Raw genomic sequence first — 115,343 nt, 5'->3', positions numbered from 1 at the left:
AATATAAATGACCCAGCTCATGAAAGAAAACAAGTACACCAAAAACTACGATAAAGGCAATCGCTGTATTCACTTCCATAACCACCTTTTCTAAATTTGTTCCAGCACAAATCTTCTGGTCTCTTCATCAACCGTACAAATTTCTTCTAAGGACGGATTGTGTACAACGACATGTCGTTGCATTGCTTTTTCAATTAAATCTTCAATTTGTAAAAAACTGATTTTCTTGTCTAAAAACGCCGCAACAGCTGCCTCATTTGCAGCATTCATAACAGTAGGTAAACTACCGCCTGTTTTACCTGCTTGAAAAGCAAAATCCAAGCAACGAAATCTTTCTAGGTTCATCTGCTCAAAATGCAGTGCGCCAACTTCCCACAATCGCAACGATTTTCCTGAAAGTGGTAAACGATTCGGATAAGTCAGTGCATATTGAATAGGTACTCGCATATCCGGTGTACCAAGCTGCGCAATCACGCTTCGATCTGAGAATTCTACCATGGAATGAATAATACTTTCCTTATGTAATAACACCTCAATATTTTCATAATCTACACCAAACAGCCAATGTGCTTCAATTACCTCAAGACCTTTATTCATCATAGTGGCTGAGTCAATGGTAATCTTTGCTCCCATTGACCAATTAGGATGCTTAAGTGCATCTTCCACTGTCACATAGTGTAAGTCATCACGCGTCTTGTCACGGAAGCTACCACCTGACGCTGTTAAAATCAGCTTTTCAATGCAATTGTAGTTTTCACCGTTTAAACTTTGAAAAATAGCAGAATGTTCACTATCTACCGGAATAAGCGGTACATTCGCTTGACGTGCAGCAGCTGTAACGAGATGTCCTGCGGTTACAAGTGTTTCTTTGTTCGCAATCGCAATCGGTTTTTTGGTTTCAATAGCACGTAGTGTTGGAACTAGCCCGACACTACCCATTACTGCGTTAACAAGTACATCCGCATCGTGCACAGCCACCTCGACTAAACCCTCTTCACCATATACAACTTTAGTGTTGCCAGCAATGGAACGCAACCGTTCTGCATCTTCTTTGTGTTGTACAGACACAATTTCCGGTGAAAACTCAGCTAGTAACTGATGAGCAAAATCTACGTTACGCCCGACAGAAAATGCTGTAAGCTGAAATACATCTTTATGTTCCCGAATAACGTCAATCGTTTGCGTTCCAATGGAGCCGCTCGCCCCCAGTAAACTGATTTTCTTCATTACAAACAGCTCCTCAAATGAAATGCAAAAAGTGTAACAGCGGCAGTACAAACAGCAAGCTATCAAATCGGTCTAAAATACCGCCGTGCCCCGGCAAGATTTTACCAGAATCCTTGACACCATAATGGCGCTTAAATGCTGATTCAACCAGGTCACCAATTTGTCCAAAGACAGAGACCGCTACAGTAACAGCAATTAAAAAGAAAATATGGTCACTAATCGGCACGAAGGCATTATATATAAGTGCAATTACTACTGCACAAAGGATACCGCCTACCGACCCTTCTACCGTTTTGTTGGGACTAATCTCTGGCCACAATTTCCGTTTTCCTATTGCTTTGCCTATAAAATAAGCTCCTGTATCTGTGGCCCAAATGATAAAAAACGCATAAAAAATATACTCAAGTCCACTGCTACGTGTTTCATTCATATAGTAAAAGCCCATCGCTACGTAAATAGTAGTCATTAACAAAAAGGAAGCATCATCAAAAGTAAATGTATTCTTAGACAGGACTGTATATGATAGCAACAATAGCACAATGATAAATGTAATCTCAACCTTGTTGATTTCAAGACCGCTAAACAAGTTGACATGACTTGGTATTAAAATAAGCCACAGCAACAATCCTGTTAGCATAGTAGGAAGAGAAACAAGTGACAGCCCTTTCATTCTAATAAGCTCAAATAAACCAATTGACGCTAGTGCATAAATAGCAATGGTGAACACGGCCCCCCCGTACCATACAACTGGTACAAACACAGCAATTGCAATGAGCGCTGTAATAATTCGCTCCTTCATAAACGATACCTCGCTTTCTTATACCCCTCCGAACCTACGTCCTCTTTGTTGGAAGTTCAAAATTGCTTCAAGCAAATGTTCTTCCGTAAAATCAGGCCAGAATACATCCGTAAACCAAAGCTCTGTATACGCAATTTGCCAAAGCATAAAATTGCTGATACGAATTTCACCACTTGTTCGGATAAGTAAATCTGGATCTGGCAAGTTCTTTGTCATTAAGTAAGAGGAAACCATTTCTTCGGTAATCTCTTCTGGATGTAAGTTTTCCTCCTTACTAGCTGTAACCAAATTTCGGATGGCATAAACCATTTCATCACGACTACCATAGTTTAACGCAAAATTTAAAATTAAACCGGTATTATCTTTTGTGTCATTCATCGCTTTTTTAATGGCAGCACGCGTATGTGTAGGCAGACCTTGTTCATGGCCAATTAATCGAACCTGTACATTTTCTTCTACTAGTTCCGGTAAAAAGGTTCCTAAAAACTCCTGAGGTAACTTCATGAGAAAATCTACTTCTTGTTTCGGACGTTTCCAATTTTCTGTAGAAAACGCATATAGTGTAAGTACTTTTACACCCATTTCATTAGCGAATTTTGTGATTTTCCGAACGACCTTCATTCCTTCATGATGTCCGGCAATACGTGGCATTGCTTTGCGCTTTGCCCAGCGACCATTGCCATCCATAATAATAGCGATATGCTCAGGAACATCGCCTTTCTTAGCCTCTTTTACCATCTCTTCAAACGATTGATTTTGCTCTCGAAAGAAAAACTTCTTTAACATATTGAAACCCTCCACGAGCTCAGGTATTCCTTAAAAGTGTAAAAAGACCCCCTTACGCAGAGGGTCATGCCAAAAGTATAAGTTATACTTCCATAATTTCTTTCTCTTTTGTTTTTGCGATTTCGTCAATTTTTACGATGTGCTTATCAGTTTCTTTTTGAATGGTGTCTGTATGTCCACGCAATTCATCTTCTGTAATCTCACCGTTTTTTTCAAGTTTCTTTAATTCATCGTTTGCATCACGACGTACGTTGCGGACAGCGACTTTTGCATCTTCAGAATATTTCTTAACAACCTTTACCAATTCACGACGACGCTCTTCTGTTAGTGCAGGGAATGCAATACGAATTACAGTTCCATCGTTTGTTGGGTTAACGCCAAGGTCTGATTTTAGAATTGCTTTTTCAATGTCGCTGATAGAAGACTTATCGTATGGTTGAATTACTAATAAACGCGCTTCTGGTACGGTAATGTTTGCCAATTGAATAACTGGTGTTGGTGCACCGTAATAGTCGACTGTAATCTTTTCTAAAACAGATGCACTCGCACGACCAGCGCGAACTGTACCAAGTTCTCTAGAAAATGCTGAGACTGCTTTGTCCATTTTATCTTTTGCATTCGTTAATACTTGCTGTGCCATTATTATTTCCCCCTCACAATTGTTCCAATATTTTCACCAAGAACCGCTCGTTTTATGTTACCTTCTTCCATAATAGAAAACACAATTAACGGGATATCATTATCCATGCATAAAGAAGAAGCCGTGGAATCCATTACACCTAGACCTTCTTTTAATACATCTAAGTATGTTAATGTATCATACTTTGTAGCTGTATCATCTAAAGATGGATCTGCAGTATATACGCCATCAACATTATTTTTTGCCATTAAGATAACATCTGCTTCAATTTCCGCAGCGCGCAATGCAGCTGTTGTATCTGTAGAGAAATAAGGATTACCTGTGCCTGCTGCAAAAATTACAACACGTTTTTTCTCTAGGTGACGAATTGCTTTACGACGAATATAAGGTTCTGCAACTTGTCTCATTTCAATAGACGTTTGCACACGTGTTTGAATACCTAAATTCTCTAAGCTATCTTGAAGAGCCAAAGAGTTCATAACCGTAGCGAGCATTCCCATGTAATCCGCATTTGCGCGATCCATACCCATTTCGCTTCCTGTTTTTCCACGCCAGATATTGCCACCGCCAACTACTACAGCAACTTCTACACCTAGTTCTGCTACTTCTTTTACTTGCTGTGCTACAGACTTAATCACAGCCGGATTGATTCCAAAGCCGTGCTCCCCAGCCAATGCTTCTCCGCTCAACTTGAGCACGACACGATTGTATTTCGCTTGCATAACGAACCTCCGTACATCTTTATTTTAAAAAAGGGAACACCATGTGTCCCCTCGTTTGTATTAGTTGTTACCTTTTACTTGGTTCATTACTTCTTCAGCGAAGTTGTCTTGACGCTTTTCAATACCTTCTCCTACAGCATAACGCACGAAAGACTTTACAGTTGCGCCCTTAGACTCAGCAAATTTACGCACTTTCATATCTGGGTCTTTAATGAAAGATTGGTCAAGTAAGCAAATCTCTTCAAAGAATTTGCCAAGACGACCTTCTACCATTTTAGCAACGATGTTTTCAGGTTTGCCTTCGTTAAGAGCTTGTTGCGTTAACACTTCACGCTCACGAGCAATTTCTTCCTCTGTTACTGCGCTACGATCAATATATTTAGGATTTACAGCAGCGATGTGCATAGCGATATCTTTCGCAGCAACTTCATCAGTTGTTCCTTCAAGAAGCGTCAATACACCGATGCGACCGCCCATATGAAGGTAAGCACCGAATACATCATTGTCACCTTTTGTTACAACTTCAAAACGACGAAGTGTTAGCTTTTCACCAATTTTAGCGATTGCTGTGTTGATGTGCTCCTCTACTACTGTACCGTTTTCCATTGTTTGTGTAAGAGCTTCTTCTACAGTAGCTGGTTTTTTAGCTAGCAAATGTGCTGCAAGTTCTTTTGTTAACGTTTGGAAACCTTCGTTTTTCGCAACGAAATCTGTTTCAGAGTTAACCTCAAGAATCACTGCTTCATTTCCGTTCACTTCAACATACGTTAAACCTTCAGCAGCGATGCGGTCAGCTTTTTTTGCAGCTTTTGCAATACCTTTTTCACGAAGAAAATCAATTGCTTTTTCCATATCTCCGTTTGTTTCAGTCAACGCTTTTTTACAATCCATCATACCCGCGCCTGTTTTTTCGCGAAGTTCTTTTACCATTTGTGCAGTAACTGCCATAGTTTTCAGCCTCCTATTTTATGTATATAAAAGCATGTGTTATCGTGTAAAAAAAGGTGATAAAAGGCATTACCTCTTATCACCTTTCAGCTTTCTTACGCAGTAACAGTTTCTTCCCCTTGTTTCACTTCAAGGATTGCGTCTGCCATTTTAGATGTAAGAAGTTTTACAGCGCGAATTGCATCGTCGTTTGCAGGGATTACATGATCAATTTCGTCTGGATCACAGTTTGTATCAACAATACCGATTAGAGGGATGTTCAATTTACGAGCTTCCGCAACTGCAATACGCTCTTTGCGAGGGTCAACGATGAAAATCGCATCAGGAATTTGTTTCATGTCCTTGATGCCGCCTAAGAATTTCTCAAGACGCTCTAATTCTTTTTTAAGCTGAACAACTTCTTTTTTAGGAAGTACATCGAAAGTGCCGTCTTCTTGCATTCTCTCAATGTCTTTCAAACGCTTAATGCGCTTTTGAATTGTTTGGAAGTTTGTTAACGTACCACCTAACCAACGTTGGTTAACGTAGAACATACCTGCACGAATTGCTTCTTCTTTAATAGCATCTTGTGCTTGCTTTTTTGTACCTACGAAAAGAATTGTACCGCCGTTTGCAGCGTACTCTTTCATTACGTTGTAAGCTTCTTCAACCTTTTTAACTGTTTTTTGAAGGTCGATGATGTAGATGCCGTTACGCTCTGTAAAGATATAACGCTTCATCTTTGGGTTCCAACGACGAGTTTGGTGACCGAAGTGTACACCAGCTTCAAGCAATTGCTTCATAGAAATTACTGACATGATTTGTTCCTCCTGAAATGGTTTTTTTATCCTCCGTCCACTTCATCTCTAAGTACAACCGCAACTGCAGCACCAGCACTTAAATCTGTGAACGTGTGTTGTGTATTCACACCATTGATTAATATAGCATAACACGATACGACAATCAAGTCGAAAGTCTGTTAATTCTACAATAACCTATCTTTTAAGTTACAGCTCACTATCAGTATAGCCTTTTTTTCGGCATCAAATCAAAAAAACCTCTCCTGCAGCGGAGAGGCTTTATATTAGTTTGCTTTTAGTTTTGCAAGTTCAAGTAAAAATTTGTCATTTAAGACTTTAATATATGTGCCTTTCATACCTAAAGAACGAGACTTGATGACGCCTGCACTCTCCAATTTACGCAACGCGTTTACGATTACAGAGCGCGTAATACCTACACGATCGGCAATTTTACTTGCAACAAGTAGCCCTTCAGTACCATTTAATTCATCAAAAATATGCTCAATCGCTTCCAGCTCACTATAAGACAACGAGCTGATAGCCATTTGCACAACCGCTTTACTGCGAGCTTCTTCTTCAATTTCTTCTGCTTTTTCACGTAAGATTTCCATTCCTACTACCGTTGCACCATATTCCCCTAAGATTAAATCATCATTTGAGAATGAGTCATGCAAGCGCGAAAGAACTAGCGTACCTAGTCTGTCACCGCCGCCAACAATTGGAACAATTGTTGTCAAGCCTGTTTTAAACAATTCTTTGTTTTCAACAGGAAATGCAGTGTATTGACTCTCTACATCAAGGTTTGCAGATGTTTCAGTGATGTTAAATAAGCTTTTTGTATACTCTTCTGGAAACTGACGTTCCTCAAACATTTTCTTCATACGATCATTTTCAATTTGTTCATGAACTTGATAACCAAGTAATTTTCCACGGCGACTTACAATAAAAACATTTGCCTCAATTGCTTCGCATAAAGTGTCCGCCATTTCACGGAAATTAACAGGTTTTCCTGCTGCCTGTTGTAACAATGCATTAATCTTTCTTGTTCTCTCTAATAAAGCCATGATACCTTTTTCCTCCTAAAATTTCGAGATATTTTCTTGTGTTTGGAAACCGGGACGAACTAACTGGACCATGCGTTACAAGATAAATTGACTTACATCTTTGTTTCTTGCTATTGTCGCCAACTTCTCTTCTACGTATTGAGGGGTAATTTTAATATGTTCCATCGTAATTTCTGAAGCTTCAAACGATAAGTCTTCCAAAAGCTTTTCCATAATAGTGTGCAATCTTCTTGCTCCGATATTGTCCGTATCTTGGTTTACTTGATAGGCAATCTCAGCTATTTTACGAATAGCTTCGTCAGAAAATTCAATTTCTATACCTTCAGTTGCCAGCAATGCCTTATATTGCTTTAACAGAGCATTGTCAGGCTCAGTTAAGATCTTCACAAAATCTTCCGTAGAAAGCTTCGTCAACTCAACGCGAATTGGAAATCTTCCTTGTAACTCCGGAATTAAATCCGAAGGTTTTGAAATATGAAAAGCGCCGGCTGCAATAAATAAGATATGATCTGTTTTAATTGGGCCATACTTTGTTGAGACGGTAGACCCCTCCACAATTGGAAGAATATCTCGCTGAACGCCTTCACGCGAAACATCAACACCACCGGATTGTTTACTAGCGATTTTGTCAATTTCGTCTATAAAGATAATGCCAAGCTGTTCTGTGCGGTAAACAGCTTCTTGTGTAACTTCGTCCATATCAATTAAGCGCTGTGCTTCTTCATTTGTCAATACTTTTCTTGCTTCTTTTACGGAAAGTTTTCTCTTTTTCGTACGCTTTGGCATAAAGCTGCCCAGTGCATCTTGAAAATTCATACCCATCTGCTCCATACCTGTACCCTGCAGCATATCAAACATTGAGCTTTGTTGTTCCTCTACTTCTACAGTAATGATAGTATCTTCAAGAAGCCCTCCCACTAACTTTCTTTCCATCTCTTTACGCTTTTGAAGCACGGTAGCTTCCTCTTGTTGAGGCTCTGTCTGACTACCTGTATTTTGCCCACCAAATAACATCTCTAGCGGGTTCTTAAAACTATGTTGCTTTTGCGGACCCGGAACCAAAATTTCCAAAATACGTTGATTAGCTTGCTCCTTTGCCTTGTCCTGTACACTTGCTACTTTTTCTTCTTTAATAATGCGAACTGATGTCTCAGCTAAATCTCGAATCATTGATTCGACATCGCGCCCTACATATCCTACCTCAGTAAATTTAGTGGCTTCAACTTTAATAAAAGGTGCACCCATCAATTTTGCCAGGCGACGAGCTACTTCTGTTTTACCAACACCTGTAGGACCAATCATTAAAATATTTTTAGGCGCAATTTCATCGCGAATCCCTTCATCAAGCAAGCTTCTGCGGTATCGGTTACGCAGGGCCACAGCGACCGCTTTTTTAGCGTTTTCTTGACCAATGATATACTGATTGAGTTTCTCTACAATTTGACGTGGGGTAAAATGCAAATGCATATGAATACGCCTCCTTTACAGTTCCTCAACAATAATATTTGAATTTGTGTACACACAAATATCTGCCGCAACCTCAAGACTGGCTTTTGCAATATCGGCAGCCGTTAAACGCTCTCCTGCGTACTGCTTAAGAGCCCTCCCTGCAGAAAGCGCATAATTACCACCAGAGCCAATTGCTAAAATTCCATCATCAGGCTCAATCACTTCTCCTGTACCTGACACAAGAAGCATCGTTTGTTCGTTCATAACAATTAAAAGCGCTTCAAGCTGGCGAAGCATTTTATCACCGCGCCACTTTTTAGCCATTTCAACAGCAGCACGTTGCAAGTTTCCATTGTACTCATCGAGTTTGCTTTCAAACATTTCAAACAGCGTAAAAGCATCTGCGACCGAGCCGGCAAATCCCGCCAATACCTTTCCACCAAACAATCTGCGTACCTTACGCGCAGTGTGCTTCATGACAACGGCATTTCCCATCGTTACTTGTCCGTCACCAGCCATTGCACAGCGACCATTATGTTGCACTGCAAAAATAGTTGTTGCATGAAAAGTTCCCATTTCCAAACTCCTTTGCACATTATTTACTCATATTACTATATGAGCACATCACTGTTTATATTTACGCTCTTGGATGATGTTGCATATATACAGAACGAAGTCGCTCCTTTGAAACATGCGTATAAATTTGTGTCGCTGTCAAGTCCGTATGTCCAAGTAGCTCTTGAACCGTCCGCAAGTCCGCTCCTTCATTGAGCATATGTGTGGCAAATGTATGGCGCAACACATGTGGACTCATACGTACTGTTAAAGATGTTTTTTTTATCATCTCACTCAGTACATATCGAACACCTCTATCTGTTAAGGGGCCACCTTTAGCGTTCAGAAACAATTTGTCAGTGCTGTGTTTTTGTAATGCTTCCCTTCCTTGAGAAATATACAGCTGCAAACTTTCCCGCGCATATGTCCCGAAAGGTACGTAACGTTGTTTATTACCCTTTCCTGTAACAAGAATCGTTTCCATATTAAAATCTACGTCGCGAAGTGTTAACCCACAGCATTCATTTACACGTATCCCCGTCGCATACAAGAGTTCTAGCAACGCTTGATTACGCTGACCTAGAGGTTTACTTATATCTGCAATTTCAAAAAGATGGCGCAATTCCTCTTCATATAAAAACTTGGGTATTGCATGCTCTTTCTTTGGGGCAGCTGCGAGGGCGAATGGATTTTGCTCACAATATCCTTCTCTGATGAAGAAACGATATAAGCTGCGCAAACAAGAAAGCTTTCTAGCCACTGATCTTCTTGACATCTTTCTCTCGTGTAAGAACGTTAAATACAGTCGAACATCTTGATATGTAACACTTAACAACGACGGAATTGCTTCAGTTGTCATAAATAACAAAAAATCTTTAATATCTTCACTGTAGTTAATAACTGTATGCCTGGAATAGTTTCGTTCAATCTGCAAATATTCAAAAAAGGGTTGTAACAACTGTTCTTGACTCACATGTATCTCCTCCGGATAAGAAAAGGACAAACGTTCTTTTCATAGTAAGAAAATTTCCCCTTCCCATGAAGGTATCGGTGCACAATGACTTGTAGTGAAGCAGCAAAATCGGCACTTCCAAAGTCATACTTTTCTTTTTCCGCAAGAAAGGCTACTAAATTGTAGCACAATTCAGTAGCCCTTGCAAGAAACTTAACTAAATATTTACAAAATTTTGAATTGTTTCTAGAGCACGCCTAGCATACGCTTCATAGCGTTCTGCTTTTCGCTTCACTTTTGTTTCAAGTGGTGCAAACAAACCAAAATTCGCATTCATTGGCTGGAACGTTTTCGCATTTGTTGATGTAATATAGTGAGCCATACTACCCATTGCTGTAACAGGAGGCAATATCACCAACTCTTCTCCTTTTACGAGCCTTGCAGCATTAATACCCGCTAGCAAGCCGGAAGCAGCAGATTCTACATACCCTTCTACTCCTGTCATTTGACCTGCAAAGAATAAATCATCACGGCCTTTATATTGATATGTTGGACGAAGCAGTTTTGGTGAATTGATAAATGTATTGCGATGCATCACACCGTAACGAACAATTTCAGCATTTTCCAAACCTGGAATAAGTTGCAATACTTCCTTTTGTGGTCCCCACTTTAAATGTGTTTGGAAGCCCACTATATTGTATAGTGTACCAGCCGCATCATCTTGCCTTAACTGCACAACCGCGTGGGGTACTTTTCCTGTTTTCGGATCCTCAAGGCCGACAGGCTTCATCGGTCCAAATAAAAGAGTTTGCTTACCACGCTTTGCCATAACTTCAACTGGCATACATCCTTCAAAGAAAATTTCTTTTTCAAATTCTTTTAACGGCACAACTTCAGCACTAACTAAAGCTTCGTAAAAGCGATCAAACTCCTCCTCTGTCATTGGACAGTTGAGATACGCAGCTTCCCCTTTATCGTACCTTGATTTTAAGTATACTTTATCCATATCAATACTGTCTTTTTCAATGATCGGAGCAGCAGCATCGTAAAAATAAAAGTACTCTTCACCCGTAAGCGCCTGCAGTTGCTCTGATAAGGCTTTAGATGTAAGTGGCCCGGTAGCAATCACCGTCGGACCGGCAGGAATCTCTGTCAATTCTTCGTTAATTACAGTAATATTAGGATGATTTTTCACATATTCTGTTACCTTTGCAGCAAACTCATGACGGTCTACTGCCAATGCACCACCAGCAGGCACAGAGCATTCGTCTGCCGCTCGAATGATAACAGAATCGAGTCTACGCATTTCTTCTTTAATAACACCTACTGCATTCGTTAAACTGTTAGCACGCAAGGAATTGCTACAAACCAATTCTGCAAATTTATCCGTATGATGCGCAGGCGTTTGTTTTACTGGACGCATTTCGTATAACTTTACTTTTACACCTCGTTTGGCAATTTGATAGGCAGCTTCACTACCAGCCAACCCAGCACCGATTACATTAACTTCCATTTCAATCACCTTTTCCTTCAACATTTCCGTAAAAAATGTGAGCAACACGGCTCACATTTGCTGTTCCTCTTCATAGTCACAAGAGACGCATTGTACTTGTACACCCTTTTTTAGCTTCTTCTCAACAAGCATTCTCTCACATTTTGGACATTTCCGTCCAATCGGTTTGTCCCAAGAAACAAAGTCACATTCAGGAAACTCGCTACATCCATAAAAGATACGCTTTTTCTTATTACTACGACGTTCAATAATTTGCCCCTTATTACACTTCGGGCATGCTACACCAATCTCTTTGACGATAGCCTTTGTGTTCCTACAATCCGGGAAATTAGAGCATGCCATAAACTTACCATAGCGTCCCATTTTAAATACCATTGGGCTGCCACACTCTTCACAATCTTCTCCTGCAGGCTCATCCTTAATTTCCACTTCACGCATTTCTTTCTCAGCTTTTTCTAGATGTTTTTCAAACCCTTGATAGAATTCTTCGATTACTTCAACCCATTGCGCTTGTCCATCTTCAATTTTATCCAAGTTATTTTCCATATTTGCGGTAAATTCAATATTGATAATTTCCGGAAAGAATTCCAAAATCAGCTCAATAACAATTTCACCTAATTCAGTCGGTACGAACCTCTTATTATCGAGAGACACGTAACCTCGCTTCTGGATTGTCTCCAAAGTTGGCACATATGTAGAAGGACGGCCTATACCGAGTTCTTCTAATGTTCGTACTAGCCGAGCCTCAGTGTAGCGCGGCGGCGGCTGTGTAAAGTGTTGCTTAGGTTCCATATCTTTTGAAAAAACTGTTTCTTCTTCTGCCAATTCCGGTAGCATGCGATCTTTTTCTTCAGCACCATCATCACTGGATTCTACATATACCTTCATAAACCCAGGAAACTTGACAACAGAGCCATGCGCTCTAAATTGCACACCATTATTTGTAAGCGTTACCGTCATTGTGTCCATAACAGCTGGTGCCATTTGACTAGCTACAAAACGCTCCCAAATCAGTTTATACAACCTGTACTGATCTCGACTTAAATACTCTTTTAAATCATCCGGCTTACGCAATGCTGAAGAAGGACGAATTGCCTCATGCGCATCTTGTACATTACCTTTGGATTCTTTTCTTTTTTCTTTAGAAACAAAAACTTCTCCAAATTTATCTTGAATATATCCGCGTACTTCTGTTTGTGCAGTTTCAGAAATACGAGTAGAATCCGTACGCATATACGTAATTAAACCGACTGTACCTTCTTTTCCAATCTCAATTCCTTCATATAATTGCTGTGCTAGCATCATAGTTTTTTTCGCGCGCATGTTTAGCTTACGCGCCGCTTCCTGCTGCAAAGAGGATGTCGTAAACGGAACTGCAGGGTTTCGTTTGCGTTCTTTACGAGTAATTGTATCGACTGTAAATGCATTATTTTGCAAACGCGCTAGTACACCATTTACTTGCTCTTCTGTCGTAAGTTCTATTTTGCTTCCATCTATACCGTAAAATGCGGCCTCAAATACGTCTTTTCCTTTAACAAAATCTGCTTTAATTGTCCAAAACTCTTCCGGTACAAATGCTTGTATCTCCTTTTCACGTTCAATAATTAAACGCACAGCTACTGATTGAACACGACCTGCACTTAATCCTTTTTTTACTTTCTTCCATAATAAAGGACTAATATTATAACCAACTAGACGATCTAATACGCGACGTGCCTGTTGTGCATCTACTAAATCTGTGTTAATAGCTCTTGGCTTTTTAAAAGCTTCCTTGATTGCGTCTTTTGTAATTTCATTGAACACAACACGGCAATCTGAAGTTGTATCGACATGTAACGTGTGCGCTAAGTGCCATGCAATCGCCTCTCCTTCACGGTCAGGGTCAGCAGCCAGATAAATTTTCTTTGCTTTTTTTGCAGCCGTTTTTAAATCTTTTAAAACAGGACCTTTCCCACGAATCGTAATATACTTTGGTGTAAAACGATTTTGTATTTCAATGCCCATTTGACTTTTCGGCAAATCCCGCACATGCCCCATAGACGCTATTACCTTGTATTTTTTCCCTAAATATTTTTCTATCGTTTTCGCCTTTGCCGGCGACTCAACGATTACCAAATAATCCGACATTCCAGTTCCTCCTTAAGAGGTGAATTCAAGTCTTCATTAATATTATTGATTCGCCTTCTTTTTGTCAATTCAGAATGAATATAAAATACCATGAAAGATAGCACATCTGTCAACCTTTCTTGTATAAAAAAGAAAAATATATGCATGTACATTTAATAAAACTCTTCAAGAATATCATGCGCATTCATCACTAGCTTTGCACCTTGTTGAATGAGATGATTGGTTCCAGCAGCTGTCTTCAGTGATAAAGGACCTGGTAGCGCAAACACTTCCCTATTCTGCTCAAGTGCACAATCTGCCGTAATTAAAGATCCGCTTTGACTCTGTGCTTCGGCGACAATTACACCTTTAGATAAACCGCTCACAATACGATTTCGCTTTGGAAAACGCCAGCGCTGCGGTTGCCATGACGGCGGGTATTCTGATAATAATAATACATTGTTCCATGTTTTTAATTTTTTATAATTACTTTCCGGATATATATGATCAAAACCTCCTCCTAACACAGCGATTGTGCTTCTGTCGTATTGCAAGGTAGTAAGATGTGCGACCATATCAATACCGTACGCCATGCCACTAACAACTAGCCAATCTTCTTGTAAAAGCTTTGCTAGAATAGATTGTATGCCACTAATCCCATATGATGACGGTTTTCTCGTGCCTACTACCGCTATTTTACGAGGATGATGTAACAATTCACGTTTACCCATGCCATATAAAACAAACGGAGGATCAGGGATCTCACGCAGTAAATCTGGATAATCATCATCCCATATCGTTAGAAAAAAAGCATTGTTTCTTTGCAAATCATTTTGAACAATGGTAAGAGAAGGACTATGCAGATGTTGAAAAAGAAAGGTGCTTAGTTTGGGAGAGATAAGAAGAATACGAGAAAACTCTTGTGCGGAAAGATTATAGAGGAAATTAAGATTCGGATCATAGCGTAAAAGCCTAGCCATAGCTCCCCAATGATCAGCCAAAGCCGTATGTAAATGCAGTAATCTTTGTCTCACTAGAACTCCTCCTTGTTAACGTAGATAAACATTAAGCAACCACTATTCTGTTTTGATAGTAAAGAAAAACGAACGATATGTAACTTCAGCTAGAATCTAAAAAGCACCGCTGCGTAAGTGCTATACATCTCGGCTGTTTATAAGTCGAAGAGCCTACATAAGCCCGCATAGGAAAAGGCCTCCCAAAACGGGAAGCCGACTTTTCTAGTTTACTTTGCAAGTTTCAAATAAACCTTTTTCTTTTAAAACAGAAATTAACGTCTCGCCCATAACAGAAGGTGTTTCAGCAACTTTGATTCCACATTCTTCCATTACTCTGATTTTCTCAGCAGCTGTTCCTTTGCCGCCAGAAATAATCGCGCCCGCATGACCCATACGCTTTCCTGGAGGTGCTGTTTGACCACCAATAAAGCCAACAACTGGTTTTGTCATATTAGCACGTACCCATTCAGCTGCTTCTTCTTCAGCCGTACCGCCGATTTCACCAATCATAATTACAGCATGCGTGTCTTCATCTTCATTAAACGCTTTTAATACATCAATAAAATTTGTACCATTTACAGGATCTCCGCCGATACCAACAGCAGTAGATTGACCAATTCCAGCTTGTGTCAACTGATGTACTGCTTCGTACGTTAACGTACCAGAGCGAGAAACAATACCAACATGTCCCTTCATGTGGATGTATCCTGGCATAATACCAATTTTACATTCTTCTGGAGTAATCACACCTGGGCAGTTGGGACCTATCAAGCGTGTCTTTTTACCTTCCATATATTTTTTCACTTTTACCATATCAAGTACTGGAATACCTTCTGTAATACATACTACTAAGTCAAGCTCTGCATCTACAGCTTCCATGATAGAGTCTGCAGCAAACGCAGGTGGAACGTAGATAACTGAAGCATTTGCACCTGTCGCTTTTACTGCCTCTTCTACCGTATTAAATACAGGTACGCCAATTACCTCTGTACCGCCTTTACCAGGAGAGGTACCGCCAACAATTTTTGTTCCATACTCGAGCATCTGTGTCGCATGGAAAAGCCCTTGCTTTCCTGTAATACCTTGTACGATTACTTTCGTATCTTTATTGATAAATACACTCATCTTTCTCCCCCGCCTTCTATTAGCCTACAAGCGAAACGATTTTTTGTGCTCCGTCTGCCATAGATTCGGCAGCCGTAATGTTTAAACCGGACTCATTCAAAATTTTCTTTCCTAATTCTACGTTTGTTCCTTCTAGACGCACAACAAGAGGTAACTCAAGGCCTACTTGCTTTGTTGCTTCTACTACGCCGTTTGCAATAACATCGCATTTCATGATGCCACCAAAGATATTTACAAAAATACCTTTTACATTCTTGTCAGAAAGAATAATTTTAAATGCTTCTGTCACTTTTTCAGCAGTCGCACCGCCGCCAACATCCAAGAAGTTTGCAGGATCTCCGCCGTAATGTTTAATAATGTCCATTGTCGCCATTGCTAAGCCGGCACCATTTACCATGCAGCCAATATTTCCATCTAAGGAAATGTAGTTCAAATCATATTTAGATGCTTCCACTTCTTTTGGATCTTCCTCATCAAGATCACGGTACGCCAATACATCCGGATGACGATATAAAGCGTTAGAATCAAAGTTTAACTTTGCATCTAAAGCCATTACTTTACCATCACCTGTTACAACAAGTGGGTTGATTTCTGCGATAGAACAATCTTTTTCGATAAAGGCAGTATATAAGCCCATCATAAATTTAACAGCTTGGTTGACCAGTTCTTTTGGAATATTAATGTTAAACGCGATACGACGCGCTTGGAATCCTTGTAAGCCAACAGCAGGATCAATATATTCCTTAAAGATCTTTTCAGGTGTTTGTTCAGCCACTTCTTCAATTTCTGTTCCGCCTTCTTCTGAAGCCATCAGCACCACCTGAGAAGTTGCACGATCAAGCACTAGTCCAATGTAATACTCTTTTTTAATATCGCAGCCCTCTTCAATAAGTAAGCGCTTTACTTCTTTACCTTCTGGACCTGTTTGATGAGTGACTAGTGTTTTGCCAAGAATTTCTTCGGCGTATGTACGAACCTCATCTAAATTTTTTGCTACTTTAACACCGCCGGCTTTACCGCGTCCGCCTGCGTGGATTTGCGCTTTTACGACACATACATCTGTTCCCAATTCTTTAGCTGCTTCTACAGCTTCTTCTACTGTAAATGCAACCTTTCCATTCGGAACGCTCACCCCATAGTTTCTAAGGATCTCTTTTCCCTGATACTCATGGATATTCATGGTCCCATCCTCCCCGTTTGTGGCAAAAATAAAAACTTTTCGTTTTCATTGTATAAAATTCGACACTGGCTGTCTAGAAGAAAATTACAAGAATGAAAATATTCTAAAAATATTTTTTAATTCAGAAAAACAGTCTTTTCTATCAAAGAAAAAACATTTGTTGTATACAAAGGTTTTAAAAACATTTTATAAGTATCATATTTTTATAGATCTGTCGCACCGCCATCTACCGCTAACACTTGTCCTGTTACATATTTATATAAGTCTACATAGTTTTTTCGAAAGATAAACAGCCAGAAAATCACAGCTCTAGAACGCCTTGCTACGTGTGTATATTCTTACTTGACACGCGTATCTCTCTACACAATCATACATTGCCGAACGCCCCATCTCCTCACAAAGCGGCTCATACTCAACGTTGCTAAGCTTTTTAGGTAAAAATAAATTCTAAGCTTCATTTCTTACATAATGGGCGAATATGCCAGATGTGCGCGGCTTCGCGGAACTGTTGTTCATATATCTGTTCATTTGGGTATACGTCCTCCATGAACTGTCGGAGTCGTAAGAGTAACCTTTCTACTTTAGGGGATTATATGAAAAATTTATTCCTTTTCTTTTTTTACTGACCGGTCGGTAGGTAGCGTATGTAACATATTTTGTTTTTTATACACTTCTGAAAAAAGAGTCACTTCACAGTGACCCTTTCAAGTATTTACAGTTGCTCTTTAATAGGAGCGAAAGATTTCCTATGCACTGGCAGAATACCATATGTTTCAATGGCTTCCAAATGCTCCTTCGTTCCGTATCCCATATGTCTCTCAAAACCATAAGCGGGATACTGCTCTCCCAATTCTTTCATCATATTGTCTCGTGTTACTTTAGCTATGATAGATGCAGCTGCAATAGAAATACTTTTAGCATCTCCCTTGATAATGGAGGTTTGTGGCAACTCAAGCGGTAACTCCATTGCATCAATTAAGAGATGCTCAGGCTGGATGGTAAGTCCTTGAATTGCTTTTTGCATGGCCTGTTTCGTTGCTTGATATATATTCACTGTATCAATAACATCCGCATCTACAATCCCTACAGATATTGTAAGTGCATGCTCTTTAATATAGCGACTAAACTCTTCTCTCTTTGCCTCACTTAGCTTTTTTGAATCATTAACGCCTGGCAGATAAAAATCTGGGGGCAGTATAACAGCGGCTGCTACAACAGGACCTGCTAGCGGCCCTCTGCCAACTTCATCTACACCGGCAATATACTGTATTCCGGTAGCTCGCAATGTTTGTTCAAACTGCGACATTTCTATAAATACAGCCCGTTCTCGCTCAGTCTGCTCTTTTTGCTTACGCCATTTGGCAATTAACCGCTGCACACCTTTTCGTTCGTCTTGAAGTAACTCAGAAAAACGCGCATCTTGTTCATCTGTAATTTCAGTAAGCAGCACTTCGATATCCTTCATTGTTTGTTTCATACATGACACCTCATATAAAAAAGGTACGCCTATGCGTACCTTTATTCTTCTAATAACTCTGGATCTTCGAACGTAAAACGACCGATTTTTCCAGCACGCAACTCTCGTAATACAAGCTCCGCTGTTTTATCGTAATCAATCATACCGCCGCCCATCAAACAACCGCGGCGCTTTCCAATTTCATCAAACAGCTCAACAATATCTTCCGAAATAAATTCAAGTCCGAATCGTTCTTGCAGTTGTTTTGGATAGTGTTCTGCTAGAAAGCGAAGTGCATACACGGCAACGTCTTGTAAGTTTAAAATGGAATCTTTGATTGCGCCTGTTGCCGCAAGCCGTTGTCCAACAAGCTGGTCTTCGAACTTAGGCCAAAGTACACCTGGGGTATCCAAAAGTTCTAGTTCCTTTCCTACTTTAATCCATTGTTGTGCAGTCGTTACACCGGGACGGTCTCCGGTTTTGGCAATATTTTTCTTCGCCAGCTTATTAATCAATGTTGATTTACCAACATTGGGAATACCGACAATAAGCGCACGCACCGCACGCGGCTTTACTCCCTTTGCTATAAGCTTATCAAATTTCTCTTTGACAAGATCTTTTGAGGCTGCAGCAATCTCTTTCATACCTTGTCCAGCTTGTGCATTAATTGAGATGGCTTTAAAGCCTTTACCCTCAAAGTATTGAAGCCACTTTCTCGTCATTGTTTCATCTGCCATATCCGCTTTATTTAACACAAGTAAACGCGGCTTATGGGAAACAATTTCATCTATCATCGGGTTTCTTGACGAAGCAGGTAAACGAGCATCTACGAGTTCAATTACCACATCAATGAACTTTAGTTTCTCTGTAATCTGTCTTCTCGCTTTCGCCATATGTCCCGGAAACCATTGAATTGTCATGTTGTCACCTTCTTACGGTTGTTTAATAATACGTATATCAGGAATCGGCCAGTATACAATATTGGTTTTTCCCACTACTTGTTTCATGGAGATTGTCCCAATTGTACGACTGTCTTTGCTAAAGCGACGATTATCACCTAAAACAAACAATTGTCCCTTTGGTACAGTTTTTTTACCAGTTACTTCTTCTAGTGTAAAGTCATATGTTAACGGACCGTCCGTAACTTCTTGCTTATATTCGTCTAAATAAGGCTCTTTATATAGTTTTCCGTTAACATAGAGCTGATCATTTTTATATTCGATTCGATCACCAGGCAAGCCAATAATACGCTTGATATAATCTTTATCTTCCGTTGCTTTAAAAACAATAATATCAAATCGCTTCGGCTCGCCGATTCGGTAGCCAATCTTATTGACAATCATACGGTCACGATCTTGCAAGGTTGGCATCATGGATACACCATCCACCAAAATAGGAGCAAAGAATATGTAACGAATTACAAAAGCTAGCGCAACCGCAATAATAACAGCCTTTATCCATTCCCATGTTTGACTTTTTTTAGCCATATACTGTACCTCCAATATGATTGGAAAAAGGGAGCTTGCAATCACAAGCTCCCATACTTATCTTATCGAATTTCTTTAATACGTGCTTTTTTACCGCGAAGGTTACGCAAGTAGTAAAGTTTCGCGCGACGTACTTTACCGCGACGCAATACTTCAAGCTTAGCAATTTTTGGTGTGTGTACAGGGAATGTACGCTCAACGCCCACGCCGTAAGATACTTTACGAACGATGAAAGTTTCGCTGATGCCGCCACCGCGACGCTTGATTACAACACCTTCAAAAAGCTGAATTCTCTCACGAGTTCCCTCAACTACCTTAACGTGTACACGTACTGTGTCACCAGGGCGGAAGTTAGGAAGATCAGTTTTTAATTGACCTTTCGTGATTTCTGCGATTAAATTTTGCATGTTTCTTTCTCTCCTTCCAAACGGATGCTCTTACCAGTCTTATGCTGCAGCGGAACATCGTGGTTACGGACTCTATAAGTCACAAGTGTTATAATAGCATATTTAAAAATAGGTTGCAAGAGGTGTAAAGGTGAAAAACTTGCACTTTTTAATACATACCAAGCGTTCTTCCTATCGGTTTATGTAGCTTGAGGGAGGATGATTCTCGTCATGAACGATAATACAGATAAACTATTCAACTGCTGTTTGCGCTTTGGATTCATATTTAAATTCTTCCACCCATTGCTTTTCTTGCTTTGTTAGTTCTTTACCTTCTAACAGGTCTGGGCGACGCAAGTACGTACGTCGGAGCGATTCTTTATGACGCCATTCGTCTATTTTTTTATGATTACCAGATGTTAATACTTCAGGTACCTTAAAACCACGAAACTCTGCTGGACGTGTGTAATGAGGGTGTTCAAGCAAACCAGTACTGAAGGAATCCTTCATATGTGACTCCGCTGTAATGACTTCAGGCAAAAGACGAACGACACTGTCAGTCACTACCATAGCAGCCAATTCGCCACCAGTCAATACAAAATCCCCAATTGAAATTTCATCCGTAACAAGATGCTCACGAATACGCTCATCATACCCTTCATAATGACCGCATATAAAAATGAGATGCTCTTCCTTGGCGAGCTCCTCAGCCTTTTGCTGCGTCAATCTTTCTCCTTGCGGGCACATTAGAATAACACGAGGAGCACTGTCACCTTTTGTTGCCTCCACAGCATCAAAAATAGGCTGCGGAGCTAACACCATACCGGCACCTCCGCCATAAGGGTAATCATCCACACTGCCATGCTTGCTTGTAGAATAGTCACGAAAATTAATGATATTAATTGAAACGGCTTCTTTTTCTTGTGCCTTCTTTAAAATGGATGATCCAAATACACCGGAAAACATTTCAGGAAACAGCGTTAAAATATCAATTTTCATCACAGCAAGCCTTCCATCAGATGAATTGTTACCATCTTTTCTTTTACATCCACTTTAAGCACAACCTGTTCAATATATGGAATATATGCTTCTTTACCATTCGCCAGTTTTACAACCCATACATCATTTGCACCTGGCGCTAAAATCTCTTTGATTTTACCCAGTTCTTCTCCGTCTTCGGTCACTACAGTACATCCAATAATTTCGTGATAGTAGTATTCGTTCTCAGGCAATTCACCAAGCTGACTATCAGGTACCTTTAAAATAGAACCTTTAAATACTTCCACTTCATTTACATTAGTATAGCCTTCAAACGTTAATAGATCAAAATTTTTATGGCGGCGATGGGAGGTGATTGTTACAGGAAGCGGCTCATTTTTTTCTCTCCAAATATACAATATATTTCCTACTTTATAGCGTTCTTCCGGAAAATCTGTACGAGAAATAACACGAACCTCCCCGCGAATGCCATGTGTGTTTACAATCTTTCCTACATTAAACCACTTTGTCATGCAATCTCAACTCCTGCTTTTATATGTATAGCATGCTATTCTGTACTTGCACACTTCGCTTAAACTTGTTTGTATTATCTTTCATTTATGTTGCCCAAACCGTAAAACAATTAATAAAAGGGAGAGGCGCGTAAGTCCTCTCCCTTCTACATAATCTCGAGCGTAATTTTTTCGCTTTTGCTATGACCTGCCGCATAAACGACTGTTCGAATAGCTTTTGCAATACGCCCTTGCTTCCCAATGACTTTCCCTACATCCTCTGGATGTACAGTTAATCGATACGTGATGCTTCCGTGATTGAAATCTTGTGTAACCAATACATCTTCAGGATGATCCACAAGGGCTTTTACAATCGTTTCGATTAACCCCGTCATCAAATTACTTACCTTGTTTAGCTAGATGGAATTTCTCAAGAATTCCTTGGTTAGAGAACAAGTTGCGAACTGTATCAGATGGCTTCGCACCGTTTTGTAACCATTTCAACGCAAGCTCTTCGTTGATTTTAACTTCAGCTGGTTGTGCTACTGGATTGTAGTAACCAATTTCTTCGATGAAGCGTCCATCACGAGGAGAACGAGCATCTGCAACAACTACACGATAGAAAGGAGATTTTTTAGCTCCCATACGTTTTAAACGAATTTTAACTGCCATTTATAAAGCACCTCCGAATATGTTTCACACAGATAATAATATTAGCAAAAGTTATGACCCTTTGTAAAGTAAAATTTCTTAACAGGTATCATTTTTTGTGTACTTTCTTTCTTTTTACATGAACGGAAACTTAAATCCGCCTTTTTTCTTACCTTTTTGCATATTTGTCATTGCCTTCATCATCTTCTTCATGTCTTCAAACTGCTTAAGCAAGCGATTTACTTCTTGTACAGTTGTACCGCTTCCCTTTGCAATTCGTTTTTTACGACTAGCATTAATAATTTCAGGCTGTTCTCGCTCCATTGTTGTCATCGAACGAATGATAGCTTCAACATGACCAATTTGTTTTTCATCAACTTGGGCATTTTTTAAACCCTTGATTTTATTTGCCCCTGGAAGCATACCAAGAATTTCATCCAAAGGTCCCAATTTACGTACTTGTCCGAGTTGTTCCAAAAAATCATCAAGTGTAAAGGATAACGAACGCATTTTTTGTTCTAATTCTTTTGCTTTTTCTTCATCAACCGCAAACTGCGCTTTTTCAATAAGCGTAAGGACGTCTCCCATGCCTAAAATACGCGACGCCATGCGCTCCGGATGGAAGGTTTCAAGGGCATCCAATTTTTCACCCATACCAACAAACTTAATCGGTGTTCCTGTTACTGCTTTAATAGAAAGGGCCGCACCACCGCGCGTATCACCATCTAGTTTTGTAAGAACAACCCCTGTTAAACCAAGTTGATTATGGAAGCTTTGCGCAACATTGACGGCATCTTGTCCTGTCATTGCATCAACAACAAGAAAAATTTCGTCAGGCTTAGATAACTCCTTCACCTGTTGTAATTCATCCATTAGTTCTTCATCAATATGCAGACGTCCCGCTGTATCAATTAGAACATAATCATGATGCTCTTCTTTTGCCTTTTCAATCGCTTGTCTTGCAATTTCCACGGGACTTATTTTGTCTCCTAGTGAAAATACAGGCATGCCAAGTTGCTTACCGAGTGTTTCAAGCTGCTTAATGGCAGCAGGACGATAAATATCAGCAGCAACAAGTAATGGCTTGCGATTATACTTTTTACGTAATAAATTTGCAAGTTTTCCGGTTGTTGTCGTTTTACCAGCACCTTGTAAGCCGACCATCATGATGACTGTCGGCGGACGCTTTGCAACGGCAATCTTACTCTCAGATCCACCCATCAACTCGGTTAGCTCTTCTTGCACAACCTTGATGACTTGTTGTCCAGGCGTAAGACTCTTCATTACGTCTTGTCCAATTGCGCGCTCTGATACACGTTTGACAAAATCTTTTACTACCTTAAAATTTACATCCGCTTCTAATAAAGCAAGGCGCACTTCACGCATCATTTCTTTTACGTCAGCCTCGGTTACTTTCCCTTTGCCGCGAATCTTTTGTAATGTCTGTTGAAGTCGGTCGGCTAATCCCTCAAATGCCATAGTGCCGCCCTCCTATTCTAATTTTTCAATAGCTTCAACAACTTGTTTCACTTCTTCATGTACATGCTCGTTGCTGATTAAGTCTTTAAGTTTTACAAGAAGCAACTTACGATCTTGGAACTTTTTTAACAGTAACAGCTTATCTTCATACTCCTCAAGCATTGCTTCTGTACGCTTTATATTATCATACACCGCTTGACGGCTTACTTCAAATTCCTCAGCAATTTCTCCGAGTGAATAGTCATCCAAATAATACAGCGACATATAGCTCCGTTGCTTCGGTGTTAACAACGATTGATAAAAATCAAATAAATAGTTCATTCTCGTTGTTTTTTCGAGCATGGTTATCATCCTTTGTTAAGTGAATTACCTTTACAAACCTAGTTTACAAGTTGTCGAATAGACTGTCAAGCTTTTTCACTTGCACACCTTTCTATACTGAAAGAATGCCTCTTTACTCTGCGGTCTCCACTAAGTCTGCGAACAATCCGTATACATACTGCTCTGGATCAAACTGTTGCAGATCATCCATCTTTTCCCCTAACCCTACAAATTTGACAGGAACATTCATTTCTTTACGAATAGCTAGTACAATACCGCCTTTGGCTGTCCCATCAAGCTTTGTTAAAACAATACCAGACACATCTGTTGCTTCACGGAATGTTTTGGCTTGACTCAATCCATTTTGACCTGTTGTCGCATCAATTACTAGTAGCACTTCATGCGGTGCACCCGGAACCTCACGTTCAATAACACGTTTTACCTTTTCAAGCTCTTTCATTAAGTTTACCTTATTTTGCAAACGACCTGCCGTATCACAGAGGAGTACGTCCGCCTTACGCGCTTTTGCTGCCTGAATTGCGTCATACATCACAGCCGCTGGGTCTGAACCAGAGTTTTGTTTAATAACATCTACACCAACGCGCTCCCCCCATACCTCTAATTGCTCAATCGCACCGGCTCGGAATGTATCACCAGCTGCCATCACAACAGATTTTCCCTCAGACTTAAGCTTGTATGCAAGCTTGCCAATGGTTGTCGTCTTCCCTACACCGTTTACACCAACAAATAAGATAACCGTTAATCCATCTTGCATATTCAATTCATTACTAAATTCCTCACCGCCTCTGTAAATAGCAATGAGTTTTTCCGAGATAACACTTTGTAAATCACGTGGATCTTGAATATTACGACGCTTCACTTCTTCTTTCAGCTGATCTATTAAATCCATAACCGTTGTAACACCAACATCCGCACCAATTAAGATTTCTTCTAGCTCTTCAAAGAAGTCTTCATCTACTTTCCTATAACGAAACACGAGATCGTTTACTTTTTCCGAAAAGGAATTACGGGTTTTCTCAAGCCCACTTTTAAACTTTTCCGTAACAGCATCTGTTTGTCGTGAAATCGTTTCTTTTAACTTTTTAAAAAAGCTCATGCATATTCTTCCTCTCTATTCATTTATAACAGGTTCATCTAATCGAACTGACACCAGCCTAGACACACCAGACTCTTGCATTGTAACACCATAGAGAACATCACATTCTTCCATTGTACCTTTTCGGTGCGTAATAACAATAAATTGCGTTTCGTTGCTGAATCGCTTTAAATACTGCGCAAATCGTGCTACATTTGCTTCATCAAGCGCGGCTTCTACCTCATCTAGTACACAAAACGGAACCGGTCGTACCTTTAAAATAGCAAACAATAGCGCGATTGCAGTCAAAGCACGCTCTCCCCCTGATAACAATCCGAGATTCTGCAGTTTTTTACCGGGAGGTTGTGCTACAATGTCAACACCTGTATGCAAAACATCTTTTGCATCAGTCATCACAAGATCAGCGCGCCCACCGCCAAACAGTTCTTTGAAAATAAATTGGAATTCTGCTCGAATGGCCTCAAACGTAAAGGAAAAGCGTTTTTTCATTTCTTCATCCATTTCTCCAATGACTTGGTGTAGCGTCTCCTTTGCTTCACGAAGATCATCGCGCTGTGTGAGAAGAAACGTATAACGTTCTGAAACTCTATCATATTCATCAATTGCACCTAAGTTTACAGTGCCTAACTCTTCAATTGATGTTTTCACAAGGCGTACTTTTTTACGTGCTTCCTCGGCAGTTATTAGCATTGGATATTTGATTTTGGCAGCTTCAAACGATACACCGTATTCTTCACGCAAGTGTTGTAACCTGTTTTCGAGTTCTACGTCTAAACGATTTGCTTGTACCTCTTGATCTTTTGTGACATCCAACAAGTACTTATGGTTTCTTTTTGTTTCACGCGTTTCCAATTCTAAACTTTCCAATTTGCCCTGCATCTCAAAACGTTGCTTACGCCGCGTACTTATTAATTCTGTTGTCTGCTCACTATCCTGTGCTTTTTTCATAATACGCTTTTCAATTTGCTGCTCGCCACTTGAATTTGAGTTCATCTCTTGCTTTAAGAACAAGAGATCTTCTTGTGTTTTTGTCAGTAATTCCGCTGTTTCTTTTTGCTCTTCTCTAAGTCGAATTGTTTTCTCCTGTTGATTAGACAACCGTTGTTGCTGTTGTGCATGTTGTACCTTTAAATCAGTTATTTCTGCTTGCAGTCTATCACGTAAGGCAGCTTGTTCCTGCTTTCGTTTAGTCAGCTTAGCAAGGTTTTCATCCATATTCTGAAGATTTTTCTGAATGATTGCAAGTTTGTCTTTTAAATGACTCTGACGCTCTTTTACTTTGAACTCATCTTCTTGGAACCCTTCCATCTCTAAATCATACATAGAAAGGCGCTCATTCACCCTTTGTTCCTCAGATTCTACCTGTGCCAATTCAGCTACGAGCTTTTGCTCATTCGGGCGTATTTCATCTAATTGCTGACGAAGCTTGGCGAGAAGAATTTCCTTTTCTTCTATCTCACGCTTCGCTTGACGAACCTGTTCCTCTAAGGCATGCGTTTTTATTTCCATGTCTTTGAGCTTTTCAGTAGTTACTTCCAGCTCGCGCTGTCTGCCAAGAAGCGATGTGCGTGCCTGCTTTACAGCACCACCAGTCATAGCACCTCCTGGATTTACAATATCCCCTTCTAGTGTAACAATACGATAGCGATATTGCACGAGACGCGCCAATTCATTTGCTCCTTTTAAATCAGCTGTTACTAAAACAGTACCCAGCAAATTGTAAACAATTGCTTTATATTTTGGATCATATTGAACCAAATCGGCAGCTACACCTAAAAACGTTGCATGCTGCTTAACTATATGTAATACTTCTGCACCAATCTGCTTTCCTTTTATTACACTTAGCGGCAAAAACGTTGCTCTCCCGTATTGATTGGTTTTTAGAAAAGCGATAGCTGCACGACCATGCGCCTCTGTTTCTACTACAACATGCTGCATAGCAGCACCTAGTGTCGTTTCAATTGCAATTTCATATTTTTGTGGTACTGCAATGAGCTCCGCAACGGCCCCTTCAATCCCTTGTAACAAACTTCCTCGCGCCTTTAACACTTCACGTACACCCTGATAAAATCCAGTGTAATCCTCTTGCATTTCCTCCAACATTTCTTTGCGAGAACGCATTTGTTGTAAAAATTGATATGCTTGATACAGCTTGCTTTCATCTATGGCACATTGCTTTTTGCGCTGTTCTAATGCATTTTCTGTTTCTCGCAACAAAAGCATAGTATTTTTCGTTTTGGTTTCCATTTCTTGATATTGTAAAATTAAACGCTCTTTTTTGGCTTGCACTTCATTTCTTAACTGAAGATACTTGGCATTTTCTTCATCTAGGCGCTTATTTTTGAATGCATATTGTCCCGCTTGTTCCTCAAGCATGACCAATTCATTGCGATAGCCAGCCTGTTCATTTAAAATTTCAATATAATCCGCCTTTAATGACTCTATTTGCTCATCTAAATTCTGCTCCAGATTGGCGATTGCAATTTCTTTTTCCTCTAATTTCTGCTTAATCTCCGCCACGTGTTCTTTCATCCTATGCAACACTTGATTTTCGGAGACAATACTTGCCTCATACCCAGCAAGCTTAGATGCTAACGTATCAATACTTTCTTGCAATTGCACAGAATGGGCACTTGCATTTTTCTTTCTTTCCTTTAAAAGCTCACGCTGCCCCTCCAATTTCTCCAGTTCTTTGCTTGTTAAAAGCAAAACTTCTTGCAAAGAAGCAACTGACTCATCTACAGCCTGCACCTGAGAGCGTAATTCCTCAATAAAAGCTTCATCTTTTTGCAGTTTTGTAGCCAGCTGCAGTTCTCGTTCTTTGTTTTGTTCCAGCTCTGCAAGTAACTTTTCCCACTTTTGATGCAATTCTTCAATCTCATGTACAATCAACGCAGCCTCTACTTGTTCAAGCACTTCTTTTTGCTCTAAATAATCCTTTGCCGCGGATGCCTGCATGCGAAGGGGCTCAATTTGTGCGCTTAGCTCATGGATGATATCTTCCACCCGATGTAAGTTTTCTTGAGTCTCTTCGAGCTTTACTTCTGCCTTTTTTTTCCGTGTTTTATACTTTAATACACCTGCTGCTTCCTCAAAAATACTACGTCTATCCTCTGCCTTACTACTTAAAATTTGTTCTACCTTCCCTTGACTAATAATAGAGAAAGCTTCCCTCCCCATACCGGAGTCCATAAATAAGTCCACAATATCTTTTAATCGACATGATTGTTTATTTATAAAGAAATCGCTCTCACCAGAACGATATACTCGTCTGGTTACACTGACCTCGCTATACGCTACCGGTAAGCGTTCATCTTCATTATCAAGTGTTAGTGTCACTTCAGCTACATTTAGAGCCCTGCGCGAGTCACTTCCGGCAAAAATAACATCTTCCATTTTGGCACCACGCAAAGATTTTACAGATTGTTCACCAAGAACCCATCTAATTGCATCTGTTATATTACTTTTCCCACTTCCGTTCGGTCCAACAACAGCTGTGACACCAGGAACGAAATCAATGGATACTTTTTCAGCAAAAGATTTAAATCCGGCTATTTCCAATCTTTTGAGGAACATAATGTACTCCCCCTATCACAACGAATCCCCCTCTCACAAGGGGGATTGCACTATTAATGTTCTTTTAATTTTTTTAAAGCTTCTTCAGCAGCATGTTGCTCTGCTTCTTTTTTAGATCTACCGCTACCAAGTCCTAAAGCGGATCCGTTCAATGTCACACGTGACACAAACTCTCTATTATGTGCTGGACCCTTTTCTTGCAAAATTTGATATTCAATACTACCGCTTCCATCACGCTGAATGAGTTCCTGAAGCTGACTTTTAAAATCCATCACATGAGAAAAAGCACCATCATTGATTTTCGGATATACAATGTTTTTTAAAAAGCCCCATACCGTTTCAAGCCCTTGGTCCAAGTACAAAGCACCGATAAATGCTTCAAATACGTCAGCTAGCAAAGCCGGACGCTCTCGTCCTCCCGTCATTTCCTCACCTTTACCAAGAAGAACTAGATTACCAAAGGAAAGCTCATTGGCAAATTGCACAAGCGACGGTTCACATACGATAGCTGCGCGCATTTTTGTCAATTCTCCTTCACTCATTGTCGGGTACATTTGAAACAAATATTGTGAAACGGTGAGCTCAAGCACTGCATCACCTAAAAACTCCAAACGTTCATTATCTTCATGAGGTTTTTTACGATGCTCATTCACATACGATGAATGCGTGAAAGCTTGAATTAGCAATCTTTCATTTTTGAATACAATGCCAATATCATCTTGAAACTTTTTAAATGCTTCTCGATATTTCAATTCAGTTCTCTTGTCTCTCTGTCGTCTGTACGGCATAGGCCCCTCCATATCCGCCCGCAATATGCTAAAAGCAAGCCCCTTGTAGAAAGGGACTTGCTCATACTCTTATAGGTGGCTCTCTATGTAAGAAACAGCATCACCAACAGTAGCAATCTTTTCTGCGTCTTCATCAGAAATTTCCATTTCAAACTCGTCTTCCAACTGCATTACAAGTTCTACAACATCAAGGGAATCTGCCCCTAAATCTTCTTTAAAGCTTGCAGAAGGTGCCACTTCAGTCTCGTCTACACCTAGACGGTCAACGATAATTTTCGTTACACGCTCTAAAACATCTGCCATGCCTATTCACCTCCCCTCAAGTCATTATATTAAATATTTTACAAAAAAACTAGGTGAAATCAACGTTCCATTGAAACAATCATACAATAAAAGCTTTTACATGGCCATTCCACCATCTACATGCAAGGTTTGTCCGGTAATATAGCCGCTTTTTTCTGAAGCCAAGAACGTAACTGCATTGGCAATATCTTCAGCTGCACCAAGCTTCGCAAGTGGAATTAGCTTTAACAAATCGTCTTTAATACCTTCAGATAACACATCCGTCATATCAGTCACAATAAAACCAGGCGCAATGGCGTTTACTGTGATATTACGAGCTGCTAGTTCCTTTGCAGCTGTTTTTGTAAAGCCAATAACACCAGCTTTTGCTGCCACATAGTTTGCTTGTCCCGGGTTTCCCGTTACACCCACAACCGATGCTACGTTAATAATGCGACCATAGCGCTGACGCATCATCAGACGGGATACAGCTTTTGTGCATAAAAACACACCTTTTAAATTTGTATTGATGACTGCATCCCATTCTTCTTCTTTCATTCGCATGAGCAGGTTATCTTTCGTAATACCAGCATTATTTACTAAAATATCAATTTTACCAAATGCGTCTGTAGCCGTTTTAATCAATTCTGCAACTTCTTCTCCATTCGCCACATCAGCCTTGACTGCAATTGCTTCTGATCCTAGAGCTTTTATTTCATCAACTACTTCGTTAGCCTTTGCTTCATTCCCTGCATAGTTAACGACGACGCTAGCACCATGTCTGGCTAAATCAAGAGCCACAGCACGTCCAATTCCTCGAGATGCCCCCGTTACTAATGCGACTCGACCTGTTAGCATACTTATTCTCCTCTCAACTGGGAAATTGTGTCTTTCATCGTATCTTCATCGTATATGGCATATGTCTTCACAGAAGGAGCAATGGTTTTCATTAAACCGGCAAGTACTTTTCCGGGTCCGATTTCGACAAAAGTATCTACACCAAGTGCAATCATTTTTTCAATGGACGGATACCATTGAACGGGGGAGTACAATTGTTGTACCAAACGTTCTTGAATTTCCTCTTTAGCAGTTACAATTTCTCCTGTCACATTGCTAATGACTGGTATCTCTGCATTTCTAATGGTGATATTTGATAATACAGAACGAAACTTATCTGCAGCAGGCCGCATTAAATCCGAATGAAACGGTCCGCTGACGCGAAGCATAATGGCACGCTTTGCTCCTTGTTCTTTAGCAGCTGCAGCTGCTAGCTCCACTCCTGTTTTCGTACCAGATATTACAATTTGACTAGCGCTGTTCATATTGGCAATTTGTACAGAATGCCCGGACTTTGTCACTGTTTCTGTGACATCAACAAGTTTGGTAACATCCATACCCAATATGGCAGCCATAGCTCCTTGACCGTCAGGAACGGCTTCTTCCATATACTCTCCTCGTTTTCGGACAGCATATACACCATCGGCAAATGAAATAGCCTTCGCAGCCACAAGTGCGCTATATTCCCCTAGACTGTGACCTGCCACATAGTCCGGTGTAATAGCGTATTGTTCCATTGCCGCAAGAATGGCCGCACTCACTGTTAGTAGAGCAGGCTGCGCGTTTGTTGTTTTTGTCAACTCTTCCTGCGACCCTGCAAACATCAACTCACTCAAATTTGTTTGCAACACTTCATTTGCTTCTTGGAACACAGATGCCGCCTCTTTAGATACCTCAGCTAACTGCTTACCCATACCAATGGCTTGTGAGCCTTGTCCCGGAAATAAAAATGCCAGTTTTCCCATATTATTCCTCCTCTTGTAGTGACGCCTCCTCAATCATTGTTGTAATTGTTGGCGTAACTTGTTTTTCAACCATTTCTCTTGTTTGACGAATTGCGCTAAAAATAGCTTGTTCATCTGAAGAGCCATGAGCTTTAATTACCGGTGCCTTTAATCCAAATAATGCAGCTCCGCCGTACTCTGAATAATCCATTTGTTGCTTTAACCCCATTAGCTTAGGCTTTAAGACAGCAGCTGCCAGTTTGCTTGTGAAAGAGCTTGTAAGTTGCGATTTCAACATTGAAAAAACAGACAAAGCCGTACCTTCAATGGATTTAAGCGCTACATTTCCTGTAAAGCCGTCACACACGACAACATCAGCAACTCCCTGTAATAAGTCACGTGCTTCTATGTTGCCGATGAAGTTGAGATTGGAATCTTTAAGCATTGAAAATGCTTTTTTGGTTAACTCATTTCCCTTCCCATCTTCCGTACCAACATTTAAAAGACCTACTCGCGGCTTCGCAACACCTCTCACTTTTTCCGCATAAATAGAACCCATAACTGCATATTGATATAAATGCGTTGGCTTTGCATCCACATTAGCACCCACATCGAGCATAACGAATCCTTTACCGTCAATTGTCGGCATGGTAGGAGACAATGCTGGTCGTTCAATACCGGCTATACGTCCGACAACAAACAACCCCGCTGCCATTAATGCCCCGGTGCTACCGGCTGAAATGCAGGCATCAGCTCGACCTTCTTTTACCTCTTGCGCCATCAGTACTAAGGATGCACCTTTTTTTCTTCTTACCGCGCGTACTGGCTCTTCCGTTGCCTCAATGACCTCATCTGTGTGTAAAATAGAAATACGCTCCGTTTGCTTCAAATACTTGCGAATTTCTTGTTCGTTTCCGACTAAAGTAATATGTAAATCCTTGTATGCTTGGATTGCTTTCATCGCACCAAGTACAACTGCTTCAGGTGCATGATCGCCTCCCATAGCATCAATTGCAATTTTCATGACTTGTTCCTCACTTTTCTGTCTGAATACAGCGCTGATTTTGAGTGTAAAAACTACATCGAACGATGCATGTTAAAGGTGCCCATAAATACTGTTTCATTACCAACAGAGCTGATAACTTCTACAATGGTTCGGGCTGCACTTATCTCATTTACTTTTGCTTTAGCAACAACGCGTTCACCCAAACGAACCGGCCTAACGTATTGAATACTAGCTTTCGCTGTTAAGACAACTTCTGCATCAATTACCGCAACAGCAAGTGAATTCGCTTGTGCAAACAAATGATGTCCTCTGGCAATTGCATTTCTTGCAAATACATGCTCTTCTTTCACATCAAATATTGAAATGGCGTAACGATCTGTTTCTATATCTATAATTTCTCCTACAACCTCTTCTAGTGATAGAGATTTTACGTTTTCTTCAAATTGCTTAGCGGCAACATTTTTAATTCGCTCTCTTAGCTCAGGAATGGATAATTCCAATCGATCCAGCCGAATAGTTTGAATGCTGACTTGAAACTTTTCAGCCAACTCTTCATCCGTTATGAACGGATTTTCAGAAATCGTTTCCTGTAATAGTTGTTGCCTTTCTTTTTTAGTTCTTTTCATGTCTCTGCACCTTCCATTTATGACTAGGTACTAATAGTAGTATATGATTTACCGGGAGAGAATGCAACAAAAATTTTTCCTTCGTTTTTAATCCAATTTTTCCCCTTGAAACACACCAGCTTCCTCTAAATTCTTGCGCAATCTTTCATATTGAGGTTCTTCCCAAAACGCTCGCGAATTAACAAGTAATGTCGCATCTGTTCGTGCTATCTCCAATACACGATAATCATGTACCATATCAGCCACTTTAAATTCCGGTAATCCACTTTGCTTACTGCCAAAGAAATCGCCTGGTCCGCGCAGTTCTAAATCTTTTTCAGAAAGCACAAATCCGTCATTGGTTTCCGTCATAATACGCATCCGTTCCTTACCAACCTCTGACTTTGGATCTGCAATTAAAATACAATACGACTGTTCACTACCACGTCCTACCCTACCACGTAGCTGATGAAGCTGTGAAAGTCCAAATCGTTCCGCATCATAAATAACCATCACAGTAGCATTCGGTACGTTCACACCTACCTCAACAACGGTAGTAGACACCAGGACTTGTACTTCATTTTGACTAAATGCTTGCATGACTGCTTCTTTTTCTTGTGCAGACAAACGCCCATGCATCAAGCCAACTTGAAACGTTTGGAAATGATAGGTTAACATACTGTGCAAATCAATCGCATTTTGTACGTCCAACTTTTCCGATTCCTCAATAAGCGGACAAATCACATACGCCTGTCGCCCTTTAACTAGTTCTTTTTCCACGAACGCCAAAACACGTTCAAACATATCATGTTTTGCCCAGTATGTTTCAATAACCTTTCTGCCCGCCGGCATTTCATCAATAACTGATACATCCATCTCTCCGAATGCCGTAATAGCCAGCGTGCGTGGAATGGGCGTAGCCGTCATAAATAAAACATCTGGCTGTTCGCCTTTCTCTCGCAGCACTCGGCGCTGTGCTACACCAAATCGGTGCTGCTCATCCGTAATAACGAAACCAAGGCGTGCAAAACTTACTTCATCTTGAATTAGGGCATGCGTCCCCACAAGCACATCAATTTCTCCACTAGCTAATTGACTTAAAACCTCACGACGCTTAGTTCCCTTTATTGAACTTGTTAGCAGTTGTACTTGCAATGCATCTTGAAACAATTCTCTTAGCGAATGAAAATGTTGCTCCGCCAATATTTCAGTAGGAACCATAAGTGCCCCTTGATAACCAGCAAGCTTCGCGGCATATAAACCAATCGCAGCTACAACTGTTTTACCCGAACCTACATCACCTTGTAACAAGCGATTCATACGATATGGGGATTTCAAGTCAGACACAATTTCGGATACAACACGTTGCTGTGCACCTGTTAAAGGAAACGGCAACGATTGTACAAATTCGTGTAATACAGATTCTGAAAATACCTTTGCAACACCTGCAGATTGTTCGCGTTCAATTTTGCGCAGCGCCTGCATTTTTAATTGAAAGAAGAAAAATTCCTCGTATACAAATCGACGGCGTGCTTGTTTTAACTCTTCTTGTCCAGACGGAAAGTGCAACGCACGCAGCGCTTCTCTACTAGACCATAATTTATAACGCAAAAGCAACCCTTCAGGCAAAGGATCTTGTATACTACTTTCATACTGCTCTAAAGCATGTGATACATACCGCCTTAGCTGCTTAACTGTTATTTTTCCTTTTACAGAGTATACCGGTTCTATCTCACGTTGCTTAGCAAGTGAGCCAAAATGCAATTCCGTCACAGATATTGTTTGTCGATGTTGATCCCACTTCCCTGTAACCGTAACCACTTCATTCATGTTTAATTTTTCTTTATAATAAGGCCGATTAAAGCAGACAACATTGATTAAATAACGATCTACAAGCATACGAAACGTCAAACGAGACTTTTTCTTCCCATAATATTGTAAAAGAGGCAGGCTGTGAACCCTGCCTTCTACCGTAACACGTTCTTCATGTTTAACTTCTGCTAAGTCTTTCATTGCATAATCTTCATATCTGTACGGTAAATAATATAATAAATCATTTACAGTAACAATACCCATTTCATTCAGTTGTAGCGCAGTCTCTTCACCAATACCTTTAACAGCTACAACCTTATCGTGGAGACTCACTTCTTGAGCGACACACCAAAGATTTTCGCTTCCAGCGCTCGGCCCGTCGGCGTAGCCGCTAACCCTCCTTGTGCCGTTTCTCTTAACGCAACCGGCATGGTTTGACCAATTCTATACATCGCCTCAATCACCTCATCGCATGGTATTCTACTGGTTATACCTGCTAAAGCCATATCTGCCGCCACCATCGCGTTTGCTGCTCCCATCGCATTACGCTTCACACATGGGACCTCCACTAACCCGGCTACAGGGTCACAGACAAGACCAAGCATATTTTTTAATGTAATTGCCATCGCTTCTGCACTTTGCTTCGGTGTTCCCCCTGCCATTTCAGTAATGGCTGCTGCAGCCATACCGCTCGCTGAACCAACTTCAGCTTGACAGCCTCCTGCCGCACCTGAAATAGAAGCATTATTTGCAACAACAAAACCAAACGCACCGGCTGTGAATAAAAATTCTATCATTTGTTCACGCGTTGGATTCAACTTGTTTTTGACAGCAAACAACGTACCAGGGACAACGCCAGCTGAACCAGCTGTCGGCGTAGCACAAATAGTCCCCATTGCAGCGTTCACTTCATTCGTCGCTACCGCTTTACTCACAGCATCTAAAAGCAAGTTACCGGATAGTGCTTTACCACTTTTAATATAGTTCTGTAATAGAACTGCATCTCCTCCTGTTAAACCGGAAACAGATTGTACACCCTGTAGACCGCGCTCAACAGCTTGCTCCATGACGGTTAGATTTCGATCCATCTTTTCCAAGACTTCCTCCCGTGATGAACCCGTCACACGCATTTCTTGTTGAATCATTACTTCTGCAATTTTTATACCTGCATCTTCTGCAAGTTGTACCAACTCTGCAACATTTCTGAACATCTCTGCTCCTCCTATTCTACCATACGGGTAACTTGGATAATATTAGGTAAAGATTGAATTTCTTGCATAACATGCTCTTCAATATTATGGTCGACTTCTATTACCATTAAAGCTGTCTTACCAATCTCTTTACGAGCCACTTCCATATGTCCAATATTGATTTGGTATTTTGCCAATATGTTTGTAACCGAAGAGATGGCACCATATTTATCATTGTGCACAACTAAAATAGCGGGGTGCATACCACTCAGCTTTAATTCAAATCCATTTAGTTCCGTAATCTCAATTTTCCCACCGCCGATAGAGATACCTACAACTTCAATCTCTTTCTGACCGTCTGTCATCCAAATTCGGGCTGTATTAGGATGATCCACAATCGCATCTTCCTCTACGAAGGTAATGTCCATCCCTAATTGCTGCGCCAGTGCAATGGATTCTGGAATGCGTGGGTCGTACGTATCAAAATCCAAAATCCCTCCAATAATAGCCACGTCTGTACCATGACCACGATAGGTCTGGGCAAACGAGCCATAAAAAGAAACAACCACCTTGTCAGGACGAACTCCAAACAACGTGCGAGCGACTCTCCCAATTCTAGCGGCACCCGCAGTATGCGAACTTGAAGGTCCAATCATAATAGGACCTATAATATCAAATACAGATTTATACTTCACAGTTTCTCCTCCCTCATTCTCATCCCATATACTTGTAAATCAGCAAGATAGATTTGATATCTTGTCTATAAGCATAGCTATATTGGAGAAACGAGTGCTCCAACATTCACTTCGCAAAAAATACATAGTTTTAAAGCTATAATTGAAAACGCTTTCTTCATTAAACAAGGCGCAATTTCGTATATAAGTATATAGAGAAAAGGTCGCTTTGTTAACCAAAATTCATAAAAAAGTCTTTCCTTTTAATAGGAAAGACTTTTCTGTATTATTCAACAGAGAAAATAAAGGAGTACAATGGTTGATTCCCTTTATGAAGCTCAACTTCAACGTCTTCAAATTCCTCTTCCATAAATGTGAGCAACGTTTGCACTTCCTCATCAGTTGCATCTTCACCTTGTAGAATCGTTAAAATTTCGGAATCTTCATCCAGTAAATGCGCAAGTAATTTTTTCGCAGCTTCCACTTTATCCGTGTCAGTTGCTACAATTTTACTTTCAGCAATACCCATAAAATCATCTTTTCTAATATCAATTCCATCCATTTGTGTATCGCGTACCGCATATGTGATTTGCCCTGTTTTCACATGAGCCAACGCTTCTTTCATTGCATCTGCATTTTCTTCCAAAGTTGCCCCTGGGTTAAATGCAAGCATTGCTGCCATACCCTGCGGTACTGTTTTAGAAGGAACCACGATAACTTCAGCCTCAGCCACGGAAGCAGCCTGCTGCGCAGCCATAACAATATTGCTATTGTTAGGCAGAATGACAATTTTTTCTGCATTTGCCTCTTCAATTGCTTTTACGATATCTTCTGTACTCGGATTCATCGTTTGGCCGCCTTCAATAACCTGCGTTGCACCGATGCTTTCAAACAGTGTTTTAATACCAGAGCCCATCGCTACTGTTACAATACCATAAGGTTGCTTTTCCTTCGGCTTGTTAGACATCTTCATCGCAGCCATTACATCTGCTTCATCATGAAGTAAATGAGTGTGCTGTTCACGCATGTTTTCAACTTTAATATTGATTAAGCTTCCATAACGTTGACCGTAGTTCATCGCATCACCAGGGTGCTCCGCATGAATATGTACCTTTACGATTTCTTCATCAGCAACAACTAACAAAGAATCTCCATATACACTAATATCGTTGCGGAACTTCTCCTCAGAAAACGGATGTTGTTTAAGCTTTTCGGCATCAAATTTCACCATAAACTCTGTACAATAGCCATATTCAATATCTTCTGTACTTAAATGACTTTGTACGTTGCGATGCTCTGTTTGTATCATCTGTTCCATAGAAGGTTGCTCTGCGGATAAAGTAATTTTTTCCCCTTTTAACTCCGCCAGAAACCCTTCATATACAACACAAAGACCTTTACCACCGCTGTCTACTACTCCCACTTGCTTTAGCACAGGCAATAAATCAGGTGTACGGTTCAATGATGCATTTGCTTCTTTCACAACTTCTTCCATAAATAATACAAAATCATCTTGTTTTTTCGCAATAGCAACAGCCTTTTTGGCTGTGTCTTTTGCAACCGTCAAAATTGTTCCTTCAATTGGCTTCATCACAGCCTTATATGCCGTTTCTACACCGGCTTCTAGTCCTTGCGCAAAGTCAACTGTTGTTAAAACAGCCTTTTGTTCAATTGATTTCGAAAGACCGCGGAATAGCTGCGACAAAATAACACCTGAGTTACCACGAGCACCCATTAAAAGTCCTTTTGCTAAACTAACGCCTACTTTACCAGCATGATCGGAAATATTGTTTTTTACTTCCTTGGCGCCCGATGTCATAGATAAGTTCATATTAGTACCGGTATCGCCATCAGGTACCGGGAAAACGTTCAGCGCATCTACCAGTTTCATGTTGTTTGTTAAGTTATTTGCACCTTGTATGATCATTTGCGCAAAACGCTGTCCATCAATTTGTTTCATTGACACTAATCTTCCTCCTTACTTGCACATCACAAATTCGTTACTTTAACACCCTGTACATAAATATTCACTGAATCCACTGCTAGTCCTACTGTTTGATCCAATGTGTACTTGACTTTTGTTTGCACATTGTGTGCTACTTCTGAAATCTTTGTACCATAGCTTACAATAATATACATGTCAATATGTACTTCATCATTTTCGTTTCGAACAATAACCCCGCGTGTGAAGTTTTCTTTTCTTAGGATTTCCGTTAATCCGTCTTTTAATTGATTTTTGGAAGCCATTCCAACAATACCGTAGCAATCTACAGCAGCGCCACCTGCAATTGTTGCAATTACATCTGTACTAATATCAATTTGACCGTACTGCGTTTTAATTTCGATTGACATATGTGTTTCCCCCTTTGGTTATAGTCAAAGTGAGCTAGACTATCATTATCATATACTGTTTGCAACAAAAATTCCAATTTTCGTTTCGGGAACTACTCTCTTAGCTACCGCTCGAAGTGTGGGCTTCCTACGAACACCGATGTACCTATCGGTTATGTAGAAGGTTATCCCCGTAGTCCCTACAATTGATACAAATTTCGTATGGTATTGCAATCTTGTTTTTTGATACTTGGTTTTCGTGCCGTGATTTCACCAGTTTATCCGCTTTGCCACTTTTGAGAGGTATAGATGAACGACAACAATCCGAAAAGTTCTATTTATGCAACAAGCAATTACGCTTGCATTCGTTCGATATCCATTATATCAAACATTCAGGTAAATACCCACCGACATTCATCTCCCGCCTACTCATTGAACTACACCCTTCACGTTTCTGGAGATGGGAGTGTTCTGTCAGAAATTAAATAAAAGTTACTTGCAATACAGCGAAACGTTACCTAATGTGTGATGCTAGCACCTGTTATTACTATGATAAGCAAAATAGTCCATTGTTATTATACAACATAGTCTCCTATGTTATGTCAAGTAATTTTTCTTGATTTCTTTATTTAACTGTATTGCATTCTCTCACTACTTGTGATAAATTATAGTAGTGTTTTCAGCTTACAGACTGATTATGTAAAATTTGGTATGTTCCGCAGAGTTAGGAGGGAAATATAGATGGCTCGTGTATGTGCAATTACAGGAAGAAAAGCTCGCACTGGTAACTCACGCTCTCACGCTATGAACGCTACTAAGCGTAAATGGGGTGCTAACCTTCAAAAAGTTCGCATCGTTGTGAACGGTAAAGTGAAACGTGTTTACGTTTCTGCCAGAGCATTGAAATCAGGCAAAATCGAACGCGTATAATAAAAAAAGAGCCGAAATTCGGCTCTTTTTTATTTGGGGCAATATATTTTACACGACCTTTGTACATATTGTAATTTAATGTCAATCCAACTTTAAAACAAAGCAACATTAAAAAAGCACCGTTTGCGGTGCTTTTTTTAATGTTTTTTAAATGTATTCAGCATCGCACGTACAAGGCCACCCAGAAACTTTGGCAATTTAATTGTATAAAATCTCATGGTTTCCCTCCCACTCCCCATTGCTCACATAATGTATAGTTGACAAGAATTGTATTAATCAGTACTACTTATCACCATTAATATGCCGCTCCTAAATGAAAAAGTACCTTTTTTGCTGTTGAGTTCATTACTTACGCATAAAGTAGAACCCCATTGAATGGTTTGATTATGAAGAGGATATTTAAAACCTTGCAATGTAATACCTGTAACCGTTTCTGTTAAAGGCAAGAAAGATATGTATGGAAATCGTTGATTTTGTTCAACTACATAGGTTCCTGCACGTTTTATACTAATTTCATTTTTATGATCTACGAGTATCATTTCTATTGCAGTATCTAAACTTTTAACCAGCATTTGAATATTGGCTAATCCGTGATCTAACCTTCCACCTGTTGCTCCGAAGATGCGGATAATATCTGGCTTTTGTTTCAATGCCCATGTTATTGCGAGTTCCAAATCTGTTTCATCTTTTTCTTTCGGCATAATGTGTAAAGTAGTTTGTTCACGCATCCACCGTAATTCCTCTTCTGACACTGAATCATAATCTCCGAAAGCTGCAACAGGCATGATGTTTCGCTGCAGCAAATGAAATACGCCTCGATCCGCAGCCACCCACTGTACATCATCACTTTCGTAGTATAGGAAATCTGCATAATGATCAACAGGTCCCCCTGCCAAAATATGAAATATCTTCATGTCATCCTCCTTAGTACTTGGAATGAAGCATGCATTCCAATGGAATATTAAAGAGGATGCCTCCACCATTGTTTGAGGCACCCTCTTCTTTAGACGCGTAGACTACGAATTGCTTCAGCACGATCCGTTTTGTTATAGACAGCTGAGCCTGCAACTAGTACGTTAGCTCCCGCTTCTACACAAAGCTTTGCCGTCTCTGTATTTACACCGCCGTCCACTTCGATTTCCACGTTTAAACCGCGTTCTTTGACCATATCTGCCACCTGCTTGATTTTCGGTAAAACTGATGTAATGAACGTTTGACCTCCAAAGCCGGGATTAACAGTCATTAAAAGAACCATATCTACTTCATCAATAATATGTTCAATCATTGACACAGGAGTATGAGGATTCAAAACTACCCCAGCTTTCACACCATATGATTTAATAAGTTGAAGAGTTCTATGAAGGTGCGGACACGCTTCTACATGTACGGTGATAATATCCGCTCCTGCCTTAGCGAATATTTCAATATACGCATCGGGATTTTCAATCATCAGATGCACATCCAAGGGCAGTTTTGTAACTGGCCGGATAGCCTCAACAATAAGCGGCCCAATTGTGATGTTAGGTACAAAGTGACCATCCATGACATCTACATGTATATAATCTGCTCCACCGCGTTCTACATCTCGCACTTCTTCGCCCAATTTTGCAAAGTCTGCTGATAAAATAGAAGGTGCAATTTTAATCATGGTTAATACCTCGGCTTTCTATCTCTTATTTCTTGCACAAATTGTGTATAGTGCTCATAACGATAAGAAGGAATCTCTCCACTTTCTACCGCTGCTTTCACAGCACATTTTGGTTCGGCTAGATGGGTACATCCTCTAAATTTACAAGCGTGCTTACGCAACTTGAACTCCGGAAAACAATCCGTTAAATCTTCAACGCCCATGTCTGTAAAATCTAGAGAACTAAAGCCTGGGGTATCCGCAACAAGACCCGCTCCAACCTCAATAAGCTCTACATGCCTTGTCGTATGCTTACCACGCCCAAGATGTGATGAAATACCACTTGTTTTTAGTGCCAGTTCAGGTCGCAATTGATTCAATAATGATGATTTTCCCACACCTGACTGCCCAGCCACAACCGATACTTTATTTTGCAAAAGAGGCCATAATCGATCTATACTGTCTTGCATTGTCGTTGAAGTAAATATAACCCGATAGCCCATTTTTTCATAATCAGCTGCATATGCCTGTATATCAGACAACCGCGTTTCAGGTATTAAATCTATCTTGCTAATACAAATAATCGGCTCAATTAAGTTAAACTCAATTAGTGTCAAAAAACGATCTAATAGAGTTGTGCTAAAATCTGGTTCTACGGCAGAAAAGACGAGGATAGCTTGATCTACATTAGCAATAGGAGGACGTACAAGCTCATTCTTCCTCTCTCCTACCTCTAAAATATAGCCATCTGTTTCGTTTTCTGCCTGAAATACAACATAATCGCCGACAAGAGGGGTAATTTTATTTTTGCGAAATACACCGCGCCCCCGGCATTGGGTAATGCTTCCTTCGTGCGCGACATAATAAAATCCGCTTAACGCTTTGATAATTTTTCCCTCAGGCATACACTCACTCCTTGTTAATCATACGGGTACGGAATATCTTTTTCTATAAATGTCTTTCCATCCCTAACAATCTTGTAGCGCGCTGATTTACCGTACGGTACGTTCAACTTTAATGAAATCGTAACAGGCGCTGTAATTGTTCTCGTTTCTACTGGCTTTGCCATAGTATTGTCTAAATCTTCCTTGTATATCTCAATCGTTTGCGGCTGTCCAGGTACTTCTGGTTCGTATGGAATCTGAATATTATCAATAGCCACTGTTTTCGGTGGTTTTTCCTTAGGTCCTTCTGAAATAATTACAGTAAACTTCTCACCCTCTTTTAAAGGTGTATTTGGTTTTGGAGATTGCGCAATTACCAGTCCTTTGTCTACTGTATCTGAAGTTTCCTTTGTAACAACAGGAGTTAGCTTTCTCTCTGCTGCATAACTACGCACACTACTTTCGGTCCATCCTGTAAAGTCCGCAAGCGTTACTCGCTTCGGCCCCTCACTAATCCAAATTCGAACATCTTGTTCTTCTTCTACAATAAATTCACCCGATTTAGGGAGCTGATCAATAATCTCACCTTTTGGCTTTTCACTAACCTGCGCATATGACACAACACTGGCATATGTACTATCAAGTTCTGAGCGTACAGACTCATAACTCTCTCCAATGTAATTTTTCATTTTCTTTTTCTTTTTTCCGCCAGATTGAAAAATTGTAATCTTTGTATTTTCTTTCACAACTCGACCAGCCTCAGGGCTTGTTTTAATAACTTTTCCTTCGGTTACTTCGTCTGTGTACACAATCTCTGGTGTGGAGGCAACCTGGAATCCTTTTTTACTTAAAATATTAACAGCATCTGCATATGTTTCACCAGCCACATCTGGAATCTCAACATTTTTTGGAATAAACAACCCTGGAATTACCGTTATCGCCGCAATCCCACTCAGTAACAACAAAAATAGCACAATAAATACACGCTTCCACCAATTTTTTTTCGGCTTTACTTGTGGTTTCTCTTCCGATTTTGCTTCAACAGACAGTTTTCCTGTATTTACAATGGTCTCATCCATTCCTGTTTGTACGAATAGTTCTTCACGAATAATCGGAATTTGTTTCGTTGCATCTTCATCTTGTGGGACACTAAAAGGTTGCTCGTTTATCCGTTCTGGGTTTAACGCTGTAACAATATCATTTTTCATTTCTTCCCCGGATTGATAGCGATGAAAAGGATCTTTTGTTGTTGCCTTTAAAACAATATTTTCAACACTTTGCGGAATGTTGGGATTCCAACGCTTGGGAGAAGGTGTTTCATTCTGCAAATGTTTGAGAGCAATCGACACGGCAGACTCGCCCGAAAAAGGCGGTCTTCCTGTCAAAAGTTCAAACATTACAATTCCCAGTGAATATAAGTCTGATTGTTTATTTGCTACGCCGCCGCGCGCTTGCTCAGGTGACAAATAATGAACAGACCCTAGAACAGAATTTGTGTGCGTAATAGTCGTTGCGCTTGTAGCAGTCGCAATCCCAAAATCGGTAACTTTCACTGTCCCATCATCTCGAATTAAAATATTTTGAGGCTTTAAATCGCGATGCACAATTTCAAAGTGATGGGCATGTGCCATAGCTGAAGTAAGCTGCTCCATAATATGCAAAGCTTCTACAACAGGAAGCATCCCTTGTTGTTGTATGTATTGCTTTAAAGTTTGGCCTGGTACATATTCCATAACCAAATAATAAATACCATCTTCCTCTCCCACATCATATATGTTTACAATGTTTGGATGAGATAAACTCGTTACTGATTGCGCTTCACGGTGGAAACGCTTAATAAACTCTTCATTATTGGCATAATCAAGTCTTAATATTTTGACAGCCACATCTCGGTCTAAAATAGCGTCACGCGCCAAAAAAACGTTGGCCATACCGCCGCCGCCAATCATTTTTAATAGCTTATATCGACCATTAAGGCGCTTTCCAATCATCAAATTACTTCACCCCCGTCCTCTATATCAACGAGAATGAGTGTAATATTATCTTCGCCGCCCATATTATTGGCAGTTTCAACAAGCTTTAGTCCCTTGTTCTGCAAAGTATCACTTGTCTGCAGAATTTCTTCCATTTGCGGCACAGTTACTTTATTTGATAAACCGTCTGAACATAAAAGTAGCCTGTCACCGTGCTCAACAACAAGTGTTTTTACATCAACTTCTACCTTTTGCTCCGTTCCGAGCGCACGCAACAAAACATGCTTACGAGGATGTGACTCTGCATCCTCTCTTGATATTTCTCCATGTCGCACTAACTCATTTACAAGCGAATGATCTTCTGTTACGAGACTCATTTTATCCTCGGATACCATATAGCAACGGCTATCACCAACATGTCCGATGGTTGCGAACTGATTTGTACAGATTGCAACTACGATTGTGGTTCCCATCCCTTGACATTCTGAATTTTCAAGGGCGTGCTTATAAATCCGCTCGTTAATAATTTCCACATAGTCCCGGAGCCATTTTTCCGCTTTTTTAGGTGTTTTCATATTATAGGTTTGTTCCCAGTAATCATGAAACAATTGGATAGTCATCGAGCTGGCTATATCGCCTGCTCGATGACCTCCCATGCCGTCTGCTACCACAGCTAAAATATCTCCGTCTAAGTTTCTAAATACACCGGCACTGTCCTCATTATGTTGTCGTACTCTTCCCCGGTCGGACAGAAAAAAGGTTTTCATGCGCTCACCTCGTCTCTTCTTTGCGCTCCTTCGCTCGCAATTGACCGCAAGCAGCATCTATATCGTGGCCTTGCTCGCGTCGAATTGTTACATTGATTCCATGATTTTTTAACGTTTTCTCAAACTTAAAGATTTGTTCACGTGGTGTTCGTACGTAGTTTCGCTCTGGTACATAGTTTACTGGAATCAAGTTTACATGACATTTTAATCCTTTTAAGAGCTGCGCCAATTCCTCTGCATGCTCTACTTGATCATTCTCGCCGCCAAATAAGCCATATTCAAACGTTACACGTCTTCCTGTTTTTTCCGTATAGTACTTTACAGATTCAATTAAGTCAGGTAATTTATAAGCGCGGTTAATTGGCATCAACTTTGAACGAAGCTCCGTGTTTGGTGCATGTAAAGAAATTGCAAAATTAATTTGAATATCCTCATCAGCAAACTTATAAATTTTAGGAATAATACCGCTGGTGGAAACCGTGATATGACGTGCACCAATATGAATTCCTTTTTCATGGTTAATGATGCGTAAAAATGCCATTAAGTTATCATAATTATCAAACGGCTCACCAATCCCCATTACAACTACAGAGCTCACACGACTTTTCTCTTCGTCAATCGCACGCTGTACTTCTACTACCTGTGCTACAATTTCACCTGCCTCTAAATTTCGCTTTAAGCCCCCTAGTGTAGAAGCGCAAAACGTACATCCAATGCGGCAGCCAACCTGTGTTGTTACACAAACTGAGTTTCCATAATCGTGACGCATTAATACGGTTTCAATTGAATACCCGTCGTACAACTCAAATAAAAATTTGATAGTACCATCAGATGATACTTGCTTTACAAGCGTTTTTAAAGTTGTAATCTCAAAGGAATTCGACAATTTATCGCGCAATTCCTTTCCAAGGTTCGTCATTTCTGCAAAAGAGCTGACTCGCTTTTTATACAGCCAATCAAAAACCTGCGCAGCACGATATACAGGCTCCCCATTTTCTTTCATCCATTCTTGTAACCCTCGTAATTCAAAAGAATACACGGATGGTTTTTTGTTTAAATCTTGTTTTGTTGTTTTCATGTTATACCTTCTTTCGTAGACAAGCTATATAAAATCCGTCCGTGAGAAAATAATGCGGTAAGATTTGCACCTCTCCCTTGCCGACATACGACTTCAAGGAAGACGGTAATCTTTCTTTCATAGTGGTATCTATCTCATATTCTGGATGTTTGTTTAAAAATGTTTGTATGACGTCTTCATTTTCTATTGAACCGATGGTACATGTACTGTATACAAGACGTCCGTTCTTTTTCAGAAGCGGGGCAGCTGCTTCTAAAATATCGCACTGAATCTTCGCCAATCTTTCACTATCAGCCTCTGTTTTACCCAGTTTAATATCAGGCTTTCGCCGAATAACTCCAAAGCCGGAGCAAGGCGCATCAATTAAAATTTTATCAAAGGTTTCAGCCTGAAACTTTTCTCCTACCTTTCGGGCATCAAGAGCCTGCGCTTCTACATTTGTCAAGTGCAAACGCACTGCTTGCGCCTGAATTAAGCGAACCTTATGAGGATGTAAATCCAACGATACAACACGTCCCGTTCCTAGCAGACGCTCGGCGATATGTGAAGTTTTCCCTCCAGGTGCCGCACATGTGTCGAGTACATAATCTCCTGGCTCTGGACCAAGAGCACGAGCAACCAGCATTGAACTTTCGTCTTGTACAGATACGTAGCCTTCCTGAAAAGCCTTTGTGTGTGCTATATTTCCTCTTTTTATTTGAACCGCATCTTCTGATAGAATGCCTCGTTCTGCTTCTACTCCTTCAGCACCAAGCATCTCAATGACTTCCTCGACTGTTGTTTTGGAAACATTGACACGAGCCGTAGAAAGCGGAGGAAGCAAGTTCGTTTCACATATGCGCTGTGCGGTATCAAATCCGTATGCTCTTATCCATTGCTCAACGAGCCATTGTGGATGACTTGTCTTAATGGCTAGACGCTCCGCCGGATTTTTAATATGTTCTAAAGACGGTACACCTTCTCGCTGAACAGAGCGAAGTACTCCATTAACCATTGCGCCAATTCCTTTATGGCCCCGCTTTTTGGCAATTTCAACCGCTTCATGAATAACAGCATGTGCAGGAACACGATCTAAAAACTCCATTTGATATAGAGATAATCTCAATAACACTTTTACCCACGGCTCTACTTTTTTGCGTAAAAATGGCTGCAAATAGAAATCTAGAGCATCTCGCCTTTGTATCGTTCCATATACAATCTCGGTTAATAACCCAACATCTTTACTTGAAAGCTTACTTTTTTCAATCAGGTTGTTTAACAGAAGATTACTGTATGCACCATTTTTCTCAATTTGCATTAACCCCTCGAGCGCAAGTTCGCGCACGTTGTTAATCATTCTTCTCCCGCCTTCATACCGATTTCAATTTGCGTGCCACGCACAAATTGACTGCCGTCCATGCGCTTCTTACCAGCAGGTTGCAAATCAGTAATTTTAATCGCAGTTGTATTTCCTGTTGCAATTACAACACCATCTGTCTCTAGTGCAATGACAGTGCCAGGCTCTCTCTCTTCTGAAGTCGCAATCTTCTCGCCCCACCAAACCTTGATAACTTGACCGTTTAAAGTTGTGTAAGCAACCGGCCATGGATGCATGCCACGAATCTGATTGTAAATTGCCTCTCCTGGCTGCGTCCAATCAATTTTTTCTTGCTCGCGTTTTATATTATACGCAAACGTTGCTTCTTCTTCACGCTGCGGTACAGGCGTAAGCTTTCCTTCTAGTAAAAGCGGTAAGGTTTGAGACAACAATGCAGCACCTGCTTCACTCAGCTTGTCATGAAGAGTACCCACTGTTTCACGTTCTGTAATTGGCACTTCTACTTGGGTTAAAATATCACCTGCATCCAATTTCTCGACCATATACATAATGGTGATACCTGTTTTCTCTTTTCCTTGGATGATGGAGTAATGAATTGGTGCGCCACCGCGAAGCTCTGGCAATAAAGAAGCATGTACGTTAATACATCCATACTTTGGTGCTTCCAATATCTCTTTCGGTAAAATTTGGCCAAACGCTGCCGTGACAATTAAATCGGGCTGAAGCGCCAATACTTTCTCGTATTCCACCTGCTCACGAATTCTTAAAGGTTGTAAAACCGGAATGCCATGTTTTTCCGCTTCTATCTTTACAGGAGGTGCCGTCATTACCTTTTTACGTCCTACCGGACGGTCCGGTTGTGTAACGACTCCAACCACTTCATGTCCATCTGTAATAATCTGACGCAGCACCGGTACAGAGAAATCCGGTGTTCCCATAAATACAATTTTAACCATGCATATCCCTCTTTCTACTCCAGCTCTTCCGGATCATAATACTTTGTTACTTTGGAAGTAAATAGCACACCATTCAAGTGATCAATTTCATGTTGAATGGCACGTGCTAAAAAGCCGCGTGCTTCTAAAACAAATATTTTACCACGTTTGTTTTGCGCACGAACTTTTACATATTCAGCACGCGGTACGTCTCCGTATAAGTCCGGAAAACTTAAACAGCCCTCTGGACCTATTTGCTCGCCGCGCGCTTCTAAAATGACCGGATTAATTAAATCAATACGACCATTATCGTCTGCTTCAACAATCGCAATTTGCTTGGAAATGCCGACTTGTGGTGCAGCTAAACCTACCCCATCTGCTGCAACCATCGTATCATACATGTCCTGAAGCAGCTTTACCAGTTTTTTATCAAAATCCAAAACGCGGTCGCAAGGGGTTTCCAGTACCGCATTTGGGTGCTTTATAATCTCTAAAATTGCCATGTGTTCCTCCACTTACATTAACATAGTTGGGTTAAAATCAATTGATATTTGCAATTGCTCCTTTATCATAGCAGTTTGATAATGCTCATTAATAAAGCGCAATACTTCCTTTAGTCCTGGTTCCCGTTTGTATTTTATCATGCATTGGTAGCGATATCTATCTTTTACCCTTGCGATCGGTGAAGCGACCGGACCAAGAATAATGGTTTGTGGGGTGCATTTTTGCCGCAACATAGCTGCAATTTTTTCTGTAACTTGTACAGCCTGCAGTAAGTTAGGGTGCGATACCGTAATCAGCGTCAAATAATAGTAAGGCGGATACTGATGTAGCTTTCGAATATGCATTTCTTGTTCAAAGAATGTATCATACTGCTGCTTCTTTGCCAGCTGTACACTATAATGTTCCGGTGTATACGTTTGAATAACGACTTCTCCTGGCAAATGATGTCTTCCTGCTCGTCCACTTACCTGCGTAAGGAGCTGATATGTTTTTTCACTAGCTCGAAAATCAGGAAGGTGAAGCATCGTATCGGCCGTCAACACGCCTACAAGCGTAACATTTGGGAAATCTAAACCTTTGGCAATCATTTGTGTACCAAGTAAAATATCCGCTTTCCTTTGTCCAAAAGCAGTCAATAATTTCTCATGCGCCCCTTTTTTACTCGTTGTATCTACATCCATGCGAATTACACGCGCCTGCGGAAACAGCTTGGTCAATTCTTCCTCGACCTTTTGTGTGCCCGTTCCAAAAAAACGAATATATTGACTTTGACAGGCTGGGCAGTCTTTAGGCAAAAACTCTTCATGGCTACAATAATGACATTTCAAACGCTGCGTTGCCCGGTGGTACGTTAATGATATATCACAGTGTGGACATTGCATTACATACCCACAATCACGACACATCACAAATGTAGAATGGCCTCTTCGATTTAAAAACAACACAATTTGCTCTTGCTTTTGCAAACGATCAGCAATCTTCTCATGCAGGAGCGTCGAAAACATAGAACGATTGCCTTTTCTAAGTTCTTCACGCATATCCACAATTTCTACACTGGGCAACGCCTGTTCATTCATTCTCTTGGTCATCGTCAATAATTCATATACACCTTTTGATGCGCGTGCAAATGATTCAAGAGTTGGCGTTGCACTTCCTAGAATCACAGGGCAGTGATGATATTCGCTTCTGCGGATTGCTACATCCCTTGCATGATAACGCGGATTATCTTCTTGCTTATAGCTTGACTCATGCTCCTCGTCAATAATGATAATTCCCAAATTTTCAAATGGAGCAAATACAGCCGATCGCGCTCCCACAACAACGCGCACTTCTTTGCGTTGTATTTTTCGCCACTCATCGTACTTTTCTCCAGCAGACAATGCGCTGTGGAGTACAGCCACTTGTGAACCGAAACGCCCTTTAAACCGCTCTACCATTTGAGGCGTAAGCGAAATTTCCGGCACCAGCATAATCGCTTCTTTTCCCTTCTGTAAAACCGCTTCAATGGATTGCAAATATACTTCTGTTTTTCCACTTCCCGTCACACCGTACATCAAAAAGGTACGTTGTTGCTCGTTTTCAATAGTAGACAAAATCGGGGCAATGGCGGCTTGCTGCTCAACGGTCAATGGAAATGGCTTTGTACGCTCAAACTGCTCATCATCATAGGGATTTCGATACACTTCAATCTCTTTTTCATATAGTATGCCTTTTTTGACAAGCGCTTTAATCGGTGCATCTGTCATGCTAAGCTCTTCTTTAAGAGTATGTGCCGCTACCTCTTGATGATTTTCGATAAAATAATACAGAACATCTTGTTGCTTAGCACTACGGACGCTCGCTGCCAATTCTTCCAATGCACGTTTGGAGGCGGCCGGTCCAATTACCCGTTGCTTTTTCCTTTGTACCCGATCTCTCACATCATATACCACTTCAATTTCTTCCGCCGCAATCGCAGCTTTCACAGCGCGATACAATGCTTCGGGTAAATCCTTCCACGCTATTGAATCTTTCTCTCCAAACAACGTCTGCAGTTCATTCGATGTCTCATTCCTCAAAATCAGACGCTTTTGATACACGGATTTAATAGCTGCCGGCAGCATAGCCTGAAACGCTGAGATGGTGAAGCAAAGCGTTTCTTCTTTTAGCCAAAAGCCAAGACCGAGCAGTTCTTCGTTTAAAACTGGCGTTAAGTCAAGAAGCTCTTCAACTTCTTTTAGCTTCATATTTTCGCTTTCTTCTACCTCTCGAATATCAATGATAAAGCCCTGCAGCTTTCTTGGTCCAAAAGGCACAATCACACGCATACCAACTTGAACAAAAGCTTCCCACTTACTTGGTATTTTGTAGTCGAAGGGGCGATCGGTTTGACGCGCTGGTACATCTACAATGATACGAGCGGCCTTCATCTTTCTTCCTCCAGCATTTCCTTTAACTCATGCAAAATATGCCGAGCAACCTCCACTTTTGGCAAAAGCGGCAATACAATGCTCTCGCCGTTTCTCTTATACATCGTTACAATGTTTGTATCTGTTCCAAATCCGGCACCTTCTGCCTTTATATCATTTGCGACAATCATGTCTAAATGCTTCGTTTGCAGCTTTTCTTTCGCATACGACGCAACATCCTTTGTTTCAGCAGCAAATCCGATTAAAATTTGTCGCTCTTTTTTCTCCCCTAGCGTTCGTAAAATATCGGTTGTGCGTTCCAACTCTATCGTCAGCTCTCCGTCTCGTTTCTTTAACTTGTCACTATGCATAATCTTAGGACGATAATCAGCTACTGCTGCTGTTTTTATGACCGCATCTACTTGATCATATCGGGACAAAATCGCATGTAGCATATCCGCGGCTGATTCAACTCTCTTGACCTCAACACCGGCAGGTACCGGAAGTGCGGTAGGGCCAGTAACTAATAAGACATCCGCGCCCATTGCCGCTGCTTCATCAGCAATTGCATAGCCCATTTTCCCAGTCGAAAAGTTGGTCATAAATCGAACAGGGTCTATTCTCTCTCGTGTCGGTCCCGCTGTCACAATAATCTTTTTCCCCTGCAAAGGCTTGTCATTAAAGAACTTCTGCAAATAAGCTACTATCGTTTCTGGCTCCTCCAAACGCCCCTTCGCAACATAGCCGCAAGCAAGAAAACCCTCTCCCGGTTCTATGAAACGATAACCAAAAGACTGCAGTGTTTGCATATTTCTCTGCACAGCAGGATGTTCGTACATATGTACATTCATAGCAGGAGCAATCCAAACAGGCGCGGTCGCCGCCAATATTGTAGTAGAAATCATATCATCAGCCAAACCGTTGGCTAACTTACCAATCATATTGGCAGTCGCCGGTGCAACAAGGATGATATCCGCCCAGTCCGCCAAATCAATATGTGCGATGACAGATGCATCTTTTTCATCAAACGTATCGGTATATACATCATGTCGTGATAAAGCTTGAAATGTGAGAGGTGTTACAAACTTACAGGCCGACTCAGTCATCATAACTTTCACCACAGCGCCTGCTTGTGTGAGTTTACTCGTTAAAGCTGCTGCTTTAAATACTGCAATACCACCTGTTACACAAAGTAAAATCTTTTTTCCAGTTAACATACTCGCGCCCCCTTCTCCTATAAGTAACACTATTCTATACCAGTACACGTTATTTTTCTAACATAACAGTGAGGCTAAGAAACCTTTACCTCATGCCTACCGCCTTAATAGGTAAGTGCTTTTTAAGGTTGCAGCTACAGTCGCAAGTGTTTCTCTTCTAGCGACTCCTTGTACATCGTCTATTTTATAAAAATTCATATTTTTATGTTGTAAAAAAAGAACAACCTATTTGTACATAGGTTGTTTGTTCTCCATATAAATACTTATTTTTGTCCCTCAAGCGGTCTATACCCTAGCAATTTTGCATCAATCTCTTCTAAAGATTTGCCTACGTACTTATGAGATACAGGTCGGTCTAAGCGACAGTCGCGATGTTGTTGCATTTCACGCGCACGTTTAGATGCCACGGTTACCAATGTGTATTTTGAATCAATCTTTTGCAGCAACGCATCAATGGATGGGTTTAACATAAATTATTCAGCCTCCGTCATTTGTTTATAATATTTAGAAACACGGTCTCGACGACAATGCTCACTTGTTACAATTGCTTTGATGCGCTCGCAAGCCAGCGCAACCTCATCGTTTTCAACAACATAATCATATGCATCCATCATATCAATTTCTTCTTTAGCAATTGTGAGGCGGTTTTGGATGACTTCCTCTGTTTCTGTGCCGCGCCCCACGATACGACTTTTTAATTCAGATAAGCTTGGCGGTGCTAAGAAGATAAATACCCCTTCAGGAAAAGCCTTTTTTACTTGCAGTGCACCTTGTACCTCAATTTCTAAAAACACGTCTTTTCCTTGTTGTAATGTTTGTTCTACATATTCCACAGGAGTACCGTAGTAGTTTCCTACAAACTCAGCCCATTCCAATAAACCATTGTTTTGAATCATTTCTTCAAACTCTTCGCGTGTTTTGAAGAAATAATCAACGCCGTTCACTTCCCCTTCGCGCGGCTTTCTCGTTGTAGCAGAAACAGAATAATTTAAATGGATGTCTTCTTGCTCAAACAAAGCTTTGCGCACCGTTCCTTTTCCAACGCCAGAAGGACCAGACAGAACGATTAGCAATCCTCTTTCACTTCTCATAATATATGTAAACCTACCCTTCATTCTCTTCTTTTAAGTCATCTTTGCTATAAGCATTTCCATTCAACCGCTGCGCAATCGTCTCGGGTTGAATCGGACTCAATACAATATGACCGTCATCCATAATAATGACTGCTCTTGTTTTACGGCCATACGTAGCGTCAAGCAGAATATTTTGCTCTCTTCCCTCTTGCACCAAGCGCTTAATCGGAGCAGATTCCGGACTAACAATTGCAATAATCCGATGGGCGGACACGATATTGCCGTATCCAATATTTAAAAAACGCATGGTCATACCCTGTGCCTCCTAGTAAGTCTATCCGAATTCCTCATGCACTAAACTTCTCAACTATTCCATATTTTGCACTTGTTTGCGGATTTTTTCAAGGTTATTTTTCACCTTCATCACAGGTTTGTTGTTTATACAACGAAAAAGGTAATAGAGATATTCCCTACTACCTTCTTTCATTATATCATATTTTACTTTGATTGACTATTTTAAGTTTGCTTTGCTTTTTTGGTTTCTTTGTTAATACGGCACCTACAAGCAAGAATGTTGGAATAGACGAAAGACCGCCAATTAGTAACCAATCTCTACCCTTAATAGGCAATGTGTCGAATATAGGTTGCAGCGGTGGATAATAGATAACCACTAGCATAAGCAGCAGAGAAATGAATACGGCACCTACTAGATACATATTACCGAACGGGTTGCGATGATAAATAGATCTCTCGCTTCGGCAATCAAATACGAGTATGAGCTGTGATAAAACAAGTGTTGCAAAAGCTACAGTTTGCGCATATTTTAGTTCATTTGGATTTTGGTTGTAAGCTACAATAAACGCCAGTAACGTTACAATTCCAATTAAAAAACCACGACTTAAAACTTTCCAGCCTAATCCTCTTGAAAAGACCCCTTCTTTTGGGCTGCGTGGCTTTCTCTTCATTACATCGTCCTCCGGCTTATCGAGCCCAAGTGCCATTGCAGGCAGTCCGTCTGTTACTAAATTTACCCATAGAATTTGAATAGGTACAAGCGGCAACGGAAGCGCTAAAATCATCGCAAATAACATGACTAAAATTTCTCCTACATTAGAGGCAAGCAGGTAACGAATGAACTTTCTAATATTTTCATAGATATTGCGTCCTTCTTTAATGGCCGCTTTAATTGTGGCAAAATTGTCATCAAGAAGGACAAGGGAAGAAGCTTCTTTTGCCACATCTGTTCCGGCAATACCCATCGCAATCCCGATGTCGGAAGCCTTAATTGCTGGCGCATCATTTACGCCATCTCCCGTCATTGCGACAATATGTCCTTTATTTTGAAGGGCTTTTACAATTTTTAATTTATGCTCCGGCGAAACACGTGCGAATACATATGTGTCCTCTACAATATCTTCAAGTTCTTCTACACTCATGGCCGCAAGTTCAGTGCCTTCTACCACCTTACCGCCTTCAGGCAATACAGTCAGTTGCTTAGCGATTGCCATTGCCGTAATCTTGTGATCGCCCGTAATCATAACCGTACGAATACCGGCGTCACGGCATTCTTGTACAGCTTGTTTTACTTCTGGTCTTGGTGGATCAATCATACCTTGTAGGCCGATAAACATTAGATCGGTTTCTGCATCTCTTTCATTGATTAGTTCATTGCGAAGCGGTTTATAGGCAATTGCAATCGTGCGCAGTGCCTGACTGCCTAAATGATGAATGGCTCTTTGTATTTCATCTTGATACAAAGTAGTCATGGACTGTTGCTTTTCTCCCCATAGAATCGAACTGCTTACACCAAGCAGGACATCAGGTGCGCCCTTAGTAACAAGAAATGCTTTTCCTTGCTTATCTCGAATGACAACACTCATCATTTTACGAGTCGAGTCAAACGGAATTTCTTTTATAATTTGGAATTGTCCTGCCAGTGCCTCACGTGTAAGACCAGCCTTCATTGCCGCTGCCACAAGTGCCCCCTCAGTCGGATCACCGTCAAGCACATATTCTTTTTTTCTTTTTGAGATGTTAGCGTTATTGCATAAACAACCAAACATTAACAGTTGTTGTACAGATTTTACTGCACTCGGATTAATCTTTCGTTCATCCTCTGTAAATTCGCCACTTGGACTGTAGCCTTGTCCGGTAACATGCCACGTTTTCCCGCCCGACCATAAATGTGTGACCATCATTTTATTTTGAGTCATCGTACCTGTTTTATCTGAGCAAATAACAGAAGCGCAACCAAGGGTCTCTACAGCAGGTAGTTTACGAACAATTGATTTTTTCTTAATCATGCGCTGCACACCTAAAGATAAAGCAACAGTAACAATTGCCGGCAATCCTTCGGGTATAGCTGCCACAGCCAAGGACACACCTGCCAGGAACATATGATATACATCATGTCCTTGATACACACCAATTAATACTACTAGTGCTGTCAGAAGCAATGAGACGACAATTAAAATTTTCCCCATTTGTTCCAAGCGGCGCTGCAGCGGTGTTTCGTTTTCTTCAGCGTTTTGAAGCATATCAGCAATTTGCCCCATTGCCGTATTCATACCGGTACCGATAACAGTACCAATACCAGACCCGCGTGTAACCATCGTTCCCATAAACGCCATATTCGTTTGATCGCCAATACCGACATCAACACCGTTTACAGCATCGATACGCTTTTGAACCGGGACAGATTCCCCCGTAAGAGCGGACTCTTCTATGTATAAACTCGATGCTTCAATAATTCTCACGTCCGCACCAATTCGATCTCCACTTGTAAACTTAATAATGTCTCCTGGTACTAGCTGCTTAGAGGCGACCTTCACCCACTTATTATCACGCAGCACGGTCGCTTGCGGCGCAGCTAGTTCTTTTAAAGCATCCATTGACTTTTCTGCGCGATGTTCCTGCAAAAAGCCAAGTATACCATTTAAAATAACAATAGCAACAATTGCCACAGCATCTACCATTTCACCAAGTAAAGCAGAAATAACAGTGGCTCCTAGCAGTACCAGCACCATAAAATCCTTAAATTGCGCAAGAAACTTTACCAATGCAGATGAACGCTTCCCCTCCTGCAGCTCATTTGCTCCGAAGTGCTTAAGGCGCACATTCGCCTCTTGTCCCGTCAATCCTGTCTTCACATTCGTCCTTGCCTTCTCCTCTACCTCATGAACGCGAAGTCCATACCAGTTCATCCTCTCACCTCAACCTTCTCTACTCTACTCACAGCTTATTCAGACTCGTCCTAAAACATGCTATAATGTTAAGAAAAGCGGAAGCGGCTCGTTCAGCTCCATAGGGCAGAGGTTCTCGACACAAAAAGGCGCTTTTTGCCTTTATGGGGCGAGGTTCTCTGACCGGAGGAGCTAGCCGCTGCAGCTAGATCAAGAAAAGCGGAAGCGGCTCGTTCAGCTCCATAGGGCAGAGGTTCTCGACACAAAAAGGCGCTTTTTGCCAATCCATATGTTAAAGTGTATTGGCAACATTCTTCATAATAACAACTGTCAAAACTAATTTTTTAAAATGAACTACGATAACATAATGAGGGTCTTTATTCAAAGATATCCTTACGAGAAGGAGGAACATCATGGCTTTTGATGGACTATTTACAAGAGCACTTACCAAGGAAATACAGCCACTTACGTCTGGGCGAATTTCTAAAATATATCAACCATCTAAATATGAGGTGCTGCTGCACATTCGCGCACAAGGGAAGAATCAAAAGCTATTGCTGTCGGCGCACCCGTCCTATGCGCGCCTGCATCTCACTGAGCAGAGCTACACATCTCCTTCTGTTCCGCCTATGTTTTGCATGCTGCTTCGCAAGCATCTCGAAGGCGGTATTATTGAATGTGTGAAGCAAATTGAATTAGAGCGAATGGTACACATCACAGTAAGAAGCCGCAATGAAATTGGTGATGAATCAATTAAAACATTGATTATGGAAGTGATGGGGCGCCACAGCAACATCATTTTAACCGATGCGGATGGTGTAATTATCGACAGCATCAAGCATTTATCACCAGCAGTTAACCGACATCGCTCCGTTATGCCAGGTGCTATCTATGTCGCTCCGCCCGCGCAGCATAAACGCAATCCGTTAAGAATAGAAACAAAAGAAGAGTTTCTGATGCAGCTGGACTTTTTATCAGGAAAAATGGACAAACAGCTCGTGGATGGCTTCTCTGGGTTATCTCCGCTGCTGGCAAAAGAAATAACTGCAACGGCCAAGCTTATAAATGAAACAGCTTTATCTAATGCTTTCTTTTCCGTACTGGCAGATCTTAAAGAACACCGTTATCGCCCTGTAATGATCACGTCAGAAACAAAGGAACACTTTTATATGATTCCTCTTTCTCATATAAAAGGAGAGAGCAAATTTTTCACATCCATCAGCGCTCTTCTCGATCGCTTTTTCTTTGGAAAGGGTGAACGTGACCGCGTTAAGCAGCAGGCACATGATTTAGAAAAATTTATTGGCAACGAGCTTGCGAAAAATGAAAAGAAGTTACATAAGCTGACACAAACATTACAGGATGCTGGAAAAGCCGAGCAATATCAATTATACGGTGAGTTGCTAACAGCTAATATGTATGCGATTAAAAAAGGAGATGCAGAAGCAACTGTCATTAACTATTACGATGAAAACGGTGCGACAATCACAATTACTCTTAACCCGTTAAAAACGCCGTCCGAAAATGCGCAAAGTTATTTTTCTAAATACCAGAAAGCTAAAAACTCAGTTGCCATTGTCGAGGAGCAAATTGAAAAAACAAAGCAAGAAATCTTTTATTTTGAAGGCTTGATGCAACAAATGGAATCTGCTTCGCAAAAAGACATTGAAGAAATTCGCGAGGAACTGATCGAAGAAGGCTACATGCGATCACGTATAAAAACGCAGAAGAAAACAAAGCCTACAAAACCCGTCCTAGACCGCTACGAATCCAGCGATGGGACAGAAATTTTAGTCGGCAAAAATAATAAACAAAATGATTACCTCACCAACAAGCTCGCCAAGCGAGATGAATTTTGGCTTCACACAAAAGATATCCCAGGCTCACATGTTGTCATTCGCTCGGTAGAACCAAGTGAGCAAACCCTAAAAGAAGCAGCAATTCTCGCTGCCTACTTTAGTAAAGCAAAAAACTCCAGCTCTGTTCCCGTCGATTTCACGAAAATTCGCAACGTAAAAAAACCGAGTGGCGCTAAACTAGGATTTGTGACGTACGATCAGCAAAAGACTCTATACGTGACACCTGATGAGGATTTGGTAATGAAGCTAAAATGTTAAAACATACATGCATATTATCATTTACTTAATTTTTTATTTGATACAACAGAAATACATGCGTTGGAAACAGTTAATCAAACATTAGAGGGAACTGACTGAGTTACACTCTTTAAAAAGAATGGGTTCTCGGCAGATGATATGTTAGTCTTATAGAACAAACAAAAGTCCATGTTATAATCTTAAAATCCTTATTTTAAGACCTTACAAAATAGCTCAATGGCAACGCACTTAATTATAAGAGTGCCATTGAGCTATTCTCTATCTTTGAGTCGTATTTTTAAAATGCTGTTTTTTCTAGTATTTACATACGTCGAAATTTGTATTTACTTACCTACGCACCATCCCCACCCTCGCCCATATCCTATAGCACACTATACTAAAGGATGTGATTGTTATGGGCATCGAACTAACTGTACTTCACTGGCTATACGTTTTCTTTCTACTTTCCATCATCGGTTGCTTTCTTTTCCGCAAAGATACCACCCTGGTTTCTATTGTAATGATTTTTATTCTTGCGCTTGTGGCGACCGGCTCTGTGAGTCTCGCTGTCGCCGGCATTTTCAATAGCTTTATTTATGCGATTACAGAATTACTTCCTACTATTTTAATCATCTCCGTCATCGTTTCCATGAGCAACTTACTCATTCGAACCGGTATTAATGATGTGATGATTTCACCATTTGCTGGCCTCATTCGTACACCAACGCTTGCCTATTGGGTAACCGGCTTATTAATGATGGTTATTTCTCTCTTCTTCTGGCCTTCTCCTGCCGTAGCGCTTATGGGGGCAGTACTTCTACCTGTCGCTCTTCGTGTCGGCTTGCCTGCAATCGGGGTAGCGATGGCGATGAACTTATTTGGTCACGGTATTGCTCTTTCTGGAGACTTTGTGATTCAAGGTGCGCCAAAGCTGACGGCGGATGCAGCAGGTATTCCTGTTGCGGATGTAGTTGCTGCCAGTGTTCCCCTTGTTATTGTAATGGGAATTGTAACAACACTTACTGCTTTTTTCTTTCTGCGTCGCGATATGAAAAACGGTACATTAGGCCCTCCTTCGTATACAGATATTACTAACGAGTCGCAACTACCAGTGCTTTTATCGACTGCTTGGAAACGTATTTTAGCCATTTTTATTCCTGTTTTATATGCACTTGATATTTATCTCATGGTTCACTTCAATCTACAAGGTGGTGATGCCACTGCACTGATTGGTGGCACCACAATTGCCATCATGCTAATCATTATGCTTCTTGCTTATAAAGGAGCAGCGCTTGAAAAAACAACAAGTTATTTAATTGAAGGCTTACAATTTGGCTTTAAAATCTTTGGTCCGGTTATTCCGATTGCTGCTTTATTTTACCTAGGAGATAGCGGATTCCCAAAAATTATTGGGGAATATTTACCTAAAGGCTCGAATGGAATTATCAACGACCTAGGTGTTGCTCTCTCCCATGCGATGCCAATCAATGAAAATGTAGCAGCCGTCACATTAACCACAATTGGTGCAATTACAGGTCTTGATGGCTCCGGTTTTTCTGGTATTTCGTTAGTTGGATCTATTGCCAACTTATTTGCAACAGCTATCGGTCACGGCGTTGCCACATTGACGGCACTCGGGCAAGTGGCTGCCATTTGGGTAGGCGGTGGAACTCTCATTCCATGGGCACTTATTCCAGCAGCAGCGATTTGTAAAGTAGATCCTTTTGATCTTGCCCGTCGCAATTTTCTGCCGGTTATGATTGGATTGCTCGTAACTACTGTGGTTGCAATGTTTCTTATTTAATTTAGCGACACACCGCAAATCTTCAAAAGGCATCGTCTATACCATATAGACGATGCCCCTTTGCTTAAGGAGATTTTTTCTGCTGTAAATATCCAACCACACTACTAACACCAACATACCGCCTTTGACGATGTACTGCTAGTACGTCTTTATTCCCATAAGAGACATACCGTTATCAATTGATGTCATTACAAGCGTGTCGATTACATACTCATACTACTTAAAATAGAGGTTTCTAAGCTAAAAGAATAATATTTTTCCATTAAGATGGATTTTTTATTACAAAAATGTTACGTGTTTCATTTAAAAATACTCTTTGTAAAAATACTGTAATATCTTTTAAAAGTATTTTAATCTAATATTATAGATATTTGTTATACAATAAGAGCATATAGAGAGAAACAAAGATTTGAAAGGGGCATGTCGTAATGCAAAAAGAAAAAACAGTAGATAGTCAAGAATATGTAGAGGGAGCTGAGTTTTTAAAAGTTACAGCTCACCAAGTACGTTTGGGCTTATTGAATTTCCTTCTTGAAAATGGTCCAACTAACGTAACTACTTTATATCAAGAATTTGAAATGCCGCAAAGTACAATTAGTCAACATTTAGCGAAACTAAAACAAGCGCGCATCATCAGAGGAAACCGTAAAGGTCTAGAAATTTACTACCACTTCTTTGATGAAACTATGCAAAGCAGAATGAAGACTATTTTAAAAACAATTGCATAATCAATAAAAAAACCTGTCTGTGACAGGTTTTTTTATTTATACAAGAGCCCATTCCGATGGATTTTGTCTCCACTCTTGCAGTTTTTGAATATCTTCGCTAGAAATAATTCCTTTGTCAGCTGCCACTTCCACTAGCGTAGAATAATCACTAAGTGTATGAGATTGTATCTTTGCACTGTTAAGCAGCTGCTTCCCCTTATCCAATTCATATGTAAAGATAGCTACTACGCCTAGTACTTCACAACCAGCTTCACGCAGGGCCTCCACACATGTAATTGCGCTACCTCCAGTAGAAATTAAATCTTCTACTACAACAACTTTTTGTCCCTCTGTTACCTTACCTTCAATTTGATTGCTTTTGCCGTGGCTTTTCGCTTTACTACGCACATAGCACATCGGCTTATCTAAAATATCGCTTACCCATGCCGCATGTGCGATACCTGCTGTGGCTGTTCCAGCGATCATGTCCGCTTCAGGGAAGTGTGTTTCAATTAGTTCAGTCAAACCTTTGGCGATTGCTTTTCTCACGTGCGGATAAGACAATGTCAAACGATTGTCACAGTAAATAGGTGACTTGATGCCTGATGACCATGTGAACGGATTGTTAGGCTGTAAAAATACAGCTCCTATTTCCAATAGATGTGAAGCGATTTGTTGTTTCATACTCGCTGTCCCTCCCATTCTTGTTTTACCATTTGGTATGCTTGATACGGATATTCAGCTTTCGTAATGCTTCTGCCGACCACAATATAGTCAGAGCCTAGTTCTCGAGCACGCGCAGGTGTCGCCACGCGTACTTGGTCTTGTGTATCATCAGAAAGCATGCGAATTCCTGGGGTAACAGTGACAAAGTCTTGTCCACAATGTTCTTTAAGCATTGGAACTTCTAATGTTGAACATACAACGCCATCCAAACCGCTTTCTTTAGCCAGTTTCGCATAATGCGAAACTGTATCTATAAGCGATTTTTCAATCCAAAGCTCACGGTTCATCATTTCTTCTGATGTGCTTGTGAGCTGTGTTACTGCGATGCAAAGCGGGCGCTTCTTTCCTTGGGTGCCTTCCTGTAACCCTTCCAGCGCTGCTTTCATCATCGCTATCCCACCAGCAGCATGCACATTTACCATATCAACACCTAAATCCGCTAAGCTGCGCATCGCACTTTTTACCGTATTAGGGATATCATGTAGCTTCAAATCAAGAAACACATCATGTCCCTTTTCTTTCAGATCAGCAATAATGGAAGGACCTTCTTTATAAAAGAGCTCCATGCCGACTTTCACATATAGCCTTTCCTCACCAAAATGGTATAAAAAGCGTTCTACTTCCTGTTTATTCGGAAAATCAAGCGCGACTATAAGCGGCATGCCTCCAGCTCCTTCCATGACATTCTGAAATATGTTCAAATCCTAGCTTTTTCAATACATTAGGCAATTCTTCAATAATAGTTGGGCACACAAACGGGTCGATGAAGTTCGCTGTTCCGACAGCTACCGCGCTCGCTCCTGCATAGAAAAATTCCACTACATCCTCCGCTGTTTCAATACCGCCCATACCGATAATCGGAATGCTGACTGCTTGACTTACTTCATAGATCATACGAAGAGCAACTGGCTTAATCGCGGGACCGGATAAGCCTCCTGTCCGATTTGCTAGAATTGGTTTGCCCGTTTTCAGATCTAGACGCATGCCGAGCAGCGTGTTAATCATCGTTAACCCGTCCGCACCAGCGTTTTCAATTGCTTTTGCAATTTCTACAATGTTTGCGACATTGGGAGAAAGCTTCACATATACAGGCACTTCAGAAACCTCTTTTACCTGCCTTGTTAAATCCGCTGCGATCTCAGGTACGGTTCCGAAAGCAATACCGCCTGTTTTCACATTTGGACATGAAATATTAAGCTCAAGCGCATGGACGTTCGGCGCTTTTGAAATTTCTTTTGCTACAGCTACATAATCTTCAGCCTGGGAACCAGCAACATTAGCAATGATGGGAACATCGAATTGTTCTAGCCAAGGAAGCTCTTCGTTCATCACCTGATGAAGCCCCGGATTTTGCAGGCCGATGGCATTGAGCATCCCTGCCGCAGTCTCGGCCACACGCGGTGTCGGATTTCCGAAGCGAGGCTCTGTCGTTGTCGCCTTAATCATGATGGAGCCAAGTACACTCAGATCATACACGTTAGCGAATTCCCTACCAAAGCCGAAGCAGCCGGATGCCGGCATGATTGGATTTTTTAATGCTAACCCAGGTAACTTCACTTCCAAGCTCATAGAACAACCTCCCCTATCTTAAATACCGGACCGTCGCTGCAAATCTTTTTATAGGAATGTCCCCCCGCTGGTGTCTCACATACACATGCGAAGCAAGCTCCGATACCGCAGCCCATTCTTTCTTCCAATGAAATATATGCCTTATGACCATCGTATTGCTGTGCGAGCGCCTGTAGCATCGGCGTTGGACCACAAGCATACAATATGTCAAAAGAAATGCCGTACTGTTTTATCACATCCGTTACAAACCCCTTTGTTCCGTAAGTACCATCGGCAGTAGCAATATAGGTTTCTCCCAATTCCGCAAACTTCTCTTCGTAAAACACGGCATTCTCGCTTTGAAATCCTAAAACATGGATAACACGCACACCTTTTGCAACAAGTCTTTGTGACAATTCATATAGTGGAGGTACACCGATTCCCCCCCCTACCAAACAGGCTACTTGTCCAGCTTCGGCTTCTTCAACTGGAAATCCATTCCCCAAAGGTCCCAGTACATCAATCTCACTTCCCGCACTTTGCCTAGCAAGCAGCTTTGTTCCTTGTCCCTCAGCACGGTACAACATCGTAAATTCTTGTTTCTCTCTATTGATGTTGCAAATGCTGATTGGACGGCGCAGAAGAGGGGAGTTCCCCTCTGCCGTCTTGATGTGCACGAATTGTCCTGGTTCATTCATTTCTTCTACAAGCTTACCCTTCAGTACGAGCTCATAGATGCTCTGCGCGATTTCTCGTTGACTAACAACCTTCATCATTTCCTTTTTGATCATGAGTAGACCACCTCATGGCGTGGAATTTCTTTCATTTCCACCGCTGAGAATGTCATAGACTCCAGCACTCGTAAGATTGCCTTTGTTGTATCTAATGAAGTTAAGCAAGCCACTCCGTTTTCTACAGATTCACGTCGGATGCGGAAGCCGTCACGTGCTGGTTGTTTGCCTTTCGTCAATGTGTTAATTACAAATTGTGCTTTGCCTTGACGAATGATATCCAGCAAATTATAATCCTCAGAATCGATTTTATTTACGATTTGTACTGGAACGCCATTTTGCATTAACAGCTTTGCAGTGCCATCTGTCGCTAAAATGTTATATCCGATTTCATGGAATCTTCTTGCGATTTCTATAGCTTCTTCCTTGTCCTTGTCAGCAACTGTAACAATGACAGATCCGTGTGTCGGAATATTAATGCCTGATGCGACAAGACCTTTATACAACGCTTTTTCAAGTGTTAAGTCTTTACCCATTACTTCACCTGTGGACTTCATTTCCGGTCCTAATGTTGTATCCACAGAGCGAAGCTTCGCGAAGGAGAAAACGGGTGCTTTTACATATACTTCTTTGCACTCTGGATGATATCCTGTTCCGTAGCCTAATCCTTCAAGTGTAGCTCCAAGAATAACTTTAGTTGCTAGATTTGCCATTGGTACACCTGTAATTTTACTCAAGAATGGAACGGTACGACTTGAGCGAGGATTCACCTCTAGTACATATACATCATCTTTGTACACAACGAATTGAATATTTAGCAGCCCAACAATCTTTAGCCCTTTTGCTAAGGAGATTGTGTGTTCAATGATTTTGTTTTTGATTGTTTGCGATAGGCTTTGTGTAGGATACACTGCAATGGAGTCTCCCGAGTGAACACCTGCGCGCTCAATGTGCTCCATAATGCCTGGAATATACACATCTTTGCCGTCCGAAATCGCATCTACTTCGATTTCTTTTCCTACCATATAGCGATCAATCAACACTGGATGCTTAGCATGAACCTTTACAGCATTTTTCATATAATGTAGCAATTCGTTTTCATGATATACAATTTCCATTGCACGCCCGCCGAGTACATAAGAAGGCCTTACTAATACCGGATAGCCAATGCTATCTGCAATGATGACTGCTTCTTCCACAGTTGTTGCTGTTTTACCAACCGGCTGCGGAACACCAAGTGCAGTCAGAGTTGCTTCAAATTTGTCACGATCTTCAGCACGATCTAGATCTTCTAAAGACGTTCCTAAAATCTTGACTCCGCGCGCTTCTAGATGAGCAGCCAAGTTGATTGCCGTTTGTCCACCGAATTGAACAATAACACCTTCTGGATTTTCAAGGTCGATAATATGCATAACATCTTCTATTGTCAGAGGCTCGAAGTAAAGCTTATCAGAGATACTAAAATCTGTAGAAACCGTTTCAGGGTTGTTATTGATAATAATCGCTTCATATCCTGCTTCTTTAATCGCCCAAACAGAATGCACTGTTGCGTAATCAAACTCAATACCTTGCCCAATTCGGATTGGACCCGAACCTAATACGATAACGCTTTTGCGATTTGTCACGATGGATTCATTTTCTTCTTCATATGTGCTGTAGTAGTATGGCGTTGCCGATTCGAACTCTGCCGCACACGTATCTACCATTTTATATACAGGTACAATTTGTTCTAATTTACGTGTTTCATAGATTTCTAGCTCACTCATACCCCAAGCTTTGGAAATGTAACGATCACTGAAGCCCATTTTCTTCGCAGCTTCCAACGTCTCCATGCAACCTTTGTTTTCAGCCAAGCGTTGTTCCATGCGAATGATGTTCTCGATTTTTTGCAGGAAGAAGAAGTCCATTTTACTCCAAGCATTGATCTCCTCTTTTGTAATACCTTGTCGTAATGCTTCCGCCACAACGAACAACCGCTCATCATCGGCTTTGGCAATTCGCTTCTCCATAGTTTCTTTATCTAATGCCTTCAGGTGTTCCATTTCTAGATGGTAGACCCCTAGCTCAAGTGAACGTACTGCTTTTAAAAGTGATTCTTCTAAATTACGCCCAATCGCCATAACTTCTCCCGTTGCCTTCATTTGCGTACCTAGAGAGCGATTCGCCGATTCGAACTTGTCAAACGGCCAACGTGGGATTTTGGATACAACATAGTCAAGTGCCGGTTCAAAACATGCATATGTTTTTTTCGTAACTGGATTTACAATTTCATCAAGTGTTAAACCTACTGCAATTTTCGCAGCCAATTTTGCAATTGGATATCCTGTAGCTTTAGATGCTAAAGCTGAGGAGCGGCTGACACGAGGGTTGACTTCAATTACGTAGTATTGGAAGCTATCTGTGTCAAGCGCCAGCTGTACGTTACAGCCACCTTCAATCCCTAACGCACGGATGATTTTTAATGATGTATTACGCAGCATTTGATACTCGCGGTCGCTTAATGTTTGACTTGGCGCCACAACAATGGAGTCTCCTGTATGCACACCCACTGGATCGATGTTTTCCATATTACATACAACAATCGCATTATCATTACTATCTCGCATTACTTCATATTCAATTTCCTTAAAGCCCGCGATACTTTTCTCAAGCAAGCACTGCGTCACAGGGCTATGCTTCAAGCCGCTTGATACAATCTCCACCAACTCTTCTTCATTGTGGCAAATACCTCCGCCTGTTCCACCTAACGTAAAAGCTGGGCGAACGATGACTGGATATCCGATCTTATCAACGAACGTATACGCTTCCTCTAGTGTATGGATGATGACACTCTCAGGAATTGGTTCGTTTAACTCTTGCATAAGTGTACGGAACAAGTCGCGATCTTCTGCGCGTTCAATTGCTGAAAGTTTTGTTCCTAAAATTTCTGTACCGCACTCTTCCAAAACACCTGATTTTGCTAATTCAACAGCCATGTTTAGAGCTGTTTGTCCGCCCAAAGTTGGAAGAATTGCATCCGGACGCTCTTTACGGATGATGCGACTCACAAATTCCAAGGTAAGCGGTTCAATATATACTTTATCAGCCGTCGCTGTATCTGTCATGATTGTCGCTGGGTTCGAGTTAACAAGAATAACTTTGTAGCCTTCTTCTTTCAAAGCCTGGCATGCTTGTGTTCCGGAATAATCAAACTCCGCAGCTTGCCCAATGACAATAGGTCCCGATCCGATTACTAAAATGGTGTTAATATCTAGGCGTTTTGGCATAGTACTTCCCCTTCTTTCTGACAATTTTCAATCATAGTTAAAAACTGATTAAATAATCCGTTTGCGTCTTCTGGGCCTGGTGAAGCTTCAGGATGATATTGCACTGTGAATGCCGGCATTGTTTTATGACGTAGACCTTCTACCGTGCCATCATTAAGCGCGATATGTGTAATTTCAAGCGATGTATCTACAATGGAGGATTCTTCTACTGTGTAACCGTGATTTTGTGCAGTGATGGCTACTTTTCCTGTTTCCAAATGCTTGACAGGATGGTTAGAGCCGCGATGGCCGAATTTCAACTTAACTGTATTCGCACCACAGGCAAGGGCAAACAGCTGATGCCCTAAACAAATACCGAACAATGGAATTTTTCCGAGAACCCCTTGAATCATTTCAATTGCTTCTGGCACATCTTTCGGATCTCCAGGTCCGTTACTTAGCATAATGCCATCTGGATTTAAACGTAATATTTCTTCTGCTGTTGTATGGTAAGGTACTACAATGACATCGCAGCCTCGGTTGTTCAACTCGCGCAAAATGCCATGCTTCATTCCAAAGTCAACAAGAACAACTCGGTAGCCACGTCCTGGACTCGGGTAAGGGTCTTTCGTTGATACGCGCTTTACATGGTCTTTGAATACAGTCGCCTTCAATTGACTTACCGTTTCCTCAATATCCGTGTCCATACCGCACAAACGTCCCTTTAATGCACCATGCTCCCTGATTAGACGAGTAAGCTTTCTTGTATCAATGCCTGATAAACCTGGAATGTTGCGCTCTTTTAAATATGTATCAAGCGCCAGCTCGTTTCGGAAATTTGATGGATGATTACAAATTTCTTTTACAATTAACCCATGAATGAATGGATTGATTGATTCAAAATCATCTCGATTAATACCATAATTTCCAATCAATGGATATGTGAGTGTGACAATTTGGCTACAGTAGGAAGGGTCTGACAAAATCTCTTGATATCCGGTCATTCCTGTATTAAATACCACTTCCCCTGATTTATCTATTTCTCCTCCGAATGCCTGCCCTACAAATACTGTTCCATCTTCTAAAATAAGCTGTCGTTTCATGCGAATACACTCTCCTTCTGCCATACAATCTTACCTTCTAGTAATGTCATAACCGGCCATCCCTTGCATTTCCAGCCTGCAAACGGTGTGTTCTTTCCTTTAGATGCAAATTTTTCCGGATCAATTTCTTGCTCTGTATTTAAATCAATAATAGTTAGATCGGCAACCTTACCTACTGTAAGCCCGCTTTCTAAGCCAAAAATTTGCGCAGGTCTTTCAGTGAGCAGCCTAATCAGTTGCTGCAGTGTCAAAATCTCTGTTTCTACAAAGTGTGTATATAGAAGTGGAAATGCCGTCTCTAGCCCTACGATGCCAAATGGCGCGCGCTGCATCCCCATGCTCTTTTCTTCTGCTGTATGTGGTGCATGGTCTGTTGCAATCATGTCGATTGTGCCATCCAATAGCCCTTCAATCAATGCAGCCCTATCGCTGATACTGCGCAGAGGCGGATTCATTTTAAAGTTTGTATCAAACGCCGGAATATCCTCATCGCATAACAATAAATGATGTGGTGTTACCTCCGCTGTTACCCGGATTCCTGCTCGCTTTGCATCCCGTACAACGCGAACCGATTCTTTCGTACTAATATGACATACATGGTAGTGACACTGCGCCGCTTCAGCTAGTAGAACATCCCGTGCAATATGCACAGACTCACAAACAGAAGGAATACCATGTAAACCATTGGCTGCGGAAAAGCTTCCTTCATGTACACACCCTTTATTAATTAATGTATTATCTTCGCAATGCGCTACAATTGGCATGCTTAGCTTAGCTGCTTGTTTCATTGCCGCTAGCATCATTCCTGCAGACTGTACACCTACGCCATCATCAGTAAAGGCAAATGCGCCTAAGCGTTTCAGTTCTTCAAAATTCGTTAGTTCATTACCCGCCTGCCTTGTTGTAATTGCTGCGTATGGAAGCACGCGTACATGTGCTGTTTCTGCAATCTTTTTTTGTAAACTCTCCATATGCTCAGTTGAATCTGGCACAGGTTTTGTATTCGGCATGGCACAAATGGTAGTAAAACCACCTTTGGCTGCGGCAAGCGTTCCTGTCGCAATCGTTTCTTTATGCTCACCGCCCGGTTCACGTAGATGCACATGCACATCAATGAATCCTGGTGTAATTAATTTCCCAGCAAGGTCTATTGTCTCGGTGATATCAGCCTGTAAACTTGCACCTACAGCAGCAATTTTTCCATTCTTAATCAGGATATCACCTGACTCTATCTCACCATTCTCATTGATATATCGCCCGTTTTTAAACAAGTAATTCATGTGCAACTCCTCCTAATATATTGGATAAAGCCCGCTTTAATACTGCCATTCTCACATATACCCCATTTTCCATCTGCTTGAAGATACGAGATCGCTCACATTCAATCAATTCATCTGCGATTTCAACACCTCGGTTAATGGGAGCTGGATGCATAATGATACTCCCTGGCTTCATACGTTGTTCACGTTCTTTTGTTAAACCGTATTTCTCTAAATATCCCATGATTTCCGCTTTTCGATCATGACGCTCATGTTGTACACGCAATAACATAACAACATCCGCTTGTGGCAATAGTTCATCTAGAGAAGCAAAGCAACCTCCCATGCTTGTATCCTTCCATTGCTCCGGCCCTGCAAAATCCACATGTGCGCCTAGCTTTCTAAGTGCTTGCGCGTTAGACCTCGCAACGCGGCTATGACGTACATCACCGGCAATGACAATTCGCAAACTTTCAAATCTATGAAACTCCTGTTGAATTGTTAGTAAATCCAGCAAGCTTTGTGTTGGATGGTTGCCGCACCCATCCCCCGCATTTAGAATTGGAATACTCACTCTATCCTTCAGCTTTTCAAAATACTGATCTTGTGGATGACGGATAACAACCGCTTTTGTTCCGATGGCTTCTAATGTTTTCACTGTATCGTACAAAGTTTCCCCTTTTTGTACGCTCGAGGATTCTGCTGCAAAGTTTAGCACTTCAAGTCCAAGCCTCTTTTCAGCCACCTCAAAGCTAAATCTTGTTCGCGTGCTGTTTTCAAAAAACAGATTTGCAACAAAAATTTGTTCCTTCGCCTTTAGTTGCTTTCCATTAGCAAAATCTTGTGCATCTTGCAGAATGTTTAAAATCTCTCGTTCTGTTAGCTCTGCCATCGTTAACAAGTGATTCATCTTAATCCCCCATCCCTGTATTTCATTGTAACATTTTTGAATTTTTATAACAATATTTGAATAAAAATACCCCAACCTTTCAGGTTGGGGTGCAAAATCATTTTGATTTTTACACCCTTATAAGCCTCTCTGTGCTTATTTAAAAGGTGACTATGATACTTTCTTTTGCATGTGTACTTTTTCTTCTTTCTGCTTTGGCAACACCAAATTCAGAATCACACCGATGATAGCAGCGAGCGCCATTCCTTCAACTTCAAAGGACTTTCCAACATGAAGAACCGCGCCACCAATACCTATAACTAGAATTACAGAAGCAATAATTAAGTTGCGCTTGTCACCAAGGTCAATTTTATCTTCTACCATCATGCGCAATCCGCTTGCTGCAATAACACCGAACAACAAGATACTGATGCCTCCCATAACAGCTGTCGGAATTGAACTGATCAGTGCAGAGATTTTGCCGATAAAACCAAACAGAATGGCCATAGTTGCTGCACCTACGAATATATATACACTGTATGCTCTCGTAATAGCTAGGACACCGATATTCTCTCCATATGTGACACTTGGTGGGCCACCAAGCAGTGCCGCTACCATCGTTGCCGCTCCATCACCTAACAAAGAGCGATGTAAACCTGGTTTTTCAAATAAATCTCTTTCAATAACATTTCCTAGTACCACTTGGTGACCAATGTGTTCTGAGATGGTTACAATTGCAATTGGAACCATTAAGAGAACAAGTTGCATCGTCACAGAAGGTGTATAAGTTACGAATGGAATTGTGAACTCCGGAATCGTGAACCATTTTGCTTCAGCGACCGGCTTTAAGTTTACTAGCCCTTGGGAATAGGCAAAGATATAACCACCGATAATACCAATTAGTACTGGTACGATACTAAAAAATCCTCTTGCAAAAATGGAGCAGACAATTGTTATTGTCAGTGTAACAAGAGCAACCGTGAAGTTTGTTATGCTATATTTCCCTTCGGCATCATTCATAGCCATGCTGACTGCTGTACTTGCAAGTGCCAAACCAATGACCATAACTACCGGTCCCACTACGATTGGTGGTAACATTTTCATGACCCAGCCTGATCCAGTTTTTTTAATTATAATTGCTACGACCGCATACACAAGTCCTGCCAAGAAGCTTCCTACCATTGCAGTTCCTGGTCCTCCAGCAGCTTTGGCAGCGATAATCGGCGCGATGAAAGCAAACGATGAACCTAGGTAGGATGGCATTTGTCCTTTGGTAATGATTAAAAACGTAAGCGTTCCAATTCCGCTTGTAATAAGCGCGACAGCCGGATTTAAACCGGTTAAAAATGGCACAAGAACAGTGGCACCAAACATTGCGAATAAGTGTTGTATACTAAGAAGTAACCATTGTCCCGGCTTTGGTATTTCATGAACATCTAGTACTGGTTTCATCATTTTTCCTCCTCTAATAAAAAAACTCTTTGTGCGCTGCACAAAGAGTCCTGCCCCCAAAAGCATAGGGAAACATGACCCTTTGTCAGTCTCACGGGACTGCCTTTAAAAGGGCTTTTTATCGCTTAAATATACTTACCTTATCTTCTTTATCTACTTCAGCTAACGCCACTACAATGCGTTCTTCGCTTGACGTGGGGATATTTTTTCCGACATAGTCTGCACGAATCGGCAATTCGCGGTGTCCACGATCCACCAATACAGCAAGTTGAATTTGTGACGGCCTACCAATATCAACGAGTGCATCCATCGCAGCTCGTACTGTTCTACCTGTATATAACACATCATCAACCAAGATTACTTTTTTATTCGTAATATCTACCGGTATATCTGATCCTTTTACAAGTGGATCAGAGTCCTTTAATGTTAAGTCGTCTCGATACAATGTAATATCTAGCTCGCCCACCGGAATTGCAGTTCCTTCAATTTGCTGAATTCGCTCCGCCAAGCGCTGTGCTACAAAAAGTCCTCTTGTTTTAATACCAACGAGCACACAATTCTCTACACCTTTGTTTCGCTCTACAATCTCATGGCTGACTCGTGTCAATGCACGACGAATCATTTGTTCATCCAATACAACTGCTTTTGCTTCCATATTATTCACCTCCAAAGCTTTAACACAGAAAAAGTCCTCTCACCATGTGCGAGAGGACTTTTTAGGAAATGGGTACAAAAATACCTATTTTCCAAACCGTTTCCTTCTCAACCTCACAGGGCTGTGTTAAAGGATCTTATTTAACTGTTGTTATTATTGCAAAGTTTTTCTTGTAAGTCAAGACTGTCTGCGCAATTTCTCCAAAGTTTCTTCAAATTCTTGCGGTAATGGAGCTTCAAATTCTAAATATTCTCCTGTTCTTGGATGAACAAAACCCAGAATTCCTGCATGTAATGCCTGACCATTCAGATCTAGTGTTTTTTTCGGGCCGTATTTAGGATCACCCGCTAATGGATAACCAATATACTTCATATGAACACGAATTTGATGAGTACGTCCCGTCTCAAGTTGACATTCCACAAACGTAAAATCTGTAAAACGCTCTAATACATGGAAATGCGTAACCGCATGCTTTCCATTTTCCTCTACAGTCATGCTTTGACGATCGTGTTTATCGCGACCAATTGGTGCATCAATTGTACCTGTATCATGTGGAATAACTCCATGCACAATGGCTTTATAACGTCTTGTTACCGTTTTGGCAACAAGCTGATTTACAAGTGATTCATGCGCCATATCATTTTTAGCCACCATAAGGAGACCTGACGTATCTTTATCGATTCGGTGGACAATACCAGGACGCATCACACCATTAATACCTGACAAATCCTTACAATGTGCCATTAAACCGTTCACAAGTGTTCCTGTTGTATGACCGGGTGCCGGATGCACCACCATACCACTTGGCTTATTTACAACAAGCACATCTTGATCTTCATAATAGATATCTAAATTCATTTCCTCAGGTATAACATCTAAGGGCTCAGCTTCCGGTACTACAACTGTGATTTCATCTCCTGCCTTAGTTTTGTAATTGCCTTTTACACCTTGGCCATTAACTGTGACAGCTCCGTCTTTAATCCATTGTTGCACTTGAGAGCGAGACCATTCGTTGTTTACTTCTGCAAGAACCTTGTCCAATCGCTCGCCTCTTTGTTCTTCTGTTACCTGCAATACAATATACTCCATACAACCTACTCCTTTTTCTTCCCTTCCAATAGCGTTTGAATAAACAAAAGCGCTACACCAATACACAATGCGGAATCTGCGACATTAAAGACCGGGAAGTTATAAGAGAAGATATACGTATGAATAAAATCCACAACTTCTTTATGTATTACCCGATCAATAAAATTACCAATGGCTCCGCCTAAAATAAGACCTAACGCCACACCCAACAACTTGTCTGTTTTTGCGTATTTTTGCATATAGTAAATTACAGCAATGACAAACACAACTGTAATTACGTAGAAAAACCACATTTGGTTTTGCAAAATACCCCAAGCAGCTCCGCGATTTCGATGCGACGTTATGTACAAAACATCATGAATAACGGGAATACTCTCGCCCAGTTCCATGTTTTTTAAGACAATCCACTTTGATACTTGATCAATAAGAATTACAATTAACGAAATCGCATAATAAATCATATTTTTCCCCCACATAGACAGTGTACCTCAAAATTTTAGCACAGCTGCGATATTTTCACAACGAAGGGGAGAAACCGGTACATAAATTATAAGAAAAGGTATAATATAAATAAGTAAAAGTAGCTGCCTTAAATATACTAAAAGCAAAATATACATAAAGCCCCTCTATATGACATAGAGTTGCTTTATGTATATTCACCTTCGCAGTATCTATTTTTATCTTGTTCCAAAAAATATTAGCTTTTTTATCTATATCCCATATATATCATACCGTTAAGCGTTCATAAGAAAATTCATATATGGTACGTGCTGTAGGCATAATATGAAGTTGTTCAATAGAGATTATATTATGCGTATCCTCACATATACCATATATACCTAAATCCATTTTGGCCAGGGCGTGTTCCACATCCTTTAAATCAGCTTGTATATGATGCAGAACTGTCTTTTTCTTACGCTCTTCTTCCCTCACAACACTAAATAGCTCTTCACTCACTTCTATATAATAGGAGGCCTTCTCTTTTTGCAGACGCGACCGTAATTCTTCGCGTATTAATTCCAACTCTTTTCTGATGTCATCATAAGCTGCATTCACACTGAAATCCCCCCGTCTTCTGAAGTTGTAGCTATAGTTTGTCCGAAAAGAATTTCCTTAGCTAACACACTTTTTTCCTGTTTGTAAAAACCTTCTCTGTCACTAAATAAAAGGCTGTGTTAAAGCCTAATATCACTAATTGGCACTTTTTGCACCATTCTTTTTAGCCTTTTCATTCACAATATAGGCAAGAAAAAGTGTCGCATTTTTAAGAATGCGAAGAGGCTATCCTATATCCGGACAGCCTCTTCGTTTTTATTTTACATAATATTCTTTTACAACAGACGCACAACGTGTACATAATGTAGGATGCTCTGCATCTTGACCAACAGTTGGCGAAACAACCCAACAGCGTTCACATGTTTCCCCTTTCGCAGGTTTTACAACAACTGCCGCATGCTCATATGTTTTTGCCTCAGCAGGCGCTTCTTCTTTCACACCTGCTACCACGAATCCAGAGACAATAAAAAGTTGCTTTATATCTTCCGTAATAGAGGATAGCAATTCTTTCATTTCATTTGTTGGATACAACGTCAAGCTTGCATTTAGGGATTTACCAATGATTTTTTCGTTACGCGCTTCTTCCAATGCCTTTAATACATCATCGCGCAGCAGCAAAAACGCATCCCATTTTTGCTTAATTGCATCACTGCCATCTATTTCTACAGGCTCTGGCATATCTGTCAATTGCACACTTGCCTCTGTCACGCCTGGTACATATACCCATACCTCATCAGCTGTGTGAGGCAAAATTGGAGAAACAAGCTTTGTAAGTGCTACAAGCACTTGATATAACACAGTTTGAATTGCACGGCGATCCCGGTTATCTGCTCCCTCGATATATAGAATGTCTTTAGCAAAATCCAAATAAAACGAACTTAAATCAATTGTACAGAAATTGTGAACAGCATGATAGATTGCAGCAAATTCATACGCGTCATACGCTTCTTTTGTTTTGCGAATTAAATCGTTCAACTTCACAAGCATATAGCGATCTACTTCGCGCAGCTCTTGTACTTCCATCATATGAAGGCTCGGATCAAAGCCATCCAAGTTACCCAATAAAAAGCGGAATGTATTACGAATTTTGCGGTATACTTCAGCCACCTGTTTTAAAATATCATCTGAGATACGAACGTCAGACTGATAATCCACAGATGCTACCCACAGACGTAAAATATCACCGCCAAGCTGGTCTAAAATTTTCTTTGGTACAACCACATTACCAAGTGACTTACTCATTTTGCGACCTTCTCCGTCTAACACAAATCCATGACTAAGTACGCCTTTATACGGTGCTTTTCCTGTTATTGCAACCGCTGTTGACAAAGAAGAGTTAAACCAACCACGGTACTGGTCAGATCCTTCCAAATATAAATCAGCAGGACGTTGTAAATCATCGCGCTCTTCCAATACTGCTTGATGAGAAGAACCAGAATCAAACCATACATCCATAATATCCGTTTCTTTACGGAATTGACCATTCGGGCTTGATGGGTGTGTAAAACCTTCTGGAAGAAGATCTTTTGCATCGCGTTCAAACCAAATGTTGGAACCATGCTCACGGAATAATGCCGCTACATGATTGATTGTTTCATCTGTAATGATAGGGTCATTGTTTTCCGCATAAAATACAGGAATTGGAACACCCCATGCACGCTGTCGGGAAATACACCAGTCACCACGGTCACGTACCATGTTGAATAAGCGTGTTTCGCCCCATGCAGGTACCCATTTTGTTTCTTGCACCGCCTCCATTAACTCTTTGCGGAATGAATCAATAGATGCAAACCACTGTGCAGTTGCACGGAAGATAATTGGCTTCTTCGTTCTCCAGTCGTGCGGATATGAATGCGTGATAAAAGTAAGCTTTAATAATGCGCCCACTTCCTCTAATTTTTGCGTAATTGGCTTATTTGCTTCATCGTAGAACAAGCCTTCAAATCCTGGTGCTTCATTTGTTAGATACCCTTTATCATCAACTGGACAAAGTACCTCTAAACCATATTTTTGACCTACTTGGAAATCATCTTCCCCATGTCCAGGTGCTGTATGTACGCAGCCTGTTCCAGCATCTGTTGTAACATGCTCCCCAACCATAACAAGCGAATCACGTCCGTATAGCGGATGCTTCGCTACTACGTGCTCAAGTTCAATACCTTTAACTGTTTTTACAACAGACGTTTGTTCCCAGCCCATTGTTTTTGCAACTTCCTCAAGTAGCGCAGATGCAACAATATATTTGCTGTCATTTGCTTTGACAATGCTGTACTCTAAGTCAGGATGCAAAGAGATACCTAAGTTTGCAGGAATAGTCCAAGGTGTTGTTGTCCAAATGATAAACTTTTCGTCACCTTCTAGTACACCTTTACCATCTTTTACATCGAATGCTACATAAATGGATGGAGATTTTTTGTCTTTGTACTCAATCTCAGCTTCAGCAAGAGCAGATTCACTTGTCGGAGACCAATATACAGGCTTCAAGCCTTTATAGATATAGCCTTTTTTCGCCATATCACCAAATACCTTAATTTGTTGCGCTTCATATTCCGGCTTTAATGTAATATACGGATTGTACCAGTCGCCGCGCACGCCAAGGCGCATAAATTGCTCGCGCTGACGGTCTACTTGCTCATAAGCATATTCTTCACACAGCTTACGAAACTCTGCAATTGTCATTTCTTTGCGCTTTACTCCTTTGTTCGTAAGTGCTTGTTCAATTGGTAACCCGTGCGTGTCCCAACCTGGTACATAAGGAGCACAAAAACCATTCATGGATTTATAGCGAACGATAAAGTCTTTTAGTATTTTATTCAGTGCATGTCCCATGTGAATGTCGCCATTTGCGTACGGTGGTCCGTCGTGCAATACAAATAACGGTCGATCCTTTGTGCGCTCTTGTACTTTCTGATAAATGTCCATCTCTGCCCAATTTGCTTGCATATCCGGCTCACGCTTTGGCAAATTGCCGCGCATCGGAAATTCTGTTTTTGGCATTAATAACGTATCTTTATACTCCATGCATTGTTCCTCCTATCGTTTTGACAAAATAAAAAGACCTTCTCATCCCTAGAAAGGGACGAGAAAGTCTCCCGCGGTACCACCCTAATAGACTGCAAGCAGTCCACTTTGTATTCGTAACGTGAATAAACGCCTTCCGCTTACTGCATTTCAGCGGGGAACTCCAGGGTGATATTCCTTCTTTTTCTTATCTCGAGCTTGCACTATCCTCGATTCGCTTTATAAGGTTAAAAGAAGTACTCGTCCCTATCCTCGTTTTTATCAAAACATATTTGTTATTGAATTATATGTAATTCTGATGAAAACGTCAAGCTTACAATGTCTCCTCTTGTTTTAAAAACGCTGTTTCATCCTCAAGTTCAAGAAGCTTGTCCCAATCATCATTACTCAGCATATCAAGCTGTGCTTCTAACAGCATGCGGAAGCGACTACGAAATACCTTGGACTGCTTTTTTAATTCCTCAATATCAAATGAAACTTTACGAGATTTCATTAATGCTTCATTAATGATACGATCGGCATTTTTTTCTGCTTCTCTTACAATTAACTTCGCTTCTTTTTGTGCATTGCGTTTAACTTCTTCTGCCGCTTCTTGTGCAATTACAATGGATTTATTAAGAGTGGCTTCAATACTAGAGAAATGACCTAACTTTTGTTCAAGTTCCGCCACTTGCTCCTCTAGCGCTTTTTTCTCGCGAAGAGCCAATTCATAATCCTTAATTACTTGATCTAAAAACTCGTTTACTTCATCTTCATCATAGCCGCGAAAACCACGACTAAATTCTTTATTATGAATATCCAATGGTGTCAAAGGCACAGACGCCACCTCCAGTTGTTTGTTTTATATAAGTTACTGTATACTTCGACAAAATCAGCCGTACTCCTGCTTATTCCTTGGTTATTTTAATAAACCGTACATAATTTTCCATTTATCTCGCTTTGATTTGCCATCAATCGATAAAATTTTCGCTCTCCCATGTCCTCTTGCTGACAAAACGTCACCACTAAAGCATTCGTATGATGGTTGTTCTACCACCTTCCAGTTTACTTTTACGAGACCGCCTTTAATTAATAGCTGCGTCTTTTGACGAGATATGTTAAACATTTCAGCAAGAAGAGCATCAACACGTAACGACGAAACGGTGCCGCTTTTTTCTGTCCATTCCTCTGCAGGTAAAATAATGCGCTGCCCTTCCGCAAATGAAACACCAATCTTCGCTTTTCCAACAGATTGCAAATTCATTATAATATAATCTGCAATCTCTTTAGCAACAAATAAATATACTTCATCTTTGCCGATAAAGATATCACCGTACTTTTCCCGCTTCAGTCCAAGTGACATTAGTGCCCCAAGCATTTGACGATGCTCAATGGAGAAAAATTTAGCCGCATATTGGATACGCAACGCCTCTATTTGAAAATCTGCTACGTTTGGCTCGTAATACGGCGGCAATATGAGTGCTCGCCTTCTCTCTGTTCCATCTGCACCGCCGTAAAACCGGACTGCTTTGTCCGGCATTAAGGCGTTGATAATTTGCTGCTCACGCGGATCTAAAAAATCGGTTAATTTCATTTTATAGTACTGCTCTGCATTATTTCTCCATTCTATGACACGATCAACAAATACCGCTTCCTCCGGTCGGAAATGATCATAAATACTCATCTCTTATTCCCTACGAAATCATGTCCAACAATCGTCCAAGGCCTTCTCGAGCAAAACCAAGTACAATGATAGCAACAATAGGAGAGATATCAATTACACCAAGCGGTGGAATAAAGCGACGAAACGGCTCTAGATATGGCTCACAAATACGAGCTAAAAAATGTCCAAACGCTGAATCACGTGCGCCCGGTAGCCAAGAAAGTAAAATGTACACGATTAGTGCGTAGTAATACACTTGAAATATCGTGAGAAGTACAGACGAAAGCAATCCCATCTAACCTTACCACCTTTTTATATTAGAATGTTCTTCATCACCAAGCAGTTCTGATATTGCACCGACAATATCCACATTTTCAGGTGTGCAGATGAATGTTTTAATACCTAGCTTTTGAATATCTCCGCCAATAGCATATACAGTGCCACTTAAGAAATCAACAATGCGAAGTGCTTGGTCTGTGGGCATACGTTGCAAATTAATTACAACAGCGCGTTTGCTTTTTAAATGATCAGCTACACCTTGAGCCTCAGAATATGTACGCGGCTCTAATAACACAACTTTTGCACCACTTTTTCCTTTATCAATACTAATTACATTTTGTTTTTGCAACGTTTTCGTAAACGGAATTTCTTCATCCATTTTTTCTTCCATCTCCATTCCATAATCCATCTGCTGTCTTTCTTCTGGTGTGTCAAAGAAAAAATATTTCACCTTTGACCAACTCATACCTGTCTCCTCCCTACTTCACTAAAATAGTTCCTAAGCGAATAAACGTTGCCCCCTCTTCCACAGCTATGGAAAAATCGTTTGACATCCCCATTGATAGCTCATGGCACGGCGCATGAGGTAACTCTTGAGCTTGCACCTGTAATTGCAATTCTTTTAATTGCCTGAAGCAATGGCGAATTTCACTTGTATTCTCCGTATAAGGCGCCATTGTCATAAGTCCAACCACCTCAATTTTATCGTATATCGCAAGCTGTTTGATAAAATCAAGCGCTTCACTTGGAGAAATCCCTTGCTTAGCTTCTTCGGCCGAAGTCTTTACTTGTACAAAACATCGTATCCTTTTTGTTGCACGCTTTTGAATTTCAGCCGCCAGTGAAAGTCTGTCAAGCGAATGAATATAGTCAACAATGTTAATAATGTCTTTTACCTTACGGGTTTGTAGCGAGCCAATAAAATGCCAAATTGCTCTCGATCCAATTTCTTCATATTTTGCTAGCAAGCCTTCATTTCGATTTTCACCCAGGTGAAGCAAACCAGCGTCTAACACCTCCAGCGCTTTTTCCGTTGTCACGCTTTTCGTTACAGCAATTAATGTCACTTCTTGCGCTTGTCTTCCAATACGAGAGCATGTTTGTTCTAATTCTTGTTTTACATACGCCAGATTCGTTAAAACCGTCAACTGGAAATTCCCTCCCTAAATCCAATAAAGCTCATCATTCTTCCTGTCTTTCCTTGATCGCGTCGATGTGAAAAAAACAATTTCTCCTCACAACTTGTACAATAAGACGAAATGATAATATTTTCTTCAGGTATACCACACTTTAAGCAAAGTAATCTATTAATTGTTTTTAAATCTATTTGGTACTGTCCATTCTCCACTTGCTTTGGCTTATAGGTTACCACTTTTTTCACTGCATCCATTACGCGATTATCTACAACATAGCAGCAATCACCAATGGACGGACCGATGGCAACATGAATGTCAGTCAGTGGAACGCCTTCTTCTTGTGTCCACTTATGAATCATGTTACACGCAATCTCCGTTACAGTTCCCTTCCATCCAGCATGCGCCAAACCAATTAAATGATAAGAAGGAGAGTAAAAATAAAGCGGCACACAATCTGCGTAACAAGACGTCAAAAGAACATCCGGCTCGTTCGTATATATTCCATCTGTACCGGCAATACCGTCTTTGTATTCATATATCCCCTTGCCGCAATCCTGTTTTGTAACCTTTTGCACAACATTTGCATGCGTTTGTTCAGAACAAATCCATGTATGCATCGGAAAGTGCAGTTTGTGTGCAAGAAGACGGCGATTTTCATGCACGTCTTCTTGTCGATCTTCAACATGTAGTCCTAAGTTAAGAGAGGCATATGGAGTAGTGCTAACTCCTTGCTCTCTCGTTGTAAACCCTGCTGTAACGGCTTCCCACTCAGATACATACAAAACACCATCTTTATACTGAAAAGGATCTTGATTCATATTACAGCTCACCTCAAACGTTGTGGTACTTCTTGTCTATTTTACCATACTTTTATTTTTTCATGATGGCAATACAAAAGTTAAAAGAAATTGTAATATTTTTTATGAAAATGTCGTAGTTTGTATTTCTTCCTGTGAAAATTCCGTTTGCTGCACCCGAACTAAGATAACATCTTCCCCAATTTTCACAATTTGCTTCCACGGAACGACAAGTTCTTCCTCTTTCCCAAATAATCCTAGCATACGTCCTTGCTTCATAATGATAACAGCCTGAATCTTTCCAGTCGCAACATCAATATCAATGTCACCTATATGACCTAGCCTTCTCCCATCTGCCACATTTACAACGTCTTTAACTTGAAACTCTGAAATACGAATCATCATATCGACTCCTTTTTATAGGTCTCAATAACGCAGGTAATACAGAACACAAAAGAAAGCAACCATTTTAATAAACATATTAAAAATAAATTTGTCACGCTACATCCATATCATATTATATGTCTTGTATTCATGCCCTATGAAATAAGAAAACCTTACCGAGAGGGTAAGGTTTTCATCCTTGAATCGTTTTATTCATTTGCTTGATTGCAGACTTTTCCAGCCTCGAAACCTGCGCCTGAGAAATTCCAATCTCCTCAGCCACTTCCATCTGTGTTTTACCTTGAAAGAATCGCTTGCGAATAATCATCTTTTCTCGATCATTCAGTCGCTTCATTCCTTCTTTCAACGCTAATTCTTCCACCCACTGCTCATCTCGCTGTCTATCGTCACTTAATTGATCCATAACAAAAATAGGGTCGCCGCCATCATTGTAAATGGGTTCAAACAATGATACTGGATCTTGAATTGCATCGAGAGCAAAGACAATCTCTTCATGGGTTACACCGAGTACCTTGGCAATATCAGCTGCTGTCGGTTCTTTTGAATGTTCAGCAATTAATTTCTCTCTTACTTGCAACGCCTTGTATGCAATGTCTCGCAAAGAGCGAGATACACGAATTGGGTTGTTATCCCGTAAATATCTGCGAATCTCTCCAATAATCATCGGTACAGCATATGTTGAAAATTTAACATTTTGGCTTAGATCAAAATTATCAATGGATTTCATTAATCCGATGCATCCGACCTGAAACAAATCATCAACAAATTCCCCTCTATTGTTGAATCGTTGAATAACGCTTAAAACAAGCCTTAGGTTTCCATTTACAAGTTTTTCTCTCGCGCTTGTTTCACCGGATTGCATTTCTTGAAACAGTTTTCGCATTTCATCGTTTTTCAGTACTGGAAGTTTTGATGTGTCTACACCACAAATTTCTACCTTGTTTCGTGTCAATGTCTTCCCTCCTACTGGGAGTTGCTGTACAGTGTAAAGTATCTCCTGTGGAGGGAATTTTATGCACAAACTTGTCACACCATCTTATTAAACTCTTTACGAAGGCGCTTAATAATGCGTTTCTCAAGTCTAGAAATATAGGACTGTGATATCCCTAGCATATCGGCAACATCCTTCTGTGTTTTTTCTTCATTGCCGTCAAGTCCAAAGCGTAACTCCATAATTTGCTTTTCACGATCATTAAGCTGATGAAGCGCCTTAACTAGCAAATGTCGATTTACATTTGCCTCTAAATCTTTTGTAATAATGTCTTCTTCTGTTCCAAGGACATCGGATAACAATAACTCATTGCCGTCCCAATCAATATTGAGCGGTTCATCAAACGATACCTCAGAACGATTCTTATTATTACGGCGCAAATGCATTAAAATTTCATTTTCAATACACCTAGAGGCGTATGTAGCCAATTTAATCTTTTTCTCTGGATTAAACGTATTAACAGCCTTAATTAAACCAATCGTTCCAATGCTAATTAGATCTTCAATGTTAATACCCGTGTTTTCAAACTTACGAGCAATATACACCACTAAGCGTAAATTACGCTCAATTAATAAAGCACGAGCTGTTTCATCACCATTAGGAAGCTTGTTTAATAGCATTTCCTCTTCTTCCTTCGTAAGGGGCGGTGGCAATGCTTCACTTCCTCCGATATAATAAATTTCATCGGTCTTAATTCCTAGTTTTCTTAATACTTTATACAATAGATATGTAAAATACAGCTTCAGTTTTCCCATTCTTTCTCCTCCTTCGTCATCACGTATCTCATAAAACCCGTTTAAGCCGTAGTGGATAACAACATTTTAGGATGAACAATGCATGTATACTCTTCATCTGAAGATAATGTTGTATGACTAAGTCCAATTAGCACGTGATGAACTGCAATCTCTCTTTGCTCAGCATACAAGCGCACACAGTCAGGCTTTACGGCTAATAAAAATTGGTGATTTTGCCCAATTGCTCGGTAGGGAATGATTCGGATACGGTTCAGCCAACTTTCATCATAATGCCTCGTCTCCGTGAACAACGTTGCATGTTTTGCTTGCTCTTTTAACCAATCGGGAAATAAATCCCCCATTTTTTGTACTTCAACAATCATTACTGGTGTTTTGGTTAGAGGATCATACAATTGATTGCCACTATCAATTAATCCACTGCAGACAACACGTTCATTACCAATCTCAATTTCAACCTGAATGATTTGGTCGTATCTAATCTTGGTCATCTCCATCTCTTCCAATCTGGCTTTTGAAAAGTAATACATAATCGGAAAACCAACCACAACAAATAACCAGCTTACAGGGTCACCAAAAGATGACGTTTGAATGGATGTAATGTCTCGCAAAGCTGATGTTTGCACAAAAAAGTGCATTCCCAACAACCCGCCTCCTACCATAAATGTAGCAAAATAAAACATCAATAACGTTTGGAAAAAAGTTCGAATACGTGTAAAACCAAAGGTGACATAAATAATACATATGGAGTATAAAAGCTTGGTAAATGGATGTGTCATCATAGTAGCAAATGGAGTAAAAGCAAAAATCACAATAGTAGAAGCCAACAGTGCTCCGCAAAGCAGACGCCTTTTTTTCACCTTGCGCTTTAGAATAATAGATGTAAGAAACAATAGAAGAAAATCAATACATACGTTTAATACCCAGATAATATCCGCGTATATAATCAAACGTTCACCTCTTTTCGGTGTCGGTTGAAACTAGTATAAAACACAAGCCATAGGAAAGTCTGTCAATTTGTGTTATAAGTTTTTTGTTATTTTGCTATTTTGAAGGAGATTATGTCAGAAAGGTAGAAAAAGAAAAAAACGAGCCCTAATGGACCCGTTTTTCTTTATCTTCTGCGACGATTGCGCAAGAAAGCCGGAATATCAATATCTTCTACTTGTGGATTACGATCTACTACAGGCTCCTCACGTTTTACCTCGCGTGGTTTGGGTTGTGGTACAGCTTGTGCTGTAGCTGCAACCGTTGGTCTTACAAGCGGTTTTGGAGGTTGTACCGTCACACTGTCATCAAATCCAGTTGCAATTACGGTAACAACAATCTCATCTTTTAAGCTCTCATTAATAACAGAACCAAAGATCATGTTCACTTCTAAATCAGATGCAGACGCGACAATGTCCGCAGCTTCTTGCACTTCGTACAAGCTTAAGTTAGCACCACCGGTAATATTCATTAATACACCTTGTGCCCCGTCAATAGATGTTTCTAATAGCGGGCTGGATATTGCACGTTTTGCAGCCTCAGCAGCACGATTTTCTCCAGTTCCAATACCAATTCCCATTAAAGCAGAACCGCGATTAGACATGATTGTTTTTACGTCCGCAAAATCAAGGTTGATAAGTCCTGGTACTGCAATTAAGTCAGAAATGCCTTGTACACCTTGGCGCAGTACATTATCAGCTTCACGGAAAGCTTCTAACATAGGTGTATTTTTATCTACAATTTCAAGCAATCTGTCATTTGGAATTACGATTAAAGTATCCACATTTTCTTTAAATGCTGTAATACCTGATTGCGCCTGATTAGCACGCTTACGCCCTTCGAATGTGAACGGACGTGTTACAACACCTACAGTCAAAGCACCAAGCTCTTTTGCGATTTGTGCAATAACAGGAGCCGCTCCTGTACCTGTGCCTCCGCCCATACCGGCTGTTACAAATACCATATCAGCTCCGCGCAAAGCTTCTTGAATTTGCTCTCTGCTTTCTTCAGCTGCTTTTTTTCCTACCTCTGGATTTGCACCGGCACCAAGACCTCGTGTAAGCTTTCCACCAATTTGCATTTTAATTTCTGCTTTAGATAAATTCAGAGCTTGTGCGTCCGTATTCACTGCAATAAAATCAACACCTTGCACACCGTGCTCAATCATTCGATTTACAGCGTTGTTGCCGCCACCGCCTACACCTATTACTTTGATGTTAGCTAATTGGTCATGAGTAATATCAAAATCTAACATAATTAAAATCCCCCTAGAACCTCATTTTTCATTCAATCTTTAATCCCACAGATAGCGGAAGACTTTCTTAACCTTAGAAACCATCCGTTCTTCTTCGCGAGGTTTTGGCTTAGCCTTGGGTTGCGGAACAGGAACCGGTGAACGTCTTTCAAAAGCCTCTGGAATCTCCTGTACTTTTCCGCGTAGCTTTGCTTTTTGATGTGCGCTTCTAATTAAACCGACACCTGTTGTATACTGTGGTTCACGTACTCCAATATGATCAGGAGTTGCAACACGAACATTGTTTTCAAGAACCTCTTGCGCCAAATCAACAATTCCTGGCAAAGAAGCAACACCGCCTGTGATAATGTAGCCGTTCGACAAGTGCTTGATACCTAGACGATATAGCTCTTGTCTCACTAATAGTAATATTTCTTCAAGACGTGCCTCAATAATATCAGCTAATTCCACCTGTGAATGCTGTTCACGCTGCTCGTGCATACCAATCACAGTAAACACTTCTTCTTCAGAAGCTGTATCGTAATAAGCATGTCCATGTTTTAACTTAATTTGCTCTGCATTTTCAGTAGACGTTTTTAAAACAATTGCGATATCTTTTGTAATATGGTCGCCACCTATAGGCACCACGCTGGCTGCTGTTAGTTCTCCTTCTTGAAACACAGCAAATGTCGTTGAGCCACCGCCGATATCAATGAGCGCTGCTCCCATACTTTTATCATCCTTAGAAAGGGCAAGGTTTGCAGCAGCTAAAGGCTGCAAACAAATATCAGAAATCTCTAATCCAGCTCTTTCTACACAGCGAAGTAAATTATGTAGCATTGTTTTTGTACCCGTTACCAAAGTGCCCTGCATCTCAAGGCGTACTCCAATCATACCACGCGGATCATTAATTTCTTCTAAACCGTCCACAATAAATTGTTTTGGAATGACATCTACGATTTCACGCTCTGGTGCAATGGAAACAACTTGTGCAGCTTCAAGTACACGTTGTACATCTTCATTTCCAATCTCCCGATTTTCGCTCGATACAGCGACAACTCCGTGACAAGAATGCAGTTGAACTTGATTGGCGCCTACTCCCACTACAACGCGCTCAATCGGTATGCCTACCATGCGCTCAGCTTGCTCAATTGCTTTTTTAATAGACTGTACAGTTTCATCTATGTCAACGATGGAGCCTTTTTTCAAACCGTTTGATTTTACATTTCCAACGCCTATAATGTTTAAGGTATCATTGACCATCTCACCAATGATAACTTTAACATGGGACGTACCGATGTCAAGACTAACATACATTTCATTGCTGTTCATACTGTGGCACCTCCTTCTTATTTATAACATACGAACACATCTATTGAACAACAATTATCGCTTTCTATTTATAAGAAAAATATTCAACGTTGCCATACATTTCCCTTTTTTTGCAACAATATTTTTCTTATATTTACTTAGTTCCCATCCATTTCGCTAAAGCTAACCTGCGAATTACAGCGATGTTTTGGAACAATCTCACTCCAAAAGCGAAGATTGCCGCTAAATATAAGTCTACACCAAGATGTACTCCCAGAAAAGCTAAACTTGCAGCCAAGATTATATTAAAAAAGAATCCTGAAATGAAAACCCCTTCATCATACATATTTTGCAAGTGTGCCCGTATCCCGCCAAAAAGAGTATCCAACGCCGCTAAGAGAGCAATGGATAAATAACTAGCATATTGCTCAGGAATGATGATGTCAGAACTAAGTCCCAACGCGGCACCGATAATAAGAGCAATTAGTGGCAGCCACATCCTACTTCTCCTCACTTTCTGCTTTCATAAAATTTGTTCGAATCGTATGATCATATTTTTTCACCGTTACTTCCGGAGGTTTTGACATAATCATTTCAATATTATCAATTGCAAAATGGTCGAATGAAGATGAGACCTTCATTCTGTCATATAACCTTTGTCCGTTTTCAGAAATTACACGAATTTCAAATGGTAAGGACGGAAGTGGGGTGTTATTTACTGACACCCTACCGTTTACATCTCGCACAGCACTCGTAACAACAAGGCGCTCATTCGCAACTTGTATTGCACTTGCCCCGTATGTATTTAGTTCATTGATTAATCTTTGTAGCAACTGCGGCGAAACTACGGCAGACTCTTCTGTAAAAAGGGGTCTGAGCTCTAACACAATACCTTCTCCTGTTATATCTGTTAAACCAGCTTGCTCTCGTAAATCAGCTAAAGTCTGTTGCAACGCTTGCTCTTTACTACCAGCAATCTTTGTTTCGTAAGCAGATAATCTCTCTTCCTGCCGGCGTACTTCCTTTAAAAGTTCTACTTGTAACTCTTGCTCAGTTTTTAGGCTCTCTTTGAGCTGCCATTCACTTCTTGTGTCTTGTTTATCCGGTTGTTGGATGGCCTTATACTGAACAGCTAACATAAGCCCTACGATAAAAGCGATGAGTGTAAAGCTACCAACTTTTCTATTCATTCTTTTCACCAACCCTATTTTTCATAATATCGTTCAAAGGTAAGGTCAGATTTGGTTTGTAGTTTTACTGAAATATTATCGCGTAGCAATCTATCTATTACGCCACCTTTTATATTAAGGGCTTTTGATAATACATCACTATTTCCCAGTGCTGTAATGATAAAAGGAGCCGGGTGTTCAGTCCCATTCACATTTACTACAGGACCAATACAGGTAACAAATGAATGTGCTGTCAACCGCTGACCATTAATGGCTATTGCATTTGCCCCTGATGCATACAATTCATTCAATACCATTTGAATATGGCCATCATGGACAAGGTAGTTATTCACATTTTTATCACCGGGTATTTTTGTAGCGTCTGCTAAGATAAGTTCTATCCCGGCTCCTTTCACTTTTACTCTCCCTAAGTACATGCGTAATTCTTCCACTTCTTTTACCGCATCAGAGAATTGTTTCTGTTGGTCTCCTAGCTTTTGCTCCTCAGCTCGAACTTTTTTCTGTAGATTCACCACTTTTTTTTCAAGCGTTGCGTTCGCTTTTTCTTGCCTAATTAAACTCGAACGAAGTTCATATTCACGATCCCATTGCTTATCGCGTTGTTTCTGTGGTTCTCTCTTAGCGGTAAGAGAGTAAGAATAAGCAATCATAAAACCAAGAACAAGACATACAAGCGACAGCAAGGCATAATAGCCTTTTATTTTCACGGCGTTGCTCCTCCTTCATTTATATACTCGATATAAGCCGCTACATCTAAATGAATGCGGGCTTTCGAGCCAGATTTGACTTGTTTCAAAATCAGCGGGTATGCCTCCATGCGCTTTGCAAAGTCTTGTATCGTCGCACTGACCTCATAGCCTTCATTCATATATAGCGTAACATGCAAGGCATCTGCCCCTTTAGGGGTATATTTAATTTCTGATATTGACCGAAACACACTATCAGATAATAACTTCAGTTCTTCTGATAACTGAACTAATTTTTCTTTTTCTGAAAAGTCTACAAGAAGAGGAGCAGCCACAGGTAATTTTTTATTTTTTACAGCAGGCATAGTTTGTCCGTTTTCCAAAAGGGGAATAGGTCCCTTTTCCGTTTGTAAAAAACCAATTGTTTTATATTCTGTAATATGAATATCAATTTTATTAGGTAAAATTTTGCTTACAACAACATGCTTTACTTCTGCTTTCTCCTTCAACTTCTTTTCCACCTGTTCCGGTACTACTCGAAAATAGCTGGATTGTAGGGTTATCCCTGCCGTCTTTAATACCTGTTGTTTCGTCATATAGTGGTTTCCTTTGACTGTTATACTACCTATGTTGCTAAAAGGGGAGCGAAAGTAAATCAAAAATAGCACCAGCAGAAACAAAATTGATATGTATAAAATCAGTCGGCGATTGCTTTTTTTGCGTTTTTGAAGCTTAAGCTTCGGAACGCGGTCTTCTAATTGAATTATTTTCCCATTTTCCATACTGGGTCCTCCCCTAACCGATGTACATAAAGAACGGCATGTGGGTACATGCCGTTCTTTTCTTTTTATTATATTATATCATATCTTTACCCATATGAACCTATTGTCTTCCAATGATTTCAACTTCTGTATGCATTTCTACATTAAACTTTTCTTTAATCTCGCGCTGAATGAATGCAATTAAATCCAACACATCCTGCGCTGTTGCATTTCCTGTATTCACAATAAAATTGCCGTGCATAGGAGAAATCTGCGCTCCCCCAATTTTATATCCCTTTAATCCTGCTTTTTCCACTAAATTGCCCGCATAGTTCGGAAGAGGATTACGGAAAATGCTTCCTGCACATGGATAATTCCACGGCTGTGTGTCGCGACGATAATCTTTGTTTTGTTGAATGCGCGCAAACACTTCATCACGATTTCCTTCCTGTAGCTGCAACTCTGCTTTCAGCACAATGCCAGGACGCTTCTTTTGAAGGACAGATGTACGATAAGAGAACTCCAATTCCTTATTATTTAACCATTCTACATCTCCATTTTCAAACATAACCAGTGCACGTGTCACAATCTCAGACATATCCGATTTGTGGGCCCCTGCGTTCATATATACAGCCCCTCCGACACTACCGGGAATACCGCCAGCAAACTCTAAACCAGCCAACCCTTGACGGCTTAGTAGAGTAGCCAATTTAATAAGGGGATACCCCCCCTCTACGCTTACCTTCGTCCCCTCTACTTCTAGATGATCCAAACCTTCTCCTAGTTTAATAACAACACCCTCAATTCCTTTATCAGACACAAGGAGGTTAGAACCACGGCCAATTGCTGTCCATTTTGTACCGTGCTGTTTTACAAGCTCTAATGTATTTAGTACACCTTCTGTACTATTAGGAATAACCATAATGTCCGCAGGTCCGCCAATCTTCATTGTTGTATGACGCGCCAAAGGCTCATTTACTAATATCTTCCCGACATTTCTTTCATGCAATTCCTTTACCAATTGTTCCATGTTGCTCTCCCCCATATGAGTTCTTCAATATACTATGCATGATATTCACCTAGTGTTTATACGACAACAAGATGCTCATCTTGTAAAAGTTGATTTATTTATAACAGATATTATTGTCAATGCAATTAAGATACTTTGTTTAGGCTTCACTGTCAATGTTGTTACCTAGATGAAGAGATAGCTACTTTAACTCATGATTGACATTAGACTTTACAATGACTACAAATGTAGCTCTATTAAGAAGAGCCCTGCTTTGCAAGCAGGGCTTAATAACGAGAATGTCTGCTTATATTTAAAAGCACACCTACACCCATGAGCATTAATGTCAAGCTCGAACCGCCATAGCTTAAAAACGGCAAAGTAATACCTGTTACCGGCATCAGTCCAGTAACAACACCAATATTAATCATAACTTGTATAGCAATCATAGCTACAATGCCAACTGCTAAAAATGTTCCGTACAGGTCCGGGGCTCCTAAAGCAACGCGAATCCCTCTCCATAATAACAAGCTGAACAGCAACAATAAAAACGAACCTCCTATAAATCCAAGCTCTTCTGCTAAAATAGCAAAAATAAAGTCCGTTTGCGGTTCAGGTAAATAATAAAATTTTTGCCTGCTTTGTCCAAGACCAAGACCGAACAAACCACCAGGCCCAATTGCGTATAACGATTGAATGATTTGAAATCCGCTTCCAAGCGGGTCAGACCATGGGTCTAAATAAGATGTAATTCGCTTCATGCGATAAGGAGCTGAAGCGATCAACGCTACAAACCCACCCACCCCTATCATACCGAGTACAGCAAAATGCATCATTCTGGCGCCGGCTACAAAAATCATCACAACACAAGTTCCAACCATAACAGTTCCCGTTCCTAAATCCGGTTGCAACATAATCATTCCAAATGCAATAAACACAATTCCTAAAGATGGCCCCAATCCGCGCTTAAACGTGGTAATCACCTTTTGCCGTTCAGATAAAAATTTTGCCAAAAAGATAATCATAGCAAACTTCATAAACTCTGATGGCTGAATTGAGAACGCACCTACACCGATCCAGCTCCGTGCACCGCCACGTACCATCCCTACCCCAGGGATTAATACAAGCACTAAGAGAGCAAAACAAATAAGCAAAATGGTTTTCGCATGTTGCCTCCAAAACCAATAATCAATCCGCATAATAAACCCCATTGCAACAATTCCAACGCCAGCAAAAAGCAACTGACGTTTCACAAAGAAAAAGGAATCGTGAAACTTATACGTCGCCCATACGGCACTGGCACTGTATACCATAATCATACCTACCGTCAACAAAAGCAATGTCGCCACCACAATAATGAAATCCGGGGCTTTTTTCGTTGGCAATACACAACACCTCACAACCGCTCATTTATACTAGCTTATGCACGGCTTGTATGAACATGTCTCCTCTGTCTTCAAAAGTCTTAAATTGATCCCAACTCGCGCATGCAGGCGACAACAGAACAACATCTCCTTCTTCTGATAGCCTATATGCCTCCTGTACAGCTTGTTCGAGATTATTGACGACTTTAACCGCTTTTATACCGGCAGTATATGCTGCTTTAGCTAATTTCTCAGCCGTTTGCCCGAATAGCACCATCGCTTTGGTATGTTGTAAATATGGAACGAGTTCGTCAAACTCATTGCCTCGATCTAATCCACCAGCTAGCAAAACAACAGGCTGTACAAAAGCAGATAAAGCCTTTTGTGTGGCCAATATGTTCGTAGCTTTCGAATCATTATAAAATTTACGATTGTTCACAGTCGCTACATACTGCAAGCGATGCTTTACACCGGTAAAGGTTTTTAATACTTGCTGAATGGCTGGGTTACTTACACCGGCAAGCTTCGCTGCACTTACTGCAGCTAAAATATTTTCTAAATTATGCTCACCTGGAAGTGCAATGTCTTGAATAAACATGATAGGCTCACCACGGAAGATGAGTTGACCATCTTGTATGCAAGCGCCATCGGGCAACGATTGCTTAGTTGAAAAATATATTTTTTTCCCTTTGGTAGAAGCTGCAAGCTTCATTACTTCTGGGTCCTCAGCATTAATTACACTATAATCTGTTTCATTTTGATTTTTGAAAATATTTGCTTTTGCTCGTCCATACTCTTCTTTTGTCCCATGATAATCTAAATGGGCTTCAAATAAATTTAAAAACAAAGCAATTTTCGGACGAAAAACTCGAGTTCCCATCAATTGAAATGAAGATAATTCAATGACTACATGCTCATCAGGTTTTGCTTCTTGCGTAACCTCGCAAGCGACTGTACCGATATTACCGGCAATAATTGGTTTTTTCTGTCCTTCTCTCAGCATTTCAAAAATAAGTGTAGTAGTTGTTGTTTTTCCATTAGAACCTGTAATAGCGATAAAAGGTGCTTCTGAAATTTCATAAGCTAATTCTACTTCTGTAATAATTGGAATATCCTTTTGTAATGCTGCTTGCAGCAAGACGTTTGTATAAGGAATACCCGGATTTTTTACAATTAAATCTGTTCCGTCAAGCAATGAAAGAGGATGATGACCACACACTACCTCCATGCCTAAACGATTTAACTCCTGTGCCATTGGATTTTCTTCAAACGGCTTATAATCATTGACTGTTACATGAGCGCCCAGCTTATGTAACAGCGTTGCTGCCGCATATCCGCTTTTTGCTATCCCTAATACCAATACGTTTTTCCCATTATACCCACTAATCTTTTTCAATTACATCCACACCTCAATATAGATTCCTAACATTGCAAATAATAAACCGACAAACCAAAATGTAACAACCACTCGCCATTCAGACCAGCCGCTCAATTCATAATGGTGATGAAGCGGACTCATTTTAAATACACGCTTGCCTGTTGTTTTAAACGAAATAACTTGTATGATAACCGAAAGTGTTTCTAGTGCAAATACACCACCAATAATAGCCAAAAGAAGCTCAAGCTTCGTTAAAATGGCAACAGCAGCAATCGCACCTCCAAGAGCCAAAGACCCTGTATCTCCCATAAACACTTTTGCAGGATGCGCATTAAACACAAGAAATCCAAGAACGGCACCTACTACAGCCATACAAAAGATAGCTACTTCATAATGCCCCAGATAATACGCCAACATCGCAAATGCTCCAAAGGCAATTGCAGATGTACCAGCTAGCAATCCATCTAGTCCATCCGTCAGATTTACTGCATTGGATGAACCGACAAGCAGAAATAATATGAAAATAAAATAGCCCCAGCTTAATTCTATGCTGATATCGGTGCCTGGTATTCGCAAATCAGTGGCAAATCCGTACATCTTATAAAATAGGAAAAATACAATAGCAATCGCGATTTGCCCGACAAGCTTTTGTTTAGAAGTTAACCCTAGATTACGTTTCATTACAACTTTGATAAAGTCATCTAAAAATCCGATTAAGCCATATCCAAATGTAACAAATAATAACAAATATGTTTCTGTGTTTAACTTACCAAATTTGGCAACCATTAATATAGTTGTAATCATGAGTGATAAAAAGATAACGATGCCACCCATTGTTGGTGTGCCAGTCTTTTTTTGATGGGATTTCGGTCCTTCTTCGCGGATGCTTTGTCCAAACTTCAAACGACGTAGAAACGGAATGAAAATGGGCGATAAAGCAACCGCGATTAAAAACGCTAAACCGATTGTAATAAACAGGCCTTGCTCAAGCATATAAAATCTCCTTCCACTAGTTGCTCATACCTGAGCATTTCTCAATTGCCTCGCGCGCAACAGCACGGTCATCAAAGTGAAATACTTCTGTTCCAATAATTTGATACGTCTCATGCCCTTTACCAGCGATTAGGATTACATCTCCGGCACTTGCAGATTTTACTGCATGTTCAATTGCTTGGCGACGATCTACAATAACTTCATAATTTTTTGTATCATTTATACCCGTAGTCATTTCATCTAAAATAGCTTGTGGATCTTCACTGCGCGGGTTATCAGAAGTAAAAACAGCACAGTCCGCGTATTCTACAGCAATTTGTGCCATGAGTGGTCGCTTAGTACGATCTCGGTCTCCCCCGCACCCAACCACGCAATAGATTTTCCCCGTTGCAATCTCTGCAACAGTACGAAGAGCATTTTCAAGGCTGTCAGGTGTATGCGAATAATCCACAACAACTGCATACGACTGTCCTGCATCTACAATCTCGAAACGCCCTGATACACCACTTATCGCTTCAATTGCACGCACAATTGTTGCAAGTGGAACTCCCGAAGCAAGAGTCGCGCCTACAGCAGCAAGAACATTATATACATTGAACATGCCGATTAACTTCATCGTAACAAACATAGACTCACGAGGCGTAACTAGTAAAAACTTCGTGCCGCTACTAGTCATCTCAATGTGTTTTGCCATAATATCACTTTCAGCATTAATACCGTATGTAAGGATAGTAGCTTGCGTTGCGACTTTATAGTCTGCCGAAGCTGGATCATCTTCATTTAAAACAGCGTATTTGGGATGACGATAGCTATTGCCAAGCTGTGCAAATAACAAGCCCTTGGCATGCTTATAGGCATCCATTGTTTTATGATAATCTAAGTGATCTTGTGTTAAGTTGGTAAATACCGCTACATCATATTCACAGCCATGCACACGGCCTAGATGAAGAGCATGCGATGAAACTTCCATAACAGCATGATCAATACCCTTCTTCACCATATATCCAAACGTTTTTTGTAACGTAAGGGCATCGGGGGTAGTATTCTTGACCTCTATCACTTCATCCTCAACCTTCATATGAATCGTGCCGATAAGCCCCGTTTTACGTCCATGCTCTCGTAAAATACTATCGATAATATGAGATGTGGTTGTTTTCCCGTTTGTTCCCGTAATGCCGATTAGATGCAAATGCTGTGTTGGATGTCCATAAAACATATCTGCTAGTGCTGCTAGTGCTCGCGTAGAATCTTTCACAAGAATAACCGGAACAGCAACTGCTACCGGTCGTTCCGCCACAATAGCAGCCGCCCCCTTGACGACTGCTTGCTGTGCGTAATCATGGCCATCTACAGTAAAGCCGCTAATACAAACAAATAAACTGTTCTCCTTTACTTGTCTGGAGTCCATTTCAATGGATGTTATTTCTGGGTTTTCCGCAGGTAATGCGGGAAAATCATGCAAGCATGCTAAAAGTGTATGCAACTCCATTGTATAATATCCTTTCTGTTCTTGAACTGTATTACATGCATCTCTATGCGAAAGTAAGACGCGTGCTTTGTTATATCTTTTACAACTGTAATGTTCACACTATATAAATGCAATCTGCTTCAACATAACAGGAAAATAAAGCATAAGAATCGCTCGTTCTTCTCTGCCATCCGACAAGAAAGTTTATTTGTCTGATTGCACTTATATAGTTTATCATAAAACATATATCATTAATCTCCTAAGTAGATGCGAATCTTAGAACCTTGTTTTACTTTTACCCCCGGCTTAGGAGATTGATCAATGATTTTTTCTCCGCTACCACTTGCTTCAAGCTTAAGATCAACTAACTGTTCTTGCAATTCTTCTGTTTTCATTCCTACCAAGTCCGGTACTTCAATTGTTGGGGTATCCAACCAAGTAAGTTCCTTCTCAATACCACCTTTTCGCTGTTCTACACCAAGAGTCGGCAAGATATCACGCAGCATATTCCCAACGATAGGAGCAGCTACGACACCACCGAATTGGAGGGTTCCTTTTGGATTGTCGACTGCCACATACACAACAACCTGTGGGTCATCAGCAGGTGCAAAGCCAATGAAAGACACGATATAGTTTCCTTCCATATAGCGTCCATCCTTTACCTTCTGCGCCGTTCCAGTCTTCCCTCCAACCCTATATCCATCGATATACGCACCTTTACCTGAACCCTTTGCAACAACGTTCTCTAATGCTTCTCGAACCTGCTTTGATGTTTCCTCGGAAATAACCTTGCGCTTTGCTACAGGGGTTTTTCGATTGATGATTTGCTTTGTTTTCGGGTCGATAAATTCCTTTGCGATATATGGCTGATATAGAGTGCCGCCATTTACAGCTGCTGCAACAGCAGCTACTTGCTGAATGGGCGTTACAGAAACACCTTGTCCGAAAGCTGTTGTTGCCTGCTCGACAGGTCCGACTCGCTTTAAGTTGAATAAAATCCCCTTACCTTCTCCTTGTAAGTCAATACCCGTTTTTTGTCCGAAACCAAAATCATGAATATACTTAAAAAGTTTTTCTTTCCCAAGCAAATCTCCCATTTTTACAAAGCCAGGGTTACATGAATTTTGTACCACTTCCAAAAAGGTTTGATGACCATGACCACTTCGTTTCCAGCAGCGTAATGTAGCACCGCCTACCTCTGCAGCACCATCGTCATTAAAGGTATCTTTATGAAGATTAATTAAGTTTTCATTTACCGCTGCAGCCAAGGTAATAATTTTAAAAGTCGAGCCAGGCTCGTATGTACTCCAAACCGGCAAGTTACGATTGTATACCTCAGGGGCAACATTTTTATAGTTTGCAGGATCAAAGTTTGGTCTGCTGGACATTCCTAAAATCTCACCTGTATTTGGATTCATGGCAATGGCAATCATGCCATCCGGATTATAGGTAGCCTGTGCTACATCCAATTCCCGCTCCATAATGGTCTGTACACGTGAGTCAATTGTTAGTCTTAAATCTAAACCACTTTGCGGTGCCTGATAATCATCACCAACATTTGGCATGCGTTTACCTTTGGCATCTGCATAAAAACGAACATACCCTTTATCACCGGTTAACTCTTTATTATAAGACAATTCAAGTCCCAGCAATCCTTGATTATCAATTCCAGAAAACCCAAGTACATGCGATAAATAAGTACCGAATGGATAATGTCGAACAGAATCTTCTGCAATATATACACCCTTTAAACCGAGCGCCCGAATTTCTTTTGCTTTTTCATGTGAAATTTTACGTCCTTCCGGTTTTAACCACTCTACAGATGCCTTAGCTGTGACGTGCTTATAAACAGGTTCTTTCGGCACCTCAAGAACAGCAGCCAGCTTTTCTGCCGTTTCAGCAGGATTTTGAATTTGTCTTGGCACGACCAAGATAGATGGCGCACTTTTATTTGTAGCAAGCTCTACATCGTTTCGATCCAAAATTTTACCTCGTTCCGGCTGAAAGGGAATATTGCGGCTCCAAGAATCCTTCGCTCGGTCCGTCAAGAAATTTCCAAGTGCGAACTGCACATAGCCAAGGCGAATATCTATGATTGTAAAGATGAGCAGCCCAAAAACCAATACAAAAATCAATCGTTTGCGAACAGTTACATTTGACACGCGCATATATCAGAACCTCCTTATCGCTCGTTCCAATATATGCTTGTACCTTTTTGATTAGAACACGGTAAGCGGATAACGTCAAGTCCCTGCTGGTGGTACTTCCTCACTCGCTTGAGGTTCAATAGGAGGCACAAGTTTAACCTCCAATATCGCGCCATTTTGAACAACGGTTCCTTCAGCAATACTTTGCTCTGTAACATAGCCGCTTCCACTCACCTTTACTTGTATACCTAATAAATCAGCTAAACTCATCACATCGCGTATCGACCAGCCACCCACATTTGGCATCTTGTTCTCAGTACCTAATAAGAATACCTTGTCTCCTTTTAATACATCGCGACCTGCAGAAGATTGAGAAACAACTTTATCCTTGCCTAGAACAATGGGACGAAGCCCTTCTTTTTCAAGTAATAATTTTGCCGCTGCCATCGCTTGTCCTTGCACATCAGGTACCCGTACATTTTCACGCTTAGCTAATTGCTTTACATCTTTCACCTGTGATGGCTTAATTTGTAGATACTGCAAGCTGTTTTTCGTTACAGATTTAAAAATGTCCGAAAGCGGTGTGGCACCAAATTCCGTATCTTTCAACTTCGGTTGTTTAATGGCCACGTAAACTAGTAGCTCAGGCTTTTCAACAGGAGCCATTCCAAGGAAAGAGAAGATATAATTTTCACGTCCCGACATGTATTTTCCGTCTTTTCCGGGTATTTGGGCCGTACCAGTCTTTCCCGCAACCGAATAACCGTCTATTTTATACAATGTCCCTGTTCCTTTTGGTGAAGTAACAACTGTTTCAAGTAGTTGTCGCACCTTAAGTGCGCTTTCAGCTGTAATCGGTTGCCCTACTTCTTCCGGCGTTGTTTGACGAAGAACCTTATTTGTGCCAGGCTCCACAATTTTGTCAATAACATATGGCTTCATCATTTTCCCATTGTTTGCAATCGCAGTAGCTGCTTGAATCTGCTGAATTGGAGTAACCGTTGATCCTTGTCCGAATGCTGTAGTAATCTTTTGGATATCCTTATCAAATAAAATCGTGTTTTTGCCTTCGCCTGGTAAATCAATACCCGTTTTCTCATACAAATGAAATTTATGCAAATATTGATTGTACTTATCAAAGCCGAGACTGTTTTGTGCTAAAATAGCAAATGCAACGTTGGAAGAGCGCTGCACACCTTCGTCAAAGGTAATACTTCCCCAACCATAACCGCCATTATGGTCTCTAATTGGGATTTTCCCAACATAATAGCGCCCCGATTGATAGAAAGCTTGTCCGTTATATACACCCTCATTAATAGCAGCTGCCAGTGTGAAAATCTTCATTGTAGAACCTGGTTCGTATGCATATGAAACTGGGTCATTTAAAAAATAGGAGATATTGCGCTTATTTGGGTCATAACTCGGTTTACTAGACATCGCTAGAATTTTGCCAGTTTTAGGGTCTGCCACAATTCCTAACAGCATGCTTGGTTCATATTGCTTAGCAGCCTTGTTCATCGCTTCTTCGAGAAAGCTTTGGATGCGCTGGTCTAACGTTAAATACACGTCATTTCCGTTTTTGGCAGGTACAACATGTTCTTTTCCATATGCCAACCCTCTCGAATCCCCTTTATAAGCAACTTTACCGTTTTCAGCTTGCAATTCCTTATCCAAGGATCGTTCAAGTCCAAATTGGCCTTTTAGTTTTTTGTTCTCTTCTGCTTTCGCATATCCAATAACGTATGAAGCAAAATCACCGTTTGGATACACGCGTGTTTTTCCCTCAGTAAACCGTAAGCCCTGTAGCTTCATATTTTCAATTTGCTCTTTTTGTTCAGCCGTCAAATTGTTCGCAGCTGCCCCAAATTCTACTTGATATAAGGGTTTATTTAAGTAATTGAGGATCTCCTCTTTGCGTAGTGGAAGAACAGTAGCTAGCTTTTCCGCCGTTTTCTCTTTATTCTTAATGGGCTCATCACCTTTTAACATTGCAATTAGCTTATAGGATGATGCATCTTGTGCAAGCACCTCACCGTGCTGATCATAAATTTTTCCGCGCACCCCTGTAATTGAGCCTTCCTGGTTATGTTTAGCCGCGGCTAACGCTTCTAATGACTCCCCATATGCCTCTTTACCAATTTGAATATACAAAAACCGAACGACCAATATAAAAAAGAGCAGGCAAAAAAATGCGGCTAAGCATCCTGCTCCTCTATTCATATGGAATTTTCTTGCCTGCGTATTCATGTTATTGTCCAATCCCTTTAACATTGTTTGCATCAATTGTCATGCCAAGTCGCGCTGCTACTTCAGCGATACGTTCATAGCGACTTAACAGTTCTACTTCCGCTTTTAAATCGCTGTTTGTCTGTAGCTGCTTGTCAATTTGCTTCTGCAGCTGAGAAACTTCCGTATTTACCTGGTATAAAGCGGCTTTGTTTCCAATAAATGCAATAGCAACATACAATAAAAAAGCAACAAACGCAGTATACAATAATTTTTCAATTACTGTGACTTTCGCTGACTGAACAGATGTGGATGCATTCTGTGTAGCTTCAATGCCGGATTCTTGTTTTTTGTACTTTACGGCCAAATTGCTCATGCATATCCCTCCTATAATTTTTCAGCAATACGCAGCTTTGCAGATCGCGCTCGGTTATTTTCTTCCAACTCTTGTTCTGAAGGCAAAATTGGCTTTCTTGTAATTAATTTCAACTTCGGCTTGAACTCATCCGGAATCATCGGCAAACCCGGTGGTAAAGGTGGTAAGCTGCTATGCGTTTTAAACGTTGTTTTACAAATTCGGTCTTCAAGAGAATGAAAGGTGATAACACTGATTCTACCGCCTGGTTTTGTCACTTCAATCGCAGCTTCAATGGCTTCTTCAAACACACCAAGTTCATCATTTACAGCAATTCGTATCGCTTGGAAAACGCGTTTTGCAGGATGTCCGCCTGTGCGTCTCGCAGCTGCAGGAATACCCTCTTTAATTAATTCAACTAATTGACCAGTTGTTTCAATTGGTTGCTTTTCACGATAAGCTTCAATTTTTCTCGCAATTTGTTTAGAAAATTTTTCTTCCCCGTATTGAAAAAAGATTTGTACAAGCTTTTCATACGGCCATGTATTGACAACATCATAAGCGCTAACAGATGCATCTTGATCCATGCGCATATCAAGCGGGGCATCGTGATGATAGCTAAACCCGCGCTCTGGCGTATCCAACTGCGGAGAAGATACCCCTAAATCGAAGAGTACACCATCTACTTGTGCAATCCCATTCTCCTGTAATACCTCTTTTAAATAACGAAAATTGCTTTTTACTGCCATAAAACGATCGCCGTATGCCGCAAATTTCTCTCTGGCATGAGCCAGCGCTACATCATCTTGATCAAAAGCGATTAATCTGCCGGCTTCGGAAAGTTGCGAAAGCAAATATGCACTGTGACCGCCTCCTCCAAGCGTACAATCTACATATATACCATCATGCTTAATATGTAAGCCATCTACCGTTTCTTTTAATAAAACTGTTGTATGATTAAACATCATTGCACCTACTTCTATGAATTCATGCTGTTGAAACTACACGCATTTTCTTATTATATACTAAATTTTATCATCTTTTGCGAAAATGTTAACAAAAATCCTGTCGATTTATGAAGATAATTCCTTACTTTTATGTCATATTGTTATTTGTATAACAGCTATACATATTCCTTCTCATATTGATTACGTTTTTTACAAATCACTTACCATTTACAATTAATTCCACACCGTGAAAAAAAATCCTGCACATATGTGCAGGATTTTATAATTTAATTACTTTGTGGGTGTCGTCCCATGTAAAAGATAATTGCGTGATATGATGGATCCAATCTAGTCCATACTCATTTAAGTAATACAAGACATTCCAGGTTCTCTCTTGAAGTCCACCTGCAGGTTGCAAGGACAACTCAATGCGGCGAAACTTATTGAGACTCACATCATGCTTTTGTTCAATATTTTTTCGGAGCATCCGCTCTAAAAGCTGCAGTTGCTCTTCTATTTTTCTTTGATTTTTATATGCATAAGACCGCAAACTCGGATTAATGCGCTCAACTAATTCACGAGCTACCTCATGGGAACGCATGATTTCTTCATGTACCTGAGCAAAGGTTTCCTCTACAGGCTCTTGTACCTGTGCAGCAAGCCACGCTTCCCGTGCTTCTCCAAGCTTTTTCGAAAACAACTCAGCTACATCGAGCCCTAAGTCAATCATATCTGAAGCGATATGCCCCTCAAGGTACGATAACATAAAACGAGGTACAACAGGTGGCATCATCCATCCTACTTCGTGAAAAACTCCCTGCAATTCAGCCCAATAGGCTATTTCTCCTGGTCCCCCTACAAACGCTAATGTAGGTAATACATACTCCTGCATGAGCGGTCTTGTCACAACATTATTGCTAAAGCGCTGCGGTTCTTTTTCGAGTAATTCTAACAGTTCTACTTCGGTAAAAGCATACTCTCCGTCTTTACAAACAAACAAGTCATCTCTGCGCTCTAATAACCATCTTTCTCCCTCTATATCTAAAAACAGATGACAAACTTCCGGCTTTGTTGTAATAAGAGGTTCATAGCCACTTTCCACAATACGCTGTTGCGTTTGCTTTAAGGCCGTTCGAATCTGCATTTCTTTTTGAATCAGCGTCTGAAAAAAAGGGATTTCAATACGGCGAAGCTCAGGTGCACCAGAGTCCATTAAAATTAATCCTTCTTCTTTAAAGATCTCCATAATCAGGCGGCCAAAGAAGTCTGTATATGTGCGCGAATGATGTAAGCATACTTTTACAAGCTCCAATAGTTCCTTTGTATACTTTGTTTCTCTAAATGTTTTAAAAATGCTTTCCACCCAAGCTAACGTCATATCTTGTGATAACTCTACTTGCGATGCACTTGCCTTTTTTTCATACATTTGCGGCAGTACCGATTTTTTTAACTTCCCTTTACTTGTTACGTAAATATGATTAATTTCATTCATATCATGATCTTCTCCAGCAATCCAAAAAACAGGTACAACTCTTTTTCCTAGTTGCTGTTCTTGCTCTTTTGCAAGCTGCAAAAGAGAAATGATCTTATGAATTGTGTACAACGGGCCAGTTAACATACCAGCCTGTTGTCCACCAACCACAACTAGCGCATCTTCCTCACGAAACGCACGAATATTTTCTATTGTTCTAGCGCCTGCTCCTAACTCTTCATTGTATCGAGTAAAATAAGCTGCCAGTTGTTCTCTTGGGTACGTACGCTCTTCTAAATGTTTAGCACGCTTCGTAAACTCTACTCCGTACGGCACATAATCAAAAAAGGAGGTAATTGTGCTCTTATTTTTTATATAGTCTCCTGCGGCACCACCAAGCACATCCACAGGAATTTCATATAGTTCCATAAAACGTCTTCCTTTCATCTCGAGACATTGCTCACCAACCAAATTGTATGCAAAGTAACATGTAAAAGCAAAAATTTTAACTTACATTTCTAATCCTTTTATAGATTTATGTAAAAAGGATACGAGCGGGGCTTTCACCTCATGTGCTTTTGGTAACTGAAGCAAATAGCCTAAAATCGCATCTATCTCGGTCGGTCGGTTGCTTGTCACATCCGTCAGCATAGATGATCTATTTGAAGCTGTTTGCACACACACCTCACATACTCGTTTCCAATGAAATTCACTTTCTTGTACATCCAGAAGCTGTATCACTTCAGTAAAGAGTTGCCGCATCGTTTGATAGAAGTAAGCGTTATAAATAAGCGCTCCATTTGATACTCTATATAAAGCCGTAAGAGGATTAATGCAAGCATTAACAATTAGCTTATGTTGCATCACTTGTTTCCAATCAGGCTCTTCTAACACAGTAAAGGTAGGGGGGAAACAAGCTAAAAATGAAGTGAAATCCATGGAATCTCCTTGTACAACACCAAACTTTGTTACGCCTTGTCCAGTATGCTCTACTTCATTTCCGCTCACCTTTTTCGCGCCATGCTCCACAATAGCAACGGCTATGCTCTTTTGTATAGTTTGCATTGCGTTAAGGTGTCCCATGCCATTTTGCACAAAAATAATTCGTTTGCTTTCACACTCAGACAACAAAGGTATTAAATCTGTTATATGATATTGCTTGGTAGCAACCAGTAAAAACTCATCAGCAGGTAACTCTTCTCCCAATACCTTTGCTTTTACTGCTGTTGCTTTCGCTTTTCCTGACGTATAACAAACAATACCTCGTTCTTGTATTGAGTCCGCTTGTGTTGACGTACGAGTATACATGGTAACTTCAGCATGTTTCCCTAAATAAAATCCAAACAATAGCCCTACAGCTCCGGCTCCAACAATGCCAATCTTCATCTGACCACCCCATATTGTATTAAAGCTTGCATTCATTTTAACATACCTAAAATTCTGAAATATACGTGAAAGTTTATGCGACATACGCTATAATATAAATGTAAATATTTTTATTTTTCTATATTTTAAGATAAAAGGACGTGACAATATGTACATTCCAAAGGTAGAGCGCCTGCTCGTCAATTATAAAACACTCGAAGAGTTTAAAAAATTCAAACGTTACGGGAAACAAGAGCTCTCTATGCTTGAAGATTTACAAGCAAATATTATTGAAGATAATAGTGAATCACCCTTCTACGGCATATATTTCGGAGAATCACTTGTAGCGCGCATGAGTCTCTATGAAACAGAAGATTATATAGAGTTGTACAAATTGGAAGTTTTGCCTGCTCTTCAGCATAAAGGATTTGGAAGCGCTCTCGTAAACTATACCAAAAGCTTGCAACGACCTATTAAAACGATTGCCCGTGTACAATCAGAGCTATTTTGGGAGAAGCAAGGCTTTGACAAAATCATCATTGAAGATGCACCGTTTTATATATGGCGTCCCCAGCCAAACGTTGATGCAGTAAGCAGCGAGAGCGCTTAAGTAAAATAAAGAACAGCCCGATGGGCTGTTCTTTATTTTTCGACCTTCTCAAGAGCATCTCTACTACGTAATAGTTGTATACTTTCACTTTTATCAGGCGCTACCACACTTCGCCGTTGATCTAGATAGGCAAATAGCGTTTTATATTCTTGCTCATATACAGAGAGTTGTTTAGATAGTTGCTGCTTTTCCCTCTCCAATCGCTCCGTTTTCGCTTCTAACTGCTGAATACGCTGAAATAATCCCGAGGATAATTCTTGCTCTGGTTGATAATTTTGTAAAAATGCAATAACATCAGCCAGAGTTAATGAACGTTGTTCTGTTACAGTCACTTCCTCAGCTACAGCACCTTTACGTTGGCTTTTTGCCTCATCAATTTGCTCTTTATACTGTTTTCGAACCGTCGAGTTCCAGCGAAATCCACAGGCAGCCGGCGTTCTTGATAAACTGCGTCCCACTTCCTTAAATGCGGAGAGCTGTGTTCCGTTTTCACGTATATGGCGTAATACAACTTCAGCCAATAGCAAATCTTCATCTTCTGTCCAAGCATCCTGACGCGTCGTAGCCAAATCTATCCCTCCCAATACATTTTTACTTACAACATATGCAACTGCTAGAAGAGATAGAATATACATTACTAATATTTTTAGATAGAAGAGAAGAACAACTGCGTATAGCTACGTTCAAAACGACGTATCTAACGAAGCCATAGATATTATACGAAATTCCTTTATAGCCTTGCTTTACTGTTTCTTTAATGTTAGAGAAACTTGTTACATATATATGCGTGTAACCAAATACACAATACCTCCTAAATTTCTAACACTATCCTTTCATGTCTTCCATACCTAAAAAAAGATTCGCACTTTTAAACAATTTCCTTGCTCGCCAAACGCTATAATTGAACAATTGCTTGTACATGGCATTACTTTTTCAAAAAAGTTTCTACCGCACGATGATGCGATTCTCCTTCCCACAAAACAGCGCACTCACGTATTTCCTGTTGCATCCGTTCTGCAAGATTACTCTCTTGCCATTTCCGGATAGCAACACGTTTATACGCTGTTAGTACCTCTGCATGTTGTACAAATGCATCTTGTAGCCATTCTGTACAAAAAGAAGATTCGTTCTCAAAGACGCCATTTAGAAAACCGATTGTTTCTGCTTCTTCCGCTGTATAACGCCGTGCAGACCAAAGCATTTGCATTGCTTTATCATACGGAAGCTTTTCAAGTAGCATAGAAGCGCCACCCCATCCGGTCGTGATTGCTAAATCACCTTGCACAAATCCAAGCTTCGCTTCCGGAACGGCAAAACGATAATCACATGCCGTCGCAATTTCACAACCACCTCCAATAGCAATGCCGTTCATGAACGCAACAGTAGGCTTTGGAAACGTCATAAATTTGTATAACACACGCCCCATTTTTGCAAGCATTTCGTATGCCTGCGCTTCTGTCTTTAAAGCATGAAATACACGCAGGTCGCCACCAGCACAAAAAGATGACTCACTGCCAGTAATAATAAGTGCGCTCTCTTCCCCGTTTCTTTCCGTCTCCAGTATTTCCTCAAGGGCATTCATCACATCATAATCAATCGCATTTCTACATGTCGGTCGGTTTAATCTAATCCATAAAAATCCGTTTTTACGTTGAACAATTACTTTCTTCATCCTATCACCCCTTATATGAATTATATCGTTCTTATGAGAGGAGAGATACATAATTGTTTCTTATACATACAATCCGCTTTAACGCATCCTTGAAGGCAAAAATAAATAAAAAGCGCAGAGGAAACAATCCTCTGCGCTTACCAGCATTAGTTGCTGATTACTTCTTTACCTTTGTAAGTTCCGCATGCTTTGCATACACGGTGACTTAATTTCATTTCACCGCAGTTTGGGCATTCTACCATACCTGGCACTGCCAATTTGAAGTGCGTGCGACGCTTTCTTTTTACTGTTTTAGAAGTTCTTCTAAAAGGTACAGCCATTATTCCCACCTCCTTAAAAGAGAGAGTTAGTATCATTGAAGGCCTCGACCGGTCTTCTACTTCTTGTCAAAAAACTTTGCAAGTACTTCCAAACGAGGATCAATTTTCTCTGTCTTCTCATCTTCTGAAATTACTTGCCAGCCTTGACCTTGTGTCGGTGCTCCATCTGATGCTGCCTCACTGAAAATCTGCATAGGTATTTCCAGAAGTATATTTTCCTTAATTACAGGTAGTAAGTCAAGTACTTCTCCTTGTAAATAATGAATGTTTGCATCAGCTTCATATGCTTCTTCTGAAGCTAAGAACACCTCGGTTGTTTGAATGTCAAAAGGGAGCGGTACATCTACTAACGTTCTAGAACAAGGTAATATCATCGTACCTTGAATGCGCAAATGAAATGTATACTTACTCGCTCCGAGGTCCGCTTTTCCACTCACCTTAACAGGTGATAAGTCGCGTACTTCCGGCCAGTCTTGCAAATCATCAAACTGCACTGTTTCGTCAAACGTAAGCCCTTTGCTTCGGTATTTGTTTAATTGATGGATTGACCATTTCATAAAATCACCCCTAAGGCAACAAAGAAAATTATATCGAGCAATTATGTATTTGTCAATATTTTTTCTTTACACTATAATGTAGTTATTATCAGGCAATATATACAATAACATGATTACAAACAAAAACTCAATAGAAAGGAGAGAATGCTTTGAAAGCCGCAGGTGTAATTGTTGAATATAACCCGTTTCATAATGGACACGCCTATCATTTGGAGCAAACAAAAAAAATCACCAATGCTGATGTTGTCATAGCAGCCATGAGCGGTTCATTTTTACAACGTGGCGAACCTGCTATTGTCTCAAAATGGGCGCGAACCAAGATGGCATTGGCGGGCGGTGCTGATGTTGTTGTTGAAATTCCTTATGCATTTTCCACGCAGCATGCAAAAATGTTCGCAAGAGGCGCCATTTCTATATTAGATGCACTACAAGTAAAGGAAATTTGCTTCGGTAGCGAAAGTGGCAATATCACTCCTTTTTATCACGCTTTGCAAGAAAGAACAACTCGTATGGAGGCTCTTAATCAAGCACTGCAACAAAAAGTTGAAACAGGCGTTAGCTATCCCAAAGCCCTCTCTGACGCTTATAAGAATATTGGCATTGATAACTTGGACCTCTCCAAACCTAATAACATTCTCGGTTTTCATTATATTGAACAAATACAAGAGCAAGGAAGTAACATACAAGCGCACACCGTCGAACGTTTGAACGCGCAATACCATGATACAACATTTGCTTCCTCTTCTATAGCAAGTGCAACTAGCATTCGTAAGCACCTGCAAAAATCTCCAATTGAAGACGCGAGCGAAGTGATGCCTCTTGCAACAAAAATGGAATTACAGTCATATCAGCAAACCTACGGGTTGCTCCATATGTGGGAAAACTACTTTCATCTGTTAAAATACAAACTGCTCACTATGTCTGCAGAGCAATTACGTGGCATCTACGAAGCTGAGGAAGGACTTGAAAACCGCTTGTTATACGCCATTGAGCAAGCAACATCGTTTGAAAATTTTATGCAAGCCATTAAAACAAAGCGTTATACATGGACCAGGTTGCAGCGACTATGCTTACATACATTAACACATGCGACAAAAGATGAAATGAATCTTGCAGATACAGCTCCCTATATCCGCCTTCTCGGTATGTCAAAGACCGGACAAGCTTATATATCAAGTATAAAAAAGAATATTCCCATTCCTCTTTTGTCTCATAGCAAGCATAGCAAACACTCTCACCCTTTACTTGATTTGGATATACGAGCGAACGCCGTGTATTATGCTATTTTACCCGAACCATTCCGTTCTCAAGCATTAAAACAAGAATATGTACAACACCCTATTCGCTCTAATATATAAGGCTATCAATTTACATATAATCATTTGTTTTTGTATAAGTGCAACTAGAACAAACAACATTCTTTTTTGGGGTGGGAAAGAAGAACGGGCAATGTAATGGTTGTGGTCAGAGCCTTGTCAAGTGAGAACATACACAGCGAGGCGGTCTGGCGCTGTGATTTTCTTGCTGTTTATATGTCGAAAAACTATGTAGACTTATATAGGCCAGAAAAGAATTACATGATATATGAAGCCAAAATATAATATCTTGTTTATTCACATGAGCGTTACGACGTTTTACTAAGCCTTCACATCCGTTTGCCGCCAAGAAAATTACAAGGGTGTCCTATCATCACTTTGAGGACACCCTTTTTTCAAGCATAAGAAAGCATACTTCTTGACGTTAGTCCGCTTGTTCAGGTGGTAATTTGTCCAAATAAGTTAGCGCATCATCCAGCACATCTACAGGAACAATCTTCATTTTACTTCCTATATCTTTTGCGGTTTTAACTGCTTCTTGATAATTAGAATTCTTATTTCCCTTTTCATTTGGCGCAAAGAAAATGTCTGCTCCTGCTGTATCTGCCGCAATTACTTTTTGTGAAATCCCACCAATTGGTCCTACTTCACCTTTTGCATTAATTGTTCCTGTTCCTGCTATTTCGTATCCTTTTGTTAAGTCAGCTTCGGTTAGTTGATTATAAATTTCCAATGTAAACATCATACCTGCCGAAGGTCCACCAATACGATGGGCATCTATTTTCACATTAGGACTTACTTTCAGTTTTTGATCTGTTGTAATCTGCACACCTACTCCTAAGCGATCAGTTTCTCCTTGTATAGGTGCGAGTCCCAGTGTGACATACTCCTTTTTCCCCTGTCTTTCAAATTCAATCTTTACTTTCTCTCCACTTCTTTTTCTTTTTACGTAAGCGATGAATTCATCTGCTGTATGAAGCTCTTTACCATCTATTGCGGTTAGACGGTCTCCAATTTTAAGCTTTCCCGTAGCCGGCATATTGTCAGCAACAGAAATAACCAATACGCCACGATTTTCAAATTCAACTGATTTTCCAGCATATTGATAAGCATTATAGATAGCTGCCGTTTGCGACTCTTGCATTAAGTGCAGTTGACGAAACTGATACTCCGCATCGTTTTCCTCTTGCCCCAAGATCGCCTCCTTTGGATAAATTTCCTGATAGCGGTCTAGTTTAGCTGCTATGTAACTCGTAATACTAGCACGCGACATAGAAACCGTGACTAACATAAAGTCACCTTCCTCTTCGTAGCCGCCCTCCACCTTGACATACGGTTTTAGATCTTCTGCCAAACCGGGCTTTGTAATGTAATAAGGAAGCGGTACATACATAACAACAATTGCTAATATAACAGCAAATATAAAAACAGTAACATAACGCAATCGCTTAAACATGATGGTTCTCCTTCCACTTTTCAATTCGTTGTTGAATATCATGAATATGCCTTATCGCTTCTTCTTCTCCTGCACGAATGATATCTTCAATATTTGTAAAGGCGCGCGAACTGAAATTCTCAACAGCAGGGCGCATCATTAAATCTGAAGCAACTTTACGATGATGCACAAGTTCATGCTGCATAATTTCAATACTTTGCATAATCACATCAAAAATAGAAGTTACCTCCCCGTTCACCTTTCCTGAAGAGACATCTACAGCAATAATTATATCTGCTCCTAGACTTTTGGCAACTGATACAGGGATACGGTCAATCACCCCGCCATCGACAAGCAAACGATTATCTATCTTCTCCGGAATAAAGATGCCCGGAATCGAAATACTGGCACGCACAGCAGGGGCAATTGGTCCTTCTGTAAAAACCACTTTTTCACCGCTTAATATATCAGTGGCGACGACAGCAGTCGGAATATCCAGTTCTTCCAGTCTTTTATTATATGTGAACATGGCTATCATATCTTTTATTCTCTTACCTGCTACAAAGCCCATTTTAGGAACGGTAAAATCCAAATAATATTTTCGTTTAAACAATTGAGCGATACGATATAAGCGTTCAACATCACAGCCTGCGGCATAAAATGTAGCTACCAGTGCTCCCATACTGCTTCCCGCAATCATATCAATTGCAATACCGGCTTCCTCTAACACTTTAATTACTCCAACATGCGCAAAGCCCTTTGCGCCCCCTGAGCCTAAAGCAAGACCAATTTTTGGCTCTCTCACTGTACTCACCCTTTTCCTGTATATATTCTATCTTATGGTCTAAAGCTTGCCCCTATCCTCGTATACTAATAATGAGAGCTCGGACAAAACGGGGGGAGTTTCATGCGTTCTAAAATACAAACAGTGCTTATGGCAGGCACTATTTCACTTTTGACCGTCTCACTCATTACAAATCCGCAAGCGTGTTTAGAAGCTTCCGCACGTGGTCTTGATATGTGGTGGAAAGTGGTTTTTCCTTCTTTACTTCCTTTTTTTATTGCATCAGAGTTATTGATTGGACTAGGGGTCGTAAACTTTATAGGTGTGTTGCTCGAGCCTTTTATGCGTCCTCTTTTTCGTGTGCCAGGTACAGGAGGCTTTGTCTGGGCCATGGGGATGGCCTCAGGATTTCCTTCCGGTGCGAAACTGAGTGCGAGGTTAAGACAGACTAAACAAATGACACAAATTGAAGCAGAGCGCCTTGTTTCATTTACAAACTCATCCAATCCTCTCTTCATCTTTGGTGCAGTCTCTGTAGGTTTTTTTGCCAATGCCAAGTTAGGGATTTTATTAGCAACAGCCCACTACATCAGCAACTTACTTGTAGGACTGATGATGCGTTTTCATGGTCACAAAGAAGAAGCGAGCCGAGACAACAAACAAACAGCTTCTTTACGGAAAGCTTTTAGCGCCCTACACCGCAAGCGTCTAGAAGATACGCGTCCTATTGGAAAAATGATTGGAGATGCTATTTCTTCTTCTGTACAAACTTTGTTAATGATCGGTGGGTTTATCATTTTATTCTCTGTACTTAATAAGATGCTAAGTATTATTAAATTCACAACACTATTTAACTACGGTATTGAGTATATTCTCCACACGCTTCATGTTTCACCTTCTTTAAGCGCGCCCATTCTTGCCGGCATCTTCGAAATCACACTTGGCAACCAGCTCACAAGTCAAACTCAAGCGCCACTTTTGCATCAAGCAATGATTGCTAGCTTTATTTTGGCCTTTAGCGGCTTGTCTGTTCAAGCACAGGTTGCCAGTATTTTAGCAGAGACAGATATTCGCTTTAAGCCATATTTTATCGCTCGGGTTGTTCAAAGTCTTATTGCACCTGTATTAACTCTTATTTTATGGAAACCTCTTTACGAAAAGCCATCTACCCATATAGGAGGAGCCATTCCAGTCGTCGCACAACCGGCTGCAGACACTTGGTATGCTCTATATACATACGGTCCTGTCATGACTTTATTCTGTTTATATGTATATGTGTTGTTATTAGTTCGCAAAATTTAAAACCCCGTGTTTACGGGGTTTTAAATTTTGCCGCCAACGCTTGTTCAACAACAGGAGGCACTAAATCCACTACACTAGCGCCATATTTCGCTACTTCTTTAACAATACTGGAGCTTAAGAAAGAATATTGGTTATTTGTCATAATAAAAAAAGTTTCAACTTCTTCCTCTAGCTTCCGATTCATAGCAGTAATTTGCATTTCATATTCAAAGTCAGAAACCGCACGTAATCCTCTTAAAATAGCACTCGCTCTTTTCTCACGCGCATATTCCACCAACAAACCGCTATGAACATCCGCTTTTACATTACTCATATCCTTCGTAACCTCTTCAATAAGCGCGACTCGCTCTTTTGCCGTAAAAAGCGGATTTTTAGAAGAGTTGTTCATTACAACAACGTATATTTCATCAAACACTTTGGCGCCGCGCTTAATAATATCTAGATGCCCTAAGGTAATGGGATCAAAACTACCGGGACAAATCGCTATTTTTTTCATGCATGCTCCCCATCCTTTAACTTATAAATCGAAATAGCTGTAATACCGTAATCTTCGCTTCTTACTAAAGAAAGAGCCCCTATTTCGCTTGGGAGTTCCACGCTTATATCATGCTCGGCCATAATGATACCTGTTTGGGTGAGAAGAGAATGTTGCTCAATTACACTAATAATAGAAACAATCTTCTGATTTTTATAAGGTGGATCGAGCAAAATAAGATCAAAAGCTATTTCTCGTTTAATTAAAGCCCTTAAGGCTCGTTCGGCATCATTTCGATACACTTCTGCTTTTTCCGTTAAGCGGCAGCTTTGCAAATTTTGTTTGATCACTTGCACTGCCTTTGTATCGCGATCTACGAACACTGCCCGATCCATCCCTCTGCTCAATGCTTCAATTCCAAGGCCACCACTACCACCAAATAAATCTAACACCAGACCCCCATCAAAATACGGACCAATTATATTAAATATGGATTCTTTTACCTTGTCAGTTGTTGGTCTCGTTGTATTACCAGGCACAGCCTTTAATGGATGACCTTTGCATATTCCTGAAACTACTCTCATTTGCATTCACTACCTTTTTCTCGTAATCCTACTTCATCCTAACATAAAAACAAACAAATCAAAACAACCAGGTAGAAAATTTGGTATGTTGTGTATATCTTTCTATGTAATGGATAAAAATAGACGTAACAACATCACTTCTGATGTTGTTGCCAACCGCGGAGAAGACTTACGTTCCCCATAAGTTCTTCCTCCGGTTTCTCCTCTCCCTTTGCCTTCTTGCTAGTGTTACACTAGATTGAGAAGGACCCTGCTTAGGCAGGGTTTTTTTATTTTCACTTTTACAGTACAATAAAAATTGTTACTTAGAGGAGGATTGTTACTATGATTCAACGCTTTATCGAACTTGGAGAAGGCTATTCAGATCTATACGAACTACTTGAAATTGCCAAAGCCAATCAAACACGTTTGGCACATATGCTTATGTTTACCACAAAAAAACAGAACCGAGATGTATGTTCACTTGCCGTCGTTCTTCATCCTACCACCCCAGGTGACTTTCAACCCCTTTACATATGTCGTGAAGGTATACCTATCTTACCTGATAAAACAAGCAAACGTATACAGCTTTTTGAAGAAACTGCGCAACAACTAAATAAACCAATCATTACAATATCTGTGAAACCGTCTAACACATTCGCAGAAACAACGTTATACTACAACCACCTTATCGCCATACTGCGCCTAAACCACCTCATCCCACCTATGAAATAGAAAAGCGGAGCTGACTGTTTAGGCACAGAACCTAAGGTTCTCGGCTCGAAAAGGCGCTTTTTGCCTTTTTGTGGCCGAGGTTCTTAGGTGAGAGTGCCTAGGAGGCGTAGCTAGACATTAAGAAAAGCGGA

Annotated in this window: 114 protein-coding genes and 1 other annotated feature (1 of these 115 running past the window's edge); of the genes, 8 read left to right on the top strand and 106 right to left on the bottom strand. The window is 40.6% G+C overall.

The window, feature by feature from the left end; all coding sequences use genetic code 11:
• From rseP to EEJ45_RS04640, 41 genes are all read right to left on the bottom strand, one after another.
• Window positions 1-73 carry the beginning of an RIP metalloprotease RseP gene (rseP, locus tag EEJ45_RS04835; protein WP_124563812.1) on the bottom strand. Its footprint begins 1,184 nt before the window's first position, so the window shows 73 of its 1,257 coding nt (coding positions 1-73); its start codon is at window positions 71-73; its stop codon lies off the left edge, out of view.
• A gap of 17 nt (window positions 74-90) precedes the next feature.
• The gene (dxr, locus tag EEJ45_RS04830) at window positions 91-1,227 is read right to left on the bottom strand and encodes a 1-deoxy-D-xylulose-5-phosphate reductoisomerase (RefSeq protein ID WP_124563666.1); all 1,137 of its coding nucleotides are present in this window, start codon (window positions 1,225-1,227) and stop codon (window positions 91-93) included.
• A gap of 13 nt (window positions 1,228-1,240) precedes the next feature.
• The gene (locus tag EEJ45_RS04825) at window positions 1,241-2,026 is read right to left on the bottom strand and encodes a phosphatidate cytidylyltransferase (RefSeq protein ID WP_124563665.1); all 786 of its coding nucleotides are present in this window, start codon (window positions 2,024-2,026) and stop codon (window positions 1,241-1,243) included.
• A gap of 18 nt (window positions 2,027-2,044) precedes the next feature.
• The gene (locus EEJ45_RS04820) at window positions 2,045-2,812 is read right to left on the bottom strand and encodes an undecaprenyl pyrophosphate synthase (protein WP_124563664.1); all 768 of its coding nucleotides are present in this window, start codon (window positions 2,810-2,812) and stop codon (window positions 2,045-2,047) included.
• A gap of 82 nt (window positions 2,813-2,894) precedes the next feature.
• The gene (gene frr / locus EEJ45_RS04815; RefSeq protein WP_124563663.1) at window positions 2,895-3,452 is read right to left on the bottom strand and encodes a ribosome recycling factor; all 558 of its coding nucleotides are present in this window, start codon (window positions 3,450-3,452) and stop codon (window positions 2,895-2,897) included.
• Window positions 3,453-3,454: 2 nt separating this feature from the next.
• Entirely contained in the window at window positions 3,455-4,174 is a 720-nt protein-coding gene (gene pyrH, locus EEJ45_RS04810) for a UMP kinase (protein WP_124563662.1), read from the bottom strand.
• Between the two features lie 60 nt (window positions 4,175-4,234).
• Entirely contained in the window at window positions 4,235-5,122 is an 888-nt protein-coding gene (gene tsf / locus EEJ45_RS04805; RefSeq protein WP_124563661.1) for a translation elongation factor Ts, read from the bottom strand.
• A gap of 95 nt (window positions 5,123-5,217) precedes the next feature.
• A complete protein-coding gene (gene rpsB, locus EEJ45_RS04800; RefSeq protein WP_124563660.1) occupies window positions 5,218-5,919 on the bottom strand; it encodes a 30S ribosomal protein S2 in 702 nt (233 codons plus the stop codon).
• Between the two features lie 26 nt (window positions 5,920-5,945).
• Window positions 5,946-6,068 carry a hypothetical protein gene (locus tag EEJ45_RS18830; RefSeq protein WP_278017899.1) on the bottom strand — a complete coding sequence of 41 codons (123 nt, stop codon included), beginning with the start codon at window positions 6,066-6,068 and terminating at the stop codon, window positions 5,946-5,948.
• Between the two features lie 117 nt (window positions 6,069-6,185).
• Window positions 6,186-6,965, bottom strand: a complete 780-nt coding sequence (gene codY, locus EEJ45_RS04795; protein ID WP_124563659.1) for a GTP-sensing pleiotropic transcriptional regulator CodY — start codon at window positions 6,963-6,965, stop codon at window positions 6,186-6,188.
• 75 nt (window positions 6,966-7,040) lie between these two features.
• Window positions 7,041-8,432, bottom strand: coding sequence for an ATP-dependent protease ATPase subunit HslU (hslU, locus tag EEJ45_RS04790; protein ID WP_124563658.1), 1,392 nt, complete (start codon window positions 8,430-8,432; stop codon window positions 7,041-7,043).
• Window positions 8,433-8,447: 15 nt separating this feature from the next.
• Window positions 8,448-8,990: an ATP-dependent protease subunit HslV gene (hslV, locus tag EEJ45_RS04785; RefSeq protein ID WP_124563657.1), complete on the bottom strand. Its 543-nt coding sequence runs from the start codon at window positions 8,988-8,990 to the stop codon at window positions 8,448-8,450.
• 61 nt (window positions 8,991-9,051) lie between these two features.
• The gene (gene xerC, locus EEJ45_RS04780) at window positions 9,052-9,942 is read right to left on the bottom strand and encodes a tyrosine recombinase XerC (protein ID WP_124563656.1); all 891 of its coding nucleotides are present in this window, start codon (window positions 9,940-9,942) and stop codon (window positions 9,052-9,054) included.
• 196 nt (window positions 9,943-10,138) lie between these two features.
• Entirely contained in the window at window positions 10,139-11,434 is a 1,296-nt protein-coding gene (gene trmFO, locus EEJ45_RS04775) for an FADH(2)-oxidizing methylenetetrahydrofolate--tRNA-(uracil(54)-C(5))-methyltransferase TrmFO (RefSeq protein WP_124563655.1), read from the bottom strand.
• Window positions 11,435-11,485: 51 nt separating this feature from the next.
• Window positions 11,486-13,561 carry a type I DNA topoisomerase gene (gene topA, locus EEJ45_RS04770; protein ID WP_124563654.1) on the bottom strand — a complete coding sequence of 692 codons (2,076 nt, stop codon included), beginning with the start codon at window positions 13,559-13,561 and terminating at the stop codon, window positions 11,486-11,488.
• A 152-nt stretch (window positions 13,562-13,713) separates the two neighbouring features.
• Entirely contained in the window at window positions 13,714-14,520 is an 807-nt protein-coding gene (gene dprA / locus EEJ45_RS04765) for a DNA-processing protein DprA (RefSeq protein WP_124563811.1), read from the bottom strand.
• A 258-nt stretch (window positions 14,521-14,778) separates the two neighbouring features.
• Complete coding sequence (gene sucD / locus EEJ45_RS04760) at window positions 14,779-15,681, bottom strand: succinate--CoA ligase subunit alpha (RefSeq protein WP_124563653.1); 903 nt, start codon at window positions 15,679-15,681, stop codon at window positions 14,779-14,781.
• Between the two features lie 19 nt (window positions 15,682-15,700).
• Window positions 15,701-16,861, bottom strand: a complete 1,161-nt coding sequence (sucC, locus tag EEJ45_RS04755) for an ADP-forming succinate--CoA ligase subunit beta (RefSeq protein ID WP_124563652.1) — start codon at window positions 16,859-16,861, stop codon at window positions 15,701-15,703.
• Window positions 16,862-17,573: 712 nt separating this feature from the next.
• Window positions 17,574-18,338 (bottom strand): ribonuclease HII, encoded by a 765-nt coding sequence (locus EEJ45_RS04750; protein WP_124563651.1) that lies wholly within the window; start codon window positions 18,336-18,338, stop codon window positions 17,574-17,576.
• Window positions 18,339-18,379: 41 nt separating this feature from the next.
• Complete coding sequence (gene ylqF, locus EEJ45_RS04745) at window positions 18,380-19,237, bottom strand: ribosome biogenesis GTPase YlqF (RefSeq protein WP_124563650.1); 858 nt, start codon at window positions 19,235-19,237, stop codon at window positions 18,380-18,382.
• Between the two features lie 12 nt (window positions 19,238-19,249).
• Complete coding sequence (lepB, locus tag EEJ45_RS04740) at window positions 19,250-19,804, bottom strand: signal peptidase I (RefSeq protein ID WP_124563649.1); 555 nt, start codon at window positions 19,802-19,804, stop codon at window positions 19,250-19,252.
• Window positions 19,805-19,866: 62 nt separating this feature from the next.
• Window positions 19,867-20,211 (bottom strand): 50S ribosomal protein L19, encoded by a 345-nt coding sequence (gene rplS, locus EEJ45_RS04735; protein WP_124563648.1) that lies wholly within the window; start codon window positions 20,209-20,211, stop codon window positions 19,867-19,869.
• A gap of 231 nt (window positions 20,212-20,442) precedes the next feature.
• Window positions 20,443-21,189, bottom strand: coding sequence for a tRNA (guanosine(37)-N1)-methyltransferase TrmD (trmD, locus tag EEJ45_RS04730; protein ID WP_124563810.1), 747 nt, complete (start codon window positions 21,187-21,189; stop codon window positions 20,443-20,445).
• A complete protein-coding gene (gene rimM, locus EEJ45_RS04725) occupies window positions 21,189-21,701 on the bottom strand; it encodes a ribosome maturation factor RimM (RefSeq protein WP_124563647.1) in 513 nt (170 codons plus the stop codon). The genes trmD and rimM overlap by 1 nt, the downstream gene beginning before the upstream one ends.
• Window positions 21,702-21,847: 146 nt before the next feature.
• Window positions 21,848-22,075, bottom strand: coding sequence for a KH domain-containing protein (locus EEJ45_RS04720; RefSeq protein ID WP_124563646.1), 228 nt, complete (start codon window positions 22,073-22,075; stop codon window positions 21,848-21,850).
• Between the two features lie 4 nt (window positions 22,076-22,079).
• Entirely contained in the window at window positions 22,080-22,352 is a 273-nt protein-coding gene (rpsP, locus tag EEJ45_RS04715) for a 30S ribosomal protein S16 (protein ID WP_124563645.1), read from the bottom strand.
• Between the two features lie 114 nt (window positions 22,353-22,466).
• Window positions 22,467-23,810 (bottom strand): signal recognition particle protein, encoded by a 1,344-nt coding sequence (gene ffh, locus EEJ45_RS04710; protein ID WP_124563644.1) that lies wholly within the window; start codon window positions 23,808-23,810, stop codon window positions 22,467-22,469.
• A 12-nt stretch (window positions 23,811-23,822) separates the two neighbouring features.
• Entirely contained in the window at window positions 23,823-24,152 is a 330-nt protein-coding gene (locus tag EEJ45_RS04705; RefSeq protein ID WP_124563643.1) for a putative DNA-binding protein, read from the bottom strand.
• A 112-nt stretch (window positions 24,153-24,264) separates the two neighbouring features.
• Entirely contained in the window at window positions 24,265-25,248 is a 984-nt protein-coding gene (gene ftsY, locus EEJ45_RS04700) for a signal recognition particle-docking protein FtsY (protein WP_124563642.1), read from the bottom strand.
• A gap of 15 nt (window positions 25,249-25,263) precedes the next feature.
• Entirely contained in the window at window positions 25,264-28,824 is a 3,561-nt protein-coding gene (gene smc, locus EEJ45_RS04695; RefSeq protein WP_124563641.1) for a chromosome segregation protein SMC, read from the bottom strand.
• Between the two features lie 53 nt (window positions 28,825-28,877).
• A complete protein-coding gene (rnc, locus tag EEJ45_RS04690; protein WP_124563640.1) occupies window positions 28,878-29,612 on the bottom strand; it encodes a ribonuclease III in 735 nt (244 codons plus the stop codon).
• 69 nt (window positions 29,613-29,681) lie between these two features.
• Entirely contained in the window at window positions 29,682-29,915 is a 234-nt protein-coding gene (acpP, locus tag EEJ45_RS04685; RefSeq protein ID WP_124563639.1) for an acyl carrier protein, read from the bottom strand.
• A gap of 96 nt (window positions 29,916-30,011) precedes the next feature.
• Window positions 30,012-30,752, bottom strand: coding sequence for a 3-oxoacyl-[acyl-carrier-protein] reductase (gene fabG / locus EEJ45_RS04680; RefSeq protein ID WP_124563638.1), 741 nt, complete (start codon window positions 30,750-30,752; stop codon window positions 30,012-30,014).
• A gap of 2 nt (window positions 30,753-30,754) precedes the next feature.
• Window positions 30,755-31,696, bottom strand: coding sequence for an ACP S-malonyltransferase (gene fabD, locus EEJ45_RS04675; RefSeq protein ID WP_124563637.1), 942 nt, complete (start codon window positions 31,694-31,696; stop codon window positions 30,755-30,757).
• Between the two features lies 1 nt (window position 31,697).
• Entirely contained in the window at window positions 31,698-32,699 is a 1,002-nt protein-coding gene (gene plsX, locus EEJ45_RS04670; RefSeq protein WP_124563636.1) for a phosphate acyltransferase PlsX, read from the bottom strand.
• A gap of 53 nt (window positions 32,700-32,752) precedes the next feature.
• The gene (gene fapR, locus EEJ45_RS04665) at window positions 32,753-33,307 is read right to left on the bottom strand and encodes a transcription factor FapR (protein WP_124563635.1); all 555 of its coding nucleotides are present in this window, start codon (window positions 33,305-33,307) and stop codon (window positions 32,753-32,755) included.
• Window positions 33,308-33,394: 87 nt separating this feature from the next.
• Window positions 33,395-35,431: an ATP-dependent DNA helicase RecG gene (gene recG / locus EEJ45_RS04660; protein WP_124563634.1), complete on the bottom strand. Its 2,037-nt coding sequence runs from the start codon at window positions 35,429-35,431 to the stop codon at window positions 33,395-33,397.
• Entirely contained in the window at window positions 35,428-36,309 is an 882-nt protein-coding gene (gene sdaAA / locus EEJ45_RS04655) for an L-serine ammonia-lyase, iron-sulfur-dependent, subunit alpha (RefSeq protein ID WP_124563633.1), read from the bottom strand. The genes recG and sdaAA overlap by 4 nt, the downstream gene beginning before the upstream one ends.
• Before the next feature lie 11 nt (window positions 36,310-36,320).
• Window positions 36,321-36,983, bottom strand: coding sequence for an L-serine ammonia-lyase, iron-sulfur-dependent subunit beta (sdaAB, locus tag EEJ45_RS04650; protein WP_124563632.1), 663 nt, complete (start codon window positions 36,981-36,983; stop codon window positions 36,321-36,323).
• A 265-nt stretch (window positions 36,984-37,248) separates the two neighbouring features.
• Window positions 37,249-38,928 (bottom strand): DAK2 domain-containing protein, encoded by a 1,680-nt coding sequence (locus EEJ45_RS04645; protein ID WP_124563631.1) that lies wholly within the window; start codon window positions 38,926-38,928, stop codon window positions 37,249-37,251.
• Between the two features lie 23 nt (window positions 38,929-38,951).
• On the bottom strand, window positions 38,952-39,314 hold the full coding sequence (locus EEJ45_RS04640; protein WP_124563630.1) for an Asp23/Gls24 family envelope stress response protein: 363 nt from the start codon (window positions 39,312-39,314) through the stop codon (window positions 38,952-38,954).
• A gap of 720 nt (window positions 39,315-40,034) precedes the next feature.
• On the opposite strand from EEJ45_RS04640, the gene rpmB reads away from it, so the two are divergent.
• Window positions 40,035-40,223 carry a 50S ribosomal protein L28 gene (gene rpmB, locus EEJ45_RS04635; protein ID WP_124563629.1) on the top strand — a complete coding sequence of 63 codons (189 nt, stop codon included), beginning with the start codon at window positions 40,035-40,037 and terminating at the stop codon, window positions 40,221-40,223.
• 137 nt (window positions 40,224-40,360) lie between these two features.
• Here rpmB and spoVM read toward each other — a convergent pair whose 3' ends face one another.
• From spoVM to EEJ45_RS04555, 16 genes are all read right to left on the bottom strand, one after another.
• Entirely contained in the window at window positions 40,361-40,441 is an 81-nt protein-coding gene (gene spoVM, locus EEJ45_RS04630; protein WP_124563809.1) for a stage V sporulation protein SpoVM, read from the bottom strand.
• Between the two features lie 54 nt (window positions 40,442-40,495).
• Window positions 40,496-41,137: a thiamine diphosphokinase gene (locus tag EEJ45_RS04625; RefSeq protein ID WP_124563628.1), complete on the bottom strand. Its 642-nt coding sequence runs from the start codon at window positions 41,135-41,137 to the stop codon at window positions 40,496-40,498.
• A gap of 89 nt (window positions 41,138-41,226) precedes the next feature.
• Window positions 41,227-41,871 carry a ribulose-phosphate 3-epimerase gene (rpe, locus tag EEJ45_RS04620; RefSeq protein ID WP_124563627.1) on the bottom strand — a complete coding sequence of 215 codons (645 nt, stop codon included), beginning with the start codon at window positions 41,869-41,871 and terminating at the stop codon, window positions 41,227-41,229.
• Between the two features lie 2 nt (window positions 41,872-41,873).
• On the bottom strand, window positions 41,874-42,755 hold the full coding sequence (rsgA, locus tag EEJ45_RS04615; RefSeq protein ID WP_124563626.1) for a ribosome small subunit-dependent GTPase A: 882 nt from the start codon (window positions 42,753-42,755) through the stop codon (window positions 41,874-41,876).
• Window positions 42,756-42,769: 14 nt separating this feature from the next.
• On the bottom strand, window positions 42,770-44,728 hold the full coding sequence (pknB, locus tag EEJ45_RS04610) for a Stk1 family PASTA domain-containing Ser/Thr kinase (protein WP_124563625.1): 1,959 nt from the start codon (window positions 44,726-44,728) through the stop codon (window positions 42,770-42,772).
• Window positions 44,725-45,474 (bottom strand): Stp1/IreP family PP2C-type Ser/Thr phosphatase, encoded by a 750-nt coding sequence (locus EEJ45_RS04605; RefSeq protein WP_124563624.1) that lies wholly within the window; start codon window positions 45,472-45,474, stop codon window positions 44,725-44,727. Before EEJ45_RS04605 ends, pknB begins: the two co-directional genes overlap by 4 nt.
• Before the next feature lie 4 nt (window positions 45,475-45,478).
• Window positions 45,479-46,552, bottom strand: a complete 1,074-nt coding sequence (gene rlmN, locus EEJ45_RS04600; RefSeq protein ID WP_124563623.1) for a dual-specificity RNA methyltransferase RlmN — start codon at window positions 46,550-46,552, stop codon at window positions 45,479-45,481.
• 1 nt (window position 46,553) lies between these two features.
• A complete protein-coding gene (gene rsmB / locus EEJ45_RS04595) occupies window positions 46,554-47,888 on the bottom strand; it encodes a 16S rRNA (cytosine(967)-C(5))-methyltransferase RsmB (RefSeq protein WP_124563622.1) in 1,335 nt (444 codons plus the stop codon).
• A complete protein-coding gene (gene fmt / locus EEJ45_RS04590) occupies window positions 47,885-48,826 on the bottom strand; it encodes a methionyl-tRNA formyltransferase (protein WP_124563621.1) in 942 nt (313 codons plus the stop codon). The genes rsmB and fmt overlap by 4 nt, the downstream gene beginning before the upstream one ends.
• A 14-nt stretch (window positions 48,827-48,840) precedes the next feature.
• Window positions 48,841-49,308, bottom strand: a complete 468-nt coding sequence (gene def / locus EEJ45_RS04585) for a peptide deformylase (protein ID WP_124563620.1) — start codon at window positions 49,306-49,308, stop codon at window positions 48,841-48,843.
• A 12-nt stretch (window positions 49,309-49,320) separates the two neighbouring features.
• Complete coding sequence (priA, locus tag EEJ45_RS04580) at window positions 49,321-51,717, bottom strand: primosomal protein N' (protein ID WP_124563619.1); 2,397 nt, start codon at window positions 51,715-51,717, stop codon at window positions 49,321-49,323.
• Window positions 51,714-52,913 carry a bifunctional phosphopantothenoylcysteine decarboxylase/phosphopantothenate--cysteine ligase CoaBC gene (gene coaBC / locus EEJ45_RS04575; RefSeq protein ID WP_124563618.1) on the bottom strand — a complete coding sequence of 400 codons (1,200 nt, stop codon included), beginning with the start codon at window positions 52,911-52,913 and terminating at the stop codon, window positions 51,714-51,716. The genes priA and coaBC overlap by 4 nt, the downstream gene beginning before the upstream one ends.
• A gap of 263 nt (window positions 52,914-53,176) precedes the next feature.
• Window positions 53,177-53,383: a DNA-directed RNA polymerase subunit omega gene (gene rpoZ, locus EEJ45_RS04570; protein WP_124563617.1), complete on the bottom strand. Its 207-nt coding sequence runs from the start codon at window positions 53,381-53,383 to the stop codon at window positions 53,177-53,179.
• 3 nt (window positions 53,384-53,386) lie between these two features.
• Window positions 53,387-54,004 (bottom strand): guanylate kinase, encoded by a 618-nt coding sequence (gene gmk, locus EEJ45_RS04565; RefSeq protein ID WP_124563616.1) that lies wholly within the window; start codon window positions 54,002-54,004, stop codon window positions 53,387-53,389.
• A 13-nt stretch (window positions 54,005-54,017) separates the two neighbouring features.
• Complete coding sequence (remA, locus tag EEJ45_RS04560) at window positions 54,018-54,299, bottom strand: extracellular matrix/biofilm regulator RemA (protein WP_124563615.1); 282 nt, start codon at window positions 54,297-54,299, stop codon at window positions 54,018-54,020.
• 178 nt (window positions 54,300-54,477) lie between these two features.
• Complete coding sequence (locus EEJ45_RS04555; protein ID WP_124563614.1) at window positions 54,478-57,189, bottom strand: calcium-translocating P-type ATPase, SERCA-type; 2,712 nt, start codon at window positions 57,187-57,189, stop codon at window positions 54,478-54,480.
• Window positions 57,190-57,581: 392 nt separating this feature from the next.
• Between EEJ45_RS04555 and EEJ45_RS04550 the strand changes: the two genes are divergently transcribed.
• The 3 genes from EEJ45_RS04550 (at window position 57,582) to EEJ45_RS04540 (ending at window position 61,796) form a co-directional block, all read left to right on the top strand.
• Window positions 57,582-59,285 carry an Rqc2 family fibronectin-binding protein gene (locus tag EEJ45_RS04550; protein WP_124563613.1) on the top strand — a complete coding sequence of 568 codons (1,704 nt, stop codon included), beginning with the start codon at window positions 57,582-57,584 and terminating at the stop codon, window positions 59,283-59,285.
• A gap of 394 nt (window positions 59,286-59,679) precedes the next feature.
• Window positions 59,680-61,068, top strand: coding sequence for a hypothetical protein (locus tag EEJ45_RS04545; protein WP_124563612.1), 1,389 nt, complete (start codon window positions 59,680-59,682; stop codon window positions 61,066-61,068).
• A 428-nt stretch (window positions 61,069-61,496) separates the two neighbouring features.
• Complete coding sequence (locus EEJ45_RS04540) at window positions 61,497-61,796, top strand: ArsR/SmtB family transcription factor (protein WP_124563611.1); 300 nt, start codon at window positions 61,497-61,499, stop codon at window positions 61,794-61,796.
• 36 nt (window positions 61,797-61,832) lie between these two features.
• Here the strand turns inward: EEJ45_RS04540 and pyrE are convergent, their stop codons facing one another.
• The 41 genes from pyrE to EEJ45_RS04335 form a co-directional block, all read right to left on the bottom strand.
• Window positions 61,833-62,459 (bottom strand): orotate phosphoribosyltransferase, encoded by a 627-nt coding sequence (pyrE, locus tag EEJ45_RS04535; protein ID WP_124563610.1) that lies wholly within the window; start codon window positions 62,457-62,459, stop codon window positions 61,833-61,835.
• The gene (gene pyrF, locus EEJ45_RS04530; RefSeq protein ID WP_124563609.1) at window positions 62,456-63,163 is read right to left on the bottom strand and encodes an orotidine-5'-phosphate decarboxylase; all 708 of its coding nucleotides are present in this window, start codon (window positions 63,161-63,163) and stop codon (window positions 62,456-62,458) included. The genes pyrE and pyrF overlap by 4 nt, the downstream gene beginning before the upstream one ends.
• Window positions 63,141-64,070, bottom strand: coding sequence for a dihydroorotate dehydrogenase (locus EEJ45_RS04525; protein ID WP_124563608.1), 930 nt, complete (start codon window positions 64,068-64,070; stop codon window positions 63,141-63,143). Before EEJ45_RS04525 ends, pyrF begins: the two co-directional genes overlap by 23 nt.
• A complete protein-coding gene (locus EEJ45_RS04520; RefSeq protein ID WP_124563607.1) occupies window positions 64,067-64,840 on the bottom strand; it encodes a dihydroorotate dehydrogenase electron transfer subunit in 774 nt (257 codons plus the stop codon). The genes EEJ45_RS04525 and EEJ45_RS04520 overlap by 4 nt, the downstream gene beginning before the upstream one ends.
• Window positions 64,837-68,046: a carbamoyl-phosphate synthase large subunit gene (gene carB, locus EEJ45_RS04515; protein ID WP_124563606.1), complete on the bottom strand. Its 3,210-nt coding sequence runs from the start codon at window positions 68,044-68,046 to the stop codon at window positions 64,837-64,839. Before carB ends, EEJ45_RS04520 begins: the two co-directional genes overlap by 4 nt.
• Window positions 68,031-69,128 (bottom strand): carbamoyl phosphate synthase small subunit, encoded by a 1,098-nt coding sequence (locus EEJ45_RS04510; protein ID WP_124563808.1) that lies wholly within the window; start codon window positions 69,126-69,128, stop codon window positions 68,031-68,033. Before EEJ45_RS04510 ends, carB begins: the two co-directional genes overlap by 16 nt.
• Window positions 69,125-70,408, bottom strand: coding sequence for a dihydroorotase (locus EEJ45_RS04505; protein WP_124563605.1), 1,284 nt, complete (start codon window positions 70,406-70,408; stop codon window positions 69,125-69,127). Before EEJ45_RS04505 ends, EEJ45_RS04510 begins: the two co-directional genes overlap by 4 nt.
• Complete coding sequence (locus EEJ45_RS04500) at window positions 70,392-71,297, bottom strand: aspartate carbamoyltransferase catalytic subunit (protein WP_124563604.1); 906 nt, start codon at window positions 71,295-71,297, stop codon at window positions 70,392-70,394. Before EEJ45_RS04500 ends, EEJ45_RS04505 begins: the two co-directional genes overlap by 17 nt.
• Window positions 71,298-71,447: 150 nt before the next feature.
• Window positions 71,448-72,731, bottom strand: coding sequence for a solute carrier family 23 protein (locus EEJ45_RS04495; RefSeq protein ID WP_124563603.1), 1,284 nt, complete (start codon window positions 72,729-72,731; stop codon window positions 71,448-71,450).
• A 115-nt stretch (window positions 72,732-72,846) separates the two neighbouring features.
• Window positions 72,847-73,383, bottom strand: a complete 537-nt coding sequence (gene pyrR / locus EEJ45_RS04490) for a bifunctional pyr operon transcriptional regulator/uracil phosphoribosyltransferase PyrR (protein ID WP_124563602.1) — start codon at window positions 73,381-73,383, stop codon at window positions 72,847-72,849.
• 177 nt (window positions 73,384-73,560) lie between these two features.
• A complete protein-coding gene (locus EEJ45_RS04485) occupies window positions 73,561-74,472 on the bottom strand; it encodes an RluA family pseudouridine synthase (RefSeq protein WP_124563601.1) in 912 nt (303 codons plus the stop codon).
• Window positions 74,473-74,477: 5 nt separating this feature from the next.
• On the bottom strand, window positions 74,478-74,933 hold the full coding sequence (gene lspA / locus EEJ45_RS04480) for a signal peptidase II (RefSeq protein ID WP_124563600.1): 456 nt from the start codon (window positions 74,931-74,933) through the stop codon (window positions 74,478-74,480).
• Between the two features lie 265 nt (window positions 74,934-75,198).
• Window positions 75,199-75,528, bottom strand: coding sequence for a TraR/DksA C4-type zinc finger protein (locus EEJ45_RS04475; protein ID WP_124563599.1), 330 nt, complete (start codon window positions 75,526-75,528; stop codon window positions 75,199-75,201).
• Between the two features lie 255 nt (window positions 75,529-75,783).
• Entirely contained in the window at window positions 75,784-78,549 is a 2,766-nt protein-coding gene (gene ileS, locus EEJ45_RS04470; RefSeq protein WP_124563598.1) for an isoleucine--tRNA ligase, read from the bottom strand.
• Between the two features lie 51 nt (window positions 78,550-78,600).
• Window positions 78,601-78,811, bottom strand: a binding site (T-box leader).
• Between the two features lie 51 nt (window positions 78,812-78,862).
• Complete coding sequence (locus tag EEJ45_RS04465; protein ID WP_124563597.1) at window positions 78,863-79,366, bottom strand: DivIVA domain-containing protein; 504 nt, start codon at window positions 79,364-79,366, stop codon at window positions 78,863-78,865.
• An 81-nt stretch (window positions 79,367-79,447) separates the two neighbouring features.
• Window positions 79,448-80,212: a YlmH family RNA-binding protein gene (locus tag EEJ45_RS04460; protein WP_124563596.1), complete on the bottom strand. Its 765-nt coding sequence runs from the start codon at window positions 80,210-80,212 to the stop codon at window positions 79,448-79,450.
• 10 nt (window positions 80,213-80,222) lie between these two features.
• The gene (locus EEJ45_RS04455) at window positions 80,223-80,486 is read right to left on the bottom strand and encodes a YggT family protein (protein ID WP_124563595.1); all 264 of its coding nucleotides are present in this window, start codon (window positions 80,484-80,486) and stop codon (window positions 80,223-80,225) included.
• A 6-nt stretch (window positions 80,487-80,492) separates the two neighbouring features.
• On the bottom strand, window positions 80,493-80,879 hold the full coding sequence (locus EEJ45_RS04450; RefSeq protein WP_380018144.1) for a cell division protein SepF: 387 nt from the start codon (window positions 80,877-80,879) through the stop codon (window positions 80,493-80,495).
• Between the two features lie 70 nt (window positions 80,880-80,949).
• Window positions 80,950-81,618, bottom strand: coding sequence for a YggS family pyridoxal phosphate-dependent enzyme (locus EEJ45_RS04445; RefSeq protein ID WP_124563593.1), 669 nt, complete (start codon window positions 81,616-81,618; stop codon window positions 80,950-80,952).
• Window positions 81,615-82,424 (bottom strand): peptidoglycan editing factor PgeF, encoded by an 810-nt coding sequence (pgeF, locus tag EEJ45_RS04440; RefSeq protein ID WP_124563592.1) that lies wholly within the window; start codon window positions 82,422-82,424, stop codon window positions 81,615-81,617. Before pgeF ends, EEJ45_RS04445 begins: the two co-directional genes overlap by 4 nt.
• Window positions 82,425-82,526: 102 nt before the next feature.
• Entirely contained in the window at window positions 82,527-82,805 is a 279-nt protein-coding gene (locus EEJ45_RS04435) for a YlmC/YmxH family sporulation protein (protein ID WP_124563807.1), read from the bottom strand.
• A 175-nt stretch (window positions 82,806-82,980) separates the two neighbouring features.
• Window positions 82,981-83,760, bottom strand: coding sequence for an RNA polymerase sporulation sigma factor SigG (gene sigG, locus EEJ45_RS04430; protein ID WP_124563591.1), 780 nt, complete (start codon window positions 83,758-83,760; stop codon window positions 82,981-82,983).
• Between the two features lie 74 nt (window positions 83,761-83,834).
• Window positions 83,835-84,554, bottom strand: a complete 720-nt coding sequence (sigE, locus tag EEJ45_RS04425; RefSeq protein WP_124563590.1) for an RNA polymerase sporulation sigma factor SigE — start codon at window positions 84,552-84,554, stop codon at window positions 83,835-83,837.
• A gap of 41 nt (window positions 84,555-84,595) precedes the next feature.
• The gene (spoIIGA, locus tag EEJ45_RS04420) at window positions 84,596-85,501 is read right to left on the bottom strand and encodes a sigma-E processing peptidase SpoIIGA (RefSeq protein WP_124563589.1); all 906 of its coding nucleotides are present in this window, start codon (window positions 85,499-85,501) and stop codon (window positions 84,596-84,598) included.
• A 164-nt stretch (window positions 85,502-85,665) separates the two neighbouring features.
• Window positions 85,666-86,793: a cell division protein FtsZ gene (gene ftsZ, locus EEJ45_RS04415; RefSeq protein WP_124563588.1), complete on the bottom strand. Its 1,128-nt coding sequence runs from the start codon at window positions 86,791-86,793 to the stop codon at window positions 85,666-85,668.
• Between the two features lie 39 nt (window positions 86,794-86,832).
• Window positions 86,833-88,104: a cell division protein FtsA gene (ftsA, locus tag EEJ45_RS04410; protein WP_124563587.1), complete on the bottom strand. Its 1,272-nt coding sequence runs from the start codon at window positions 88,102-88,104 to the stop codon at window positions 86,833-86,835.
• 133 nt (window positions 88,105-88,237) lie between these two features.
• Entirely contained in the window at window positions 88,238-88,582 is a 345-nt protein-coding gene (locus tag EEJ45_RS04405; RefSeq protein WP_124563586.1) for a small basic family protein, read from the bottom strand.
• A 1-nt stretch (window position 88,583) separates the two neighbouring features.
• Complete coding sequence (locus EEJ45_RS04400; protein ID WP_124563585.1) at window positions 88,584-89,273, bottom strand: DUF881 domain-containing protein; 690 nt, start codon at window positions 89,271-89,273, stop codon at window positions 88,584-88,586.
• A gap of 14 nt (window positions 89,274-89,287) precedes the next feature.
• On the bottom strand, window positions 89,288-89,980 hold the full coding sequence (locus EEJ45_RS04395) for a DUF881 domain-containing protein (RefSeq protein ID WP_245999822.1): 693 nt from the start codon (window positions 89,978-89,980) through the stop codon (window positions 89,288-89,290).
• Complete coding sequence (locus tag EEJ45_RS04390) at window positions 89,977-90,741, bottom strand: cell division protein FtsQ/DivIB (protein ID WP_124563584.1); 765 nt, start codon at window positions 90,739-90,741, stop codon at window positions 89,977-89,979. The genes EEJ45_RS04395 and EEJ45_RS04390 overlap by 4 nt, the downstream gene beginning before the upstream one ends.
• A gap of 100 nt (window positions 90,742-90,841) precedes the next feature.
• Entirely contained in the window at window positions 90,842-91,750 is a 909-nt protein-coding gene (gene murB, locus EEJ45_RS04385; RefSeq protein WP_124563583.1) for a UDP-N-acetylmuramate dehydrogenase, read from the bottom strand.
• A gap of 266 nt (window positions 91,751-92,016) precedes the next feature.
• Window positions 92,017-93,114, bottom strand: coding sequence for a stage V sporulation protein E (gene spoVE / locus EEJ45_RS04380; protein WP_124563582.1), 1,098 nt, complete (start codon window positions 93,112-93,114; stop codon window positions 92,017-92,019).
• A 25-nt stretch (window positions 93,115-93,139) separates the two neighbouring features.
• Entirely contained in the window at window positions 93,140-94,489 is a 1,350-nt protein-coding gene (gene murD, locus EEJ45_RS04375) for a UDP-N-acetylmuramoyl-L-alanine--D-glutamate ligase (protein WP_124563581.1), read from the bottom strand.
• Entirely contained in the window at window positions 94,490-95,464 is a 975-nt protein-coding gene (gene mraY, locus EEJ45_RS04370; RefSeq protein ID WP_124563580.1) for a phospho-N-acetylmuramoyl-pentapeptide-transferase, read from the bottom strand.
• Between the two features lie 16 nt (window positions 95,465-95,480).
• Window positions 95,481-96,953 (bottom strand): UDP-N-acetylmuramoyl-L-alanyl-D-glutamate--2,6-diaminopimelate ligase, encoded by a 1,473-nt coding sequence (locus EEJ45_RS04365; RefSeq protein ID WP_124563579.1) that lies wholly within the window; start codon window positions 96,951-96,953, stop codon window positions 95,481-95,483.
• A 230-nt stretch (window positions 96,954-97,183) separates the two neighbouring features.
• Complete coding sequence (locus EEJ45_RS04360; protein WP_124563578.1) at window positions 97,184-99,100, bottom strand: stage V sporulation protein D; 1,917 nt, start codon at window positions 99,098-99,100, stop codon at window positions 97,184-97,186.
• A gap of 75 nt (window positions 99,101-99,175) precedes the next feature.
• Window positions 99,176-101,326, bottom strand: a complete 2,151-nt coding sequence (locus tag EEJ45_RS04355; RefSeq protein WP_124563805.1) for a penicillin-binding protein — start codon at window positions 101,324-101,326, stop codon at window positions 99,176-99,178.
• Window position 101,327: 1 nt separating this feature from the next.
• Complete coding sequence (ftsL, locus tag EEJ45_RS04350; RefSeq protein ID WP_124563577.1) at window positions 101,328-101,681, bottom strand: cell division protein FtsL; 354 nt, start codon at window positions 101,679-101,681, stop codon at window positions 101,328-101,330.
• Between the two features lie 11 nt (window positions 101,682-101,692).
• Window positions 101,693-102,625 (bottom strand): 16S rRNA (cytosine(1402)-N(4))-methyltransferase RsmH, encoded by a 933-nt coding sequence (gene rsmH, locus EEJ45_RS04345; protein ID WP_124563804.1) that lies wholly within the window; start codon window positions 102,623-102,625, stop codon window positions 101,693-101,695.
• A gap of 262 nt (window positions 102,626-102,887) precedes the next feature.
• Window positions 102,888-104,507 (bottom strand): bacillithiol biosynthesis cysteine-adding enzyme BshC, encoded by a 1,620-nt coding sequence (gene bshC / locus EEJ45_RS04340; protein ID WP_124563576.1) that lies wholly within the window; start codon window positions 104,505-104,507, stop codon window positions 102,888-102,890.
• A gap of 81 nt (window positions 104,508-104,588) precedes the next feature.
• On the bottom strand, window positions 104,589-105,464 hold the full coding sequence (locus EEJ45_RS04335) for a 2-dehydropantoate 2-reductase (RefSeq protein WP_124563575.1): 876 nt from the start codon (window positions 105,462-105,464) through the stop codon (window positions 104,589-104,591).
• A 148-nt stretch (window positions 105,465-105,612) separates the two neighbouring features.
• On the opposite strand from EEJ45_RS04335, the gene EEJ45_RS04330 reads away from it, so the two are divergent.
• Entirely contained in the window at window positions 105,613-106,053 is a 441-nt protein-coding gene (locus EEJ45_RS04330) for an N-acetyltransferase (protein ID WP_124563574.1), read from the top strand.
• A gap of 32 nt (window positions 106,054-106,085) precedes the next feature.
• Here EEJ45_RS04330 and EEJ45_RS04325 read toward each other — a convergent pair whose 3' ends face one another.
• The 4 genes from EEJ45_RS04325 to EEJ45_RS04310 all read right to left on the bottom strand — a co-directional run bounded on the left by EEJ45_RS04325 (window position 106,086) and on the right by EEJ45_RS04310 (window position 108,602).
• Entirely contained in the window at window positions 106,086-106,622 is a 537-nt protein-coding gene (locus tag EEJ45_RS04325) for an RsfA family transcriptional regulator (RefSeq protein WP_124563573.1), read from the bottom strand.
• A 356-nt stretch (window positions 106,623-106,978) separates the two neighbouring features.
• Window positions 106,979-107,725 (bottom strand): enoyl-CoA hydratase/isomerase family protein, encoded by a 747-nt coding sequence (locus EEJ45_RS04320; RefSeq protein ID WP_124563572.1) that lies wholly within the window; start codon window positions 107,723-107,725, stop codon window positions 106,979-106,981.
• A gap of 146 nt (window positions 107,726-107,871) precedes the next feature.
• On the bottom strand, window positions 107,872-108,045 hold the full coding sequence (rpmF, locus tag EEJ45_RS04315) for a 50S ribosomal protein L32 (RefSeq protein WP_124563571.1): 174 nt from the start codon (window positions 108,043-108,045) through the stop codon (window positions 107,872-107,874).
• Between the two features lie 56 nt (window positions 108,046-108,101).
• A complete protein-coding gene (locus tag EEJ45_RS04310) occupies window positions 108,102-108,602 on the bottom strand; it encodes a YceD family protein (protein WP_124563570.1) in 501 nt (166 codons plus the stop codon).
• 149 nt (window positions 108,603-108,751) lie between these two features.
• Here EEJ45_RS04310 and EEJ45_RS04305 point away from each other — a divergent pair, with 149 nt between their 5' ends.
• The gene (locus EEJ45_RS04305; protein ID WP_124563569.1) at window positions 108,752-109,960 is read left to right on the top strand and encodes a nucleotidyltransferase; all 1,209 of its coding nucleotides are present in this window, start codon (window positions 108,752-108,754) and stop codon (window positions 109,958-109,960) included.
• A 382-nt stretch (window positions 109,961-110,342) separates the two neighbouring features.
• On the opposite strand, the gene EEJ45_RS04300 is transcribed toward EEJ45_RS04305, so the two are convergent.
• Together EEJ45_RS04300 and EEJ45_RS04295 are read right to left on the bottom strand one after the other, a co-directional pair.
• Complete coding sequence (locus EEJ45_RS04300; RefSeq protein ID WP_124563568.1) at window positions 110,343-111,374, bottom strand: SepM family pheromone-processing serine protease; 1,032 nt, start codon at window positions 111,372-111,374, stop codon at window positions 110,343-110,345.
• Window positions 111,367-112,158 carry a patatin-like phospholipase family protein gene (locus EEJ45_RS04295; protein WP_124563567.1) on the bottom strand — a complete coding sequence of 264 codons (792 nt, stop codon included), beginning with the start codon at window positions 112,156-112,158 and terminating at the stop codon, window positions 111,367-111,369. The genes EEJ45_RS04300 and EEJ45_RS04295 overlap by 8 nt, the downstream gene beginning before the upstream one ends.
• A gap of 102 nt (window positions 112,159-112,260) precedes the next feature.
• On the opposite strand from EEJ45_RS04295, the gene ylbJ reads away from it, so the two are divergent.
• Window positions 112,261-113,439, top strand: a complete 1,179-nt coding sequence (gene ylbJ / locus EEJ45_RS04290; RefSeq protein ID WP_124563566.1) for a sporulation integral membrane protein YlbJ — start codon at window positions 112,261-112,263, stop codon at window positions 113,437-113,439.
• 10 nt (window positions 113,440-113,449) lie between these two features.
• On the opposite strand, the gene coaD is transcribed toward ylbJ, so the two are convergent.
• Together coaD and rsmD are read right to left on the bottom strand one after the other, a co-directional pair.
• Window positions 113,450-113,935, bottom strand: coding sequence for a pantetheine-phosphate adenylyltransferase (gene coaD / locus EEJ45_RS04285; protein ID WP_124563565.1), 486 nt, complete (start codon window positions 113,933-113,935; stop codon window positions 113,450-113,452).
• Complete coding sequence (gene rsmD, locus EEJ45_RS04280; protein ID WP_124563564.1) at window positions 113,932-114,498, bottom strand: 16S rRNA (guanine(966)-N(2))-methyltransferase RsmD; 567 nt, start codon at window positions 114,496-114,498, stop codon at window positions 113,932-113,934. Before rsmD ends, coaD begins: the two co-directional genes overlap by 4 nt.
• Before the next feature lie 324 nt (window positions 114,499-114,822).
• Between rsmD and EEJ45_RS04275 the strand changes: the two genes are divergently transcribed.
• Window positions 114,823-115,212 (top strand): DUF7147 family protein, encoded by a 390-nt coding sequence (locus EEJ45_RS04275; RefSeq protein WP_124563563.1) that lies wholly within the window; start codon window positions 114,823-114,825, stop codon window positions 115,210-115,212.
• Window positions 115,213-115,343 lie beyond the last annotated feature (131 nt).

The organism is Ectobacillus antri, assembly GCF_003852715.1.
Taxonomy (GTDB): domain Bacteria; phylum Bacillota; class Bacilli; order Bacillales; family Bacillaceae_G; genus Ectobacillus; species Ectobacillus antri.
The sequence above is the reverse complement of the archived record's forward strand: the minus strand, read 5'-3'. Positions and strand labels throughout refer to the sequence as shown.

Bases quoted from the DNA above. Each gene is read 5' to 3' on its own strand.
- EEJ45_RS04400 (WP_124563585.1), bottom strand. From the start codon at position 89,273: ATGAATAGAAAAGTTGGTAGCTTTACACTCATCGCTTTTATCGTAGGG.
- tsf (WP_124563661.1), bottom strand. From the start codon at position 5,122: ATGGCAGTTACTGCACAAATGGTAAAAGAACTTCGCGAAAAAACAGGC.
- rpmF (WP_124563571.1), bottom strand. From the start codon at position 108,045: ATGGCTGTACCTTTTAGAAGAACTTCTAAAACAGTAAAAAGAAAGCGT.
- EEJ45_RS04640 (WP_124563630.1), bottom strand. From the start codon at position 39,314: ATGTCAATCGAAATTAAAACGCAGTACGGTCAAATTGATATTAGTACA.
- ftsZ (WP_124563588.1), bottom strand. From the start codon at position 86,793: ATGTTAGATTTTGATATTACTCATGACCAATTAGCTAACATCAAAGTA.
- EEJ45_RS04355 (WP_124563805.1), bottom strand. From the start codon at position 101,326: ATGAATACGCAGGCAAGAAAATTCCATATGAATAGAGGAGCAGGATGC.
- sdaAA (WP_124563633.1), bottom strand. From the start codon at position 36,309: ATGTTCAGAAATGTTGCAGAGTTGGTACAACTTGCAGAAGATGCAGGT.
- rsgA (WP_124563626.1), bottom strand. From the start codon at position 42,755: ATGCCTGAGGGAAAAATTATCAAAGCGTTAAGCGGATTTTATTATGTC.
- topA (WP_124563654.1), bottom strand. From the start codon at position 13,561: ATGTCGGATTATTTGGTAATCGTTGAGTCGCCGGCAAAGGCGAAAACG.
- EEJ45_RS04520 (WP_124563607.1), bottom strand. From the start codon at position 64,840: ATGATCAAAAAGGAAATGATGAAGGTTGTTAGTCAACGAGAAATCGCG.
- ylbJ (WP_124563566.1), top strand. From the start codon at position 112,261: ATGCGTTCTAAAATACAAACAGTGCTTATGGCAGGCACTATTTCACTT.
- dprA (WP_124563811.1), bottom strand. From the start codon at position 14,520: ATGGCTAGGCTTTTACGCTATGATCCGAATCTTAATTTCCTCTATAAT.
- rlmN (WP_124563623.1), bottom strand. From the start codon at position 46,552: ATGAAAACAACAAAACAAGATTTAAACAAAAAACCATCCGTGTATTCT.
- EEJ45_RS04275 (WP_124563563.1), top strand. From the start codon at position 114,823: ATGATTCAACGCTTTATCGAACTTGGAGAAGGCTATTCAGATCTATAC.
- fapR (WP_124563635.1), bottom strand. From the start codon at position 33,307: ATGAAAAGAACTAAAAAAGAAAGGCAACAACTATTACAGGAAACGATT.
- sigE (WP_124563590.1), bottom strand. From the start codon at position 84,554: ATGGGAAAACTGAAGCTGTATTTTACATATCTATTGTATAAAGTATTA.
- hslV (WP_124563657.1), bottom strand. From the start codon at position 8,990: ATGGGAACTTTTCATGCAACAACTATTTTTGCAGTGCAACATAATGGT.
- pgeF (WP_124563592.1), bottom strand. From the start codon at position 82,424: ATGAATCAAGATCCTTTTCAGTATAAAGATGGTGTTTTGTATGTATCT.
- smc (WP_124563641.1), bottom strand. From the start codon at position 28,824: ATGTTCCTCAAAAGATTGGAAATAGCCGGATTTAAATCTTTTGCTGAA.
- ylqF (WP_124563650.1), bottom strand. From the start codon at position 19,237: ATGACAATTCAATGGTTTCCGGGACATATGGCGAAAGCGAGAAGACAG.
- EEJ45_RS04310 (WP_124563570.1), bottom strand. From the start codon at position 108,602: ATGAAATGGTCAATCCATCAATTAAACAAATACCGAAGCAAAGGGCTT.
- EEJ45_RS04550 (WP_124563613.1), top strand. From the start codon at position 57,582: ATGGCTTTTGATGGACTATTTACAAGAGCACTTACCAAGGAAATACAG.
- fabD (WP_124563637.1), bottom strand. From the start codon at position 31,696: ATGGGAAAACTGGCATTTTTATTTCCGGGACAAGGCTCACAAGCCATT.
- ffh (WP_124563644.1), bottom strand. From the start codon at position 23,810: ATGGCATTTGAGGGATTAGCCGACCGACTTCAACAGACATTACAAAAG.
- pyrE (WP_124563610.1), bottom strand. From the start codon at position 62,459: ATGAAACAACAAATCGCTTCACATCTATTGGAAATAGGAGCTGTATTT.
- carB (WP_124563606.1), bottom strand. From the start codon at position 68,046: ATGCCAAAACGCCTAGATATTAACACCATTTTAGTAATCGGATCGGGA.
- EEJ45_RS04460 (WP_124563596.1), bottom strand. From the start codon at position 80,212: ATGAGTATTTATGATCATTTCCGACCGGAGGAAGCGGTATTTGTTGAT.
- EEJ45_RS04605 (WP_124563624.1), bottom strand. From the start codon at position 45,474: ATGAAAACCTTTTTTCTGTCCGACCGGGGAAGAGTACGACAACATAAT.
- pyrR (WP_124563602.1), bottom strand. From the start codon at position 73,383: ATGGAAGCAAAAGCAGTTGTATTGGATGAACAAATGATTCGTCGTGCA.
- EEJ45_RS04625 (WP_124563628.1), bottom strand. From the start codon at position 41,137: ATGAAGATATTTCATATTTTGGCAGGGGGACCTGTTGATCATTATGCA.
- EEJ45_RS04390 (WP_124563584.1), bottom strand. From the start codon at position 90,741: ATGGAAAATGGGAAAATAATTCAATTAGAAGACCGCGTTCCGAAGCTT.
- rpe (WP_124563627.1), bottom strand. From the start codon at position 41,871: ATGATTAAAATTGCACCTTCTATTTTATCAGCAGACTTTGCAAAATTG.
- EEJ45_RS04825 (WP_124563665.1), bottom strand. From the start codon at position 2,026: ATGAAGGAGCGAATTATTACAGCGCTCATTGCAATTGCTGTGTTTGTA.
- EEJ45_RS04360 (WP_124563578.1), bottom strand. From the start codon at position 99,100: ATGCGCGTGTCAAATGTAACTGTTCGCAAACGATTGATTTTTGTATTG.
- ileS (WP_124563598.1), bottom strand. From the start codon at position 78,549: ATGGAGTATAAAGATACGTTATTAATGCCAAAAACAGAATTTCCGATG.
- rpmB (WP_124563629.1), top strand. From the start codon at position 40,035: ATGGCTCGTGTATGTGCAATTACAGGAAGAAAAGCTCGCACTGGTAAC.
- rplS (WP_124563648.1), bottom strand. From the start codon at position 20,211: ATGCAAAATTTAATCGCAGAAATCACGAAAGGTCAATTAAAAACTGAT.
- EEJ45_RS04485 (WP_124563601.1), bottom strand. From the start codon at position 74,472: ATGGAGTATATTGTATTGCAGGTAACAGAAGAACAAAGAGGCGAGCGA.
- EEJ45_RS04540 (WP_124563611.1), top strand. From the start codon at position 61,497: ATGCAAAAAGAAAAAACAGTAGATAGTCAAGAATATGTAGAGGGAGCT.
- EEJ45_RS04435 (WP_124563807.1), bottom strand. From the start codon at position 82,805: ATGATTCGTATTTCAGAGTTTCAAGTTAAAGACGTTGTAAATGTGGCA.
- rsmD (WP_124563564.1), bottom strand. From the start codon at position 114,498: ATGAGAGTAGTTTCAGGAATATGCAAAGGTCATCCATTAAAGGCTGTG.
- EEJ45_RS04545 (WP_124563612.1), top strand. From the start codon at position 59,680: ATGGGCATCGAACTAACTGTACTTCACTGGCTATACGTTTTCTTTCTA.
- EEJ45_RS04405 (WP_124563586.1), bottom strand. From the start codon at position 88,582: ATGTGGCTGCCACTAATTGCTCTTATTATCGGTGCCGCGTTGGGACTT.
- EEJ45_RS04820 (WP_124563664.1), bottom strand. From the start codon at position 2,812: ATGTTAAAGAAGTTTTTCTTTCGAGAGCAAAATCAATCGTTTGAAGAG.
- EEJ45_RS04365 (WP_124563579.1), bottom strand. From the start codon at position 96,953: ATGGAGTTGCATACACTTTTAGCATGCTTGCATGATTTTCCCGCATTA.
- priA (WP_124563619.1), bottom strand. From the start codon at position 51,717: ATGAAGGCCGCTCGTATCATTGTAGATGTACCAGCGCGTCAAACCGAT.
- lspA (WP_124563600.1), bottom strand. From the start codon at position 74,933: ATGATTTATTATGCGATTTCGTTAATTGTAATTCTTATTGATCAAGTA.
- EEJ45_RS04335 (WP_124563575.1), bottom strand. From the start codon at position 105,464: ATGAAGATTGGCATTGTTGGAGCCGGAGCTGTAGGGCTATTGTTTGGA.
- EEJ45_RS04500 (WP_124563604.1), bottom strand. From the start codon at position 71,297: ATGAATCACTTGTTAACGATGGCAGAGCTAACAGAACGAGAGATTTTA.
- EEJ45_RS04555 (WP_124563614.1), bottom strand. From the start codon at position 57,189: ATGAACTGGTATGGACTTCGCGTTCATGAGGTAGAGGAGAAGGCAAGG.
- EEJ45_RS04750 (WP_124563651.1), bottom strand. From the start codon at position 18,338: ATGAAACAAACAATGAAGGATATCGAAGTGCTGCTTACTGAAATTACA.
- EEJ45_RS04320 (WP_124563572.1), bottom strand. From the start codon at position 107,725: ATGAAGAAAGTAATTGTTCAACGTAAAAACGGATTTTTATGGATTAGA.
- lepB (WP_124563649.1), bottom strand. From the start codon at position 19,804: ATGGCTAAAAAAAGTCAAACATGGGAATGGATAAAGGCTGTTATTATT.
- pyrF (WP_124563609.1), bottom strand. From the start codon at position 63,163: ATGCCGCTTATAGTCGCGCTTGATTTTCCGAATAAACAGGAAGTAGAA.
- trmD (WP_124563810.1), bottom strand. From the start codon at position 21,189: ATGAAAATTGATATTTTAACGCTGTTTCCTGAAATGTTTTCCGGTGTA.
- remA (WP_124563615.1), bottom strand. From the start codon at position 54,299: ATGACCATGCGTTTTTTAAATATTGGATACGGCAATATCGTGTCCGCC.
- codY (WP_124563659.1), bottom strand. From the start codon at position 6,965: ATGGCTTTATTAGAGAGAACAAGAAAGATTAATGCATTGTTACAACAG.
- acpP (WP_124563639.1), bottom strand. From the start codon at position 29,915: ATGGCAGATGTTTTAGAGCGTGTAACGAAAATTATCGTTGACCGTCTA.
- murB (WP_124563583.1), bottom strand. From the start codon at position 91,750: ATGGAACAATTGGTAAAGGAATTGCATGAAAGAAATGTCGGGAAGATA.
- ftsY (WP_124563642.1), bottom strand. From the start codon at position 25,248: ATGAGCTTTTTTAAAAAGTTAAAAGAAACGATTTCACGACAAACAGAT.
- hslU (WP_124563658.1), bottom strand. From the start codon at position 8,432: ATGCATTTGCATTTTACCCCACGTCAAATTGTAGAGAAACTCAATCAG.
- EEJ45_RS04720 (WP_124563646.1), bottom strand. From the start codon at position 22,075: ATGACGGGGTTAATCGAAACGATTGTAAAAGCCCTTGTGGATCATCCT.
- rpoZ (WP_124563617.1), bottom strand. From the start codon at position 53,383: ATGTTAAACCCATCCATTGATGCGTTGCTGCAAAAGATTGATTCAAAA.
- rnc (WP_124563640.1), bottom strand. From the start codon at position 29,612: ATGCCGTACAGACGACAGAGAGACAAGAGAACTGAATTGAAATATCGA.
- trmFO (WP_124563655.1), bottom strand. From the start codon at position 11,434: ATGGAAGTTAATGTAATCGGTGCTGGGTTGGCTGGTAGTGAAGCTGCC.
- pyrH (WP_124563662.1), bottom strand. From the start codon at position 4,174: ATGCAAGCGAAATACAATCGTGTCGTGCTCAAGTTGAGCGGAGAAGCA.
- EEJ45_RS04510 (WP_124563808.1), bottom strand. From the start codon at position 69,128: ATGAAACGACAGCTTATTTTAGAAGATGGAACAGTATTTGTAGGGCAG.
- gmk (WP_124563616.1), bottom strand. From the start codon at position 54,004: ATGAGAAGTGAAAGAGGATTGCTAATCGTTCTGTCTGGTCCTTCTGGC.
- mraY (WP_124563580.1), bottom strand. From the start codon at position 95,464: ATGCTTGAGCAAGGCCTGTTTATTACAATCGGTTTAGCGTTTTTAATC.
- EEJ45_RS04300 (WP_124563568.1), bottom strand. From the start codon at position 111,374: ATGTTTAAGCGATTGCGTTATGTTACTGTTTTTATATTTGCTGTTATA.
- ftsL (WP_124563577.1), bottom strand. From the start codon at position 101,681: ATGAGCAATTTGGCCGTAAAGTACAAAAAACAAGAATCCGGCATTGAA.
- EEJ45_RS04330 (WP_124563574.1), top strand. From the start codon at position 105,613: ATGTACATTCCAAAGGTAGAGCGCCTGCTCGTCAATTATAAAACACTC.
- bshC (WP_124563576.1), bottom strand. From the start codon at position 104,507: ATGGAACTATATGAAATTCCTGTGGATGTGCTTGGTGGTGCCGCAGGA.
- dxr (WP_124563666.1), bottom strand. From the start codon at position 1,227: ATGAAGAAAATCAGTTTACTGGGGGCGAGCGGCTCCATTGGAACGCAA.
- fmt (WP_124563621.1), bottom strand. From the start codon at position 48,826: ATGGTTAAAATTGTATTTATGGGAACACCGGATTTCTCTGTACCGGTG.
- rsmH (WP_124563804.1), bottom strand. From the start codon at position 102,625: ATGTTTAATCATACAACAGTTTTATTAAAAGAAACGGTAGATGGCTTA.
- plsX (WP_124563636.1), bottom strand. From the start codon at position 32,699: ATGAAAATTGCAATTGATGCTATGGGAGGCGATCATGCACCTGAAGCA.
- EEJ45_RS04495 (WP_124563603.1), bottom strand. From the start codon at position 72,731: ATGATGAAACCAGTACTAGATGTTCATGAAATACCAAAGCCGGGACAA.
- spoVM (WP_124563809.1), bottom strand. From the start codon at position 40,441: ATGAGATTTTATACAATTAAATTGCCAAAGTTTCTGGGTGGCCTTGTA.
- ftsA (WP_124563587.1), bottom strand. From the start codon at position 88,104: ATGAACAGCAATGAAATGTATGTTAGTCTTGACATCGGTACGTCCCAT.
- coaD (WP_124563565.1), bottom strand. From the start codon at position 113,935: ATGAAAAAAATAGCGATTTGTCCCGGTAGTTTTGATCCCATTACCTTA.
- fabG (WP_124563638.1), bottom strand. From the start codon at position 30,752: ATGCTAACAGGTCGAGTCGCATTAGTAACGGGGGCATCTCGAGGAATT.
- EEJ45_RS04705 (WP_124563643.1), bottom strand. From the start codon at position 24,152: ATGCTCGAAAAAACAACGAGAATGAACTATTTATTTGATTTTTATCAA.
- sucC (WP_124563652.1), bottom strand. From the start codon at position 16,861: ATGAATATCCATGAGTATCAGGGAAAAGAGATCCTTAGAAACTATGGG.
- rsmB (WP_124563622.1), bottom strand. From the start codon at position 47,888: ATGATTAACAACGTGCGCGAACTTGCGCTCGAGGGGTTAATGCAAATT.
- sucD (WP_124563653.1), bottom strand. From the start codon at position 15,681: ATGAGTGTATTTATCAATAAAGATACGAAAGTAATCGTACAAGGTATT.
- rpsP (WP_124563645.1), bottom strand. From the start codon at position 22,352: ATGGCAGTTAAAATTCGTTTAAAACGTATGGGAGCTAAAAAATCTCCT.
- EEJ45_RS04450 (WP_380018144.1), bottom strand. From the start codon at position 80,879: ATGGATTATGGAATGGAGATGGAAGAAAAAATGGATGAAGAAATTCCG.
- EEJ45_RS04505 (WP_124563605.1), bottom strand. From the start codon at position 70,408: ATGAATTACTTGTTTAAAAACGGGCGATATATCAATGAGAATGGTGAG.
- frr (WP_124563663.1), bottom strand. From the start codon at position 3,452: ATGGCACAGCAAGTATTAACGAATGCAAAAGATAAAATGGACAAAGCA.
- EEJ45_RS04455 (WP_124563595.1), bottom strand. From the start codon at position 80,486: ATGGGATTGCTTTCGTCTGTACTTCTCACGATATTTCAAGTGTATTAC.
- rimM (WP_124563647.1), bottom strand. From the start codon at position 21,701: ATGACAAAGTGGTTTAATGTAGGAAAGATTGTAAACACACATGGCATT.
- EEJ45_RS04525 (WP_124563608.1), bottom strand. From the start codon at position 64,070: ATGAGCTTGGAAGTGAAGTTACCTGGGTTAGCATTAAAAAATCCAATC.
- def (WP_124563620.1), bottom strand. From the start codon at position 49,308: ATGGCAATTTTAGAGATTATAAAGCACCCAAATGCGGTACTGGAAACC.
- rpsB (WP_124563660.1), bottom strand. From the start codon at position 5,919: ATGTCAGTAATTTCTATGAAGCAATTGCTTGAAGCTGGTGTACACTTC.
- coaBC (WP_124563618.1), bottom strand. From the start codon at position 52,913: ATGTTAACTGGAAAAAAGATTTTACTTTGTGTAACAGGTGGTATTGCA.